Source organism: Streptomyces sp. NPDC091416, from assembly GCF_044756845.1.
Taxonomy (GTDB): domain Bacteria; phylum Actinomycetota; class Actinomycetes; order Streptomycetales; family Streptomycetaceae; genus Streptomyces.
Genome location: NZ_JBIVTU010000009.1, coordinates 205931 through 317161, shown reverse-complemented (window position 1 = coordinate 317161; position 111231 = coordinate 205931). Strand labels below are relative to the sequence as shown.

Below are 111231 nucleotides of genomic sequence, written 5' to 3'. Positions count from 1 at the left end.
AGGGGCCGGGGCCACGCACATGTGTGGCCAAGGCCACGACTTCCTCCCCGGCCGTCCGTACCTGCGCGAGGACCGGTACGGCTCCGCGCGAGGACCGGGAGCACCTCCGCGCGAGGACCGGTACGGCTCCGCGCGAGGACCGGGAGCACCTCCGCGCGAGGACCGGTGGCACCTCTCCGCGCCGGGCGGCGGGGGCGTGCGGGCCCGGGGGCGCACGCAACGGCCCTCGCGTCCCGTAATACCCTCGGCTCATGCTTGACGCCCTGACGATCGCGGTCGGCGTGACCGCCCTCGCCCTCGCCGCCTGGTGCGGATTCGCCGCCTACCGGGACCAGCCGACCAAGGACTGGCACTTCATCGGGATGGCCGTGGTCACCCTGCTGGCGCTGTCCCAGCTGGTGGTGGGGATCGTGCAGCTGGCCCGCGGCGAGCGGCCGGAGCAGGGCATGACCATCTTCATCGCGTATCTGATCGGGGCGTTCCTCACCGTACCGGCGGCGGGCTTCCTGTCGCTGAGCGAGCGGACCCGGTGGGGTTCGGTGACGGTGGCGGCGGGCGCGGTCGTGCTGGCCGTTCTCGAAGTACGGCTCTACGACATCTGGGGAAACTGACCGTGACCGACACCGATCGCACCCCCGCAGCGGCCTCCGGCGAGAAGCAGCCCTTCGACCTGGGCACCGGCCCCGGGCGGGTACTGGTCTGGTTCTACGGCGTGTTCACCGTGGCCGCGGCGTCCCGGGCGATCGTCCAGATGATCCTGGACTTCGGGAAGGCCCCGCTGTCCTACGTACTGTCGGCCGCCGCCGCGGCGGTCTACGGCTTCATCACCTACTCGCTGGTGCGCGGGGGCGAGAGGGCGCGGCGGACGGCGCTGGTGTGCTGCGCCGCCGAGCTCGCCGGAGTGCTGATCGTGGGTACGTGGACGCTGGTCGAGCCGTCCGCGTTCTCGGACGCCACGGTCTGGTCGTACTTCGGCCGGGACTACCTCTTCATCCCGGTGATCCTTCCGGTCACCGGGATGATGTGGCTGCGCCGCGCCCGGAGCGAGTGACTAAGCGCTCGTCACATACGCGGGCGCCGAGGCCTCCTTCTCCAGGAGGATCATGCGGACGCCGTCCTGGCCGGTGGCGTCGCCGACGGGGGCGTAGCCGGCCCGCCGGTAGAGCCGCAGATTGCCCTCGCTGCGGTGTCCGGTGTGCAGGCAGTAACGGGTGGCCGACCGCTGGTCGGTGAGTCCGGCCTCCACCGCTCCCAGCAGGCGGGCGCCGAGGCCGTGTCCCTGGAGCCGGGGGTGGACGCAGAGGCGCCCGATCTCTCCCGCACCGTCCTGCCCCATCGACCCGCGTACCGAACCGACGACTTCGTCGCCGAGCCGTGCCACGAACACCAGGTTCGTGGCGATCTCGGCGCGCATCGCGTCGAGGGTCTCGACGAGCGGGTCGATCCGGTAGTTCCCGTACAACTCCGCCTCGCTCTGAAAACAGAGGTACTGGAGTTTCAAGATCTGTTCGGCGTCCTGTGCCTTCGCCGCCGAGACGATCACGCTCATGCCCATCTGCGCATGCCTCTCGCTCACCTGATCCGCCGGTTGTCTACCGCTCCTTTCCCCGCAGTTCAGGAGCTACAACCTCCGCCGCCAGCATTCTGCGCAGACATCCAAGGCATCGGGAACGGATCGGACCCAAACTCCCCTGTGACATACCCAACTCCCCTGCGATTTCGCGGTAGGTGGGATCTTCCGGGGCCAGGAGCGCGTGCAGTAAGCGGGCGCAGGGGCCGGGGAGCCGGTCCACCGCGGCGTGCAGCATCCGGCGTTGATCGGCTCCGAGGGCGGCGCGCTCCGGGCAGCCGGAGAGGTCGGCGGCCCTCTCGTCACGGTACGGGCGCTCGCGCCGGGCGGTGCGGCGGGCCCGGCGGGCCTCCGCCCTGACGGTGTCCCGCACCCAGCGGGCGGTGTCCGGAGGCGGTCCCTGACCGGCCGGCCGTTCCAGCAGCCGCAGCCAGACGGCCTGTTCGAGGTCGGCGGGGTCGACGGCCGCGCCGGTGGCAAAGGCCGCTGCTTCCGCTCGCGCCTCGGCTCTGACCAGGGGATACAAGGCGCGGACGAGGGTCGCGGCGCTCCGGGCGGGCACGGCGTGAGGAAGATCGAGAAGCGTCATGCCCCCACCCGATCCGCAATACCGTCCACCGGTCGCCGAACCTGCCGGGACCACCCGACCGGGGCACGCCCCGGCCGGGTGCTGACGACCGGCGATCCGGGTGCCGCTACCGGCCGGAGAAGTCCGCCGCCGCGAGCAGCGCCGTGTCCGGGTTGTCGGAGAAGATCCCGTCGATTCCCGTGGCGAAGTACGCGGCGAAGGCGCCGAAGGCGTCCCCGTAGGCGTTGGGGTCCGTGCCCTTGCGGAAGTCGGCGGGCAGGAAGGTGTTCTCGTTGCGCATCGTGTACGGGTGCAGGATCAGGCCCTGCGCGTGCGCGTCCCGCACCAGGGTGGTGGGCGTGGTGAGCCGGCCCGAGCCGTCCTTCGGGATGATCAGGTCCAGGGTGGGGCCGATGCCCTGCGCGAACGACGCCATCCACTTCAGGCCCTCGGGCGTCACCAGATCGTCGGTGGTGCGAGGGTCGCCGGAGGCCACGAAGTCCCAGGGCCTGGAGCCGGTGCCGGAGAGCAGGACGACGCGCGGAGTGGCGACGAGCTTCGACAGCCGCTGGATGCTGCCGGGTTCGAAGGACTGGAGGATGAGCGGCGACTGGGCACGGTGCCTGTTGTAGCGGCGCAGCAGCTTGGCGAGCGGCTCCTCCAGGCCGAGCCCCAGGCCGCGGAAGTAGGTGGGGTGCTTGGTCTCGACGTACAGCCAGACGGGCTTGCCGCGCCGGCGGCCCTCGCGGTCGGCCCAGCGCAGGACCTCCTCGAAGGTGGGGACCTCCCAGCGGCCGTCGTACAGCGTGTTCTTCTGGCGGTTGCCGGGGATGCGCTCCTTGGCCCGCAGCGTCTTGAGTTCGGCGAGGGTGAAGTCCTCGGTGAACCAGCCGGTCAGGGAGACGCCGTCGACCTTCTTGGTCGTCCGGCGGCTCGCGAACTCGGGGTGGGCGGCGACGTCGGTCGTGGCGGTGATGTCGTTCTCGTGGCGGCATACGAGATGGCCGTCCCTGGTCGGCACCAGGTCCTGCTCGATGATGTGCGCGCCCATGTCGAGGGCCAGCTGGTAGGAGCCGAGCGTGTGCTCGGGTCGGTATCCGCTGGTGCCCCGGTGCCCGATGACGGTGGGCACCGGCAGGTCGAGGCGGTGGCCGCCGTGCTTCTCCGCGGGCTTCCCGGCCGCCTGCGCCGTTGCGGTGACTCCGAGGGCGGCGGTGCCGAGTACGGCGGCCCCCGCGCCCATGACGGTCCGTCGTCCGGGACTGGCCTGCGCACGCTCTGTCATGAATGCTCCTCGCATGTGATGTCCGGCACCTGTCGGGCGAGGACCGAGCGTAGGCAGCGGTGCGGTCCGGACGGCGCCATCCGGGCGAACATGGCGCAAACACACGTCAACACTGCGTATCCACTGAGTGAACCCGATGTGCGATCAGCGAGTACCCGCGAGTATCGTCCTCACCTGCATGGACCCTCACCATCCGTCGCCACGGCCGGCCCGGCCACTACACCGGAGGAACCGTTGTCCCGTCTCGCACTCATCAAGGCAGTGCTCGGACCGATCCTGCGTCTGATGTTCCGTCCGCGGATGGAGGGCATCGAGAACATTCCGGGCTCCGGGCCGGTGATCCTGGCGGGCAACCACCTGACGTTCATCGACTCGATGATCATGCCGATCTGCTGCGACCGTCCGGTGTTCTTCATCGGCAAGGACGAGTACGTCACGGGCAAGGGGCTCAAGGGCCGGCTGATGGCCTGGTTCTTCACGGGTGTCGGCATGATCCCGGTGGACCGGGACGGCGGCCGCGGTGGTGTCGCGGCGCTGATGACGGGCCGCCGGATCCTGGAGGAGGGCAAGGCCTTCGCGATCTACCCGGAGGGCACCCGCTCCCCCGACGGCCGCCTCTACCGGGGCCGTACGGGCATCGCACGCCTGACGCTGATGACGGGGGCTCCGGTGGTGCCCTTCGCGATGATCGGTACGGACAAGCTGCAGCCGGGCGGCTCCGGTCTGCCGCGGCCCGGCAAGGTCACGGTCCGCTTCGGTGAGGCGATGGAGTTCTCGCGCTACGAGGGCATGGACCGCGACCGCTACGTGCTGCGGGCGGTGACGGACTCCGTGATGGCCGAGGTGATGCGGCTGTCCGGCCAGGAGTACGTCGACATGTACGCAACGAAGGCGAAGGCCGCCTGAGCCGGAGCGCGGCGACGCGGCACAGACGACAGGAAGGGCCCGTACGCCGGTCGGCGGTACGGGCCCTTTCGCATGCCCGCGTCAGTCGTGGACGATGCCTTCCTCCAGTTCCTGGCCGCGCAGCAGGAACCAGGCGGCGACCGCTGTCGCCATGAGGACGGCCGCACCGATGGCCGAGGCGGCCCCCAGCCCGTCGACGAAGGCGTCCTGGGCGGCGGAGACCAGGGTCGTCGCCTCGGGTTCGGGCAGCGCCTCGGCGGCTTCGACCGCGCCGCCCAGCGACTCGTGGGCGGCCGCCGCGATGTCGGGCGGGGTTCCGGCGGGGGCGTTGAAGCCCTGGTACACCCCGGTGACGATGGAGCCGAGCAGGGCGATGCCGAGGGCGGCTCCCAGCTCGTACGCCGTTTCGGAGACCGCGGAGGCGGAGCCGGCGTGCTCCTTCGGGACGCTGGAGAGGATCACGTCGGAGGTGACCGTGAAGGCGAAGCCCGCGCCCACCCCGACGACGAGCAGGAGCGCGCCGATCAACGGGTAGGCGGTGTCCTTGTGGACGGCGGAGACCGCGGCCAGTGACAGGCCGATCCCGGCGAGGCCACCGGTCACCACGACGCGTACGGAGTAGCGGCGGGCGACGGTTCCGGCCAGCAGGCCCGCCGTGACCGCGCCGACCGCGGCGGGGAGTTCGGCGAGTCCGGCCTCCAGCGGTGCGCGCCCCTGGACCAGTTGCAGGAACTGGGAGAGGAAGAAGACCAGGCCGGAGAGGCCGAGGATGGTCAGCAGGTCGGCGAGCACCGCGCCCGAGAATCCCCGGTGGTGGAAGAGCCGCATGTCGAGCAGCGGGGCGGGGAGCCGGAACTGCCGGCGGACGAACCAGATGAGCAACGCCGGGCCGCCGAGCCCCGAGAGGACGACCTCCCAGCTCACGCCGTGTGCGGCCAGTTCCTTGATGGCGTAGACGAACCCGATCATGCCGACCAGGGAGAGCGCCACGCTCAGCAGGTCCCAGGGGCCGGGTGCGGGGTTCTTCGACTCGGGGATCATCTTGATGCCGACCACGACGAGTACCGCCATGACCGGCACGTTGATCAGGAAGACCGAGCCCCACCAGAAGTGCTCCAGCAGGAATCCGCCGACGACGGGGCCGACGGCCGCTCCCGCCGACGCCATCGCGCCCCAGATACCGATGGCGAGGCTGCGCTCCCGCGGGTCGTGGAAGAGGTTGCGGATCAGGGCGAGGGTGGACGGCATCAGGGTGGCGCCCGCGACGCCCAGCAGGGCCCGCGCCAGGATCATCATCTCGGGCGTGTGCGCGTACGCGTTGAGCACCGAGACCGCGCCGAAGGCGGTGGCACCGCACAGCAGCAGCTTCTTGCGGCCGATGCGGTCACCGAGGCTGCCCATCGAGACCAGGAGTCCGGCGATGACGAACGAGTAGACGTCGCCGATCCAGAGCAGCTGGGTGCCGGTCGGTTCGAGGTCCTCGCTGAGGAACGGGGTCGCGAGGCCCAGCACGGTGGCGTCGATGGCCACCAGCAGCACCGCGAGCACGAGCACGGACAGCGCGATCCACCGCCCGGGGCGGTGCAGCTCGGGCTCGGGCTCGGGTTGCTGTTCCATGCTGCTCATTGCTCCACGCTCCGGCGTGCGCCGCCGAGCAGCAACTCGACGATCATGTAGGCGAAGTCCGCTCCGGCCACCCGGCCCGCCTGGACGGCCCACGCGGCGCTGCTGATGAGCCCGTAGAGCGCTTCGGTCAGCCAGGCCGGGGTCAGGTCGATGCGGATCTCGCCGCGCTCCTGGCCGCGCCGGAAGAACGCGGCGACCCGGGCGTCCAGCCGGTCCCAGCCGTCGTTCTGCCCGTCGCCCTCGAAGAGCTGATTCTCGGTCACGAGGAAGGAGAGGAGCCCCGCGCTGGGCTCGATCGCGGCGACGAACCTGCGCAGCGCCTCCTGCGAGCTGCCCTCGTCCAGCACCGCGGCGTCGAGGGCGGCTTCGAACTCCTGGATCCCCAGCTCCTCCAACGCCCTGACCAGGGCGTCCCGTCCGGCGAAGTGCCGGTGCAGGGTGGCGCGGCCGATGCCGGCGGCTCTGGCCACCTCGTCCATGGTGGCCGTCGATTTGCGGGTCAGCAGGGCCGCGGCGCTGCGCAGCACCTGCTCACGATCAAGAGTCATGAGACGACACTAACCCATACGAGACACCAACGTCTCACTTAAAAGGGGCTCGCGCCGCGTGCCGTGCACGGAGGAGCATGTCGGCATGAAGCCGATGCTGCTGATCGACATCGACGGTCCGCTCAATCCGTACGCAGCACTCTCCCGCCGCCGCAGGCCGGACGGATACACCCGGCATCTCATGCGGCCGACAGGGTGGACCGAGGGCGCGGCCCTGCCCGTTCTGCTCAACCCGGAGCACGGCGGCGAACTGCTCGCGCTGGCCGCCCGCTACGACCTGGTCTGGGCGACCACGTGGAAGGACGAGGCGAACGAGTGGATCGGGCCGCGGCTGGGGCTGCCCGCGCTGCCGTACATCGACTGGCCGGACATGCACGGCGCCGCACCGGCCGGGACGTACTGGAAGACGCAGTACGTCGTGGCGTACGCGGCCGGGCGGCCGTTCGCCTGGGTCGACGACGAGATCACCGACCGGGACCGGGCGTGGGTCGCGGAGCAGGGGGCGGGCGGCGAGAGCCTGCTGCTGCGGATCGATCCGCGGGCCGGCCTGGCGCGGGCCGACTTCGACGCACTGGCCGCGTGGGCGGACGGCCGGGGAACGGTCGGCTGACCGCCCCGCACCGTGCCCCGTTCAGTCGCCGAGGAGCATCAGGTCGAGCCCGGGCAGCCGCGCCGGGTCGTTGATCACGAAGAGCTCGGCGATCCTTCCGCGTTCGATCGTGAACCGCATGACCGAGAAGCGCCGCCCCTCCACCTCCGAGACGACGGCCGGGGCCCCGTCGAGCAGCGCGAACCGCGCCGAACGGCCGAACGGGGCGAACATGATCGCCTGCCGGGCCACGTTCGCGGCCCCGCGCACGAGCGAGGCGGCCCCGGCCGCGCCTTCGGACCGGGCCACGACATCCGGGTCGAGCACGGCGACGAGCGCGTCGAAGTCGCCGTCGCGGGCGGCGGCGAGGAACGCGTCGACGACCTCACGCCGGCGGGCCGCGTCCGGGTCGGGCACCGGGTCGGCGCCCTGGACCCGGCGGCGGGCCCGGCTGGCGAGCTTCCGGGCGGCGGCCGGGGTACGGTCCACGATCCGGGCGATCTCGTCGAAGGGCACCGCGAACATGTCGTGCAGCACGAAGGCCAGGCGCTCGGCGGGGTCCAGCGTCTCGAGCACGACGAGCAGCGCGAGACCCACCGAGTCGGCCATCAGCGCCTGCTGCTCCGGGTCGCCTCCCGGCTGCGGCCCCAGGGTGCGGCCGGACAGGGACGCGTCCGGTGCCCCGGACTCCAGGGGTTCCTCCCGGCGGGTGCGGCGGGAGCGCAGGATGTCCAGACAGACGCGGCCGACCACGGTGGTCAGCCAGCCGCCCAGGTTGCCGATCGCCGCACTGTCGGAGCGGCCGAGCCGGATCCACGCCTCCTGAACGGCGTCCTCCGCCTCGATGTCCGAGCCGAGCATCCGATACGCCACCGCCTTGAGGCGTTCCCGGTTCTCCTCGAAGCGTGCCGCCAGGAACTCGTTTCCGTCCACAGCCGTCCTCCTGCGTCGTGTGCCGTCACCACGCTGACGTACCGGAGGCGTCCGATGTGACAGAAGTCCGGGGAGGCCTCAGCTCCACGGGAGCGACGCGCGGTGCCGCCAGTACGCCTCCGGCTCCTCGACCAGCGCGTCCAGCCCGGCCCTGCGCTCCTCGTCGAGGCCGAGGACGGCAGCGTGGAGGTTGCCGGCGAGCTGGGTGACGGTCGCCGCGCCGGAGAGCACGACCCCGGCCCAGGGCTGGTGCAGCACCAGCGCCATGGCGACCGCGTCGCTGCCGAGTCCTTCCTCGGCGGCGATCTCCCGCATCACGGCGGGGGCCTCCGTGCCCGCGAGCCGGCCGTTGGCCATGGCTTCCTTGACGATGACGGTGAGCCCGGCGGCATGGGCCTCGGCGAGCGCCGGTCCGGCCGAGGTCTCCAGGGCGTTGTACGTGGCCTGGACGGTACGGAAGAGGGGTTCGCCGTCCACCGTGACGGTCAGGGCCGCGCGGATCGCTTCGGCCTGGTCCGGTCCGCTGGTGGAGAGGCCCACGCTGACCCCGTCCGCCGCGAGCGCGGCGAGCCGGGCGTGCAGTTCCTTGTCGGTGAGCGCCGGGCTGTCGGGAGTCACCGAGTGGATCTGGTAGAGGTCGAGCCGGTCCCCGAGCAGTTCGCCGGTCTCGGCGCGCTGGCGCAGATACGTGGCGAGCGTGTGGTCCTTGACCTCGTGCGCCTCGGCGTCGACGCTCCAGCCGGCGGTGTAGGTGTAGCCCCACTTGCTCCCGACGACGACGTCGCGGACCTCGGGCCTGGCGGTCAGCCACTCGCCGAGGAACTCCTCGGAGCGTCCGTAGGAGCGGGCTGCGTCGAAGTACCGGACGCCCTGCGCGTAGGCCGCGTCCAGCAGCTCGTGGGTCCGGGCGCGCAGGTCGTCGGCGGTCCGCTCGCCGGGCAGGTCGCGGTCGCGGTGGAGGTTGATGTAGCCGGGCCTGCCGACCGCCGCCAGGCCGAGCCCGATGTGAGCGGTCGGGGTGGTCGCTGTGGTCAGTCGGGCGAACGGCATCGCGGGCTCCTCGTCGTCGGCAGGATTCTCGCCTACCCCCAACGTAGCCCGCGATGCTCCAGCGGCTACTTGCGCGCGCGGCCGCCCGGAGACGTACGTGCCGTTCCAGGACAGCGGCGACCCCGCGGCTACTTGCGCGCGGTCGCCCAGGCGTGCTGGGTCGCCAGATCCGCCTTCAGCTCGGCCAGCTGAACGGCGACGGCCGAGGGAGCCGTGCCGCCGCGTCCGTTGCGGGAGGCGAGCGCGCCGGCCACGTTGAGGACCGAACGGACCTCGGGGGTCAGGTGCTCGGAGATCTTCGCGAACTGCTCGTCGGTCAGCTCGTCGAGCTCGATGCCGTGGCTCTCGCACTCCTTGACGCACTCACCGGCGACCTCGTGGGCGACGCGGAACGGGACGCCCTTCTTGACCAGCCATTCGGCGATGTCGGTGGCGAGCGAGAACCCGGCCGGGGCCAGTTCCTCCATGCGCGCGCGGTTGACGGTGAGGGTGGCCATCATGCCGGTGAAGGCCGGGAGCAGGACCTCCAGCTGGTCGCAGGAGTCGAACACCGGCTCCTTGTCCTCCTGGAGATCGCGGTTGTACGCGAGCGGCAGGGCCTTCAGCGTGGCCATGAGGCCGGTCAGGTTGCCGATGAGCCGTCCGGACTTGCCCCGGGCCAGTTCGGCGATGTCGGGGTTCTTCTTCTGCGGCATGATCGAGGAGCCGGTGGAGAAGGCGTCGTGCAGGGTGACGAAGGAGAACTCCTTCGTGTTCCAGATGATGATCTCCTCGGCGATCCGGGAGAGGTTGACGCCGATCATCGCGGTGACGAAGGCGAACTCCGCGACGAAGTCCCGGGAGGCCGTTCCGTCGATGGAGTTGCCCACCGAACCCCGCTCGAAGCCGAGGTCGGCCGCGACCGCCTCCGGGTCGAGCCCGAGCGAGGAGCCGGCGAGGGCTCCGGAGCCGTACGGGGACACCGCGGTCCGCTCGTCCCACTGGCGCAGCCGCTCCGCGTCCCGGGACAGGGACTGCACATGGGCCAGGACGTGATGGGCGAAGAGCACCGGCTGGGCGTGCTGGAGGTGCGTACGGCCGGGCATGGCCACGTCCGGGTGGGCCTCGGCGAGGCCGACGAGGGCGTCCTGGAGCCCGGCGATCAGACCGCCGATGATGCGGGCGTGGTCGCGCAGGTACATGCGGAAGAGCGTGGCGATCTGGTCGTTGCGGGACCGTCCGGCACGCAGCTTGCCGCCGAGGTCGGGGCCGAGCCGCTCCAGCAGTCCGCGCTCCAGGGCGGTGTGAACGTCCTCGTCGGCGATCGTGCCGGTGAAGGAGCCGTCCGCGACATCGGCTTCCAGCTGGTCGAGGCCGGCGGTCATCCGCGTCAGCTCGTCCTCGGTGAGCAGGCCCGCCTTGTGGAGGACGCGCGCGTGGGCGCGGGAGCCGGCGATGTCGTACGGCGCGAGCCGCCAGTCGAAGTGGACGGACGCGGACAGCCTGGCCAGCGCCTCGGCCGGGCCGTCCGCGAAGCGGGCGCCCCAGAGACGTACGTCGCCGTTGCCGTTGCCGTTGCTCACTGCGTGCTCCTCGGAAGAACCAGGGGGTTGGATGTGCGACCGCTCGCCCGTGCGGCACACCCGGTCGCGGACGCCGCTCACGGCGCCGGTCCACGGACAGCCGCTGCCGCAATCACTAGCAGGCATAACTATGCGGTCCTCTGTATGTTTTGTCAAAGCTGGCGGCCGCGGCCCGCCACCGGACAGTTCGCGGGCGCCGCCGCGCCGCCCCCGCTACGGTCTGCATCTTCGGCACACCTGGGGGGAACCATGAACGACGCCTCGACGACGGCGCGGGAACTGGCCGGCGGCGCGTCCCTGCGCGACGTGCTCGGGCAGGCACCGGCGGAATCCTGGCCGGCGCTCGACCGCGCGATACGCGAACTGCGGCCCCAGGAGCTCGGAGTCCATGTCGCGCCCGCCGGCCGGTGGTTGCAGTGGCCCTGGAATTCTCCGCTGCCGGTCTTGAGACGGAGCCCCCGGTCCCGGCCGGAATCAGCGACGGTCCTGTCCCTGTGCCACCACGACGGCAGGATCCGGGAGGCGGCCCTCGAACTGACGCCCGGCTCCCCCGACCTGCTGCCGCTCCTGATCGTGCGGTGCACGGACTGGGCGGCTCCGGTCCGCGAACGGGCCCGGGCCCTGCTGTCGGAGGTGCCCGCGCCCGCACTCGCGCCGGGTGCGGAACTGATCCTGCTGCTGGCCCGGCGCGAGCAGGGCCGGTTCGCGGTGGACCTGCTCGGCCGGGTACTGCGCGAGGGCCCCGCCGCGCAGGTGGAGGCGCTGCTGACAAGCCCCGACCGCGCCACCCGCCGGTTCGCCCACCGCATCGCCGTCGACCGCGGCCTGCTCGCGCCGGGCCGACTGGCCCGCCTGGCCGCGGATTCCGGCGACGCGTCCCTCCAGGACCTCTGCGCGGAGGCGGCCGTCGCGTCGATGCGGGACAAGGACCACGACGACGTGCTCGGCGTACTGCTGAAGGCCAGGAACGGACGCGTGCGGGCGGCGGGGGTCACCGCGCTGCGGCGCACCGGGCGGCACGACGAGGCGCGGGCCCGGCTCACGGACCGTTCGGGGGTCGTACGGGCCTGTGCCCGGTACGTACTGCGGCAGGGCGGGACCGACCCGCTGCCGCTGTACCGGGCGATGTGCGCCGGCGAGGTCACCGAGCCGGGCGCCGCCGCGGGACTCGGCGAATGCGGTGACCGTACGGACGCGGAGACGTTGTGGGCCCTGGTCCAGCACCCCGAGGCCGCCGTGCGCGTCCACGCGGTCACCGGGCTGCGGGCCCTCGACGCGGTGACGCGGACCGGCCTGGCCCCGCTGATCGAGGACCCGTCATCCGCCGTGGTCCGGGCGGCGACCCGGGCCCTGCTGCCCCACGCGGCGGGCTTCTCCCGGGAGTGGCTGTCCGCACGGAACGCGCCCGACCGGCCGCGGGCGGTGCGGGTGGCGGCGCAGCGACTGCTCCGGGCCGCGGGGTACAGCCGTCCCACGGGCTGAAATTGACGGCTCCGCCGGATATCGGGCGCGGATACTCGCGGCATGGGAAAAACCTACGAACGTATCGATGGACGGCTGCGGACCTTCATCGAGGAGCAGCGCATGTTCTTCACCGCGACGGCGCCGCTGGACGGGGAGGGCACGGTCAACCTCTCCCCCAAGGGCCTCAGCGGCTCCTTCACCGTGCTGGACGAACAGCGCGTCGCCTATCTGGACTTCGCCGGGAGCAACGCGGAGACGGTCGCCCATCTGCGTGAGAACGGGCGGATCACCCTGATGTGGTGTGCCTTCGAGGGCCCGCCGAACATCGTGCGGGTGCACGGCCGCGGTGAGCCCGTCTTCCGGGACGATCCCCGCTTCCCGGAACTCCTGGCACGGTTCGACGGGGTGGATCCCTCCCGGCACGGGTTGCGGGCCGTCATCGTGGTGACGGCCGAACTGATCCGGGACACCTGCGGATACGGCGTGCCGTTCATGAGCTACGACGAGGACCGTCCGCTGCACGGGCAGCGCTTCGCGCGGGAGGACGACGCCTCGCTCAGCGCCTACTTCGAGAAGAAGGAGCACGTCGCCACCAGCATCGACGGCCTGCCCGGGCTGCCGCTCCCGTTGCCGGTCATGCCGCCCGCGCCCTGAGCGGCCGGACCGTCCGGAGCGGGCGCGCGCCCGTGTCCTGAGCCACTGGGCCGTACGGAGCAGGTCCGCGGGTGCCCGGGCGGCGGCGGGTCTACGGTCCGGGCATGCGCAGACTCCTGGTGACCGGTTCGGTCCTGCTCGCTCTCGCCGGCCTCGTGGGTGCCCGGCCCCCGGTGGCGGCGCCGCTGCCGTGGCGGCTGGCCGACACGGGCGGGGGCAGCCAGCTCATCACGGCCGAGGCAGCCGGTCCCGCCTCCACCACGGGCACGGTCACCTGGTGGAGTCTGCGGGGCGGCCGCTGGCTGACGGCCGGATCGGCGCCCGCCAGGTTCGGGGCGAACGGGCTGGCCGAGGGGGCTTCACGCGAGCAGGGCACGGACACGACGCCCACCGGGCTGTACGACCTGCCGTACGCCTTCGGGGTCGAGGCGGCCCGGCCCGGGACGCGCTATCCGTACCGCCGGGTCGGCGACCGGTCGTGGTGGTGCCAGGACAACGAGGCGCGCGCCTACAACCGGTGGGTGGAGCCGCGCCCCGCCGACTGCCGGGCGGCCGAGGCCGAGCACCTGATCACGTACCCGGCGCAGTACGCCCGGGCCCTCGTCGTCGGCTTCAACTACCACCGGCCGGTACGGGGACGAGGCGCCGGGATCTTCCTCCACGTCAACGGGCGCGGCGCGACCGCCGGCTGTGTCTCCGTGCCGGCGGCCGCGATGGACCGGATCCTGGCCTGGGCCGATCCGGTCCGCCGTCCGCACATCGCGATCGGAACCCGCTCCGGTCCGACCGCGATCACGCGCTACTGAGGTCTCGTCCCGCCGCGGCCACCACCGCGGCGCCCGTCTACGGGTCCGCCCGACGGGCACTCCCGGGAAGCGGGAAGCCGGAAGCCGTGTGCTCGTGCGGCGCAGGCCGAGCCGGGCCGGGAGCCCGTCCTCGCCGCGCTCAGCCCGTCGGCTCCGAGGTCTGCGCGGAATGCGGCCGCCCGTCATCCGTCACGGATCCGCCCGGCCTCCCGGCGAGTGGCGTGGAGTCCAGATAGCGGATCTCGTACGCGCGCTCGACGAAGCGCCAGCCTTCCGGAGTCCGCAGGTAACGATCGTGGTAGAGCCCGTAGTTGAGGTGCGAGCCGCCACCGCGGATCCGGATGGCCTCGGAGAGGCAGGCACGGCCGGTCGCGGTGTCTCCCGAGAGTGAGACGACGCCGGGGTGGGCCGTCTGGACGAAGACCTCGAAGCCCGCCTCACGCTGCTGCCCGAGGCCCCGGATCCCGTCGCGGCCGACGGCCTCGATACCGGCGTCCGGGATGCGGACGACGCCGTCCGGCACGAAGAGCCCGGCGAGCCGGTCGTGGTCGTTCATCATCGCCGCGTCCGTGAACTCGGCGCGGAGCGCGTCGATCTCGGCACGGTCCCGCGACTCGTCCGCCTCGCGCCCCACCGCGTCGCTCACGAGACGGCCGCCGACGGCGGTGCGACCGTCGCGTGCGGCGACGAGGTCGACGACGATCTCGTCGCGATGGTGCTCTCCGAGGGTCATTGCGACCGCGTCCGTCACCGCTGCGACGAGCCGGGCCTCGGTCTGCCGGCCGTCGGCCCGGGTGAACGCGTCCTCCCCGATGGCGAACGTCACGGTGGGCGCCGCTTCCCGGCACGGCACCCCGCCGACGGCCCAGCGGCCGGCCGCGAGTCCCACGAGCCGTACGACCACGAGATCGCGGGCCCGCTCTCCGCAGACGGAGGTGACGGCTCGGGTGAGCCGGGCGATGAGGTCCCTCTCGTGTCCGGCGATCTGCGGCTCTAGGGCGGTGACGGTGAGATGAGGCATGGCCGGTCGTCTCCTTCTGGTATCCACTGGTGGGAAGCGGCTCAGGCGATGGACGCAGCGCGGGCACGGCGCAGATGTCCGAGTGCCGTGGACCAGCCGACGACGCGGTCGAGCAGTTCCTCCAGCGAGCGCGCCCGGGACGCACCCGGAGCGAACACCCTGAAGTCGTCGAAGTCCGTGGCCAGGTGAAGAGAGACCTGGGCCGGCACGTCGGCGAGCCCGAGCAGACCGCACAGCTGCCGCAACTGGGCGGCGGACCCCGCGCCGCCCGCGGCACCGTAGGCGACGATCCCGGCGGCCTTGTCCGCCCAGCCGGCGTGGACGAAGTCGATGGCGTTCTTGAGCGCGGCGGGCAGCTGGCTGTTGTACTCCGGCGTGACGAACACGAACCCGTCGAGCGACTCGACCGTGCGCACCCAGGACTGCGCCCCGGGGCCTCCGGTTCCGCCCATGGCGGGTGGAACCGGCTGGTCGAAGAGGGGGAGCCGGAACTCGGCGAGATCGACGAGCTCGAACTCGGCGTCGGACCTCCGCGCCGAGACCTCATGGACCCACCCGGCCACCTGCGGGCCGAGCCGTCCCGGACGGGTGCTGCCGATGACGATGCCGATCCTGGTCATGCCGCTTCCTCCTGTCGCGATTCCCTGGCTGTGCCACAGACACGCGGCCGTCCGCCGTGCCCGCACCCACACCGACGCGGCAGCGGCCTCGATCGTCAGGGGACGGGGCCGCGTTGCCGCCTGACATCCGCGGGGGCTGATGCGTCGTCCTTCACGGGAGGATCCGTACGTGACGACTGGAGGGCGCTGACCGGATGGACACCACAGGCGGAAGCAAGGACGCCGCGGCAGACCCCGAGGACGAGCCGCTCATCGCGGAACGGCGCAACCTCGCGAATCTCGCCTACCGGCTGCTCGGCTCACTGACCGAGGCGGAGGACGCCGTCCAGGAGGCGTACGCACGTTGGTTCGCGCAGTCCGTGGAGCGACGGGCCGCTGTCGTGAATCCCGCGGCCTGGTTGACCACCGTCGTGAGCCGCGTCTGCATGGACCAGCTCCGTTCGGCCCGTACGCGCCGGGAGCGGTACGTCGGTGAGTGGATTCCGGAGCCGGTGCCGGAACGCGCCGAGTGGACCGGGCTCTCCCGCGGATCGACGGCGAGGGATCCCGCCGACCACATCACGCTGGACGAGTCCGTCGAGATGGCGTTCCTGGTCGTGCTCGACTCGATGACTCCGGCCGAGCGCGTCGCCTTCATGCTGCACGACGTGTTCCGGGTGCCGTTCAGCGAGGTGGCGGAGATCGTCGGCCGCACGCCGGGAGCCTGCCGCGAGCTCGCCTCGTCGGGGCGCCGGCGCGTGGCCGCCGCCCGCACCGGCGGGGCACGGGCCCGGCAGCGTTCCGTCGTCGTGGGCGAGTTCCGGCAGGCGTGGCAGGCCAAGGACATGGACGCCCTGGTCCGGCTCCTCGACCCGTCGGTCGTCGCCGTCGCCGACGGCGGCGGCCGCGCGGCGGCCTCACCCACGCCCGTCCGGGGCCACTTCCAGGTCGCGGAGTTCCTGGTGCGTCTGGCGGGCCTCGCAGGCCGGCTGGACCTCCTGGAGCGGACCGTCAACGGGCAGCCGGGCCTCGTCGCGGTCGACGGCGATCAGGTTCTGACCGTGTACGCGTTCGACATCGAGGAGTCCCGCATCCGGCGCATCTGGGCGATTCGCAACCCGGACAAGCTGCGGCCATGGAGCCGTTGAGGCGCTCGCGGGCCTCCCGCCTGACAATTGCCGCCGCAGGGACGTCGACCGGTCGGGCCGTCGGCCCGCCGTGAGGCGGTGCCCGGACCGGCCGGATACGGATTCCAGGAAAGGAAGTACCGATGTCGTTCCACTCCCACACCCTGCACCTGACCGTGCGCGGCGCGGACGAGGCGTCCGCCTGGTACCAACAGGCCTTCGGAGCCGAGGAGCTCACCAGGCTGGTGGTGCCCGGCGGCCGGCTGATCCACGTCCAGGTCCGCATCGGGACGCTCACCCTGATGCTGGCCGACGAGTTCCCCGAGATGGACTCCTACGGGCCGCAGCACTTCGGCGGCACCTACGGCGCCCTCTACCTGCACGTCGGCGATGTCGATGCCGCCTGGGAGCGGGCCGTCGGTGGCGGGGCCACCGTGATCCGTCCGTTGAGCGACGCCTTCTGGGGCGAGCGGGAGGGCCAGCTGCTCGACCCGTTCGGTCATCGGTGGGGGCTCACGCAGCAACTCCGTGACGTTCCGCTCGCGGAGCTCCAGAAGCTCACGACCGAAGCGTTCTCCGGCCTCGCCGAGGACTGAACGCCACGGGCGAACGGGCGCCCTCGGGAGTGACGCCCGGCCACGGCGTCGAGGGGCCGTCCGGCTGGTGCCGGACGGCCCCTCGACAGGGTCCTCACCGCAGCTCTAGCGGTCGTTCTGCGCGAGCCGCAGCAGATGGTCGGCGAGCGCCTGCCCGCCCGCCGGGTCACGGCTGATCAGCATGAGCGTGTCGTCGCCGGCGATGGTGCCGAGGATGTCGTGCAGCTCGGCCTGGTCGATCGCCGAGGCGAGGAACTGGGCGGCGCCCGGGGGCGTGCGCAGCACGACGAGATTGGCCGAGGCCTCCGCCGAGATCAGCAGTTCGGCGGAGAGACGACGCATCCGCTCCTCCTTGGCGGAGCCGCCCAGCGGTGCCTGCGGGGTACGGAATCCGCCCTCGCTCGGCACCGCGTAGATCAGCTCGCCGCCGGTGTTGCGGATCTTCACCGCACCCAGCTCGTCCAGGTCCCGGGAGAGCGTCGCCTGGGTGACGCTCAGCCCGTCGTCCGCGAGGAGCTTGGCCAGCTGGCTCTGCGAGCGCACCGGCTGCCGGTTCAGGATGTCCACGATCCGGCGGTGGCGTGCGGTGCGGGTCTGCGGCACGGACGGCCCGCCGTGCTCGGAATCCTGCGCCTCGGTCATCGTCGTCGCCTCATTCTCCGGTGTGTCCCGCCCCGGATCGTCCGTCCCCGTATGCCGCGTCGAGAGCGCCGGGCAGTGCCTGGAGGAACGCGTCCACTTCCGCCTCACCGATGACCAGCGGCGGCATCAGCCGTACGACATCGGGGGCGGGCGCGTTCACCAGGAGTCCGGCTCCCTGAGCCGCCTGCTGCACCTGGGGTGCGAGGGGCTCGGTGAGCACGATACCCAGCAGCAGGCCGGAGCCCCGGACGTGGGAGACCAGCGGGTGCCCGAGGCCCTCCACGCCGTCGCGGATGCGCTCGCCGAGCCGCTTCACGTTGTCCAGCGCGCCGTCGGCGGCCAGGGTGTCCAGGACGGCGAGTCCGGCGGCGCAGGCGACGGGGTTGCCGCCGAACGTGGTGCCGTGCTGACCGGGCGCGAGCAGATCGGCGGCCGCACCGAAGGCCACGGTGGCGCCGATCGGCAGTCCGCCGCCCAGCCCCTTGGCGAGGGTGACCAGATCGGGCTCCACGCCCTGGTGGGCCTGGTGCTCGAACCAGCTGCCGCACCGGCCGATGCCGGTCTGCACCTCGTCGAGGACGAGCAGGGTGCCGGTGGCCCGGGTGATCTCCCGGGCCGCCTCCAGATAGCCCTTGGGCGGCACGACCACGCCGTTCTCGCCCTGGATCGGCTCGATGATCAGCAGCGCGGTGTCCGTGGTCACCGCGGCCCGCAGCGCCTCGACGTCTCCGTACGGGACGTGCGTGACCTCACCGGGCAGCGGGGCGAACGCCTCGCACTTCTTCGGCTGGCCGGTGAGAGCGAGCGAGCCCATGGTCCGGCCGTGGAAGGCGCCGTCGGTGGCGACCATGTGGGTCCGCCCGGTCAGCCGGCCGATCTTGAACGCGGCCTCGTTGGCCTCGGCGCCCGAGTTGCAGAAGTAGACCTTGCCGGTGCGGCCGAAGAGCTGGAGCAGCCGTTCGGCGAGCGCGACGGGCGGCTCGGCGATGAAGAGGTTGGAGACGTGGCCCAGGGAGGCGATCTGGGTGGAGACCGCCTCGACGACCGCGGGGTGGGCGTGGCCCAGCGCGTTCACCGCGATACCGCCGACGAAGTCGAGGTACCGGGTGCCGTCGGCGTCCCACACATGGGCGCCTTCGCCGCGGACGAGGGGCAGCCTCGGGGTGCCGTAGTTGTCCATCAGCGCGTGCTGCCACCGTTGCGAGAGCTCGGCGTTCGTCATGCTTCCCCCTGTGCATCGGGCACGACCATCGTGCCGATTCCTTCGTCGGTGAAGATCTCCAGCAGGATCGAGTGCTGGACCCGGCCGTCGATGACGCGCGCCGTCTCCACGCCGTTGCGCACGGCGTGCAGACAGCCCTGCATCTTGGGCACCATGCCGCTGGAGAGTTCCGGCAGGAGCTTCTCCAGCTCGGTGGCGGTGAGGCGGCTTATCACGTCGTCGCTGTTGGGCCAGTCCTCGTACAGGCCCTCGACGTCGGTGAGGACCATCAGCGTCTCGGCGTTCAGCGCGGCGGCCAGGGCGGCGGCCGCGGTGTCGGCGTTGACGTTGTAGACGTGGTTGTCCTCCGCCGAGCGGGCGATGGAGGAGATGACCGGGATGCGGCCGTCGTCCAGCAGCGCCTGGATGGCCCCGGTGTCGATCGCGGTGATCTCGCCGACCCGGCCGATGTCGACGGCCTCGCCGTCGATCACCGGGCGGTGCTGGATCGCCGTGATGGTGTGGGCGTCCTCGCCGGTCATCCCGACGGCGAACGGGCCGTGCTGGTTGAGCAGGCCGACGAGCTCGCGCTGGACCTGTCCGGCGAGCACCATCCGCACGACGTCCATCGCCTCGGGCGTGGTGACGCGCAGCCCGGCCTTGAACTCGCTGACCAGGCCCTGCTTGTCGAGCTGGGCGCTGATCTGCGGTCCGCCGCCGTGCACGACGACGGGCTTGAGGCCCGCGTGCCGCAGGAAGACGACGTCCTGGGCGAAGGCGGCCTTCAGCTCCTCGTCGATCATGGCGTTGCCGCCGAACTTGATGACGACGGTCCTGCCGTGGTGCCGGGTCAGCCAGGGCAGCGCCTCGATGAGGATCTGCGCCTTCGGGAGTGCGGTGTGCTTCCGCGCCGTGGTCATGAGCTGTACGCGCTGTTCTCGTGGACGTAGTCCGCGGTGAGGTCGTTGGCCCAGATGACGGCCGACTCGGTGCCCGCGGCGAGGTCGGCGGTGATCCTGACCTCCCGGTAGCGCATGTCGACGAGGTCGCGGTCCTCGCCGACGCCGCCGTTCTTGCAGACCCAGACGCCGTTGATGGCGACGTTCAGATCGTCCGGTTCGAAGGCCGCCTTCGTCGTACCGATGGCGGACAGCACCCGGCCCCAGTTGGGGTCCTCGCCGTGGATGGCGCACTTGAGGAGGTTGTTACGGGCGATGGAGCGGCCCACCTCCACGGCGTCGTCCTCGGTCGCGGCGTTCACGACCTCGATCCGGATGTCCTTGGACGCACCCTCCGCGTCACCGATCAGCTGCCGGGCGAGGTCGTCGCAGACGGCCCGTACGGCTTCGGCGAACTCCCCCTGCTCCGGGGTGATGCCGCTCGCCCCGGAGGCGAGCAGGAGCACGGTGTCGTTGGTGGACATGCAGCCGTCCGAGTCGACCCGGTCGAAGGTGGTCCGGGTGGCGTCGCGCAGGGCGGCGTCGAGTGCGGGGGCGGCGACGTCGGCGTCGGTGGTGAGGACGACGAGCATCGTGGCGAGGCCGGGCGCGAGCATGCCCGCGCCCTTGGCCATGCCGCCGACGGTCCAGCCCTCGCCGCCGGCGACGGCCGTCTTGTGGACGGTGTCGGTGGTTTTGATGGCGATGGCGGCCTTCTCGCCGCCGTGCTCGCTCAGGGCCGCCGCGGCCTTCTCGATGCCGGGCAGCAGCTTGTCCATGGGGAGCAGCAGGCCGATGAGACCGGTCGAGGCGACGGCGATCTCGCCGGCGCTGTGGCCCTGGAGGACCTCGGCGGCCTTCTCGGCGGTGGCGTGGGTGTCCTGGAAGCCCTGCGGTCCCGTACAGGCGTTGGCTCCGCCGGAGTTGAGGACGACGGCGCTGACCTCGCCGCCCTTGAGGACCTGCTCCGACCAGAGGACGGGAGCGGCCTTGACACGGTTGGAGGTGAAGACGCCCGCGGCGGCGCGACGCGGACCGTTGTTGACCACGAGGGCCAGGTCCGGGTTGCCGCTCTCCTTGATTCCCGCGGCGATGCCCGCCGCGGAGAACCCCTGTGCTGCCGTGACGCTCACGGTGCCACTCCGATCGTGGAAAGTCCGGTGTCCTCGGGGAGTCCGAGGGCGATGTTCATGCTCTGCAGGGCCCCGCCCGCGGTGCCCTTGGCGAGGTTGTCGATGGCGCTGATCACGATGATCCGGCCGGCCGCCTCGTCGTACGCGATCTGGATCTGGACGGCGTTGGAGCCGTACACGGCGGCGGTCGCGGGCCACAGCCCCTCGGGCAGCAGATCGACGAACGGCTCGTCGGCGTAGGCCTTCTCGTACGCGGCGCGCAGGGACTCCGCGCTCACGCCGGGCTTAGCCTTCGCGCTGCACGTGGCGAGGATGCCGCGGGGCATCGGGGCGAGGGTCGGGGTGAAGGACACGGTGACCGGTTCGCCGGCGGCAGCGCTGAGGTTCTGGATCATCTCGGGCGTGTGCCGGTGGACCCCGCCGACGCCGTACGGCGACATGTTGCCCATCACCTCGGAGCCGAGGAGATGCGGCTTGGCCGCCTTGCCCGCGCCGGAGGTCCCGGAGGCGGCGACGATCACGGCCTCGGGCTCGGCGAGCTGGGCCGCGTACGCCGGGAAGAGCGCCAGCGAGACGGCCGTCGGGTAGCAGCCGGGCACCGCGATGCGCTTGCTCCCCGCCAGCGCGGCCCGCCCGCCGGGCAGCTCGGGCAGGCCGTAGGGCCAGGTGCCGGCGTGCGGAGAGGCGTAGAACTTCTCCCAGTCCGCGGCGTCCTTGAGCCGGAAGTCGGCACCCATGTCGACCACGAGCACCTCGTCACCGAGCTGCTCCGCGACGGCGGCGGACTGCCCGTGGGGCAGGGCGAGGAAGACCACGTCGTGCCCGGCGAGCACCTCCGGAGTGGTCGGCTGGAGCACCCGGCCGGCCAGCGGCCGCAGGTGCGGCTGCAGGGCGCCGAGCGGCTGGCCGGCGTTGGAGTTCGCTGTGAGGGCCCCGATCTCGATCTCGGGGTGGACCAGCAGAAGGCGGAGGAGCTCCCCGCCGGCATATCCGCTCGCCCCTGCCACCGCTGCACGTACCACCATCGAAATCCTCCTCGTCGATGGCATGACTATACGCAAGGCTGCACTTTTATGCAAAGAATTGCGATCATCCGCCGGCACGCGCCCCGGCTCCGGTACGCGCAGGACGCGCTCCTGCCCCGCCGCTCGCGGACACCGGTGAAATCGCCGATGCCGCCCGCGCCACGCGCCCCGACCCTGATCCAAGCAGGCATTCGCATCCCCGCATCCCCCAGCCCTGTCAGGAGTTCTCCCATGCGTCGTCGTTCACCCCGCCGGCTTCTCGGCGTCCTCGCGGCCGTCACGGTCGCGTTCACCCTGTTCGGCTCGACGTCGGCGGCGGGCGCGGCCGAGTCCCGGGCCGCTTCGGCGGCGCAGTCCGCCGTTCAGCCGCTGTCGACCAGCACCCCGGTCGTCTTCGTCCACGGGTACACCGGCAACGCCTCCAACTGGACCACCGCCAAGAGCGTCTTCCAGCTCAACGGCTGGTCCGGCTCCAAGCTCTTCGCCTACGAGTACAACTCGTACGGCAACAACGTCACCAACGCCCAGGGCCTGGCCACCTTCGTCAACAACGTGAAGTCGCAGACCGGTGCGAGCAAGGTCGCGATCGTCAACCACTCGATGGGCGGCCTGGTCAGCCAGTACTACCTGAAGGTGCTGGGCGGCCACAGCAGCGTCAGCCACCTGGCGTCCATCGCGGGCGCGAACCACGGAACGACGTTCGCCAGTGCCTGCCTGATCTACACGACCTGTCAGCAGATGTATCCGGGGTCCTCCTTCATCTCGCAGATCAGCGCGGGCGACGAGACGCCGGGTGACACCAAGTACGCCACCTGGTACTCCGCGTGCGACGGTGTCATCCTCCCGTACACCAGCACCCGGCTGAGCGGCGCGACGAACAACAACGTGGTCTGCCAGACCCACATCGGGTACCTGGCGGACACGATCGTGCTGGGCCAGATCGCGCGCTTCGTCGCCTCCTGACCGCCGCACGCCCCGTCCCCGCCCCCGCCTTCCGGGGGCGGGGCACCGGCGCGTCCGCTGTCCGTGGACGGCCGGGCCGGACCACCGGGGCAGCCGGCCCAGCAGCTCCTGCTGGTCGTCACCGGCCCACACCGCGTGGCCGTCCGGACCGCGTGCGCGCCGAGGCCGTCCCGGAACACCCGATCAAGAGATCAGCGGATTCCGGCCGTGGCCGGTCGTTCTGCGGCGCACCGGGAGCCTTGCCGCAAGTCCCCCGGCGCGCTCTCTCCTGAAAACGGCAGGGCGGCGTTGTGCTCCTTGCCTTTCGTTCTCTCTGAGGGCTCCGGGCCTTCTGTCTTTCTCACAGGGCTCCGTTGACGGCGCCCTGCCTCAGCTCCAGCCGGGTGCCGCTGAACCGCGCCCGCATCCGCCGGTCGTGAGTGACCAGCACCAGCGCCCCCGCGTAGCCGGTCAGCGCCGCCTCCAGTTCCTCGACGAGCGCGGGCGAGAGGTGGTTGGTCGGTTCGTCCAGCAGGAGCAGGTCCACCGGCTCGCTGACCAGCCGGGCGAGCTCGATGCGCCGCCGCTGGCCGTACGAGAGGTCCCCGACGCGCAGCCGCAGGGCGTCCGGCTCGAACAGGCCGAGCGACAGGAGCCGGTCGGCGTGCTCGTCCCGGTCGCCGGGGCGGCCGTGGGCGAAGGCCGCCAGCACGCTCAGGCCCGGCGGCCACGGTGTCTCCTCCTGCCGGAGGTGTCCCACCCGCCCGGTGCCTCCCACCGCGCCCGCGTCCGGCCTCAGTTCACCGGCCAGGACCCGCAACAGGGTGCTCTTGCCCGCGCCGTTGGGTCCGGTGACCAGCACGCGCTCGGCCGGACCGACGCGCAGCTCCGGCACCTTCAGCCGGCCCTCGACGACCACGTCCTCCAGGACCGCGGCGGGCGCCTCGCCGGGACCGGCCGCGGTGGCGATGCGGGCGGTGAACGACAGCGGGGCCGGTGGCGGCGTCACCGGGTTCGCGGTGAGCCGCTCGACGCGCTCCTTCGCGTTACGGATCCGGCTCATCGCTCCGTGGGCGCGCCCCCGTGCCCGGAACGCCCCGGACCCGAAGGAGGCCTGCGGCATCCTGCGCGGGATGGCGTCCAGGCGGGCGATGTTGGACGCGGTGAGCCTGCGGCTGCGGTCGAGTTCGGCCCGCCACTCGTCGTACCGCTCCTGGCGTCGCCGGCGCTCGGTGGCCTTGGCGGTGAGGTATCCGGCGTAGCCGTCGCCGTGACGGGAGACCCGGCCGCCTTCGACCTCCAGGACCGTGCCGGTGATCCGCTCCAGGAAGACGCGGTCGTGGGTGACGGCGACGACCGTTCCGCGGTGGGCCCGCAGATGGTCCTCCAGCCAGCCGACCGCCCGGTCGTCGAGATCGTTGGTCGGCTCGTCGAGCAGCAGCAGCTGCGGGCGGGACGCGAGCGTCGCGGCCAGTGCGAGCCGTGAGCGTTCGCCGCCGGAGAGCGTCCCCAGCGGCCGGTCCCGGGACAGCCACGGCAGACCGAGCCCGTGCATCGCGGTGTCCACCCGGGTGTCGGCGCCGTAGCCGTCGCGTGCTTCGTACTGCTCGGTCAGGCGTGCGTACGCGGCGAGGGCCGCGTCGAGCTCCGGTCCGGCGGCTGCGCCGGCCAGTGCGGCCCCGGCCCGGCGCAGCTCCGCTTCGAGCGTGCGCAGTTCGCCCAGTGCCACGTCCACGGCGTCCTGGACGGTGGCGTGCGGGGTCAGCCCGATGGCCTGCGCGAGATACCCCGTGCCGCCGGGCGAGACCACGGTCACCTCGCCCGCGTCAGGGGTCTCCTCGCCGGCGAGGAGACGGAGCAGGGTGGACTTGCCGGCCCCGTTGTCACCGACGACGCCGGCCTTCTCCCCGGGGGCGAGGCTGAGCGAGACGTGGCGGAACACGGTGCGCTCGCCGTAACGCTTGGTGACACCGTGCAGAGAGAGTTGTGCGGAGTGTGATGGGTGCATGAATGAGCCCCTGTTCCCGGCCAGGCCGACAGAACGGATTCGTGGACGAATCGGCACCACGACGGCGGAGCGGAGCTCTACGCGGTCGCGGGTGGGGTGATCACAGCGTTCCCATACGGACCAAGGTACGGGGGGCCCGGTGGGCCGTCATCCGGTTTTCCGGGCCGCCGGACCCGGCGCGCAAACGCCGTGTGGGCGGTCTCCGTCCCCGCGCGCCGGGCGGCGGGGGTACGGAGACCGCCCACACGGCGGTCCTGGGGTGCGGGGCGATGGCCAGGGTCTTGCGTCCGGATCAGGCCGGACCCCGTGAGCCCCGCTCGATCCGAACGAGAGGCCTCAGGAGGCGTTCCTGCGCTCGGCGTCCCGCTCCTTGATGCGTACGGTTTCCTTCCGGACCTCCGCCTGCGTGGCGCGCTCCTTCTGCAGCCACTCGGGGTTGTCCTGCTTCAGCGCGTCGATCTGCTCCGTGGTGAGGGCGTCCGTGACGCCTCCGCGGGCGAGGCCGGAGATGGAGACGCCCAGTTTGGACGCGACCACCGGCCGCGGGTGCGGGCCGTTGCGCCGCAGTTCCTGCAGCCACTGGGGCGGATCGGTCTGGAGGGCCGCCAGCTCGGCGCGCGAGACGACACCCTCCTGGAACTCGGTGGGGGTGGCCTCGAGGTACACACCCAGTTTCTTCGCCGCGGTCGCGGGCTTCATGGTCTGGGTGGTCTGGTGCGACGTCATGAGGTCAAGAGTATCGAGCGTGTGCGCCACCTCCGACCACGACCGGTAACCTGGCGGAGTGACAGGCTCGGAAGCATCCCCTTCATTCCGGCTCGCGTACGTCCCCGGGGTGACACCCACCAAGTGGGTGCGGATCTGGAACGAGCGCCTGCCGGACATCCCCCTGACGCTCGTCGCGGTGCCCGCCGCCGACGCGCCGGCCCTGCTGCGCGCCGGCGGGGCCGACGCGGGCTTCGTACGGCTGCCGGTCGACGGGACGGACCTCAGCGCGATCCCGCTCTACACCGAGCAGACCGTCGTCGTGATCCCCAAGGACCACGTGGCGGCAGCGGTCGAGGAGGTCTCGCTCGCGGAGCTGGCCGACGACGTCGTGCTGCATCCGCTCGACGACACCCTGGGCTGGGAGGCACTGCCCGGCAAGCCCGCTGTCGAGCGGCCGGCCACGACGGCCGATGCCATCGAGCTGGTGGCCGCCGGAATCGGTGTCCTCGCCGTTCCGCAGTCGCTCGCCCGCCTGCACCACCGCAAGGACCTCACCTACCGTCCGCTGTCGGACGCCCCGGAATCGCGGATCGCCCTGTCCTGGCCCGAGGACCGGACCACCGATCTGGTGGAGGACTTCATCGGGATCGTCCGCGGCCGGACCGTGAACAGCTCCCGGGGCCGCAGCACGGCGCCCGCGGAAAAGCCGAAGGCCAAGGCGAAGCGCACCGACGGACGCGGCGCCGGGCGCAAGCCCGCGGCGGGTTCGTCGACGGGGAAGAACCCGCGTGGCGGTTCGGGCGGAGCCAAGGGCGCCCGCGGAGCCAAGGGGGCCGCCGGAGCGAATCGCGGCAAGCCCCGACGACGGCCGTAGGCGTAGCCGCGGCGGCACGTCACGAGGGCGTGGCGGCCCGTTGCCCGGCAGGGCGCCGGTCGGCCCCTGAGCCACGGCCACCGGAACCTCAGGATCACCATCAATGTCAGACCTTCCTGGCAGCATCGGTGATCATGACGAACCCCGAACGCCCGATGCCGCCCCTGAACGCCGACGAACGCACCAATCTGGCCTCCTGGCTCGATTTCTACCGGGCCACCGTGGCGGTGAAATGCGAAGGTCTCACCGACGAGCAGGTGCGTGAGACCTCCGCGGCACCGTCGGCGCTGACCTTGATGGGGCTCGTCCAGCACCTCACGGAGGTCGAGCGGAACTGGTTCCGCCGGGTGCTGACCGGCGAGGACGTCCCGCCCGTGCACGGGGCGCCTGCCGGACCCGGCGGCCACGACGGAGGGTTCGAGCTCTCCGGGGGCCGGACCTTCGCGGGGGCCCGCGCGCGCTGGCAGGAGGAGATCGCCGTCTCCCGGGCCAACTGCGCCACGCGGTCACTGGAGGACACGGCCCCGTTCATGGGCGGCGAGGTGAGTCTGCGGTGGATCTACACACACATGATCGGTGAGTACGCCCGCCACAGCGGCCACGCCGACCTGCTGCGGGAACGGATCGACGGCATCACGGGGGTGTGACCGTGCGAACGCGACAGGGCCGGTGACACCGGGCCCGATGTCGACCACATGCCCCGGCCGGTCACCCATGAGCGGTGTTTGGACGCGCCCGCCCGTCGGGGCCGGGCGGTCGGATGTCAGGATGGTTCCATGACGAGCAAGGTTTACTTCGACATCACCATCAACGACGAGCCCGCCGGGCGGATCGTCTTCAATCTGTTCGACGACGTGGTCCCCAAGACCGCGGAGAACTTCCGCAAGCTGGCCACCGGCGAGGAGGGCTTCGGCTACAAGGGTTCCTCCTTCCACCGCGTCATCCCCGCGTTCATGCTGCAGGGCGGCGACTTCACCCGCGGTGACGGCACCGGCGGCAAGAGCATCTACGGCGCGAAGTTCGACGACGAGAACTTCAAGCTGGCGCACACCAAGCCCGGCCTCCTCTCCATGGCGAACAGCGGCCCGAACTCCAACGGCTCGCAGTTCTTCATCACGACCATCGTGACCTCCTGGCTGGACGGCAAGCACGTGGTCTTCGGCGAGGTCGCCGACCAGCAGAGCATGGACCTGGTCACGAAGATCGAGGGTCTCGGCTCGCAGAGCGGCCGCACCAAGGCGAAGGTCACCATCGCCGACTCCGGGACGCTCTGACCCCGGTCCGCTCGCGGAACACCCACCGGAACGCGCCGTCCGACGAACACCGTCGGCCGGCGCGTTCCGTCGTTCCGGGACGCCGTTCCGTGACCGCGCTTCGCGACGTCGTTCCGGGGCGCCGTTCCGTGACCGCGCTTCGCGACGTCGTTCCGGGGCGCCGTTCCGGGGGCGTCCCGGCGGCGCGTCGTCGCACCTCTGATCGCACACCGCGCACCCGTGTCAACCAGAGGTTGACAGGCCCCGACTGTCAACCTACCGTTGACACATGACGCAGCCCGTAGGCATGACGCAGCCCGTCCGACTCGACGACCTCATCGCAGCCATCAAGAAGGTCCACCCCGACGCCCTCGACCAGCTTCAGGACGCCGTCATCGCGGCGGACCACCTCGGTGACGTGGCCGACCACCTGATCGGCCACTTCGTGGACCAGGCCCGGCGTTCCGGCGCCTCCTGGTCGGACATCGGCAAGAGCATGGGCGTGACCCGGCAGGCCGCCCAGAAGCGGTTCGTGGCGAAGGACCCCGGGGAGCTCTCCGAGCTCGACCCCAGCCAGGGCTTCAGCCGCTTCACGACGCGGGCCAAGAACGTGGTGATGGCCGCGCAGAACGAGGCGCGTGCCGCGGGCAACGCCGAGATCGGCACCGAGCACATCGTGCTCGGACTGCTCAGCGAGCCCACGGCGCTGGCGGGGGCGTTCATCAAGGCGCAGGGCATCGCCCTGGACACCGTCCGCCAGGCCGCCGAGCAGGCCCGCCCGGCAGCCGCGGAGGGCGAGGTGCCCGAGCTCGTCCCGTACAACGCCGACGCACGCAAGGTCCTGGAGCTCACGTTCCGGGAGGCCCTGCGGATGGGACACAACTACGTCGGTACGGAGCACATCCTGCTGGCCCTGCTGGAGCACGAGGACGGTGCCGGGCTGCTGACCGGCCTCGGGCTCGACAAGGCGACCGCGGAGGCGGCCATCACCGAGGCGCTCACGCTCGTCGTCGACGCGCAGCAGAAAGTGCAGCAGAAAGTGCAGCAGAAGGACTGACTCCGGCCGCCGCCGTTCCGGGCCCGCGAAACGGCGGCGGCTACCCGCCGTGCGGCGGAACCGGCGGGGCGCCGCACGTGTCGCCGCCCACGGGCCCGGCACCCGCCTCTACCTTCTCGAAGTGGACCCACGGGCGCGAGACGCCCGGCTGAACGGCAGGTCCCCTTCTCCGGGAGAGCACATGGTCCCGCCCAGCGGCAGCAGCACGTACGCGCCTCCGGCCCGTCCCGGCGGGGGGTGGCTGCTGCGGCTGGGCGAATGGTGCGCACGCCACTTCGTCGTCGTGATCGTGCTGTGGGTGGTCGCCCTCGGCGGACTGCACGTCCTGCAGAGCGCGTTCGGAGGGACGTACTCCGACGACTTCAACCTGCCCGGCACCCAGTCCAACACCGGCGCCGAACTCCTGCAGACCCACGATCCGGCAGCGGGTGGCACCGGGGCGCAGGTGGTCCTCCACGACGCGCAGAAGCCGCTGACCGACGTGCAGAGCCAGGTCGACCAGGTGGTGGGCAACCTCCAGAAGCTGCCGCACGTCCTGTCCGCCCAGAACCCGCTGCCCTCGTCCTCCTCGTCGCCGTCCACCTCGCTGTCCAAGGACGGCAAGACCGGATACATCACGGTGCGGTTCGACGTGAACCCGACCTCGCTGGACGACTCCTATCTCGACCAGGTCGACACGGCGGTCAAGCCGCTGCGCTCCGCCGGCGTGGAGGTCGAGTACGGCGGGCCGCTGGGAGAGCTCGCCAGGCCCGAGACCTCGGACCTGACCAGTGAGGCCGTCGGCTTCGCCGTCGCGGTGGTCGTCCTTCTCATCGGGTTCGGCAGCGTCATCGCCGCCGGTGTTCCCCTGATCACCGCGCTGATCAGCGTGATCGTCGGGCTGAGCGTCCTGTCACTGGTGGCGGCCGCCACGACGTTCGCCAGCGTCTCGCCGACGCTCGCCACCATGATCGGGCTGGGCGTGGGCATCGACTACGCCCTCTTCCTGATCACCCGTCACCGTCAGCTCGTGATGGACGGTGCCGATCCGGTCCGGGCCGCGGGCCGGGCGGTCGCCACCAGCGGACGCGCCGTCCTGGTCTCCGGCTGCACGGTCATCGTCGCGCTGGCCGGCCTGTACGTCTCCCGGGTGACCTTCATCGGAAAGCTGGGCGCCGCGGCCGCCGTCACCGTGATCACCGCCGTCATCGGCGCGATCACCCTGGTCCCGGCCCTGCTCGGTCTCATCGGCCGGCGCATCGACCGCTACCGGGTGCGTCCGCCGGTCGCCGAGGGCGGTGCGGAGCCCGGCACCGAGGCACAGGGCGGCTGGCACCGCTACGCCCAGCGGGTGGAGCGGCGGCCCTGGTGGTTCCTGCTCACCGGGCTGGTCGTGGTGGGGGTCCTCGCGATCCCCCTGTTCTCCATCCGGCTCGGCCACATCGACGACGGGGCCGACCCGACGAGCTTCACCGACCGGCGCGCGTTCGACCTGATCTCCACAGGTTTCGGGCCGGGTGCGAACGGCCCGTTCACGCTGGTCGTCGATCAGCAGTCGGTGCCGAGCTCGGACCGCTCGGCGCTGGCGAGCAGTCTCCAGAAGGCGCTCACCGGCGTACCCGGCGCGGCCAGCGTCAGTCCGTTGCAGCCGACGGACGACGGGGCGCTGCTCATCGGCACCGCCCTGTCCAAGGAGGCCCCGCAGGACGCGGGCACGACCACCCTGTTCAACCACCTCAAGGACGACGTCCTGCCGCAGGGCATCGCGGGCACCGACGCCTCCGCCTATGTGACCGGGACGACCGCCGCCCAGGAGGACTTCCTGGACATCATCTCCCGCAGACTCCCGCTGATCATCGCCGTGGTGGTCGGGCTCGCCTTCGTCATCATCCTGATCGTGTTCCGGGGCGTCCTGATCGCCGTCAAGGCCGCCGTTCTCAACCTGCTCTCGATCGCCGCCTCGTACGGAGTGGTGGTGGCGGTCTTCCAGTGGGGCTGGGGAGGGCCGTCCCTCGGGGTCTCCGGAACCGTGCCCATCGAGAGCTACGTTCCGATGATGATGTTCGCCATCGTCTTCGGCCTGAGCATGGACTACGAGGTCTTCCTGATCTCCCGGGTGCACGAGGCCTGGCTGCGGACCCGGGACAGCAGGGGCGCGGTGGCGCACGGGCTGGAGATCACCGCGCGGGTGATCACCTGCGCGGCGCTCATCATGGTCAGTGTCTTCGCCGCCTTCGTCATCAGTGACAACATCGTCGTCAAGATGCTCGGGCTCGGGCTGGCCGTCAGCGTGCTCATCGACGCCACGATCGTGCGGCTGCTGCTGGTCCCCGCCGTGATGACGCTGCTGGGCCGCAGCGCGTGGTGGATGCCCCGGTGGCTGGACCGGGTGCTCCCCCGCATCGACACCGAGGGCGACTCGGTCCCGCCGCTGCCGGCCCCGTGATCCGCCCCGTGCAGGGAGCGGGTCCGGTCACAGCGAGGCGTACACCGCCTCGACCAGTGCCGTCTTGCGCGGGTCGTTCGCGATGTGCGGGCCCATCCGGTTCATGACGTAGCCGAGTGCGATCGCGTTCTCGGGGTCGGCGAGGCCGCAGGAGCCGCCCGCGCCGTCGTGGCCGAAGGCCCGGGGGTTGGGTCCGTAGCTGGCGTCGGGTCCGCTGAGCCACAGACCGAGCGCGATCTCCGTCTCGTGGACGAACCCGGCGCCCAGCACCAGGTCGCGGCAGCTGCCCTGGCCCTCGCGGACCCGTTCGGCTGCCTTCTCGGACAGGATCCGCAGTCCGCCGGAGCTGCCGCGCCCGGCCAGGATGCCGTACAGCGCGGCCACCGCGCGGGCCGTGCCGTGGCCGTTGGCGGCGGGTATCTCCGCCTCCCGCCACGCGGGGGTGTTGGCGGCGGCCGCCCCCGTGGGCGGATTGAGGAGCGAGGCGACGGCGACCGGTTCCATCCGTGCGAAGAGCGCTGCCTGCCGGGCCCGGTCCGCCTTGGGGACGACGAGTTCGGCGACGCGCGCCGCCTCCTTCTCCGGGAGGCCGACGGTGAAGTCGATGCCCAGCGGTCCGGTCACCTCCTGCCGCAGGAACTGACCCGGCAGCAGTCCGCTGACCCGGCGGATCACCTCGCCGACCAGGAAGCCGTACGTCAGCGCGTGGTAGCCGGACCGGCTGCCGGGCTCCCACCACGGCTCGGTCGCCGCCAGCCGTGCGGTCGTCAGCTCCCAGTCGTAGAGCTCCGCCAGGGTGTGGGGCTCGCGCAGGCCCGCGAGGCCGGCCCGGTGGGAGAGCAGATGCCGTACGAGGACGGCCTCCTTGCCCGCTGCGGCGAATTCCGGCCAGTACGCGGCGACCGGGGCGTCGAGGTCGAGCAGGCCGCGGTCGACGAGGATGTGCGCGCAGAGTGCGACCGGCCCCTTGGTGGTGGACCAGACGTTGACCAGCGTGTCCTGTTCCCAGGGGCGGGTGCGGGCGCCGTCCGCCCACCCGCCCCAGAGGTCGGCGACGGGCTGCCCGTCGACCAGGACGGTGACCGCCGCGCCGAGTTCGTCACGCTCGCGGAAATTCGCCTCGAACGCGCGGCGCACCGCGGCGAACCGTTCGTCGCAGTGGCCGTGGATCTGCGGCACAGTGGCCTCCCTCGCCTGGGACGTGCCCGGTCGGAGTCGGATCCCCGTCAACATACCGACTGGTCGGACCGGTGGGAAGGCGTGGCAGCCACCGAACCTGGGGCCGGCGGGGCAGCCGGTCAGCGGGCCCCGGTCTCCAGGCGCAGACTCCAGCGGTGCGGCAGACCCGTCAGCGTGACGGTGGAGAGCGGGCGGACGTCGACGTTCCAGTACGTCGACGGCGGGGCCTTCAGCGCGTAGACGAGGGCGGCCCGGACGACGGCGGGTTCGGCGACGGCGACGATCGAGCCGTCGCAGGCGGGCCGGGTGTCCAGCCAGTTGCCGATCCGGGAGATGAACGCGAGCAGGGGCTCGCCGCCGTGAGGCGCCGAGCGCGGGTCCGCGAGCCAGGCGTCCACGGCGGCCGGTTCACGCGCGGTGACGTCGGAGAGGGTGCAGCCCCGCCAGCGCCCCATGTCGCAGTCGCGGAGCGCCGGCTGGACCAGCGGCGCGAAACCGAGGGCCTCGCCGGTGGCGCGGCTGCGGGGGGTCGGCGAGCAGTAGCGGAGTTCGGCTGCGCCCAGAGGCACCAGGACGGGGGCGGCGCACTGCACCTCGTGCCAGCCGGCCCGGTCGAGCGGCCGGTCGTCGTCGAAGCGCTCACCGAGCAGGGAGGAACTGCGGGCCGCGGCGACGAGCGAGACTCGAACACTCATGGGCGCGATCGTGGAGCCGATCGCCTCGCAGGTCAAGAGCGCCGCCCCAGGCGATTCCGGTTCAGCCGAGCCGCAGGGCCATCCATCGGTCCGGGTTGTCGAGTGACTGGAAACCGGCCTTCTCGTACACGCCGTGCGCATCGGCCGTGGCGAGCATCATCCTGTACACACCGGTCGGGGCGAGGTGGTCGCGCGCCGCCGCTACCAGTCGTCCGCCCAGGCCGTGGCCGCGGACCGCGGGGTCGACGTACACGTCGCAGAGCCAGGCGAAGGTGGCCAGATCGGTCACCACGCGGGCGTATCCGGCCTGTTCGCCGGAGACGAGGTCGTAGGCGCCGAAGTTGAGCGACCCGGCTATGGCCCGGTCCTGGTGCTCCCTGGTGCGGCCCTTGGCCCAATAGGAGCCGCTGGAGAGCCAGTTGTGGATCCGGGCGGCGTCCAGGCGGGCGGGGTCGGACGAGATCTCGTAACGTTCCTGAGGCGTTTCGGTCATGGCCGGAGACTAACCGGTGAGGCGTCGAGCACGCCTTCCCAGGCCGTGCGCAGGCGCCGCACGCCTTCGCTGATCTCGGCGAGGCCCGCGACCGCGACGAAGCTCAACCGGACCTGGGGCGTGGGGGGTTCCGCGCAGAAGTAGGGCCGGCCCGGCGCGATGGCGACGCCGGCGCGCAGAGCCGCCGCGACCATCGCGGACTCGTCCGCTCCGGCGCCCGCACCGGGCAGCCGCAGCCAGAGGTTGCCGCCGCCGGTGGGAAGGTGGGGCAGCAGGAGACCGGGCAGCTCGCGGCGCAGCTCCGTGACCATGGCGGTGCGGCGGATACGCAACTCCGCCGATACGGAACGCAGATGGCGGCCCCAGGCGGGCGAGCCGACGAGCTCCAGCGCGGCCTCCTGGAGCGGCCGGGGCACGAAGAGGCTGTCGACGACCTGGATGGCCCGCAGCCTTTCCAGGACCGGTCCCCTGGCGGCGAGGGCGCCCACCCGGAAGCTGGGCGAGGTGGCCTTGGTCAGGGAGCAGACGTGGACGACGGCTCCATCGGGGTCGTCGGCCGCCAGTGTCGCGGGGAGCGGTCCCGCGTCGTCGTGGACGAGATGGCGGGCGAAGTCGTCCTCGACGACGAACGCCCCCGCCTCCCGGGCGATGCGGACGACCTCGCCGCGCCGAGCCTCGGCGAGGACCGTGCCCGTCGGATTGTGGAAGAGGGGCTGGCACACCAGCACCCGGGCGCCGGTGGCCGCGAAGGCCGCGGCCAGCAGTTCGGGCCGCACCCCGTCGGCGTCCATGGGCACGGGTACGGGCCGCAGGCCGGCGGCCCGTGCGGCCGCCAGCATGCCGGGGTAGGTGGGCGACTCGACAAGCACGGGCGCGCCGGGCTGGGCGAGCGCCCGCAGCGCGGTGGCCAGGGCGCTCTGGCCGCCCGCGGTGATCAGCACATCGGCCGCGGTGAACGTGGGCCCGATCTCCCGGGCGAACCAGGCCCGCAGTTCGGTGAGCCCGTCGGTGGGCGGGCGGCTCCACGCTCCGGGGCGGCGGCCCGCCCGGGCCAGGGCTGCCGCCATGGCCCGCTCCGGCTGGAGCGAGCTGTGCAGATAGCCGCCGTTGAACTCGACGACGCCCGTGGGCGGGGGTGTCAGGGTGACCAGCAGCCCGGACGCGTCGACGGTACGGGGTACCACTTCGGGGCCGCCGTCGCCGTTGAGCGAGACCTCCTGCCAGGAGGTGTCGGCGGGCGGCCGTGGCCCGGTACGGGGCTGCGCCCGGAACGCGCCGGCTCCGGGGCGCGTCACGACGAGGCCCTCCGCGGCAAGCTGCGCGACGGCCCGCGAGACGGTGACGGGGCTGGCTCTGAATCGTTCGACGAGAGCACGACTGGACGGCAGCTTCTCACCTGGTGAGTAGCGGTTGAGCTCACTCCGCAGTACTGCGGACAGCTCTGCGACACTGCTACGCTCGTGCATGACAGCACAGGATAGCGCTACCACCGGTCCCGCGATAGCGGTCGGCCCGCCGGCGAACAGGCCTGCGCCCCTCACGCCCACCGGCTCCCCCGGCCCCGTCCCGGCAGGCCGGAACGGCACGCTGCTCGCCCTGCTCGGCGTCGTTTCCTTCTCGCTGACCTTCCCCTCCACCGTCTGGGGCCTGGAGAGCTTCGGCCCCTGGTCGCTGGTGGCCCTGCGCACCCTGCTGGCCGCCGCGATCGCGGGTGCCGTGCTGCTCGCGGCCCGGGTACGGGTGCCCGAGCGGAAGCACTGGGCCGGGCTCGCGGTGGTGGCGGGCGGAGTGGTGGTGGGGTTCCCGCTGCTGACCACGCTGGCCCTGCGGACCTCGACGACGTCGCACGCGGCGGTGGTGGTCGGCCTCCTGCCGCTGACCACCGCCGTGTTCTCCTCGCTCCGCACCGGATCGCGGCCTCCCCGCGCCTTCTGGGCCGCGGCCCTCGCCGGGGCGGCGGTGGTGATCGCCTTCACCGTGACGCAGAGCGGCGGAGGCGTGTCGGCCGGGGATGCCTACCTGTTCTGCGCGCTGCTGGTCTGCGCCGCGGGGTACACCGAGGGCGGCAGGCTGGCGAGGGTGATGCCGGGCTGGCAGGTGACCGGCTGGGCACTGCTCCTCACCGTGCCGCTCGCGGTGGCGGGCGCGGCCCTCGCGCTGCCGTCCGAACCGGTGCGGTGGACCGCGCACGGGGTGATCGGCCTGGTCTGGGTGGCCGTGGCATCGACCTTCTTCGGCCTGTACGTCTGGTACCGCGGCATGGCCGAGATCGGTGTCGCCCGGGCCAGCCAGCTTCAGCTCGCCCAGCCGCTGCTGACGCTCATCTGGTCGTTCCTGCTGCTCGGCGAGGAGGTCGCTCCCGCGGCCCCGGCGGCGGCGGTCGCCGTACTCGTCTGCATCGCCGCCACCCAGCGCGCCGGAGCCGGCCGGTCATAGACTTGTCGGCATGGAACGCCACCCGTGAGGAGGTCACTCCCGATGGAGGCACACACGGGCGACCGGCTGCTGACGCACGGCAGGACCGTGGGACAGCACGACCGGGTCGCAGAGATCGTCGAAGTGCTCGGGGACGGGGGCACTCCCCCGTACCGCGTCCGCTTCGAGGACGGACACGAACACCTGATCGCCCCCGGCCCCGACAGCGTCGTCCAGCACACCACCGGCCGGGACCCGGGAACCCGATGACAGGCCGCCGGTCAGCGGGGCGGACGCGCCCGTGACCGATAGTGGTCGGCCACGACCCGGTCCATCGCACCGATCCGGTCCGTGACCACGCTCTTCCCCGAGAAGTAGGCGTGGCCGCGGACCTGGTCGTATCCGGCGGCGAAGTCGACGTGCCGGGACAGCTCCGCAGGGTCCTGCCAGGCGGCGGGCTGGGCGGGATCGCCGGATTTGTAGAGCGCCTCACCGATGAAGAGATCGACGCCCGTACCCCGGACCACGTCGTTCCACCAGGGAACCAGCGCCGCGTAGTCGGCGGGCGCGAAGCCGATGTGCCAGTAGAGCTGCGGGCAGACGTGATCGATCCAGCCCTTCTTGATCCAGCCGCGGGTGTCGGCGTACAAGTCGTCGTACGTCTGCACACCGGCGTCGGTCGGTGAGCCGAGCGGGTCGGTGGAGGCGTTGCGCCACACGCCGAACGGGCTGATGCCGAACCGGACGCCCGGCTTGAGCGCCTTGATCCGCTCGGACATCTCCCGCACCAGCTTGTCGGTGTTCGAGCGCCGCCAGGCGGCGCGGTCGGGGAAGCCCGCCCCGTACTTGGCGTACGCGGCACCGTCGGCGAAGGTCTGGCCCGCCACCGGGTACGGATAGAAGTAGTCGTCCCAGTGGACCGCGTCGATGTCGTAGCGGCGGACGGCGTCGAGCATCGCGTCCTGGACGAAGGCGCGGACCTCGGGCAGTCCCGGGTTGTAGTAGAGCCTCCCCCCGTACGGCAGGACCCAGTCGGGATTCAGCCGCGCCGGGTGGCCGGCGGAGAGCCGGGAAAGCTCGGTGTGGTGGGCGACCCGGTACGGGTTGAACCAGGCGTGCAGCTCCAGGCCGCGGCTGTGGGCCTCCTGGACGGCGGTGCCCAGCGGGTCCCAGCCGGGGTCCTTGCCCTGGACGCCGGTGAGGTACTGGGACCACGGCTCGTAGGGCGACGGCCACAGCGCGTCGGCGCTGGGACGGACCTGGAGGATCACCGCGTTCAGCCGCCGGGCGACGGCCTCGTCGAGGTACGCGATCAGCCCGGCCCGCTGCGCCGCGGCCGACAGGCCGGGCGCCGACGGCCAGTCGACGTTCTGGACCGTGGCCACCCACATACCCCGCAGCTCGCGCCGCAGCACGTCGCGGGGCCCGCCGGGCCGGCCCGGACGCCCGCCGCCCCGCGCGACCGCGGCGGCGTCGCCGGTCACCGCGACCGCACCCATCACCCCCGCGACCGTTCCGGCCGCCCCCGTCACGAACTTCCGTCGGTCCATCTGCCGCATGCCGGCGTACCTGCCCTTCCCTCACGAGTCCCCAGTCCCGGAATCCGGGTGTGCCCCGAGCATGCCCGTCCCGGCCCGTGTTCCCCGGGAAGGACGACCGGCGAGTGGACGGCGCCCCCCATTTGCCGCCCGCCCCGAGACGCGGAGTAACGTCGTGGGGTCGTGGTGGAGCCCGGAATCAGACGGAAGCCGCCGATCGGAGAACAGCGAAAGGCACGAGGTGACGGACTCTATGGCCGACATTGCACGCGTCGGAGTGGTGGGCTGTGGCCAGATGGGCGCAGGCATCGCGGAGGTGTGCGCGCGCAGCGGCCTCGACGTCAAGGTGGCCGAGACCACCGGCGAGGCGCTGGAGATCGGCCGCACCCGGCTCCACAATTCCCTCTCCAAGGCCGCCGAACGCGGCAAGATCACCGCGAAGGAGCGCGACGAGACCCTCGGCCGCCTCAGCTTCACCACCGACCTCGGAGAGTTCGCCGACCGCGATCTCGTCATCGAGGCCGTCGTGGAGAACGAGCAGGTCAAGACCGAGATTTTCCAGGTGCTGGACCAAGTGGTGACCCGGCAGGACGCGATCCTGGCCTCGAACACCTCGTCGATCCCGCTGGTGAAGCTGGCCGTGGCCACCTCCCGCCCGGACCAGGTCATCGGCATCCACTTCTTCAACCCGGCCCCGGTGCAGAAGCTCGTCGAGCTGATCCCCGCGCTGACCACCTCGGACGAGACGGTCAAGCGCGCCGAGGCGATGGTGCAGGACATACTGGGCAAGCACCCGATCCGCGCCCAGGACCGTTCCGGCTTCGTCGTCAACGCGCTGCTGATCCCGTACCTGCTCTCCGCGATCCGGATGTTCGAGTCGGGCATCGCCAGCCGCGAGGACATCGACAACGGCATGGAGATGGGCTGCGCCCACCCGATGGGCCCGCTCAAGCTCGCCGACCTGATCGGTCTCGACACGGTGGCCTCGGTCGCCGATTCGATGTACGCCGAGTACAAGGAGCCGCTGTACGCCGCTCCCCCGCTGCTCCAGCGCATGGTCGACGCGGGGCGGCTGGGCCGCAAGACGGGGTCGGGGTTCTACCCGTACGCCTGATCCGCCCACCCGCGTGTGCGAGGGGCCCGCGGCCCCTCGCACACGGCCGGGACGGTGTCAGCCCAGGCGTAAGTGGTGCAGCATCATGAGCCCGGCGGCCATCCCGGCGGCCGGGACCTCACCGCGGGCGATCATGTCGGGGACCAGCTTCAGCGGTATCCACTCACGGCGCGAGGACTCGAAGCCGTCGACCGGGTCACCGGTCCAGTCGGCCTCCTCGCCCCAGTAGAAGTGGTGCCGGGCGTCGGTGAGGCCGTTCGACGGCTCCACCGTCAGCAGCGGCCGCAGCGGGCCGGGACGCCAGCCGGTCTCCTCCTCCATCTCCCGGGCGGCCGCGGCCGCCGGCTGTTCCCCGTCCTCGACCACGCCCGCGGCGATCTCCCAGCCCCAGCTGTCGGTGATGAACCGGTGCCGCCACAGCAGCAGGACCTCGTTCGCCCCGTTGACGACGGTGGCCGCCGCGACGGCCCGGAGCCGGATCACGAAGTGGTCGAGATGGTGGCCGTCCGGCAGCACGACATCCGCCAGATTGACCCGGAACCAGCGATTCTCATACACATTTTGTTCGTTCAGGTTCGTCCACTGCACAGTTCTGCCACCTTCTGACTAGTAGGTGGCCATATCGCAGCAGACCAAGGCTCACAGCGGTACGCGCAGAGCCCCGTCGACGAGATCCGCGGCCCGGGCCGCCTCCGCGCTGCCGCTCGCGATCAGGTGTTCGCGCACGGCGCGCAGCCGGTCACGCAGCCGCTGCGACTCCACGCCCCTGGCGCGCTCCGCCATCTCCGCCGCCGTGACCGCGGCCCGGTCGGGCTCGCCCTGCCGCAGCTCGATCGTGGTCAGCATCGCCAGCCGGTGGACCCGGCCCCGGTCGTGCGCGGGGGTCCGCACCGCCGCCGCGGCGTGCTCCCTGGCGCCCGGCAGATCCCCGAGACGGAGCAGGGCCTCCGCCACCTGGACGTTGATCAGACCGGGCTGGACGTACCCCGTCTCGTCCGGCTCCTGACCGGGGCGGATCCTCTCCGCCTCGGACTCGGCGCGCCGGATGCACCGCAGGGCGCCCGGCCCGTCGCCGAGACGGGCGTACGCCTTGGCCTGCATCGCGTGGAGGTCGGCCGCGAGCGCGGGGGTGATGTCGCGGCCGGCGGCCCGCAGCGCCGCCTCCGCGAAGGCGACGGCCTGCCGGAAGTCGGCGAGGAAGAGCGACTGGTTCACCAGCAGGGCGATCACATAGCCGCCGAGCCCCCGGTCCCCGCTCGCCTTGGCCAGCCGCAACGCCTGGTGGAAGTAGCGCTGGGCGAGCCCGTGCGCGTCGGAGTCGTACGCGCAGATGCCGGCCACGGCGACCAGAGCGCCGGTGGCGCGGTGCAGTTGACGCCCCATCGCGTCGCTGTAGCCGCCGCGCAGCAGCGGGGCCGTCTCGGCGTTGAGGAAGCCGACGATGCGCGAACGCGTCGCGATTCCGCCCGCCCTGCGATACATCAGTTCGTAGTGGGCACGGGCGGCACGCAAGGTTGCTATGTCGGCCGGGCCGACGCGCTGCGGGCCGGTACGGGACACGTCCGTGTCCTCCGGCGGGTTCTCCCACTCCCAGACGGGCATCACCGCGGTGGTCCCCGTCACGGCCGGAGCGGCGACGAGATGGGGGCGCTGCTGTTCGTCGGAGCGCCACAGAGCGGTCGCCCGCTCCACGAATCCGGTGAGCGAGGAGTTCTGCGCGGGCGGGTGGCCGCCGACGAGGGCCGCCATGCCGATGTCGTCGAGCGAGAGCGCCCTGCGCAGCCGGTCCCCCAGCACCTCACAGATCAGGTCGGGCACCTGGCCGCGAGGCCGCTGGCCCTTCAGCCAGCGGGCGACGGCGGTGTGTTCGTACCGCAGGCACAGCCCTCGGGCACGGCCGGCCCGGTTCACATGTGCGGCGAGCCCGGCCCGGGAGACCCCCGCCTCGTCGATCAGAGCCTCCAGCATCGTGTTGGGCTCCATTGCCCCCATTGCCCCCTCCGACGGTTCGGCACGCCAGGACGTGTCGCCCCAGTGGAGCACGATTCACACGGGGTGTGAACGGAATGCCCGAACCGTCCCGCTGCGCACCCTGCCGGACCGGTCCGCGAATCGCTTGAATGAGTGCCTCGCAAGAGGCGGCCGGGTCGTCTGCTCCCCCTCGTACAGCACGACGACCCGCTCCCGCGCCGTCCGCTCTGCCGACCTGCCCGACACTCCGTGGCAGGGCGGACGGCGCAGGATCGCACGACCCACTGCCCACGGATCGGAGGGTTGTCACGGGGCCGGCCGGGAACCGGGTTCCCCCGGGCCGGGCCGGGGCCCGCGTGCGGTCCACCGCCCCTGGGCGAGCACACAGGAGGGGCGCATCCGGTGGCCGGATGCGCCCCTCCTCAGCGTGCGGATGCGGCGTTACGCGCCGCGCAGCACCGCGCCCGTACGCTCGGCGGCCAGAGCCACCGCCGCGTCACGGGCGGCACTCGCCTCGTCGACGGTCAGCGTGCGGTCCGTGGCGCGGAACCGCAGCGCGTATGCCAGGGACTTGCGGCCCCCGCCGATCTGCTCACCGGTGAACACGTCGAACAGGCGCAGCGACTCGAGGAGTTCACCGGCGCCGTCGCGCAGCGCCTGCTCCACGTCGGCGGCGGGTACGCCCCCGTCGACGACGAGCGCGACGTCCTGGGTCGCCACCGGGAAGGTGGAGATCCGCGGCGCCCGGAGCGCGCCGTCGACGGCCTGCTCCAGGACGTCGAGCTCGACCTCCATGGCGCAGGTCCGCTCGGGCAGGTGGAGCTCCTTGATGACGCGGGGGTGCAGCTCGCCCGCGTACCCGAAGAGGGTCTCCCGGCCGTCGACCGTCGCATACAGCGCGGCGCAGCGGCCCGGGTGCCAGGGCGCGTGCTGAGCGGCGCGGACCGTGAGGCCGACACCCGCCTCACGGGCGATGGTCCGGGCGGCCTCGACGGAGTCCGCCCAGTCGGCCGGGCGGCCCTTGCCCCACCAGCCGGCCTGCTCGCGGGCGCCCGCGAGGACGACGGCGGCGCGGCGCGGCTGACGCGGCAGTGCCGCGTCGAGCGTGGCGATCTCCTCGTCGGAGGGGCGCCGGTCGACGGGCAGCCGGACGGGCTTCGTCTCCTGACCGGTCGGCCGGAAGACCAGACCGGTCTCGAAGAGCGCGAGGTCGTGGCTGCCGCGGCCGTCGTTGCGCCGCAGTGCGCCGAGGAGGCCCGGCAGCAGCGTGGTGCGCAGCGACGGCTCCTCGTCGGAGAGCGGGTTGACAAGCTTGACCGTGCGGCGGCGGGCGTCGTCCGCCTCCAGGCCCAGCTGGTCCAGGACCGCCTCGCCGATGAACGGGTAGTTCAGCGCCTCGACGTAGCCCGCGCCCGCGAGGGCCCGGCCGACGCGGCGGTGCAGCCGCTGGCGGTCGGTGAGCCCGCGGCCCGACGGCGGGGTCGGGAGCGTGGACGGGAGGTTCTCGTAACCCTCCAGCCGGATGACCTCTTCGGCGAGGTCGTTCGGCTCGTTCAGGTCGGGCCGCCAGGACGGGGCCGTGACGAGGAGCTCGTCCTGCCCGTAGACGTCGCAGCCGACCTCCTGGAGGCGGCGTACGACGGTCTCGCGGCCGTAGGCGACGCCGGCCACCCTGTCCGGGTGGTCGGCGGCCATCGTGATGGTGCGGGGGCCGGACGGGGCGCTCACCTCGGTGACGCCCGCCTCGGCGGTGCCGCCGGCGAGCAGCACCAGCAGGTCGACGGTGCGCTGCGCCGCCGCTGCCGCGGCCTGCGGGTCGACACCGCGCTCGAAGCGCTTGGACGCCTCGGAGGCCAGCTTGTGGCGGCGCGCGGTCCGGGCGATCGAGATCGCGTCGAAGTGCGCGGCCTCGATGACGACCTCGGTGGTGTGCGTGTCCTCGGAGGCGTCGGCGATCTCGGTGTTGGCACCGCCCATGACGCCCGCGAGGCCGATCGGGCCGCGGTTGTCGGTGATGACGAGATCGGCGGCGTCCAGGACGCGGACCGTGCCGTCGAGCGTGGTGAGCTTCTCGCCCTGCTCGGCGCGGCGCACCCCGATCGGACCGTCGATCCGGGTCCGGTCGTAGGCGTGCAGCGGCTGGCCCAGTTCGAGCATCACGTAGTTGGTGACGTCGACGGCGAGCGAGATCGGCCGCATCCCGGCCTTCTGGAGCCGGCGCTGCATCCAGATCGGGGACCGGGCCTCGGGCTGCAGACCGACGACGGTGCGCGCGGTGAAGCGGTCGCAGCCGATCGGATCGGAGACCTTGACCGGGTAGCCGTACGCGTTGGGCGCGGGCACGTCCAGGAGCGCCGGGTCGCGCAGCGGCAGGCCGTAGGCGATGGCGGTCTCGCGGGCGACGCCGCGCATCGACAGGCAGTAGCCGCGGTCGGGCGTGACGGCGATGTCGAGGACCTCGTCGACGAGCTCGAGCAGCTCGATCGCGTCGGTGCCGACCTCGTGCTCCGGCGGCAGCACGATGATGCCGTGCGTGCCGTCGTCGCCCATGCCGAGCTCGTTGGTGGAGCAGATCATGCCGTGCGAGGTCTTGCCGTACGTCTTGCGGGCGGCGATCGCGAAGTCGCCGGGCAGCACGGCGCCGGGGAGGACCACGACGACCTTGTCGCCGACGGCGAAGTTACGGGCTCCGCAGACGATCTCCTGCGGCTCGCCGGTGCCGTTGGCGGAGCCGACGTCGACCGTGCAGAAGCGGATCGGCTTCTTGAAGCCCTCCAGCTCCTCGATGGTCAGCACCTTGCCGACGACCAGCGGGCCCTTGAGGCCGGCGCCGATCTGCTCGACGGTCTCGACCTCCAGGCCGACGGCGACGAGCTTGGCCTGTACGTCACGGCCGGTCTCGGTGGGCGGCAGGTCGACGTACTCCCGCAGCCAGGAAAGCGGGACGCGCATCAGATCTCCATCCCGAAGGGCCGGGTGAACCGGACGTCGCCTTCGACCATGTCTCGCATGTCTTCTACGTTGTGGCGGAACATCAGCATCCGCTCGATGCCGAACCCGAAGGCGAATCCGCTGTACTTCTGGGGGTCGACGCCGCAGGCGATGAGCACCTTGGGGTTGACCATGCCGCAGCCGCCGAGCTCGATCCAGCCCTCGCTGCCGCAGGTGCGGCAGGGGCGGTCGGGGTTGCCGACGGACTCGCCGCGGCAGACGTAGCAGACCATGTCCATCTCGGCGGACGGCTCGGTGAACGGGAAGAAGTTCGGCCGCAGCCGGGTCTTCATGTCCGGGCCGAAGAGCGCCTGGACCATGTGGTCGAGGGTGCCCTTCAGGTCGGCCATGGTGAGGCCCTCGTCGACGGCGAGCAGCTCGATCTGGTGGAAGACCGGGGTGTGCGTGGCGTCGAGCTCGTCGGTCCGGTAGACCCGGCCGGGGCAGACGACGTAGACCGGGGGCTCACGGTCGAGCAGGGTGCGGGCCTGGACCGGCGAGGTGTGCGTGCGCAGGACGACACCGGACTCGTCGTTCTTCGCGCCGTCGGCGCCCTCGACGAAGAAGGTGTCCTGCATCTGCCGGGCCGGGTGGTCGGGCACGAAGTTCAGGGCGTCGAAGTTGAACCACTCGGCCTCGGCCTCGGGGCCCTCGGCGACCTCGTAGCCCATGGCCACGAAGACGTCGGCGACGCGCTCCATGATCGTCGTCAGCGGGTGGCGTGCGCCGGCCGGGGTGCGGTCGTACGGCAGCGTGACGTCCACCGCCTCCTCGACCAGGACCCGGGCGTCCCGCTCGGCCTCCAGCTCCGTCTGGCGGGCGGCGAGCGCCCTGCCCACGGCGGCGCGGGCCTGGCCCACGCGCTTGCCGGCCTCGGCCTTCGCCTGCGGCGGCAGCGCGCCGATCTCGCGGTTGGCGAGTGACAGGGGCGAGGTTCCACCGGTGTGCGCGGTCTTCGCCTGGGCGAGCGCGTCGAGGTCACCCGCGGCGGCGAAGGCGGCGAACGCCTCGTCCCGGATGCGCTCGATCTCTTCCGGTTTCAGTGCCTCGACCTCGACTGGGTCGTACGACTTGTTCGGTGCCGACATCTCTTCCCGTACTTCCGATTGGCTGGTGGCGCGGCCCCGCTCGACGACTGGAGGACGCAAAGGTGCCAAAGGTCGAGTCTAAGGGCCACAGGATGTGTGGGCCGCCCGCGGTCCGCTCCAGGCCTTGGAGCGTCCGGGAATCAGGGGACTGCGTGGCGGGCTCCGTCACCCGCCCCCTGGTTCCCGGACGCCCCTACTTCATGTAGGCCGGCGTACTCACGGGCAGAATAAATCGGAACTCGGCGCCGCCCCCGGGGCCGCGGCCGACGGTGATGGTGCCGCCGTGCGCCTCGACGATGCCCTTGACGATGTAGAGGCCCAGGCCGGTGCCGCCTCGCTTGCTCCCCCGCCAGAAACGGGTGAAGACACGGGCCATCGATTCCTCGGGGATGCCGGGGCCTTCGTCGCTCACGGTGACCGCCGTTCCCTTCTCGTCGCTCTTGGCCGGTGCGGGTGCCACCTCGATGGTGACGGTTCCCTCGCCGTGGCGCACCGCGTTTTCCAGCAGGTTGCCGAGCACCTGGTCGACCTTGTCCGGGTCCGCCCACACCACGGGCAGCGGCTGGCAGGTGCGGACGAGGAACCGGCCGGGGTCCTGGCCGGCGGCGGTGAGCGCCTGGACGTGGCGTTCGACGGCGGCGGACAGGTCCACGGGCTGGCGGCGCAGCTCCAGGCGCCCCGAGTCGATCCGGGAGATGTCCAGAAGCTCGGTGATCAGGCGGGTGACCCGGTTGGCGTCGGCGTCGACGGTCTCCAGCATCAGCCGCTTCTGGTCGTCGGTGAACCGCTCCCACTTGGCCAGCAGTGTGGCGGTGAAGCCCTTCACGGACGTCAGCGGCGAGCGCAGCTCGTGCGCGACGGTCGCGATGAGCTCGGCGTGACTGCGTTCGTTGCGGCGGCGGGCCTCGGTGCCGCGCAGGCTGACCACCAGACGCCGTACGGGGCCGGTCGGGCTGTCGCGCACGTAGCGGGCGGAGACGAGGACCTCACGGCCGCCGGGCAGCAGGAGGTGGCGTTCGGGCTGGCCGACGCGGGTGGCGAGGCCGCCGTAGGGATCGGTCAGCTCCCACCAGCGGCGGCCCTTGAGGTCCTCCAGCGGCAGGGCGTGTGCCAGCGGGCGGCCGAGTGCGGCGGCCCGGGGCACGGCGGTGATCCGCGCGGCGGCGGCGTTGAAGCAGATGACCCGGCCGGTCTCGTCCGCGACGACGAGCCCGTCGGGCAGGTCGTCCGGGTCCATCGCCTGGCCGACTGATCCGATGCTCACGACGGTGTCCCCGTCCGGCTCCTCGGCGGGGCGCACGACGGCCTCCGCGCGCGCCCGCGGGCCGCTCATGCCGACAGCCATATCCCGTACCCCACCTCTCGAACCGGTGCAGTGGGCCCCCGAGTTCGTCACCCTACTAGTCGCCGGTGACGGAGCGACACCCTGCGGGGGCTCGTGGGGCGGTGCGGGGGCGCGGGACGACTCAGCCGGCGCCGGGGCGGGGGCGCTGGGCGCGTGCGGAGGCGTACAGGCAGACGGCGGCGGCGGTGGCGAGGTTGAGGCTCTCCGCCCTGCCGTGGATCGGTACGCGTACGACGGCGTCGGCCAGTGCCCGGGTCTCCTCGGGCAGCCCCCAGGCCTCGTTGCCGAAGACCCAGGCGGTGGGCCCGCCCATGGTGCCGGCGTCGAGTTCGTCGTCGAGGTCGTCCTCGCCCGCGCCGTCGGCGGCGAGGATCCGTACGCCCGCGTCCCGCAGCCCCTGCACGGCCTGCTCGACGGGGACGCCCACGGCGACCGGCAGGTGGAAGAGCGAGCCGACGGACGCGCGTACGGACTTGGGGTTGTACAGGTCCACGGAGGCGTCGGTGAGAACGACCGCGTCGGCTCCCGCGGCGTCGGCGCAGCGCAGCACCGTACCGGCGTTCCCCGGGTCGCGGACGTTCGCCAGGACGGCGACCAGCTTCGGCCGTGCGGCGATGACGGCCTCGAAGGGCGTGTCCAGGAAGCGGCAGACGCCGATCAGGCCCTGTGGGGTGACGGTCTGGGACACGTCGGCCAGGACCTCGCTGTCGGCGAGCTGAATCCGGGCGCCCGCCGCGTGGGCGGCCTCCACGATGGCCTCGTACCGCTCGGCGGCCTCGACGGTGGCGAACAGCTCGATGAGGGTCGGCTCGCCGTCGCTGCCGCGGTGGTCCGCGGCCTCGCGTACGGCCTGCGGCCCCTCGGCGATGAACCTGCGCTCCTTGCCGCGGAAGTTGCGCCTGGCCAGCCGCCGGGCGGCGGCGACCCGTGGCGATCGCGGGGAGATCAGTTCGGGGGTGCCCATGTCGGCGGCGAGCCTCTCTGGTGACGGAGGTACTGGGTCTGCAACGCACCGGACCCGCAGACGGCGTGCGCCTGCGGGTCCGGCTCAGAAGCCAAGAAGTGCGGCCTGGATCAGGCGGCCTTCGGGGCGTTGACGTCGCTCGGGAGGGCCTTCTGGGCAACCTCGACGAGGGCGGCGAACGCGTTGGCGTCGTTGACCGCGAGCTCGGCCAGGATCTTGCGGTCCACCTCGATGTTGGCGGCCTTCAGACCCTGGATGAGGCGGTTGTACGTCATGCCGTTCTGGCGGGCAGCGGCGTTGATGCGCTGGATCCACAGCTGACGGAAGTCGCCCTTGCGCTTCTTGCGGTCGTTGTAGTTGTAGACCAGGGAGTGGGTGACCTGCTCCTTGGCCTTGCGGTACAGGCGCGAGCGCTGACCGCGGTAACCGCTGGCGGCCTCGAGAATTGCCCGGCGCTTCTTGTGGGCGTTGACTGCCCGCTTGACGCGTGCCACTTGTTAACTCCTTGTAGCGGGGCCGTGGTTGTCCTCACACGGCCCGGAAACGAATTGGTCCCGGTCGGATCGAGGGCGCGTCCCAGGTGTCACCGGGGACGACGGCCTCACTTGCCGAGAAGCTTCTTGATCTTCTTGGCGTCGGCCGGAGCCACGACGACCGTGCCGGTCAGCGAGCGGGTCTTCTTGGACGACTTGTGCTCGAGCAGGTGGCGCTTGCCGGCCCTCTCGCGGAGCACCTTGCCGGAGCCGGTGATCTTGAAGCGCTTGCTGGCACCGCTGTGCGTCTTGTTCTTCGGCATCGCGCCGTTCTCTCCTCGTCAGTGGCGCCCCTCTCGGTGCGGGCACCGGACTGCAGGGGCGTCAGATCTTGGTGGGATTCCGGGGGGACCCGGGGGGCGCCTGGATGGCAGCCCCCGGAGGTCACGCCTCGGAAGGTGTCTCGGCCGGAGCCTCGGAGACGGCCTCGGCGGGAGCCTCGGCAGTCTCGTCCGCAGCCTCGGCGTCGGGGGTGTATCCCTGACGCTCCGCCTTGCGGGCGGCCTGGGCCTCGCGGGCCTCGGCCATGGCTTCGGTCTTCTTCTTGTGCGGGCCCAGAACCATGATCATGTTCCGGCCGTCCTGCTTCGGGTTGGACTCGATGAAGCCGAGTTCCTCCACGTCCGAAGCCAGACGCTGAAGCAGTCGGAAGCCAAGCTCGGGGCGGGACTGCTCACGACCACGGAACATGATCGTGATCTTGACCTTGTCGCCCTGCTTGAGGAACCGGACGACGTGACCCTTCTTGGTGTCATAGTCGTGCGGGTCGATCTTCGGCCGGAGCTTCATCTCCTTGATGACCGTGTGCGCCTGGTTCTTGCGCGCCTCACGGGCCTTCATGGCCGACTCGTACTTGAACTTCCCGTAGTCCATGAGCTTGCACACGGGCGGACGGGCGGTAGCCGCCACCTCGACCAGGTCGAGGTCGTACTCCTGTGCGAGTTCCAGGGCCTTGGCAAGCGGAACAATCCCGACCTGCTCGCCGCTGGGACCGACAAGTCGCACCTCGGGTACGCGAATCCGGTCGTTGATGCGGGGCTCGGCGCTGATGGATCCTCCTCGGTAGCACCACGCGACCGCCTGGCGGACAGCCACGTAACGTCTGTTTCGACAGACCAACCGTGCGGGACCATGAAAAAAGCCCCACCGGGACACAGGCGGGGCTCCATAACAACCGGAACACCGCCGCGGTCAACCGCGGGGCGCATCGGGCGGCTCCATCGTCCGTACGGAACGATGGGCGCCACCTGACCGGATGACCCGCCGTCCTGGGGACGGTCAGGTGGGAGATCGGAGCCTCCACTTGTGGGCCGGACACATAGGTGCCCAGCCGGTCGTTACACAAGGTTAGCAGCTCCCCCGGGCGTGCGCTAACCAGTCGTCGCACGGCACTCCCGCAGACGGAACGGGTCTGCCGTGGGCCTATCGTATGGCGCATGAGTGACGCGACCCCCACCAGTGATTCCCCCGGCTTCGACGAGATGGCCCGCGACATCGCGGAGGTGCCCGCGGTCGAGGTGATCGTGACGGTCGCGGTCAATCTGATGAGCGCCGCCGCCGTGAAACTCGGGCTGACCGAGGACGGCGACGACCACAAGGACCTCGACGAGGCCCGCAAGCTGGTCCACGCGCTGGCCGGCCTGCTGGACGCCAGCACGACGGAGATCAGCTCCTTCCACGCGGCACCGCTGCGTGACGGCCTGAAGTCCCTGCAGCTCGCGTTCCGCGAGGCCTCGCTCGTACCGGACGAGCCCGGCCAGGGCCCCGGCGAGAAGTACACCGGCCCGGTCTTCGGCTGATCCCGCTCCCTCCCGCCTCTTCCACCCGTGAGCCCCCTGCCCGGTCCGGCAGGGGGCTCACGGCGTACGTGACCGGGATCAGCCGCGGACGGGCTCCGGCTGCCGGCCCGGGACGGGGTGGGTCAGCCGGTGCACGAGCGCCGCGATCACCCCGCCGACCAGTGGGGCCACCAGGAACAGCCAGAGCTGGGAGAGTGCCGCGCCGCCCGCGAACAGGGCGGGGCCCAGACTGCGGGCCGGGTTGACCGAGGTGCCGGTGAGCGGGATGCCGACCAGGTGGATCACGGCGAGCGCGATACCGATGGGCAGGCCGTCGAAGCCGATGACGGCGACCTTGTGGGTCACCGCCAGCACGACGAAGACCAGCAGGAACGTCAGCATCACCTCGGCGAGGAAGGCCCCGCCCAGGCTGAGGTGCACGTCCGAGCGGTCGCCGTAGCCGTTGCTGCCGAACGTTCCGCTCGTCCGCAGTCCCGGCACCTGCTTGGCGAGCAGGAACAGCACGGCGGCACCGGCGATGCCGCCGAGGAGCTGGACGATCCAGTACGTCACCGCCGTCCGCACGCCGATCCGCCGTGCGGTCAGCATCCCCAGCGTCACCGCCGGGTTGAGGTGGCAGCCGGATATCGGACCCAGCGCGTAGGCGAGGGCGAGCAGCACGAAGCCGAAGGACAGGGCGATGCCCACGGTCCCGATGTACTCGGCGCCCAGTACCGCCGATCCGACTCCGAAGAAGACCAGCAGCAGTGTGCCGAGAAACTCCGACACAGCTGTCCGCGTCTGCATACAACCACCTCGCGAAGATCGGGAGAATCATCAGTTTTCTCCGCAATTCTCCGGCGGATGGTGGCTTCGCGCCCGTTGGGCCGGTCGGGTGATCAGCGCGTGAAGAGGGCCTCACCGGGCGTGTGCGCGTCGGCCGGGAGCAGCGCGAGGTCCAGGCCGCGGACCAGCCGGGCGCGCAGCACCTCGTTCGCCGCCAGCGACCGCGCGACCCGGCCGGCCGCCTCGGCCGGATCGGCGTCCGCCGTCAGCACCAGGGCGAGGGTGCCGTCGGCGCGGCCCGGTCCGAGGTGGGCGCGGCGCACCGCGGGCTCCGCTGCGACGGTGTCCCGCACCGCCGCCCGGACGGCGGGGTCGTCGAGCGGGTCGGCGCTGGTACGGCCCTCGGCGAGGGCGAGCAGAGCGGATCCGGCCAGCGCGAAGGCCACCGGTCCGGCGAGGTCGAGCACCACGGTGTCGGCCTTCTCGTGCGCGGCGGCCTGGAGGGCCTGGTGCAGAGGCACGGCTACGGGGCGGGCCTGCGGGTCCCAGCGGGCCAGCGAGGCGGTGGAGGTGAAGGCGGGCAGGGCGCGGCGGTCACCGGCCTGGAGGGTGGGGACCGCCATGTCGCTGGTCTTCTCCCGGCGCAGCCCCTTCTCGTCCTCCTCCACCTCGCCGAGGACGGCCACCACGGGAACGAGGAGACGGGCCCCCTTGAGGGCTTCGAGTACCGGGCCCACGGCCTTGCGGTCCTCGGCCCAGGCAGCGAGCGCCGTGGTGAGGGCGGGGTCGGCCGTGCCGTCGTCGTCGGAGTATCCGGGGTCCGGAATGTTCTTCTGCGCCACAGGGCGAGCGTAGTGCCTGGGCGTTCTCATCCTGCCGACAGGTCGGACTCAGCCCGCTCTCAGCTGCGGTTCCTAGCGTCGGATCATGCCCCGACACAGAATCCGCAGATCCGCGCTGTCCGCGACCGTGGCGGCCACGGTCGCGCTGGCCGGTTCGGCCGCCGGGGGCGCGTATCTGGCCGGCCGGTCGCCGGATCACGCGCCCGCCGCCGCGGCTTCCGTATCGTCCCTCCCACCGGCCGCGACCGCTCCGGTCGCGGCGGCGAGCGAGGAGCCGGTGGTGGAACTCGACGCGGAACTGGCCACGGCACTCAAACCGCTGCTGGCTGGTTCGGACACGGCGGCCGTGTCGGTGGCCGTGCTGGACGGCGGCAGCGGAACGCGTGCGGTGTACGGGGGCGGTGACGCGACGTACGACACCGCGAGCATCGTCAAGGTCGACATTCTGGCGGCGCTGCTGCTCCGGGCCCAGGACGAGGACCGGGTGCTGACGGCCGGCGAGCGCGCCCACGCGGTCGCGATGATCGAGCGGAGCGACAACGCGTCCGCCACCGCGCTGCTGGCGGCCGTGGGCGGGACCTCCGCCCTGGACGCCGCCAACGAGCGGCTCGGTCTCACCGCGACGACGGCCGCGCGGGCCTGGGGGCTGACGCGGACGACCGCGGCCGACCAGCTGACGCTGCTGGAGGCGGTGTTCGGCACGGGCACGGACACGGAGCTGAGTCAGGCGTCCCGGACGTATCTGCGGGGGCTGATGGCACAGGTCGAGGCCGACCAGCAGTGGGGGGTGTCGGCGGCGGGCAGCGCCTGGGCGCTCAAGAACGGCTGGATGCCGCGTACCGCCACCGGGCTGTGGAACATCAACAGCATCGGGCAGGTGACGGCGGACGGGCGGAGCTACCTGGTGGCGGTGCTGTCCGGCGGTCAGCCGACCAAGGAGGCGGGTGTCGCCCTCGTGGAGGCGGTGGCGAAGGCGGCTGTGGACGTGGTGCGGACCGGCGCCGGCGGATGAGGCCCGGTCAGCGCCGGAAGGCGGCGAAGCGGCCGCGCCACAGGACGACGGCCAGGGCCAGCAGGACCGCGCCGAGGCCGCCCGCCGCCGGGGCGAACCAGCCGGCGGGGCCGTCGTCCGCGCGAGGCGGGGTGGGGCCGGAGCCGAAGTACTGCTTGCGGTAACCGGCCGCGGCGGAGTCGGTGCGCAGCCCGGCAGGGGGCAGGGAGGCGCCCGCCTTGATGGCCGCTGCCGGGTCGACGATGCCGTAGCCCCGGGCGTCGTCGCGGCCGGCGGACGGGGCGCTGCGGGCGGTGTCCGTGAGGAGCTTCTTGATCTGGACGGGCGTCAGGTCCGGGTGCGCGGCACGCACCAGCGCGACCGCGCCGGAGACGAACGCCGAGGCGGCGGAGGTGCCCCACTCCACGTAGTACTTGCGGTCGGGTGCGGGGACGACGATGCCGACCCCGGGCGCGCTCACGGTGGCGTACCAGCGGCGGGTGGAGAACGAGGCGTGGGTGCCGTACCGGTCGACCGCGGCGACCGCGATCACGCCCGGGTAGGCGGCCGGGTACGAGATGTGGTCGCCCTTCTCGCCCCCGTTGCCGGAGGAGGCGACGACGACCGCGCCCTTCTTCAGCGCGTACTGGACGGCGGCGTCCTCGGCGGGTTCGGGGTGCGCGGACTCGCTGTCGTCGCCGAGGGAGAGGTTGATGACGTCGGCGCCGTGGTCGGCGGCCCAGCGGATGCCGTCGGCGAGGGCGGTGCCGCGGGTCTTGCGGGCCTTGGCGCGGGCCGGGTCGCTCGCTTCGAGGATGACCCGGACGGGGAGGATCTTCGCCTCGGGTGCGATGCCGATGACGCCCTCACCGTCTCCGCTGCCGTGGCCCCGGCCTGCGATGATCCCGGCCATCGCGGTGCCGTGCCTGGCCCATGACCGGTCGCCGCGACCGGCGCCGAACCCGATCATGTCCTTGCCGGGGAGCACCTGGCCCGTCAGGTCGGGCAGGCTGCCGTCGACCCCGGTGTCGACGACGGCGACGGTGACGCCCTTGCCGCGGGTGGTCTGCCAGGCCCGGTCCGTGTGGAGGGCGTCCAGGCCCCACTGCCGGGCCCGGATGGTGTCCGCGCCGGCCGGGACCGCGGGCAGCAGCGCGAACGCGGTGGCGGCGCAGACCGCGCCGAGGAGTCTGCGGGAGCGGACGCGGCGGGTCATTCGGGCTTCTCCGTGAGATCGGCGACGGTGGTGCGCAGTCCCCGCTCGACGCGGTCGGCCAGGCCCTTGGCCTCGTGCCCGAGTCCGGCCTGCGCCGCCGCCGTCGTGGCGTTCGCCGCCATGGCCTTCCCGGCCGGCTGCGGGTCGGCGACCTCGCGCCCGTCGGCGAAGCCGGTGACGGCGAACGCCACGACGGGTACCTCGGTCAGTACGTGCACGGTCCAGCTGGCACGCTGCCGGTCGCCGAACCCGGCGGCGGGGCTGTTCTTCACGGGGTACGCGCGCGGCATCAGGTCGGTGCGGGCGTCGAGGTGCTCCGCGGCGTACCGGGAACCGAGCGCCCGCATCGCCTCGGTGTCGCCCTCGGTGAAGACCAGTCCGACCGTGGTGACGCTGCTGCTCGTCGCGTCGGTGTACGTGGCGCGGAGCAGGCGGGCACAGCCGACCGGCCGCAGGAGCTTGAGCAGCAGCGGGTCGAGTGCGCCCGTGCAGCCGCTGTCCGGGGCCACGGCGAGCCTGGTCCAGATCCGGTCGGCGCCGCCGGGACCCGCGCCGTCGCCCTTGAGCGTCCGGGGGAAGAGCGTGTCGACCGGGATGCTGTGCCAGGCCTGCCGGCCCACGGTGTAGGCGCTGTGGGCGGCGGGATCGGCGGAGGAGTCGCTGATGAGCCAGCTACCGGTGGCGGCCCCGCCGATCAGACCGAGTCCGAGCACGACGCAGACCGCGGCGGCTGCCGTCCTGAAGGGGTGCCGGGTGCGCACGGGCCGGAGCCGGGTGGTGGTCTCGGCGGGCGTCTCGGCCGGGGCCGGGGTGTACGGGTACGGGGCGGCCGGCCCGGGCCGGAGCGGCGGACCGCCGAGTTCCACGGCGCCCACCGGCCGCCGCCGGGTCGCCGCGGGAGGTGCGGCGGGCGGGTGCGGCGGGAACGCCGGGGCGGCGGACGGAGCGGGAGGCGCGGCGGGCCGTGCCGGGGGGACGGGGCGCAGGCGGGCGGTCGTCTCCGCGGGGGGCGGCGCGGCCGGGGGTTCGGTGGCGGTGCGGGGTTCCGTGGCGGCCGGGGCCGGGGGCCGTGGCGGGACCGGCGGGACCGGGGCGTGGGACGGGGGGTCCACCGGCGCCGTGCCACTGGTCGCGGACTCGGGTGCGCGGTCGTCCCGGGGCGGGGCGGTGGTGTCGGCGGCGGGGCCGACGGGCTCCGGGAGGAGCGGCGGCGGGGCGGCCGGGCGGGGCGGGACCTGAGCACGCTGCGCCTCGGTACTCATCCGCCCCCCTGGTCCGTTCCGTACCGCACGCGGATCGGCTGCACCGGCAGGCCCGTTGCTCGCCGCGTGCCGTCACTCTACGGGCTGCGGAGGCCGTGGTGGGAGCGGGCCGCCGGGCCGGCGAGCGATCTGCGCAGATCGTCCCCCTACCCAGCGGTACAACCGTCTGGCAAGCTGCGGCCATGACTGCCCGTGCCGCTGACCGGACCCGGTACAACCGGGCCACCGCCCATCTCGACGCCCCGATCGCCATCGTCGATCTGGAGGCGTTCGACGCCAATGCCGACGACCTCGTCCGGCGGGCGGCGGGAAAGCCGATCCGGGTGGCGAGCAAGTCGGTGCGCTGCCGGGCGCTGCTGGAGCGGGTGCTGGCACGGCCCGGGTTCGCCGGGATCATGTCGTTCACCCTCTCCGAGTCGCTGTGGCTGGCGCGGGCCGGGTTCGAGGACGTCCTGCTCGCCTACCCCTCGGCCGATCGCTCGGCGTTCGCGGAACTGGCCGCCGACCCGAAACTGGCCGCCGCCGTGACCGTGATGGTGGACGACCACGCCCAGCTGGAACTGATCGACGCGGCGCGGGCCGGAGGCACGGAGGAGATCCGGGTCTGTCTGGAGCTGGACACCTCGCTGCGGATGCTCGGCGGCCGGGTCAGGATCGGGGCCCTGCGTTCGCCGCTGCGCACCCCCGCCCAGCTGGCGGAGCTGGCAAGGTCCGTCGCCCGCCGGCCCGGCTTCCGGCTGGTGGGGCTGATGGCGTACGAGGGGCACATCGCCGGGGTCGGCGACTCGCTCGCGGGCCGGCCGCTGCGCTCCCGGGCGATCCGGCTGATGCAGGCCTCGGCCCGCCGGGAGCTGGCGGTCCGACGGGCCGAGGTGGTGCGGGCGGTACGGGCCGTGGCGCCGGACCTGGAGTTCGTGAACGGCGGGGGCACCGGCAGTGTGCAGCACACCGCGTCGGAGGCCGCGGTCACCGAGATCGCGGCCGGTTCCGGCCTCTACGTGCCGCGGCTGTTCGACAACTACACCTCGTTCACGGCGCGGCCGGCGGCCCTGTTCGCCCAGCCCGTGGTGCGCCGGCCGGGGGTGGGCGTGGTGACGGTGCTCGGTGGCGGCTATCCGGCGTCCGGGGCGGCGGGTGCGGACCGGCTGCCCGTCCCGTATCTGCCGGAGGGTCTGCGTTACGACCCGCAGGAGGGCCCCGGCGAGGTACAGACCCCGCTGCTCGGCGCCCCGGCCGACGATCTGCTGATCGGTGACAAGGTCTGGTTCCGGCACGCGAAGGCCGGTGAGCTGTGCGAGCGGTTCGACGAGCTCCAGCTGATCGAGGGGGACCGGGTGACGGCGACCGTGCCGACGTACCGGGGCGAGGGCCGGACCTTCCTCTGAGCGGGCCGGGTCAGGGGGCGACGGAGCTGCCGACGCCCCCGCCGGTCTCGCTGTCGCCCAGGGGCCGGATGCCCTGGGTGAGGGTGTCCATGAGGGCGAGCGGCACACCGCCGGATCCGGCGTCGAAGGCGTAACGCACGACGACGGGCGACTCGCTGCCGACGGCCGACGGGAAGACGAGCGACTGCACGTAGCCGCCCGGCCCCTTGCCGGTGACGACCCGCCAGCGCACCTGGTAGCCGGTGCGCCCGGCGACGCTGACGGGGCCGGCGGCGATCTGACGGTGGGACATGATGCCGCCGTGGATGGGCCGGCCGATGATGTCCTCCTCGTACGCCCGGTCCGCCGCGGCGACGACGTCCTTCCTGGCGATCGCCTCCGGCGTGGCGGGGTCGGCGCCGCCTGCGGTACGGATGGTGACCGTGCCGTGGTAGCACATCGCGGAGGAGGTGCCGGGGCAGTAGTAGGCCTCGGAGTCGACCGTGCGCATCGTCAGCATCTCGTCGGTGGGATGCTCGACCCGCTCCCAGCCGTCCGGGATCGGCAGGGTGATGCCGTTGAGCTGGTCGACGAGCACGCCGGGGTCCTCGCCGCCGGCTGTGGGGTCCGGCGACGGGCCGTCGTCGCCGGGGGCTCCGTCGCCGGTGTCTGCGGGGCTCGGGGCGGATTGGTCCGTGCGGGTCGCGGCGGGTTCGGCGCCGTCGCCCCGGTCGAGCAGCATCACGCCCGCCACGGCCACGACGACCAGGGCCATACCGGTGGCCACGAGCGCGAGGGTCCGGGCGGCCGTGGCGCCGCTCCCGCCGCCTCCCCGGCCGGGCGCGGACGGCTGGATCACGGTCACGCACGAGCGGGTGTGGGCGGTCCAGGCCGTCCCGTCCCACCACCGCTCGTTGCCTGGGGCGGCCGTGTCCGGATACCAGCCGGGCGGAGTCGCGTTGCTCATCGCCCCATTTTAGGTTCCCGGCCCAACGGCCCTACAGCGGTGTGACATACGCCCCGGAGATCCCGCCGTCGACGAGGAAGTCCGTGGCGTTGACGAACGAGGAGTCGTCGCTCGCCAGGAACGCGACGGCGGCCGCGATCTCGGTCGCCTCGGCGAAGCGGCCGAGCGGGATGTGCACGAGCCGGCGGGCCGCGCGCTCCGGGTCCTTGGCGAAGAGTTCCCTCAGCAGCGGGGTGTTCACCGGTCCCGGGCACAGCGCGTTGACCCGGATGCCCTCGCGGGCGAACTGGACGCCCAGTTCGCGCGACATCGCCAGCACGCCGCCCTTGGAGGCGGTGTACGAGATCTGGGAGGTCGCCGCTCCCATCCTGGCCACGAAGGAGGCGGTGTTGATGATCGAGCCCCGGCCCTGGCGCCGCATGTAGGGCAGGGCCGCCTTGCAGCACAGGTAGACGGAGGTGAGGTTGACGTCCTGGACGCGTTTCCACGCCTCCAGTCCGGTGGTGAGGATGGAATCGTCGTCGGGCGGGGAGATGCCCGCGTTGTTGAAGGCGACGTCGACGGAGCCGTAGGTGTCGAACGCCGCCTTGAACAGGGCCTCGACCTGTCCGGGGTCGGTGACGTCCACGCGTACGAAGAGGCCGCCCACCGCGTCGGCGGCCGCCTTGCCCGCGGTCTCGTCGATGTCGCCGCAGACCACGTGCGCCCCCTCGGAGGCGAGCCGGTGGGCGGTGGCGAGGCCGATGCCGCTGCCGGCGCCGGTGATGACGGCGGTGCGGCCGACGAGGCGGCGGCAGATGTTCCCGTTGTCCGTGGTCATGTCCGGTTCAGGCCTCCGTACTGAGGAAGACGTTCTTGGTTTCGGTGAAGGCGGTCAGGGCGTCCGGGCCCAGTTCCCGGCCGAGGCCGGACTGTTTGAAGCCGCCGAACGGGGTCCAGTAGCGGACCGCGGAGTGGGAGTTGACGGAGAGGTTGCCCGCCCGGACGGCCTGCGCGACGCGCAGCGCGCGTCCCACGTCACGGGTCCAGAGCGAGCCCGCGAGGCCGTACTCGGTGGCGTTGGCGAGCCGGACGGCGTCGGCCTCGTCCTCGAAGGGCAGGACGACGGCGACCGGTCCGAAGACCTCCTCGGTGGCGACGGGCGCGTGTGCGGGCACTCCGGTGAGGACGGTCGGCGGGAACCAGAACCCGGGGCCCCCGGGCGCGCTGCCGCGGAGCGCCGCGGCGTCCTCGGGGACGTGGGCCCGTACCCGTTCCAGCTGGGTCCGTGAGATGAGCGGGCCCATCTGCGTCTTCTCGTCGGCGGGGTCGCCGACGACGACCGCGCCGAGCGCCGGGGCGAGGAGTTCCAGGAAGCGGTCGTACGCGGAGCGCTGGACGAGGATCCGGGTGCGGGCGCAGCAGTCCTGGCCGGCGTTGTCCAGGAAGGACAGCGGGGCGGCGGCCGCGGCGGCTTCGATGTCGGCGTCGGCGAAGACGATGTTGGGGCTCTTGCCGCCGAGTTCGAGGGTGATCCGCTTCACGTGCTCCGCGCACTTGGCCATGATCTGCTTGCCGACGCGGGTGGAGCCCGTGAAGACGATCTTGGCGACTCCGGGGTGCTCGACCAGCGCGTTGCCGGTTTCGTCGCCGGCGCCCGGCAGTACCTGGAAGAGGTGCTCGGGGAGGCCCGCCTCCCGGGCGAGTTCCGCGAGCCGGAGCGCGGTCAGCGGGGTGGTCTCGGCGGGTTTGAGGATCACGGCGTTGCCCGCCGCGAGGGCGGGCGCGGTCCCCCAGGCGGCGATCGGCATGGGGAAGTTCCACGGGGCGATCACCCCGATGACGCCGAGGGGTTCGAGCAGCGTGAGGTCGATGCCGCCGGGGACGGGGATCTGCCGGCCGCTGAGCCGCTCCACTCCCCCGGCGGCGAAGTCGAGCAGATCGCGGACGTTGCCCGCCTCCCAGCGGGCGTTGCCGATCGTGTGCCCGGCCTCGCGGACCTCCAGCCCGGCCAGCTCATCGGTGCGGGCGTCGACGGCGGCGGCGAACCGGCGCAGCAGCCGGGCCCGGTCGGCGGGGGCGAGCGCGGCCCAGACCTGCTGGGCCGCCGCGGCCCGGCCGACGGCGGTGTGCACCTCGGCAGCGGTGGTGGCGGGGACGGTGGCGAGGAGTTCCTCCGTCGCCGGGTTCAGGACACGGTGCTCATGGATCAAGGAGGCCCTCACAGGCGTTCGAAGGAGCGTCGGAGCTCCCAGTCGGTCACCGCTGCGTCGAAGGCGTCGAGTTCGACGCGTGCCATGTTGCGGTAGTGCGCGACGACTTCGTCGCCGAAGGCCTCGCGGGCGATCTCGCTGTGCTCCCAGAGTCCGGCCGCCTCGCGCAGGGTGGTGGGGACGTGGTCGTACGCGGCGGCGTAGGCGTTGCCCTCGCACGGTTCGGGGAGTTCCAGCGCGTGCTCGATGCCGTACAGGCCCGCGGCGACGAGCCCGGCGACGGCGAGGTACGGGTTGACGTCGCCGCCCGGGAGGCGGTTCTCCAGGCGCAGGGACGGGCCGTGGCCGACGACGCGCAGGGCGCAGGTCCGGTTGTCGTGGCCCCAGGCGACGGCGGTCGGGGCGAAGGAGCCGGGCTGGAAGCGCTTGTAGGAGTTGATGTTCGGCGCGTACAGGAGCGAGAAGTCGCGCAGGGCGGCGAGCTGGCCGGCCAGGAAGTGGCGCATCACCGGGGCCATGGCGCCGTCGGTGTCCGCCATGACGCTGCGTCCGGGCGCGCCGGTGGACCGGAGCGAGAGGTGGATGTGGCAGGAGTTGCCCTCGCGCTCGTTGAACTTGGCCATGAAGGTGAGCGCGACGCCTTCCTGCGCGGCGATCTCCTTGGCGCCCGTCTTGTAGACGGCGTGCTGGTCGCAGGTGACCAGGGCCTCGTCGTACCGGAACACGATCTCGTGCTGTCCGGGGTTGCACTCGCCCTTGGCGGACTCGACGGTGAGGCCCGCGCCCGCCATCTCGTTGCGGATGCGGCGCAGCAGGGGTTCGACGCGGCCGGTGCCGAGGACGGAGTAGTCGACGTTGTACTGGTTGACGGGGGTCAGGTCGCGGTAGCCGCGGTCCCAGGCCTGTTCGTAGCTGTCCTTGAAGACAATGAACTCGAGCTCGGTGCCGACGTGCGCGGTGTAGCCGTGCTCGGCGAGGCGCTCCAGCTGGCGGCGCAGGATCTGGCGGGGAGCGGCGGTGACGGGTGAGCCGTCGGCCCAGGCGAGGTCGGCGGTGACCATCGCGGTGGCCTCGTGCCACGGAACCCGGCGCAGGGTGGTGAGGTCGGGACGCATGGCGAAGTCGCCGTAGCCGCGGTCCCAGGAGGACATGGCGTACCCGTCGACGGTGTTCATGTCGGTGTCGACGGCGAGGAGGTAGTTGCAGCCCTCGGTTCCGTGCCGGACGACCTCGTCGAGGAAGAAGGCGGCGGCGAAGCGTTTGCCCTGGAGACGTCCCTGCATGTCGGGGAAGGCCAGGACCACGGTGTCGATCTCACCGCTGCCGACGAGGAGGCGGAGTTCCTCGACGGCGAGCGGGGCTGTTCGGTCGGACACGGATGGATCCTCTCCTCGCGGGCCGACAGATGATCCAAATCTACGGGCGGGGCAAGGGATTTGGATACGGTGCCGGTTCGTTCCGCGTGCCGTGCGAGTGAAGTGAGGGATCCGATGAACCGTCCGCTGATCGGTGTCAGTACCTACCTGGTCGCCTCGGCGCGCTGGGGCGTCTGGGACCTTCCGGCGACGCTCCTGCCCGCCGGCTACGCCCGGCTGGTCCGGGAGGCGGGCGGGCTTGCGGTGCTGCTGCCGCCGGACGAGCCGGAGTGCGCGGCGTCGGTGGTGGCGCGGCTCGACGCGGTGGTGGTGGCGGGCGGTCCGGATGTGGATCCCGCGCGGTACCGGGCGGAGCGCGACCCGCGGACCGGGCCGCCCGCGCCGGAGCGGGACGGCTGGGAGGCGGCGCTGATCGGGGCGGCGCTGGAGTCGGGCACGCCGCTGCTCGGGATCTGCCGCGGGATGCAGCTGCTGAACGTGGTGCTCGGCGGCACGCTGGCGCAGCATCTGGACGGGCACACGGGGCCGGACGGGGCGGCCGGGGTGCTCGGAACGCACACGGTGACTCCGGTCGCGGGCACGCGGTACGCCTCGGTGGCGCCCGGGCCGTGCGGGGTGCCCACCTACCATCACCAGGCCGTGGACCGGCTCGGTACGGGGCTGGTGGCCTCGGCGCACGCGGCGGACGGCACGGTGGAGGCGGTCGAGCTGCCGGGGCCGGGGTGGGTGCTCGGGGTGCAGTGGCATCCGGAGATGGGCGACGACGTACGGGTGATGCGGGCGTTGGTGGCGGCGGCGTCGCCGGCGGGCTGAGGCGGTGTGCGCCGGGGCCTGTCGTCCGGATCGTGCCGGGCTCGCGGGGTCCGGCACGATCCGGACGAGAGCCCCTCGGTGGACCCGCGGGAACGGCCTCCGGTCCGGGCGGCCGCCGTCGCCCGTACGGCGTAGCGTGGCGAGGGAAGAGTATCCGTCGCCGTCTCGTCGGGCCGCCCGCCGTGAGCGCGGCCGGCCGTCCAATCCGCCTCCTTCTCGTGGCCCGGTACCGAGAGGAGGAACGATGTCCGTCACAGCACCGGATGCGGTGAAGCAGGAAGCGTTCGCGGGCCGCATGGTCCAGGTGGTGAACGACACCTGCCTGGGTCTGATGGCGGGCCTGGGCCACCAGAGCGGCCTGTTCGACACGATGGCCGGGATGGCGCCGGCCACGAGTACGGAGATCGCGCGGGCCGCCGGTCTGAACGAGCGCTATGTCCGGGAGTGGCTGGGCGCGATGGTCACCGGCGGCATCGTGGACTACGAGCCCGGGCAGGGCGCGTACGCGCTGCCGCCCGAGCACGCCGCCTCGCTGACGCGGGCGGCCGGGCCGGACAACCTGGCCCGGATCGCGCAGGACTTCGGCATGATGGGCGAGGTCGAGCAGCAGGTGCTGGAGGCGTTCCGTACCGGGAACGGGCTGCCGTACTCGGCGTATCCGCGGTTCCAGGGCCTTCAGGCGGAGGAGTCCGGTGAGGTCTTCGACCTGGCTCTCGTGAACGGGATCGTTCCGCTGGTGCCCGGTCTCACGGAGCGGTTGCGCTCGGGCATCGAGGTGCTGGACATCGGTACCGGTCACGGTCACGCGGTCAACGTCCTGGCCCGGGCCTTCCCGGCGAGCCGGTTCCAGGGGCTCGACATGTCCGAGGAGGGCATCGCCGTCGCGCGTGCCGAGGCGGCCGCGCTGGGGCTGGCCAACACCGCCTTCGACATCGGCGACTGCGCCGAGGTCTCCGGCTCCTACGACCTGATCACGGCGTTCGACGTCATCCACGACCTGGCCCGGCCGGCCCGCGCGCTGGCCTGCGTCGCCGCCGCCCTGGCCGAGGACGGTGTGTTCCTGATGGGGGACATCGCGGCGTCGAGCCGTCTGGAGGAGAACATCGACCACCCGCTGGGCCCGGCGCTGTACACGTTCTCGGTGTTCTACTGCATGTCGGTCTCGCTGGGCGAGGGCGGTGAGGGGCTGGGCACCGTATGGGGTGAGCAGACGGCCCGGAAGATGCTCGGCGAGGCGGGGTTCGGCCGGATCGACACCCGTCGGGTCGAGGGCGACATCCTGAACGTCTACTACGTGGCCCGCCGCTGACGCCACGGACCCGCTGGCATCACCCGGCAAGCCGCCGCCGCAACCAGTCCACCGCGACCGCGCCCTGGGCCGCCTGGAACGCCCTGAGCGTCGGCAGACCCGGAGGGTCCGGGCGCAGCGAGTGCGCGACGAAGTAGCCGGCCAGCGCGGCGAGTACGGCGGTGACCCCGGCGGGGTCGGCGCCCCGGCCGAGCGGGTGGGCCGTGAAGACGGTCTCCGGGTCGGGGCCGCCCTGGGCCGCCACGCACGGCAGCATCGCCAGCAGGTCGAACCAGGGCGCCGCGCGCACCGCGTGGGGCCAGTCGACGAAGACGACGCGGTCCTCGGTGAGCAGGATGTTGTCGGCGCGCAGGTCGCCGTGGGCCAGGCTGTCGCCGGCCACGGGCTCCTCCCAGCCGGACTCCAGTTCAGCGAGTGTGCCGAGCCGGCGGGCCACCCAGGGGTCGAGGCGCGCGGTGTCACCCGCCGCGTGCAGGGTCCGCCAGCCGGTGAACATCGTGGTCTTGCCGCTCGCGGCGGGGGGTGCGTCGACCGGGGCCGGGGTGAGGGCACGCGTCAGGTCGCCGACCGCGGCCAGGACGCGGTCCAGCTCGGCCGGGTCCCAGGGGACGCGGGGCTGGTGGCCGTCGATGTCCTCCAGGACGAGGGCGACACAGGTGCCGTCGTCGTACGAGCCGAGCAGCTTCGGTGCGGGGGCGTGTGCTGGGAGCGCCGCGGTGTTCCGGGCCTCGGCACGGTGATGGTCCGGGCTGTCGGGGTTGGTCTCCGCGCTCACCGCCTTCACGAAGGCGCGGCTTCCGTCGGCGAGCCGGACCCGTGCGGCGACCCCGGGCGAGAAGCCGCCGCTCTGGCTGCGGGCCTCGACGACCGGCGCGCCGAGGATGTCCTGGACGGCGGCGCGTACGGCGTGGGGCAGGCCGGCCCAGTGGTGGCGGACGCCGGTGGCGGGCGGTGCGGTCACGGTCATGGGCCCATCCTTGCGGCGCGGCCCGCGGGCGGGCCAGCGGGTTTCCGGCGGCCGCGACCGCGCGGTTCAGTCGGCGGCGGGACCCGACCGCGTGAGGGAGAGCAGGTCGCGGGCCGGGCCCGTGGGGCGGTGGCCCGCGGGCCAGACGGCCCGGAGCTGGCGGCGCAGGCGGACTCCGGCGATGGGTACCTTGACCAGCCGCCGGGCCGAGAGTTCCTCGCCGAGGGCCAGCTCGCTCAGGACGCAGGGGCCGGCACCGCTCTCCGCCGCCCCCTTGACCGCCGTGGTGGAGGAGAGCTCCAGGAGCGGCTGGGCCAGTCCTCCGTGCACGGCGAGGGCGGCGTCCAGGACCTGGCGGGTGCCGGAACCGCGTTCGCGCAGGATCAGCGGCGTCCCGGCCAGCTCGCGCGGGGTCAGCGGGGTGCGGCGGCGGGCCCAGGCGTGCGAGGGCGCGACCACGACGACGAGGCGGTCGTGCGCGATGACGGTGCCGTCGAGCCCCTCCGGCACGGAGAGGCCCTCCACGAAGCCGACATCGGCCTCACCGGTCAGCAGGCGCTGTGCGACCACTGCGGAGTTGCCGGCGAGCAGCGAGACCGCGGTGCCGGGCCGTGCGCCGCGCAGCGCTATCAGCCAGCCCGGGAGCAGGTATTCGGCGATGGTCATGGAGGCGGCGACCCGCAGCCGGGAGTCGCGGCGGTCCCGCAGCGCCTGCGCGCCCGCGTCGAACGCCTCGGCGGCCTCGACGATCCGGCGCGCCCAGTCGGTGACGAGCGCGCCCGCGTCGGTGAGGCGGGAGCCGCGGGGCGAGCGGTCGAGGAGGGCGAGGCCCAGCTGTCGCTCCATCGAGCGGATGCGGCTGCTGGCGGCGGGCTGGCTGATGCCGACGTCCCGGGCCGCCCGCCCGAGGCTGCCGTGCCGGGCGACGGCGAGGAGCAGCTCCAGGGCGCCGAGATCGGGTACCCGGTGCGAGAGGAGTGCGGGAGCATCGCTGGTCATAAGTCCACCTTATGACCTCATAGGCCGGGACTCCCTGGTGGGGGACGGTACGCGTACCGAGAATCGTGGCATGGCCATCTTTCCGCAGACCCGCACCGCTCCCCCGTACTCCGCCGCCGTCCGGCGGCCGGCCCTGCGGCACTTCGGCCCCAACTGGTACGCGACCGTCATGGGCACCGCGATCGTGGCGAGTGCGGGCGCGGCCCTGCCCGTGCACGTCCCCGGGCTGCGGGCGGCCTGCGCGGCGGTGTGGGTGCTCTCCGCCGTCCTGCTCGCCGCCGTGCTGGCGGCCCGTGCCGGGCACTGGGCGGCCCACCGCGACCAGGCCCGTGCCCATCTCCTGGACCCGGCGGTCGCACCGTTCTACGGCTGCCTCTCGATGGCGCTGCTGGCCGTCGGCGGGTCCGGGATGGTGGTCGGCAAGGACGTGATCGGACATCAGGCGGCGCTCGCCCTGGATGTGCTGCTGTACACCGCGGGCACCCTGACCGGGCTGGCCGCCGCCGTGGCGGTCCCGTATCTGATGATCGTGCGGCACCGGCCGGAGCCGGGCACCGCGTCGCCGGTGTGGCTGCTGCCGGTGGTGGCGCCCATGGTGTCGGCCGCGCTCGGGCCGCTGCTGGTGCCGGAGCTCGCGGAGGGCCAGTGGCGGGAGGCTCTGCTGCTCGCCTGCTACGCGATGTTCGGGATGAGCCTGCTCGCGACGCTGGTGATGCTGCCGCTGGTCTTCGCCCGGCTGGTCCACCGGGGGCCGCTGCCGCTCGTGCTGACGCCCACGCTGTTCCTGGTGCTCGGCCCGCTGGGCCAGTCGACGACCGCGGTCAACGCGCTGGCCGATGTGGCGCCGGGTGCGATCCAGGCCCCGTACGCCGCCGCGCTCGGTGCGTTCGCGGTGCTGTACGGGGTGCCGGTCATGGGGTTCGCTCTGCTGTGGCTGGCCCTGTCCGGCGTTCTCGTGGTGCGGGCGCTGCGGGGCGGGATGACGTTCGCGATGACGTGGTGGGGCTTCACCTTCCCCGTCGGTACGTGTGTGACGGGGGCCGCCGGTCTGGCCCGCCACACCGGTCTGGACGCGTTCACCTGGCTGGCGGTGGCGCTGTACGTGCTGCTGGTGGCGGCCTGGGCGGTGGCCGGGGCCCGGACCGTGCGCGGGCTGGTCGACGGGACGCTGCTCGCGGCGCCGCGGGCCGCCGCGCCGGTGACGGCCGGGACGGTGTGACCGGGGCCCCGGTCCCTCAGCGCCGCGGGTCGAAGGTGGCGTCGATGTGCTCGGCGACGGCGACGACCAGCAGCCGGGTACCGGGAACGGTGGCGCGCCAGCGGTGGCGCACCCCTCCGGAGAGGAACAGGGTGTCGCCGCGCTCCAGCCGGTAGGCCTGGCCCTCGGCCTCGACCTCGGCGGCGCCCTCCGCGACGTACATCACCTCGTCGTTGCGGTGCTGGAACTCGCGCCCCAGGTCGAGCTCCCCGGTGAATTCGAGGGCGCTGAGCTGATGGCGGCCGCGTACCACCCTGCGTACGCCGTCCTCCTGGCCGCCGCGCACGACATCGACCTCGCGCGCGGAGTCCGCCGCCGCGCGCAGGCGTGCGGTGGTGGTCTCCAGCGCTTCGGCGACCCGGTCCAGGGAACGGGCGCTGGGCCTGGCCCGCTCGTTCTCGATCTGGCTGAGGAACGGCACGGACAGGCCGCTGCGCGCGGCGACCGCTGCCAGGGTGAGTCCCAGGGATCTGCGCTGTCGGCGGACCGCAGCGCCCACCCGGAGTGTTTCCTTGTCGTCCATTGTCCGGCTCCCTCCCGACTCGCCATCCTTCCGGCTGCGAGCACCTTACGCACACCGTTGGGCGAGGAAGGCCGGTAAAGAGACGTTCCGACAGTCCGAAAGGGGTGGGCACCGCCACCGGCGGTGCCCACCCCTTTCCGTGCCGCGCCCCTGGTGGGGGCCCGGCCGCGGCTACTGCTGAGGAGCGATCTTGTCCGCGATGCCCGGATTCTTGTCCATCCAGGCCTTCACGGCTTCCTCCTCGTGTCCCGTGCCGTGCTTCTGGATCTGGTTCTCCAGGCCGGCGAGCTGGTCCTCGCTGAGCTTGAAGTCCTTGAACCACTTGGTCAGCTGCGGGTAGTTCTCCGGGAACTCCTTGGAGGCGATGGTGTGCAGCCGGTCGCCGTCACCGAAGGCCTTCTTCGGGTCCTGGAGCTTGGTCATCCGGTACTCGCTGTAGGCCCAGTGCGGGGTCCACAGCATGACGGCGATGGGCTCCTTCTTGGCGTACGCGCGCTTCAGCTCGGCCAGCATCGCCGGGGTCGAGCCGTCGACGACCTTGTACTCCTTGTCCAGGCCGTACGCGGGCAGCACGTTCTTCTTCAGGTTCTCCATCGTGGCGGTGCCGGGTTCGATGCCGACGATCCGGCCCTTGAACTCCGACGCCTTGCCCTTCAGGTCGGCCAGGGACTTGACGTCCTTGACGTAGTCGGGCACTGCGATCTCGAGCGACGTCGGGCCGTACCACGAGCCGATGTCGGTCAGCTTGGTCCCGTACTTGTCCCAGTAGTTCTTCTGGGTGTACGGCAGCCAGCCGTCGAACTGCACGTCGATCTGGCCGCGGGACATCGCGGCGTACATCGGTCCGACCTCGAACTGCTTGAGGTTGATCTTGTAACCGCGGTCCTCCAGGACGGCCTTCCACAGATACGTGGCGGCGATGTCCTCCTCCCAGGGGAACCAGGCCATCTCGACGGCACGGTCGCGCTCGTCCTTGCCGCCGGCGCCCTTGGAGGTGGTGGCCTTCTTGACGGGGGTCCACTTGTCGGCGACGCCCGGGTTGGCCTTCAGCCAGGTACGGACGGCCTCCTGCTCCTTGCCGGAGCCGCTCTTCTGGATCTGCGCCTCAAGACTGGTGAGCTGGTCCTCGGTCATCTTGAAGTTCTTGAGCCAGCTGCCGACCTCGGGGTTGTCGGCCGTGAAACCCTTGCGGGTCAGCGTGTGGATGCCGTCGCCCTGGCCCCAGAGGTTCTTGGGGTCCTTGAGCTTGGTGAGCTCGTACTGGTTGTAGGCCCAGTGCGGCGACCAGAGGGGAACGACGATCGGTTCCTTCTTGGCGTACGCGCGCTTCAGCTCGGCCAGCATGGACGGCGTGGAGCCGTCGACGACCTTGTACTCCTTGTCCAGGCCGTAGCCCGGCAGGATCTTGTCCTTGAGCAGGCCCGTCTCACCGGCGCTCGGCTCGATGCCGACGATCCGGCCCTTGAAGTCCGACGCCTTGCCCTTCAGGTCGTCGAGCGAGTCGACGCCCTTCACGTACGAGGGAACGGCGAGCTCCAGGGAGGTGGGGCCGTACCAGGAGCCCATGTCCTCCAGGCGGTCCTTGTACTTCTTCCAGTACGCGGCGTGCGTGACCGGCAGCCAGGAGTCGGTCTCGAAGTCGATCTGGCCGCCCGCCATGCCGGTGTACAGCGCGCCGGCCTCGTACTGCTTGACGTCGACCTCGAAGCCGCGCTGCTCCAGCATCTCCTTCCACAGGAAGGTGGAGGCGATGCCTTCGTCCCACGGGATGTAGCCCATGCTGATCTTCTTGCCGGCCCCGATGTTCCCGGGGTCGGAGCCCGCGGTGCCGTTCTTGCCGGAGGAGCCGAACATGCCCATGCCGCCGGCGACGAGGGCGAGGATCACGATGCCGACCAGGGCGACGACGGGCTGCGGGCGGTAGTTCCACACCTTCAGTCCGCCGGCCATCGCCTGCGCCTTGGCGAGCGCGCGGCGGGCGAGCGGGGAGACCTCGCGGCCCAGGGCGCTGGTCATGCGGTCCAGGTACATCGCCAGGACGACGATGGAGACGCCGGCTTCGAAGCCGAGGCCCACGTCGACGTTGCCGATGGCGCGGTAGACGGCGCCACCGAGGCCGCCGCCGCCGACCATGCCGGCGATGACCACCATGGACAGGCCCAGCATGATGACCTGGTTGATGCCCGCCATGATCGTGGGCAGCGCGAGCGGCAGCTGCACCCGGAGCAGGGTGTTGCGCGACGTGGTGCCGAAGGCCTCGGCCGCCTCGACGAGTTCACCGTCGACCTGGCGGATGCCGAGCTCGGTCATCCGGACGCCCGGGGGCAGCGCGAAGATGATGGTGGCGATGATCCCGGGGACGACACCGACGCCGAAGAAGATGACGCCGGGGATCAGGTAGACCATGGCGGGCATGGTCTGCATGAAGTCGAGGACCGGCCGGGTCACCGCGCTGACGGCCTTCGAGCGGGACGCCCAGATGCCGAGGGGTATGGCCAGGACCAGCGTCACGATGGTGGCGACGAGCACCAGGGTGAGGGTGTCCATCGCTTCGTCCCACAACTCGACGGAGTCGATGAGGGCGAAGCCGACGAAGGCGAGCACACCGGCGAGCAGACCGCGCAGCCACCAGGCGATGACGGCGACGATGCCCGCGAAGAGCAGGGGGGCGGGAGCGGAGAGCACGGCGGCGATGCCGTCGAACATGCCGCTCACCACGGAGCTGATGGCGTCGAAGAGCCAGGCCAGGTGGGTCTGGAGCCAGTCGACGGCGGAGTCGACCCAGTCGCCGAGATGGAGCCTAAACACTGGCCACCTTCTTCAGCGGTGCCGCGGCGTCCTGGGGAGCCTCGGTGGGGGTCATCGGCTCACCGAGGACGGCGAGCAGCCGGGCCCTCGGCACGACGCCGACGAGCTTGCCCTTGTCGTCGGTCACGGCGACCGCGACCCCGCTCTGCGAGCAGGGGGTGAACAGTTCGATGATCGGGGTGGACTCGGCGACGGTGGCCGGTGCCTCCCGCAGCACGTCGGCGGGCGTACGCAGTTCCGCGCCGTCGTCCGTCGTGGAGCCCATCACCGTGTGCGGTTCGGCCATGATGGCGCCCGCGGTCAGCACCCGGGAGCGGTCGACATCCTGGGTGAAGGAGGCGACGTAGTCGTTGGCCGGCGTGACGAGGATGTCCTCGGCGGTGCCGAGCTGGACTATCTCGCCGTCGCGCATCACGGCGATGCGGTCGCCGAGGCGCATGGCCTCGTTGAGGTCGTGGGTGATGAAGACGATGGTCTTCTTCAGCCGCTTCTGCAGTTCCAGGAGCTGGTCCTGCATGTCGCGGCGGATCAGCGGGTCGAGCGCGCTGAAGGACTCGTCCATGAGGAGCAGGTCGGCGTCGGTGGCGAGCGCGCGGGCGAGGCCGACGCGCTGCTGCATGCCGCCGGAGAGCTCGTCGGGCCAGGACTTCTCCCAGCCGGCGAGGCCGGTCATCTCCAGTGCCTCGGTGGCACGGCGGTTGCGCTCGGCGCGCGGCACACCCTGCACTTCCAGGCCGTAGGCGGCGTTCTCCAGGACGCTGCGGTGGGGGAAGAGCGCGAAGTGCTGGAACACCATGCTGATCTTGGTGGAGCGGACGTGGCGCAGCTCGGCGGGGCGCAGGGCGGTCAGGTCCTGTCCGTCGAAGAGGACCTGGCCGGCGGTGGGCTCCAGCAGCCCGTTGAGCATGCGCAGCAACGTGGACTTGCCGGATCCGGACAGACCCATCACGACGAAGATCTGGCCCGGTTCCACGGTGAACGATGCGTCGATCACCGCTGCGGTCGTTCCGTCGGCGCGCAGCGCTTCGCGGTCCGTGCCGCCCTTGAGCTTCTGCACGGCTTGATCGGGTCGTCTGCCGAATACTTTGTACAAGTGTTCGGCTTGCAGCCTTGACACATACACCTCACGCGTTGAACCGATAACGGTCTGCCACCCCCTCCGGCAGACCGTGGAGCGGTGCGGATTCGGTCCGCATGGCACGTGCACTAGTTGAAAATGCGACGTGGTCCGCTCCGATGCCGCGCCTGCCCCCACTTACGCAGGGCAAACACAAGAGTGACCCAGGTCACAAAAGAGCGGCGCGAGTTCGGGAACCGCGTCCACGGCGGCCGGCGTCGGCGCGATGAGCTCAGCCGTCAGTGCGGTGAGCCGTCAGGTGTCAGTGGGGTGCGGCATCATCGGGGTGTGACGCGACGCCTGATGCTCCTCGACACCGCCTCCCTCTACTTCCGCGCCTACTTCGGGGTGCCCGACTCGGTGCGGGCCCCGGACGGGACACCCGTCAACGCCGTGCGCGGGCTGCTGGACTTCATCGGCCGCCTCGTGCAGGACCACCGGCCGGACGATCTGGTCGCCTGCTGGGACGCGGACTGGCGGCCGCAGTGGCGGGTCGACCTGATCCCTTCGTACAAGGCGCACCGCGTCGCCGTGGAGACGGGCGCGGGGCTGCCCGATGAGGAGGAGACGCCCGACACGCTGGCCCCGCAGGTGCCGGTGATCGCGGACGTCCTCGACGCCCTGGGCATCGCCCGGGTCGGCGTCGCGGGGTACGAGGCCGACGACGTGATCGGCACGCTGACCGGCCGGGCGGCCGGCCCGGTCGACATCGTCACCGGCGACCGGGACCTCTACCAGCTGGTGGACGACGCCCGCGGGGTGCGGGTGCTCTACCCGCTGAAGGGAGTCGGCACGCTCCAGATGACGGACGAGGCGTGGCTCCGCGAGAAGTACGGGGTGGCCGGCTCCGGTTACGTCGACCTCGCGCTGCTGCGCGGCGACCCGAGCGACGGGCTGCCGGGCGTTCCCGGGATCGGCGAGAAGACCGCGGCGAAGCTGCTGGACGCGTTCGGCGATCTGGCCGGGATCATGGCCGCGGTCGACGATCCGGCCGCCAAGCTGACGCCCTCCCAGCGCAAGCGGCTCGACGAGGCCCGTGACTACGTGGCCGTCGCGCCGACCGTGGTCCGGGTCGCCGGTGACGTCCCTCTGCCGGAGTTCGACCCCGCCCTGCCCGCGGAACCCCGGGACCCCGCGACCCTCGAAGCGCTCGCGGACCAGTGGGGACTGGGCGGGGCTCTGCAGCGCCTGCTCACGGTCCTCGCCGCCTGAGCGGCCACCCGGGCGGCCGGCCGTCTCCCCGGCCCGCACCCGAGGTGTTAGGTTAGGTAACCCTAAGACCCGTGGTCGCGTGCAGGACCACCGGTCCGGTATCCGGAGCAGGGAGACAACCTCGTGGCAGAACGACCGGCGCGTCAGGCACCCACCGCGCAGGGTGCGCAGGTCCTGCGCACCGAGCAGATCACCCCGCACATGATCCGGGTGGTGCTCGGCGGTGACGGCCTCGCCGACTTCACGCTGGCCGGCTTCACCGACCACTACGTCAAGCTGTGCTTCGCCCCCGAAGGCGCTGATTACGCGCACCCGTTCGACATGGCCCGCATCCGCGAGGAGTACCCGCGCGAACTGTGGCCCACGACGCGTACGTACACGGTGCGCTCCTGGGACCCGGACAGCCGGGAGCTCGCGATCGACTTCGTGGTGCACGGCGACGAGGGCCTCGCAGGTCCGTGGGCGGCCCGCGCGGCAGCGGGCGACCAGGTGACCTTCCTGGGCCCCGGTGGCGGTTACGGCCCCGACGCCTCGGCCGACTGGCACCTGCTGGTGGGCGACGAGAGCGCGCTGCCGGCCGTGGCCGCGGCGCTGGAGCAGATGCCCGCCGGCGCGGTGGTCCACGCGTTCGTCGAGGTCGCGGACGGATCGGAGGAGCAGAAGATCGCGTCGCCGGACGGCGTCGAGGTCACCTGGCTGCACCGGGGCGGACGGCCGGTGGGCGAGGCGCTCACCGCCGCGGTGAAGGAGCTGGAGTTCCCCGCGGGCGAGGTCCAGGCCTTCGTCCACGGCGAGGCCGGCTTCGTCAAGGAGATCCGCCGCCACCTGCGGCTCGACCGCGGGATCCCGCTGCCGCAGCTGTCGATCTCCGGCTACTGGCGGCTCGGCCAGAACGACGACGCCTGGCGCTCCGTCAAGCGCGAGTGGAATGCCCAGGTGGAGCGCGAGCAGGAGAGCGCCGCGTAGCGCCCCGGGAGACGAACGACACCGTGCCCCGGCCCGTACCCACGGACCGGGGCACGGTCGCACCCACGGGTCGGGCACGGTCGCACCCGACCCGTTTCCGCACCCGCGAGCGCGCGGTGCCGCAGCCACGACGGCGCACACCCGCGGCCACACCACACCACGGACTCGGTCGCGCACCCCCGTAGCCGCGCACCGCACCGCGGGCACTCTCGCGCACCCCCGCAACCACACTCCGCACCGCGGACTCAGTCGCGCCCGCGCACCGCGCCACGGGCACACTCGCGCACCCCCGCGCCCGCGCCCCGCACCGCGGGCTCAGTCGCGCGCCTCCTCGCCGAACGCCCGCGCCGACGCGTCGACATGCGCGAGCCTGCGCAGGGCGGCGAACATCGCCTCGCCGAGCACCGTGCCGACGACCACGCCCTCCACCAGGTCCTCCCGCGCCACGCGGCGCCCGACGTAGTCGATGTCGGCGCGCGCGACCTCCTCGGCGGCCGCCGCGTAGTCGTCGAGCAGTTCCGCGAAGCTGCCGTGGCCGGCCCGGCGCAGCGCCACCAGCACCTCGGCCAGGGACTCGCCGCCGGGGCTGCCCGCCTCGCACAGCCAGCCCTTGCGCTTCAGGAGTTCCGCCACATCCTCGCGGGCGTCCTCCAGTTCGGTCCCGGGGCCGCCGCCCCGCGACGGCGCGATGCTCTTCGCCGCCGCGCCCAGCACGTCGAACAGCGGCTGCTCGGGGTCCTCCATCACCCGGAGCACCTCCCCGATCGCCGCAAGCGGGAGCCCTCCGACGTCCAGCAGCGCGCGGATCAGCCGGAGCCTGCGCTCGTGCCCTTCGCCGTAGCTCGCCTGGTTCGGGCTGGTCAGCCGCCCGGCGGGCAGCAGTCCCTCCCGTACGTAGAACTTGATCGTCGGTACCGGAACCCCGGACCTGCGGCTCAACTCGCCGATGCGCACCGCGCGTTCTCCCTCATCCCGCTTGCCAACCCGCCTCCCATCCTAGATAGTTCCACTATCGGATAGCAGAGAGTGTCACTATCCATAATCATCTCTGGGGGATCTCATGCCGCACTGGCGCACCTGGCACCGTCCATTAGTCCTCTTCGCCGCCGCCATGGCCGTGATGACCGTCGTCTCCGGGGTGGGCCTGATGGCCGACGACCGGGTCCTGGCGGGCTCGGCGATCTGGTTCAAGCCCTTCAAGTTCGCGGTCTCGTTCGTGGTGTACGCCCTGGCGCTCGCCTGGATGCTCACGCTGCTCACCCGTGGCCGTCGCACCGGCTGGTGGGCCGGGACCGTGGTCGCACTCGCGAGCCTGGTCGAGATGGCGCTCATCACCGCGCAGGTCGTGCGCGGCAAGCGCAGTCACTTCAACCACGCCACACCGTTCGACTCCTCGCTGTTCGCCGCGATGGGCGCCACGGTGGTCATCCTGTGGACCGGCACGCTGGTCATCGCGATCCTCCTGCTGCGCGCCCGCATCGCCGACCGCGCCTGCGCCTGGGCCATCCGCTCGGGCGTGCTGCTGGCGCTGGTGGGTGCCGGTTTCGGCTTCCTGATGACGCAGCCCTCCCAGGAACAGCGGGCGGCCGGGAACCTCGACACGGCCGATGTGGTGGGCGCCCACGCGGTGGGCGTACCGGACGGCGGGCCCTCGATGCCGCTGACCGGCTGGTCGACGACCGGCGGCGATCTGCGCATCCCGCACTTCGTGGGCATGCACGCACTCCAGTTGCTCCCGCTCCTCCTGCTCGCCCTGACGGCGCTGGCGCCGCGCTTCGTCCGGCTGCGTGACCCCGGGGTCCGGCTGCGCCTGGTGCGGATCGCCTCCGGCGCCTATGGAGCGGTCACCGCCCTGGTTGCCTGGCAGGCGCTGCGCGGCCAGCCGCTGCTCCGTCCCGACGGCGTGACGCTCACCGCCGCCGCGGTCGTCCTGGCCGCCACCGCCGCCGGGGCGTACGGCGCTCTGCGGGGGCGCCCCGAGGCGCACCACGCTCCCTCAACCGCGAAGGAATCCGTCCGATGACCGGCGCACTGTTCGAGATCTCGTTCGCCCTGGCGGCGCCGTTCTGGCTGCTCATGATCTTCCTGCCGGGCCGGGCGATCACGGCCCGGATCGCCGCCTCGCCCCTGACCGTCCTGCCCGTACTCGCCGTGTACCTGGCGATGGCCCTTCCGGTGTTCCCCGAGCTCTGGACGGCGGTGAGCAGCCCGGACATCGACACGTTCCGGGATCTGACCGCGCTGGCGAACGGGGCGGGAGCGGTGTGGGCCCAGGTCATCGCCTGGGACCTGCTGCTGGGCCAGTGGATGTTCCTGGAGAGCCGCAGGCTGGGCGTCTCCCCGTGGGTGATGGGCCCGTTGCTGGTGCTGACGATCCTGCTCTCGCCGTTCGGACTGCTGCTCTTCCTGGCGCTGCGCGCGGTCCGGGCACGCGGAACCCGGGCCGGGAGCGCGGATCCGGACCGGGCGGACCGCGTGGTGGCGGGCCGCTGAGGAACGGTCCGCGTGATCTCGTACGGATGCGAGGATTTCGGTCACCTGACCAATCCGCGCTGACTTCGGCTCCGAATCACCCCACGAGACCGATGAGCACCCTGGGAGGACGCCCGCGTGAAAGAAGCCGTGCAGATCAGCGGACCGGCCTCGGCGGGGCCTGATCTCCAGGAGCTCCTGGGGATGGTCGCCCGGGGCGATCAGGACGCCTTCTCCCAGGTGTACGAGGCGGTGTGCGGGCCCGTACTCGGACTGGTCCGCAGCGTGCTGCGTGACCCGGCCCAGTCGGAGGAGGTCGCGCAGGAGGTCCTGGTCGAGGTGTGGCGTACGGCGCCGCGCTTCCAGGCCGCCCGCGGGAGCGCCATGAACTGGGTGCTGACACTGGCCCATCACCGGGCGGTGGACCGGGTCCGTTCGGTGGAGGCCACGACGGCCCGTGAGCACAAGGCCGCGCTGCTCGACCGCACCCCCGCGTTCGACGACGTCACCGAACAGGTCGAGACCCGGCTGGAGCGGGAGCAGGTACGCCGCTGCATGCGGACGCTCTCCGAGCTGCAACGGGAGTCCGTCACCCTGGCGTACTACCGCGGACTGACCTACCGCGAGGTGGCGGAGCTGCTCGCGGCACCGCTGGGAACGATCAAGACACGACTGCGCGACGGACTGATCCGGCTGCGCGACTGCCTCGGGGTGAGCGCATGAGCGACGCCGGACTGCACACACTGACCGGGGCCTACGCCCTGCACGCCCTTCCGGAGACCGAACGCCGGGAGTTCGAGAGGCATCTGGGCGACTGCGAGGCCTGCTCCGTGGAGGTGCACGAGCTCTCGGAGACCGCGACCCGGCTCGGGCTCGCCGTGTCCGCGGTGCCACCGAGGGAGCTGCGCGAGCGGGTGCTGCGGGAGATCGCGACCGTACGCCAGGAGCCGCCGCCCGGTGGCCGCCGCACGCGGCCGGGGGCCACCGGACACCACGGCGCGGGCCGGGCCCGGCGCTGGCCGGCGTTCGCGCTCGCCGCGAGCCTGGCCGCGGCGGCGGGCTTCGGCGGCGTCGCGGTCCGGCAGAACCAGGAGGCGCAGGACGCCCGGCAGGAGGCCCGCGCCGCGCAGGCGGAGAACGCACGGCTCGTCCAGGTCCTCGCCGCACCCGACGCGCAGTCACGCTCCGGCGCGCTGAAGGACGGCGCGACGGGCACCGTGGTGGTCTCCGAGAGCCAGGACCGTGCCGTGTTCCTGGCCTCGGGACTGGCCGAGGCCCCCGGCGGCAAGGTCTACCAGCTGTGGTTCGACGACGGCGGCACGATGCGCTCCGCGGGTCTGATGCAGGCCTCGGGCGCCTCCCCCACGACGTACGCGACCCTGCTCGACGGGCCGGTCGACGGTGCCACGGGCATGGGCGTCACCGTCGAACCCGCGGGCGGCTCGGCGCAGCCGACGTCGGCCCCGCTGGCGCTGATGAGCCTGCCGGCCTGAACCACCCGGCCCGCCGGCGCTGACGAACCTGCCTCCCCGGACCGCCCGCCCGGCGCTGACGAACCTGCCGGCCGCCCGTCCCGCCCGCCCCGCCCGCCCGGCCGTGCGGGACGAGGCCGGGCGGGACCCGAACCGCTCAGCGGCGCGGCGGCCGGGGCAGGAAGCCGCTGGTCCTGGCCCGGTACGCGGCGAACCCGGGCCGCTCGGCCATGTGGCGTTCCAGGAGGGCCTTCCCGCTGCCGCCGATGAGCAGGAAGCTCATCAGGACGGGCGAGACCAGCGTGGCGGCGGCCGGGCCGGGCGCCTGGCACACGATCAGGAACAGGCCCCACCAGACGCAGAAGTCGCCGAAGTAGTTGGGGTGCCGGGTCCACGCCCACAGCCCGCGGTCCATGATCTTCCCGCGGTTGGCCGGATCGGCCTTGAACCGGGCGAGCTGGTGGTCGCCCACACCCTCGAAGAGCAGCCCGACGGCCCACAGTCCCGCCCCGGCCCAGGCCCAGCCCCCGACCGGGCCCGTGAGGTACCCGGCCGCCTGCACCGGGAGCGAGATCAGCCAGACCAGCGCGCCCTGGAGCAGGTAGACCTTCCGCAGGGCGTACAGATCGGGGTTGCCCGGCGCCTCGGCGAGCATCGACGCGTAGCGCGGATCCTCCCCGTGGCCCCGGCCCCGGCGGGCGATGTGCCCAGCCAGACGCAGCCCCCAGACCGCCGTGAGCACCACGACCAGCAGCCGGCGGCCGTCATCGCCCTCCCCCGCAGACAGGACGTACGAGACGAGTGCGACGACGGTGAACCCGATTCCCCACGCGACGTCGACGACCCGGTGCACGCCCTTGTACAGACCGACGGCGAAGGTGGCGAGCATGACGGCCAGTGCGGCACCGGCACAGGGCGCGAGGCCCTGTGCGAACGCCTCCCAGGCGAAGCCGCTCATCCGGTGACTCCGGTCGTCTCCCCGTGCCGGGCGGCAGGGACCTCGGCGGCGCCCGTGTGCCAGCCGGCACGGGTGGCCGGCATCCCGGCCGAGCCGGTCGCGTCCGGCCGTACGGCGAGGATCTGGTCCACGCCCATGCGCCGTTCCTCGAAGGCGAGGGCGCCACCGGCCAGATAGAGCCGCCACACCCTGACGGTCTCCTCGCCGACGAGCGCGACGAACTCCGCCCGGCGCTCCTCCAGGGTGCGCCGCCACGCGTCGACGGTCAGGACGTAGTGCTCGCGCAGTCCCTCCACGTCCCGCACTTCGAGTCCCGCGCCCTCCAGCAGTCCGACGGTCTCGCCGAGGGGCCGCATGTGCATGTCGGGTGCGATGTAGGCCTCGATGAAGGCCCCGCCGCCCGGATCCTGACGCCCCCGCGACATCTGCTGGACGAGCACTCGGCCCCGCGGCCGCACCATGCCGTGCAGGGTCCCGGCGAAGGCCGGGTACTGCGCGTCGCCGACGTGCTCGCCCATCTCCACGGTGGACACCGCGTCGTAACCGCCCTCATGGCCGGGTGCGCGGCCGATGTCGCGGTAGTCGCAGCAGCGGACCTCGACCAGGTCCTCCAGGTGCTGTTCGGCCACCCGCTGCCGGACGTGGGCCGCCTGTTCCCGGGCCAGGGTGACGGCGGTGACGCGGACGCCGTGCCGCCGTGCGGCGTACAGCGTCAGCGACCCCCAGCCGCAGCCGATGTCCAGCAGCCGCGCGCCGGGGCGCAGGGCCAGCTTGCGGCAGATGAGCTCCAGTTTGTCGCGCTGTGAGTCGGCGGGGCCGTAGCCGGGCGCGTCGCTCGTCCAGTAGCCGCACGAGTAGGCCATGGTCTCGTCGAGGAGCAGCGCGTAGAAGGTGTTGGACAGGTCGTAGTGGTGACTGATGGCGGCCCGGTCACGGGCCTTGCTGTGCAGGACGCCGTGAAGGCCCGCCCGGGCGGCGGGCACCGGCGGGCGGGGGCCGACGGCGCCCATGCGCAGCGCGGCGCCGACGGCCCGCAGCCGGTCGCCGGCCACGGGGCGCGGCGGGCGCAGGCCGCGCTCGCGCACCGCGTGGCGCATCGCCCGCAACCCGTCGGCGAGGTCTCCCTCGATGTCGATGTCCCCCGTGATGTACGCCTCGGCGAGACCGAGTTCGCCCGGTGCCCAGAGCAGCCTGCGCAGCGCCCGGCGGGAGCGGACACGGATCAGGGGGCCGTCGGCGGCCCCTGTCTCGCTGCCGTCCCACATCCGTACCCTGACCGGGAGCCCGCCGCCGAGCAGGCGCTCGGCGAGGGGTTCGAGCCGCTGGGCGGCGCCGGTGGGCGCCCGTTTGCCGGTGGGTGTCATCGCGCAGCTTCCTGACGGGTCAGCAGCATCTGCTGCACATGGAGGTAGCCGGAGCGGAATCCCGCTTCGGAGTAGGCCAGATAGAAGGTCCACATACGACGGAAAGTGGCGTCGAAGCCGAGGGCGTCGATGTCGGCGGCCCGTTCGGTGAACCGTTCCCGCCACAGGCGCAGGGTCTCGGCGTAGTGCGTGCCGAAGTCGTCGCAGCGCTCGACGCGCAGCGTGGTGTGCGCGGCCGTGACCTCGTCGACGGCCTCGACGGAGGGCAGGAGTCCGCCGGGGAAGATGTACTTCTGGATCCAGGTGTAGGTGTTGCGGCCGGCCCGCATCCGGTCGTCGGGCATGGTGATGGCCTGGAGCGCGATCCGTCCGCCGGGGGCCAGGCACCGGTCCAGTGTGCGGAAGTAGACGGGCCAGAAGTCCGCGCCGACCGCCTCGATCATCTCGACGCTGACGACCGCGTCGTACACCCCGTCGACGTCCCGGTAGTCGCAGAGCCGGACGTCGACCCGGTCCTCGAATCCGGCGTCCCTGATCCGGCGGCGCGCCAGGTCCCGCTGCTCCCGGGAGAGCGTGAGCGAGACGACTCGGGCGCCCCGGGCCGCGGCGCGGATCGCGAGTTCGCCCCATCCCGTGCCGATCTCCAGGAGTTCGGTGCCGGGGCCGACCGCGGCGAGGTCGAGCAGCCGGTCGATCTTGCGGTGCTGGGCGGCGGGCAGCAGCGCGGGCTCGGCGGGAAAGCCGCGGAAGACGGCGGCGGAGTAGCTGAGCGTTTCGTCGAGGAAGAGCGCGAAGAGTTCGTTGGACAGGTCGTAGTGGTGGCTGATGTTGTCGCGGGCGCCCTCCTGTGTGCCGAGCTGTCCGGCGGGGTGGCGGCGGGCCCAGAGTCCGCGCAGCCGCTGGAGGGAAGGCGGGATCAGGGTGGCGACCTGGTCGGCGAGGACGGTCAGGACCCCCACCGGGTCGGGCGAGTCCCACTCGCCCGCCATGTACGACTCCCCGAAGCCGATCAGGCCGTCGGACCCGATTCTGCGGAAGAACGTGGCGGGGTCGGTCACGTCCATCAGCGGGCCGCCGAGACCCAGGTCCTCGTGCCCGGCCAGGCGGACCCGCAGCGGGAGACGGGCCAGGGCGCGGCGGACGAGCCGTTCCGCGACGGCGGTCCGCAGCCGGGAGGCGCGCGGCGGCCGCACGATGTCGGGCCAGCGGCCGGGGTCGATGCGCCCGGTGGCGTGCGCGGGAGGCGTGGCGGACGGGGAGTGGGACGTGGAGACGCTCACTGCATTCCTTCCTGGGTGCGGTGGTGGGGGCGGGGCTGTACACGCAGTCCACGCAGCAGGAGGCGGACGCCGTGCAGCCGGATGGCGGCCGACACGACGGCCGTGGACCAGGGGTGGCGGACGGCGAGGCGGAGCAGCCCGGCCGGCGTGGCCGGCCGGCGTACGCCGCGGACGGTGGCCGTGAAGGGCCGGGTTCCGGAGCGTTCCAGATGGACCGTCAGGGTGAGCCGGGGGCCGGGTTCGGGCAGCCGCATCCGGTATTCGCCGTCGGTGCCGAAGAACGGCGACACGTAGAACTCCTTGCCGGTGTCAGCCTGTCCGGAGCTGTCCGGGTGCAGCAGATAGCAGTGGCGCTCGCCGTACGTGTTGTGGACTTCGGCGACCGTGCAGAGCGGGGTGCCGTCGGCGCGGCGGCACCAGTAGACGGTCAGCGGGTTGAAGACGTGGCCCAGTACGCGGGCCTGGGTGAGCATCCGCACGGAGCCGTCGGCGAGGTCGATGCCGTGGGCGGCCAGGAAGCGGTCGAGGCCGGCCCGGATGCTCGGGGCCGTACCGCCGAAGTGGTCGCGCGGATCGAAGCCCGCCAGCGGGCGCAGGGCGCGGGGCAGCGGCGGGGGCCGGTCCGGGTCGATCAGCCACAGGTAGGTGCGGTGCCGGAAGGCGTACCTGCGGGGCGCGGTCCGTACGTGCGTGATCGTGCAGGGGTAGAGGGCGTTCACCAGTCCACCCCCAGTGCGGCGGCGGCCTCGGCCCCCGAGCGGCAGCCGTCCTCGTGGAATCCCCAGCCGTGGTACGCCCCCGCGTAGGCGGTGACGGGGCCGGAGAGGGCGGGCAGCCGGGCCTGGGCCGCGACCGATTCGGGGGTGTAGACGGGGTGCTCGTACTCCATGCGGGCGCGGACCAGGCCGGGAGCGACGCGGTCGGCGCCGTTCAGTGTGACGACGAAGGTCTCGGGTGCGTCGAGGCGTTGGAGCCGGTTCATGTCGTAGCTGACGGTGACGTGGGCGGCGTCGGCGGAGCAGGACGGCATCAGGTAGTTCCAGGAGGCGCGTGCGCCGCGGGCGCCGGGCAGCAGCCGGGTGTCGGTGTGCAGCAGGGTGGGGTTGCGGGAGTAGCGGAAGGCGCCCAGGGTGCGGGTCTCCTCGTCGGTCGGGTCGGCGAGGATGCGCAGCGCCTGGTCGGGGTGGGTGGCGATCACGACGGAGTCGAACGGCTCGGTGGTGTCGTCGGCGGTGACGACGTCGACGCCGTCCGTGTGACGGCGCACGCTCCGGACCGGGGTCGAGGTGCGGACGGCGGCGAGTTGCTTCGTGACCCGGTCGACGTAGGCGGCGGATCCTCCGGTGACGGTGCGCCACGCCGGGGAGCCGCCGACGCTGAGCATCCCGTGGTGGTCCAGGAAGCGGAAGAGGTAGCGGGCGGGGTAGCGCATCGCGGTCACCGGGTCGCAGGACCAGACGGCGGAGACCACGGGGGTCAGGAAGTGGGCGGTGAAGTACGGGGAGAACCTGCCGCGCGCCGCGAAGTCGCCGAGCGTCATCGGGTCCGCGTCCGGGCCGCCGTCCTCCAGCAGGCGCCGGGCCGCCCGGTGGAACCGGGGCACGGCGGCCAGCATCCGCAGATAGGCGGGGTCGCGGACCGTGGCCGGCCGGGCGAGGAGACCGGCCGGGCCGCGGGCGCCCGCGTACTCCAGGCCGCATCCCTCGCACCGTACGGACATGCTCATCTCCGACTCCTGCGTCGGGACGGCGAGTTCCGCGAAGAGCCGCAGCAGATGCGGATAGGTGCGCCGGTTGTGCACGATGAAGCCGGAGTCCACGCGGTGGACCCGGCCGTCGGACGCGGGCAGGTCGTGGGTGTGCGCGTGGCCGCCCACCCGGTCGTCCGCCTCGAACAGCGTCACGTCATGGGCCCTGCGCAGGATGTGGGCGGCGGTCAGTCCCGCCACCCCGCTCCCCACGACGGCTGTGCGTCGCCGTCTGTCTGTCATGGCGTCCTCCTCGGCTCACCGGCGGCGGCCGCTCCTCGTTCCGTCACCCGGGAGCGTCGATGCCCTTTCCTTCTTAATTCGTTGCCGGTGGCGCCGCGGATTGGCGCGGGCACGCTCTCATTCGGACGAGTGACAGACCAATCCGCCGGGATCCGGGGAACGAATGCCGGTTGTGAGTGAAGATCAGAACGACACGCGGAACGGGGCCCACGCGGCCCGGCGCTCCCGCTGGGCGCGTGCGGCCTTCGCCGCGCTCAGCGGTGTGATCGCCGGGTTCTGCGCCCTGGCCGTCGCCGAGCTCGTCGCGGCGGTCGTACGTCCCGAGGCGGGGCCGGTCACGGCGGTGGGCGGTGCGGTGATCGACCGCACTCCCCCGGCGCTCAAGGACTTCGCCGTACGGAACTTCGGCACGAACGACAAGCTGGTGCTGCAACTCGGCATCCTGGCCCTGCTGGCGGTCTTCGCCATGGCGGTCGGGGTGCTGGCGCTGCACCGCCGGCTGCTCGGCTCGGCTGCCGTCCTGGTCTTCGGAGTGGTCGGGGCAGTCGCGGCGACCGGCCGGCCCGAGGGCCGGGCGTCCGACGCGCTGCCCTCGGTGGTGGGTGCCGTGGTGGCCGCAGGAGTGCTGTATCTCCTGGCCGGACGGCTGGCCCCGGCTCCTGGCCCCTCCCCCGCGGCTGGCGGGAGGGACGCGGAGCCGGACCACGGCACCTTCGACCGGCGGCGCTTCGTCATCGCGGCGAGCGCCGCGGCGGCGGCCTCGGCCGGCGCCGGACTGCTGGGACGGCGTCTCACCTCGGCCGTGCAGGCCGGGGCCGCGGCCTCACGGCGGGACCTGGTCCTGCCCGTGCCCGGCTCGGCGGCGCCGGCCGTACCTGCGGGGGCCGATCTGGGGATCCGCGGGCTGAGCTCGTTCGTCACCCCGAACAAGAGCTTCTACCGGGTGGACACGGCGCTGGTCGTACCGCGCGTCGATGCCGGCGGGTGGCGGCTGAGGATTCACGGCAAGGGCGTGAAGAGGCCCTTGACGCTCAGCTTCCAGGACCTGCTGCGCCGGGAGATCATCGAGCGCGACATCACCCTGGCCTGCGTCTCCAACGAGGTGGGCGGGCCGTACGTCGGCAACGCCCGGTGGATCGGCGTGCGGCTGGCCGATCTGCTGCGGGAGGCCGGGGTGAAGCCCCCGTCCCGGGGCGGAGCCGCCGACCAGATCGTGTCGCGTTCGGTGGACGGCATGACGATCGGCACTCCGGTCGAGGACGTCATGGACGGCCGGGACGCGATGCTCGCCCTCGGCATGAACGGTGAGCCACTGCCCTTCGAACACGGCTTCCCGGTCCGGATGGTCGTCCCCGGCCTGTACGGATACGTGTCGGCCTGCAAGTGGCTGAAGGACATCGAGCTCACCACGTTCGACGACTACGACGCCTACTGGGTCAAGCGGTCCTGGTCCCAGCAGGCGCCCATCAAGACCGAGTCCCGCATCGACACCCCCCGCCCCTTCGCCTCCCCGAAGGCCGGCACCATCCCGGTCGCCGGGGTCGCCTGGGCCCAGCACCGCGGCATCCGGCGGGTCGAGGTCCGGGTCGACGGCGGTCCGTGGAACACCGCGCGGCTGGCCGCCGAGGACAGCCGGGACACCTGGCGCCAGTGGGTGTGGCAATGGCCGGCCACCTCCGGCAGCCACACCCTGGAGGTCCGCGCGACGGACGGCACCGGCGCCACCCAGACCGAAGAGCGCGTCGGCACCGTCCCCAACGGTGCGACCGGCTGGCACTCCGTGGTGGTCGACGTGTCCTGAACGGGCGTCTCCCGCGCGTTCCCCGCACACCGGCCCCACCTCACACACCCCACACACCTCACTGAACGTGACAATCCAGTCACACATCCACTACAGGAGAACACCATGAAGGTCATCCACGCCCGTCGCTCCGCCGTCGCACTCTGCGCCGCGCTCGTCCTGCCACTGGCTCTGACGGCCTGCTCCAGCGACTCCGACGACAGCACGTCCGGCTCCGCCGCGAGCCCGGCGAAGACCTCGGACAAGGCCTCGGAGCCCGCCGGGGACACGACGCCCATGAACGAGCCGTTCGGTCCGGCCTGTTCGACGGTGCCGAAGAACGGCGCCGGCTCCTTCGACGGCATGGCGAAGGACCCGGTCGCCACGGCCGCCTCGAACAACCCGGCGCTCTCCACCCTCGTCACCGCGGTGAAGAAGGCCGGCCTGGTCGACACCCTGAACAACGCGCAGAACATCACGGTGTTCGCCCCGACCAACGACGCCTTCGCCAAGGTCCCGAAGGCGGACCTGGACAAGCTGCTCGCCGACAAGGCCGCGCTCACCAAGGTCCTCACCTACCACGTGGTGGGCCAGAAGCTGACGCCGAAGCAGCTGGAGAAGGGTTCCTTCGACACCCTGGAGAAGAGCGAGCTGACGACGTCCGGTTCGGACATGGCGTACACCGTCAACAACTCCTCGAAGGTCGTCTGCGGCAACGTCCAGACCGCCAACGCGACGGTCTACATCGTCGACACGGTCCTGATGCCCGCCCAGTAGCGGCTTCCCGCGCGCGCCCCACGGCCGCTCGCCCCGGCAGCCCGCCGGAGCGCACAGGCGACCGCTCCCCCGGTAACCCGCCGTGGGGCGTGAGCACTTCGGCCCCGCGCGGACACGGCCTCGTCACGCCCCGGAAACAGCGCGTCCCTAATTTCTGTCGCCCGACAGGAAATCGGCGACAGGGGCTGACATGACCGCCACCGCACCAACGGACGTACGACCGGATCCCGCCGGAACCGGCCAGGGCGACCACGCCTCCCTGGCCGGTTTCGGCTATCGCCAGGAGTTGCACCGGTCCATGGGGCGGTACGCCTCGTTCGCGGCGGGCTTCTCCTTCATCTCCGTTCTGACGACCGTCTTCCAGTTCTTCGCGTTCGGCTTCTCCTTCGGCGGCGCCGCCTTCTTCTGGACCTGGCCGGCCGTACTCGTGGGCCAGTTGCTGGTCGCCGCGTGCTTCGCCGAACTCGCCGCCCGCTACCCCCTGTCCGGCGCCATCTACCAGTGGTCGACCCGGCTCAGCACGCCCGCGTTCGGCTGGTACGCCGGGTGGATCATGGTGATCGGGCAGATCGTCGTGGTCGCCGCAGCGGCGCTGGCCCTCCAAGTGGTCCTGCCGGCGATCTGGTCCGGTTTCCAGCTGGTGGGCGGCGACCCGGCACCCACCACGGCGACGGGCGCCGCCAACGCCGCTCTGCTGGCCGTGGCGCTCCTGGCCCTCACGACGACGGTGAACCTGCTCGACAACAAGGTCATGTCGGCGGTCAACCGCATCGGGGTGACGGCCGAGATCATCGGCGCGGTCCTGATCCTGGTCCTCCTGTTCACCCACGCCGAGCGCACCCCCGGAATCACGCTGCACACCGGCGGCCAGGGCGGCGCCCTCGGGGCGCTGCTCGTCGGTTCGTTCACCGCGGCCTACGTCCTGATCGGCTTCGACAGCGCCGGCGAGATGAGTGAGGAGACCCGTTCCCCGCGCCGCACCGCCCCGCGCACGATCCTGCTCGCGCTGGCCTCGGCGGGGGTGCTCGGCGGGCTGCTGGTCCTCGCGGGCATCCTGGCCGCGCCGGAGCTGACCGACGGGCGGCTGGCCACGGAAGGCCTGTCGTACGTGCTGACCAGCAGCCTCGGGGACGGCGTCGGCCGGGCGCTGCTCGCCGATGTGGCGGTCGCCGTCGCGGTGGCCACGCTCGCCATCCAGACGGCCGGTTCACGGATGCTGTTCTCGATGGCGCGCGACGGGGTGCTGCCCTGCTCGTCCCGGCTCGCCAAGGTCTCGCCGCGCACCGGGATGCCCGCCGCACCCGCCCTGTTCGTCGGCGCGGCGGCCGCGGCGCTCGGACTGCTGAACCTGGCGTCTTCGGAGGCGTTCCTCGCGATCGGCACCACGTGCATCGCGATGCTGTACCTGGCGTACGCGATGGTCACCGGCCCGATGCTGCTGCGCAGGCTGCGCCGCCTCCCGCTCTCCCCCGCCACCGGCCCGCTGCACGACGAGACGGGCGCACCCCTGTTCTCGCTGGGCCGTTGGGGCCTGCCGGTGAACATACTGGCCTTTGTGTACGGAGCGGTGATGACCGCCAACCTGGCCTGGCCGCGGGCCGCGGTGTACGACCCGGCGGGCGGGCACTGGTACTTCCAGTGGTTCACGATCCTCTTCCTGACGGCCACGGTCTTGCTCGGGGCCGCGTATCGCGCGTACGCGAAGCGGCCGGCCTCCGTACGCTGACCGGATGGACTCCCTGAGCAGGCAGGACCGGGCGGCGGGCGCAGTGGTCGGATCGGCGGTCGGCGACGCGCTGGGCGCGCCGTTCGAGTTCGGTCCGGCCGGCGTCTACACCGCGCGCTTCCCGGACGGCACCGGCACGATGTGCGGCGGTGGCGGCTGGGACCCGGGCGAGGCGACGGACGACACGCAGATGGCCGTGCTCGTCGGGGAATCGCTGCTGGAGCGCGGCGGTCTCGACCTGCCGGACGTGTTCGGCCGGTTCCGGCGGTGGGCGGCCGGAGATCCGAAGGACATCGGCCTCCAGACAAAGGCCGTACTGGCGGGCGGCGATCCGTGGGATCTCGCGGCGGCTCTGCACTTCCAGGTCAGCGGGCGGGCGGCGGGGAACGGTTCGCTGATGCGCGCCGCCACCTCCGCCGTGTACTTCGCCGGGCCGGAGCGGCCCGGCACGGACGCACGGGCCACGACCATGGACGCGGCCCGCCGGATCGCCGCCCTGACGCACGGCGACCGCGCGGCCTGGGAGGGCACCGCCGTCCTGCACGAACTGATCCGGGCCGCGCTGAACGGGGCCGACCCGCTCGCAGCCGTCCCGAAGACGCTGGGCGCCGTGCACACGGATCACCGGGAGCGCTGGGCCGCCGTCCTGGCGCCCCACTGGCATCCGGACCGGGCGACGGAGTTCAACGGCGCGGTGTGGCCCTGTCTGGGCACCGCGCTGTGGGCGCTGCGCACGACGCGTTCGTACGAGGCCGCGCTGGCCTCGGCGATCGACGTGGGAGGCGACACCGACACGGTGGCGGCGGTGACCGGGGCGCTGGCCGGCGCGGTGTACGGGTTCGGGTCGATCCCGTCGCGCTGGACGGATCCGCTGCACGTCCCGCTGCCGGGGTACGGGGCCCGGGTGCTGCGGACGCCGGAGCTGATCTCGCTGGCCCTGCGGCTGGACAGCCGGTGGACCGTTGCGGATCCTGCGGAGATTCCGTCGCCTTGAACCTACACATAAGGGGCATATAAGAGCACAATGACAGGGCAGGCCGCTTGCCGCACACAGCGACGGCCAGGCCTGCAGGACCAAGGGAGACGAACCATGTCAAACGTCTCGCACGCCGGTCATGACATGACCGGACACCCCGACGTCTCCGAAATGCGCGACCGCTACGACCGGATGATGGGTGGCCGCGATGTGGCGCTCGTCGACGGGCCGGTGTTCCTGGTCGGTCTGTACTGCGCCGTATCGCCCTGGGTGCTGCACTTCACGACCTCGCAGGCCCCGCTCGTGACGCACAACCTGATCATGGGTATCGCGATCGCCGTGCTGGGGCTGGGATTCACCGCCATGCCGCAGCGGATGTACGGCCTGAGCTGGGCCATCTGCGCCATGGGCGCCTGGATGATCATCTCGCCCTGGGTGGTGGGCAGCAGCCCGGACATGGGCGTCGTGCTCAACAACGTCATCATCGGCGGTCTGACCGTCCTGCTGGGACTGGTCTGCGCGGGCGCTTCGATGAGAAGCGGCAGCGGCGGCGCCCGGGCCTGAACCCCGTCGCGTCGGTACGCCCATCCGTCCCATCCGTCCCGGAAGAAGGATCAACCACCTTTGCCGGCCGGTCCGCGTGACAAGGACCGGCCGACAGTCATGCGGGCCCCCGGCCGCCCGGGCACGCAGGACCCGGCCACGGGCACGCAGGCATCGGCCGCACGGGCACGCAGACCCAGGCTCAGCCCGCGCGCCGCGCCCCCGAACCCGAACCCGAATCCGGGCCGACGATCCGCAGCGCCGCATCCGCCGTCGCCGCCGCGAACACCTCCGCCTCCCGCCCGGGCTCCGACAGATGCACGAGGATCACGCCCTCGATGAGCCCGAAGACCAGGTCGGCACGGAGCCGCGCCTCCTCCGCGCCGAGCGCCGCACCCGCCTCGGTGGCGGCCAGCAGCTCCCCGTACGCCGCGCGCAGCGCCGCCCGCACCCGGTGGAAGTCCGCGAAACGCTCGGCCCGTACCTCCGGAAGCACGTACAGCGCACCCAGGTTGTACGGGCCCCCGCACAGCAGGGTCACGTCCGCCCGGCACAGCTCCCACAGGCGGTCCTCGGCCGGCCGGTCCCCGTCCGCGAGCAGCTTCTCGGCGAGCGCGAGCGAGGGTGCGACGGTCGACTCCAGGAGCGCCGCCAGCAGATCCTCCTTGCCCGCCACGTAGTGGTACATCGTCGCCTGCCGCATGCCCGCCCGTTCGGCGACGGCCCGGGTGGTGGTCGCGGCGTATCCACGCGTCGTGAACAACTCCGCCGCCGCGGCGAGAAGTTCGTCCCGCGCGGACAGCCCGCTGTCCGGGCGCTGCGTGGCGCGCGGCCGGCCGACCCGCCGGCCGCCGGTTCCTGAAGTGCTGGGCATGGGCCGATCGTCGCACATCCCCGCCCGCCGCGATCTTGGTGAGTACTCGGTAACTCCCGCGCAACGCACGGGCAATGGCCATGACTCCCCGGCGTCCTAATTTCTGTCGCGCGACAGAAACAAGCATCGGCAACACGTCGAGCCGGAGGTTCAGCCATGGCGACAGCGACGACACACGGAGCCCGGGACCACGCCCGCGCCCAGCACGGCACCCGCAGCGGGGCCATGCCGGTGGTACCCGCGAGCGACTGGCCGGACGCCACCCCCGGCACCCCGGTCTGGGCCGAGACGGTCGCGGGCGGCAACTACACGCACCGCGTCCTGGCCCGGGGCACCGAGCTGCGCCTGACCGACCTGGCCGGCGACGCCTGCGCGCATCTGCTGCTGTACGCGGACGGGCGGCCGTGGGAGCGGCTGAACACCGCGGACACCGTGAAGGTCCAGTGGAACGCCTACCTGGGCGCCGGCCGGCTACTCCTCTCCGATCAGGGACGGGTGCTCGCCTCGGTGACGGCCGACTCCTCGGGCCGCCACGACGCCCTGTGCGGCACCTCGACCCTGCGGAGGAACACCGAGCGGTACGGCGACGGCACTCCCCAGTCCGCCTCACCCGCAGGCCGCGAACTGCTCAAGCTGGCCGCATCGAAGAACGGCCTGGAACCACGTGATCTGCCGCCTTCCCTGTCCTTCTTCCAGGGAGTGCGGATCGGGGACGACGGCACCACCGGATTCACCGGATCGGCGGGGCCGGGCGCCTCGGTGACGCTGCGCGCCGAGCAGGACCTGACCGTGCTGATCGCGAACGTCCCGCATCCGCTGGACCCCCGCCCCGCCTACACGAGCACCCCGCTGGAGGTGCTGGCCTGGCGCGCCCGGCCGACGGCCCCGGGCGACGCCCTGTGGGACGCCACGCCGGAGGGCCGTCGGGCCTTCCTCAACACCGTCGACTTCCTCACCGCCCGGGGGCTCGCATGACCACGTCCGCCACGGTCCTCTCCACGACCGTCATTCCCGCCCGCGCGGCCTGGTCCGCGACCGTCCGGGCCGGTGAACACCTCACCCTCACGGATCTGCACGGCAACCAGGCGGTGGACTTCCTGGTGTACGACGCCCATGACACGGCGGTCCGCTACAGCGCGCCCGACACGATCCAGGCCGGCAGCACCATCTTCCTCACCACCGGCAGCGTGCTGATGTCGAACGAGCACACCCCGCTGATGACGGTCACCGCGGACGCCTGCGGCCGCCACGACACGGTGGGCGGCGCGTGCTCGAAGGAGTCCAACACCCTGCGCTACGGCCATCACACCTGGTCACAGCATGCGTGCGTGGACAACTTCCTGGCGGAGGGAGCCCGGCACGGGCTCGGCAAACGCGATCTGGTGTCCAACATCAACTGGTACATGAACGTGCCCGTGGAGCAGGACGGCACGCTCGGCATCGTCGACGGGCTCTCCGCACCCGGTCTGGCCCTCACCCTGCGGGCGGAGACGGACGTGCTGGTGCTGGTCTCCAACTGCCCCCAGATCAACAACCCCTGCAACGCCTTCGACCCGACGGCGGTAGAGGCCACGCTCACCGGGACGAGCCGATGAGCTCCGAGGCACCGACGGCCTTCGGCACGCTGCTGATCGCCAACCGCGGCGAGATCGCCGTCCGCATCATCCGTACGGCCCGCCGCCTCGGCCTGCGTACGGTCGCCGTGTTCTCCGACCCGGACCGGTCGGCCCCGCACGTCCGCCTCGCGGACACGGCGGTGCGGCTGGGCCCGGCGCCGGCCAAGGACTCCTATCTCGACGCCGATCTGGTGCTGAGGGCCGCGAAGGACACCGGGGCCGGGGCGATCCACCCCGGATACGGGTTCCTGTCCGAGGACGCGGAGTTCGCCCGCCGCTGCGAGGAGGCGGGGATCGTCTTCGTCGGTCCGACCGCCGCCCAGCTGGACCTCTTCGGCGCCAAGCACACGGCCCGCGCGGCCGCCGAGGCGGCGGGTGTCCCGCTCGCCCCCGGCACCGGGCTCCTCCCGGATCTGCCGTCGGCGCTGGAAGCCGCCGGACGCATCGGCTATCCCGTGATGCTGAAGGCCACGGGCGGCGGCGGCGGGATCGGCATGTCGGCCTGCCGGTCGGCCGGGGAGCTGGCAGGCGCCTGGGAGCGGGTGCAGCGGGTGGCCGCCGCGTCGTTCTCCTCGGCGGGGGTCTTCCTGGAACGGCTGGTGGAGGACGCCCGTCATGTCGAGGTCCAGGTGTTCGGCGACGGGCACGGCCGGGTGGTGACGTTCGGCGACCGCGACTGCTCACTCCAGCGCCGCAACCAGAAGGTCCTGGAGGAGGCCCCGGCCCCCGGCCTGCCCGACCACGTCCGTGCGCGACTGACCGACTCCGCACGGGAGCTGTGCGCCTCGGTCGGCTACCGCTCGGCCGGAACGGTCGAGTTCGTCTACGACGCCGCGCGGTCGGAGGCGTACTTCCTCGAGGTCAACACCCGCCTCCAGGTCGAGCACCCGGTTACCGAGGAGATCCACGGCGTCGACCTCGTCGAGTGGATGCTGCGCCTGGCCCAGGGCGAGACCTCCGTCGTACGGCAGCCGGACGCGCCGCGCGGCCACGCCGTGGAGGCGCGGGTCTACGCCGAGGACCCGAGCCGCGACCACCGTCCGGGCGCCGGCCTGCTGACCCGGGTCGACTTCCCCCGGGGCGAGGGCCTGCGGGTGGACGGCTGGATCGAGACGGGCACGGAGGTGACGACGGCGTACGACCCGATGCTCGCCAAGGTCATCGCGTACGGCACCGACCGTGCCGGGGCCCTGGCACGGCTGGACGCGGCTCTCGCCGCCACCCGGATCGACGGCATCGAGACCAACCTCGGGCTGGTCCGGGCCGCGCTGGCCGACGAGCGGGTCCGTGACGCGACCCACTCCACGGCCACGCTCGCCACGATCGACGACCCGACGCCCCGCATCGAGGTGGTCTCCGGCGGCACCCTGACCACCGTGCAGGACTGGCCGGGCCGCACCGGCTACTGGCAGGTCGGTGTCCCGCCGTCGGGCCCCATGGACGACCGGTCGTTCCGGCTGGGCAACACCGCTCTCGGCAACGCCCCGGGCGCACCCGGCCTGGAGTGCACGCTCCAGGGCCCCGCACTGCGCTTCACCCACCCCACGACGGTGTGCGTCACGGGCGCGGCGGCCCCGGTGACGGTCGACGGCGTACCGGTCGCCCAGTGGGAGCCGCTGACCGTCCCGGCGGGCGCCACCCTCACGCTCGGCGCCCCGCAGGAGCACGGCCTGCGGACGTACGTCCTGTTCGCCGGCGGCGGCCTGGACGTCCCGGAGTTCCTGGGCAGCGCGGCCACGTTCACGCTGGGCCGCTTCGGCGGGCACGGCGGCCGGGCCCTGCGCACGGGCGACGTGCTGCACGGCGGGGCGTACGTGCCGGAGGGCGCCCCCGTACCGAAGGACGAGCGCCCTGCTCTCACGGACACCTGGCAGATCGCCGCGGCCGAAGGCCCGCACGCGGCACCGGAGTTCTTCACCGAGCAGGACATCCACGACTTCTACGGGGCCGCTTGGAAGGTCCACTTCAACTCCGCCCGGACCGGCGTCCGCCTCATCGGTCCGAAGCCGCGCTGGGCCCGGGCGGACGGTGGCGAGGCGGGTCTGCACCCGTCCAACATCCATGACACGCCGTACTCCGTGGGCGCGGTCGACTACACCGGCGACATGCCCGTGCTGCTGGGCCCGGACGGCCCCTCGCTCGGCGGTTTCGTCTGTCCGGCCACGGTGGTGACGTCCGAACGCTGGAAGCTGGGCCAGCTGCGGCCGGGCGACACGGTCCGCTTCCTGCCCGTGACCGTCACCGGCGAGCCCCGCCCCGAGATCACCGACGGCGGCATCCTGTACCGCGACGACGTCCTCACCTACCGCCGCAGCGGGGACGACAACGTCCTGGTCGAGTACGGGCCGATGCAGCTGGACCTGGCCCTGCGCATGCGCGTCCACGCGCTGATGCAGGCGCTGACGGAGGCGGCCGTCCCCGGCATCACCGGCCTGACCCCGGGCATCCGTTCCCTCCAGATCCAGACGGACCCCACCGTCCTCGCCCAGACCGAACTCCTCGGCGTCCTGCACCGCACCGAGGCCGCGCTCCCGCCCACGGACGCCCTGACCGTGCCCTCCCGGACCGTGCACCTCCCGCTGTCCTGGGACGATCCGGCGACCCGCGAGGCGATCGCCCGGTACATGGCGGGGGTCCGGGACGACGCCCCGTGGTGCCCGTGGAACATCGAGTTCATCCGCCGCGTCAACGGCCTGGACTCGGTCGACGACGTCTACCGCACGGTGTTCGACGCCGAGTACCTCGTGATGGGTCTCGGCGACGTGTATCTCGGCGCCCCGGTGGCCACCCCGCTGGACCCGCGCCACCGTCTGGTCACCACCAAGTACAACCCGGCCCGCACCTGGACCGCGGAGAACTCCGTCGGCATCGGCGGCGCCTATCTCTGCGTCTACGGGATGGAGGGGCCGGGCGGCTACCAGTTCGTCGGCCGCACCACGCAGGTGTGGTCCGGCTGGCAGCAGCGCGGCGCGTTCCAGCCGGGCTCGCCGTGGCTGCTGAGGTTCTTCGACCGCATCAAGTGGTATCCGGTGGAGGCCGGTGAACTCCTGGAACTGCGCGCCGACATCATCTCGGGCCGGTTCGTCCCGCGGATCGAGGAGGGCGAGTTCTCGCTCGCCCGGTACGAGGAGTTCCTGACCGGGAACGCGGAGTCGATCGCGGCGTTTCGCGACCGGCAGGGCACGGCCTTCGCCGCCGAGCGCGACGCGTGGGAGGCGGCGGGCGAGTTCGCCCGCGCGGAGGCCGCCGACGCTCCGGCCCCGCCGGCCGCCGAGGTGACGGTGCCGCCGGGCGGCCGGCTGGTGGAGGCCGAGTTCGCGGCCTCGGTCTGGCAGCTCGACGTGGCCGAGGGCGACACGGTGACGGCGGGTCAGCCGCTGCTGGCACTGGAGGCGATGAAGATGGAGTCCCGGGTGCACGCCCCGGCGGACGGCGTGGTGGACAGGATCCTCACCCGGCCCGGCGCTCAGGTGGAGGCCGGCACGGCCCTGGTCACGCTGGCCCCACTCGCCCGTACGAACCGAGGAGAACGCTGATGTCCACCCCAGTCCTCGACCGGATCCGCGCCGCGTACGACCGGATCGAGGCGGTGGACCGCCCGGAGATCTGGATCGGCCTGCGCCCGCAGGAGGACCTGGAGGCGGAGGCCCTCGTCCTCGGAACCCGCCTCGCCGCAGGTGAATTCCTCCCGCTGGCCGGCCGTCTGCTCGCCGTCAAGGGCAACATCGACGTGGCCGGCCTGCCCACCACGGCGGGCTGCCCCTCCTACGCGTACGAACCGGCGGCCGACGCCCCCGCCGTGGCCCGTCTGCGGGCCGCCGGAGCGCTGGTGATCGGCACGACCAACCTGGACCAGTTCGCCACCGGTCTGGTCGGCACCCGGTCCCCGTACGGGGCGGTCCGGGGCGCCCACGCCCCGGACCGCGTCAGCGGCGGTTCCAGCTCCGGTTCGGCGGTGGCCGTGGCCCTCGGCATCGCGGACCTCGCCCTCGGTACGGACACGGCGGGCTCCGGCCGGGTCCCGGCGGCGTTCAACGGCATCGTGGGCCTGAAGCCGACCCGCGGCCTCGTCCCGGCGGACGGCGTGGTCCCGGCCTGCGCGAGCCTGGACTGCGTCACCGTCTTCGCCCGTACGCTCCCCGAGGCGGAGCAGGCCCTCGCCCTGATGACCACTCCCGTGCCCGCCCCCGTGCCCGCCCGCGTCCCGGGCCCGTGGCGGATCGCGGTCCCGCGGACGGACCAGCTGGGCGCACTGGATCCCGGCTGGGCAGAGGCTTACGCGGCCACGGCGGAACGCCTCCGCGCGGCCGGCGCCGTCCTCGCCCCCATCGACCTCTCGCCGTTCACCGAAGCGGCGGCGATGCTGTACGCGGGAGCGTTCGTGGCGGAGCGCTACACGGCGGTGGGCCCGTTCGTCGACAGCGGCCCGGCAGACCTGGACCCCACGGTGGCGGGCATCATCACGGCGGCCCGGGACATCCCGGCCCACCGGCTGTTCGCGGACCGGGACCGGCTGGCGGAGCTGCGGGGTGCGGCCGAGGCCGCACTGGGCGACGCGGACGCCCTGCTGCTCCCGACGGCGCCCGGCCACCCCACGCTCGCGGAGGTGGCGGCGGACCCGCTGGGCGCCAACGCGCGCCTGGGCCGGTTCACCAACTCCACCAATCTGTTCGACCAGTGCGCGGTGGCCGTCCCGGCCGGCGAGGTGTCCGGCCTGCCGTTCGGCGTGATGCTGATCGGCCCCGCCCACACGGACGAACGCCTGGCCCGCCTCGCAGGCCTGCTGACCCCGCCCGCCCGCATCGCGGTGGTGGGCGCCCACCTGACGGGCCAGCCGCTCAACCCCCAGCTCCTTCTCCTGGGCGCCCGCCTGATCCGTACGACGACGACGGCGCCCGTCTACCGTCTGCACGCCCTGTCGACCACACCGCCCAAACCGGGCCTGGTCCGCACGGGTGAGGGCGGCGCCGCGATCGAGACGGAACTGTGGGAACTGCCCGCCGAGGGCCTGGGCACCCTCACCACAGCCCTCCCCCACCCCATGGTGCTGGGCAGGGTGGACCTGTCGGACGGCACGACGGCGGTGGGTTTCCTGTGCGAGCCGTACGCCGTGGAGGGATCGAAGGACATCACGGAGTACGGCGGCTGGCGCGCCTACACCTCACGCGGCGTACATTCCGGCCCCTCCGGCGTTTGAGGAGCGGGGGTCCGGGGGCGCGGGGCGGAGCCCCCGGTTACGGGATGGGGCGGGCAGGGGGCAGGGCCCGCCGCAGGCGCACCCCACCCGCACCCGACAACGCACCGCCCCACCCTCGCCTCACCCCACAGAGCTGTAGGCCACCACTCCCCGCAACACCTCATCGACCGCCTTCCGCGCACTCCGCCCCACGGAACTCCCCTCGCGAGGAGCCGCCGCAGCCACCTGCCCCAGCACGTCGATCACCTGCTTGCACCACCGCACGAAGTCCCCCGCCGGCATCTCCGCCTCGCGCAGCACCTCGTCCAGCGTCCGGCCGGAGGCCCACATGTACACCGCCCAGGCGAAGCCGAGATCGGGTTCGCGCTGTCCGACGCCCTCCGCCTGGTTGATCTTGAAGTCCTCCTCCAGGGCGTCGAGGCGCCCCCAGATGCGGACCATCTCGCCCATCGCGGTCTTCGCCGGACCGGACGGCAGCTTCGGGGCCACCGCGTCATCGGCCTGTCGCGCCTCGTACACCAATGCCGAGACGCACGCCGCGAGTTCGGCCGGGTTGAGACCCTCCCACACACCGGCCCGCAGGCATTCGCTCGCCAGCAGGTCCAGTTCGCCGTACAGCCGGGCCAGCCGCCGCCCGTGCTCGGTGACCTCGCTGCCCCGGAGGTAGTCGAGCTCGGTGAGCAGGGCCACGATCCGGTCGAAGGTGCGGGCGATCGTGTTCGTCCGTCCTTCGATCCGCCGCTCCAGCTGCTGCGTGTCCCGCTGCAGCCGGTGATACCGCTCGGCCCACCGCGCATGGTCCTCGCGCTCGTCGCACCCGTGGCACGGGTGGGCGCGCAACTCGGCCCGGTAGCGCGCGATCTCGCGGTCGTCGGCGGCGACCGACCGGTCCTTGCGGTGCCGGTCCGGCACGATGTGCCCGGCCTTGGTCCGCAGCGCGGACGCCAGGTCCCGACGCGACTGCGGCGAGCGCGCGTTGAACGACTTCGGGACGCGCATCCGCTCCACCGCCTCCACCGGCACCGGGAAGTCGATCGAGGCCAGCCGCTTCACCTGTCGCTCGGCCGTCAGTACCAGGGGCCGCGGTCCGTCGTGGTACTCCATCCCCCGATGCCCGTGCCCGTTGGTCCGCCCGGCCGGCAGCCCCGGGTCGAGGACGAGCGCCAGCCCGGCGAACTTGCCGGTGGGCACATGGATGACATCGCCCGGCTTGAGCTTCTCCAGGGAGGCCGCCGCCGCCGCTCGCCGGTGCGAGGCGCCCTGCTTGGCGAGCTCCGTCTCCCGGTCCTTGAGGTCGCGGCGCAGCTGCGCGTACTCCTCGAAGTCACCGAGGTGGCAGGTCATTCCCTCCTTGTAGCCCTCCAGGCCCTCCTCGTTCTTCTGGACCTGGCGGGAGATCCCGACGACCGATCGGTCCGCCTGGAACTGGGCGAAGGAGGTCTCCAGCAGCTCACGCGAACGGTGCCGCCCGAACTGCTGCACGAGGTTGACGGCCATGTTGTACGAGGGCCGGAAGCTGGAGCGCAGCGGATACGTACGCGTGCCCGCGAGTCCGGCCAGCCCGCCCGGGTCCATGCCGCGCTGCCAGAGCACGACCGCATGACCCTCGACGTCGATGCCGCGGCGGCCGGCCCGGCCGGTCAGCTGGGTGTACTCGCCGGGCGTGATGTCGGCGTGCTGCTCGCCGTTCCACTTGACGAGCTTCTCCAGGACCACCGAACGTGCGGGCATGTTGATGCCGAGCGCGAGGGTCTCCGTAGCGAAGACCGCCTTGACGAGCCCGCGGACGAAGAGCTCCTCGACGACCTCCTTGAAGGTCGGCAGCATTCCGGCATGGTGGGCGGCGATGCCCCGCTCCAGGCCTTCGAGCCACTCGTAGTACCCGAGGACGTGCAGGTCCTCGGTGGGGATGGACGCCGTGCGCTGCTCGACGATCTCCCGGACCAGCCGGCGCTTGTCCTCGTCGTTGAGCCGCAGCCCGGCGTGCAGGCACTGCTGCACGGCGGCCTCGCAGCCGGCCCGGCTGAAGATGAACGTGATGGCGGGCAGCAGCCCCTCGGCGTCCAGGCGGTCGATGACCTCGGCCCGCGACGGTGTCCAGATCCGGCTGCGCTGGCGCCGCTCGCGCTCCCGGTCCGCCTCGCGCACCATCTTTCCGCGGCGGCGCTCGCGCGGGTTGTACCCGCGCTGGTTCTCCATGCGGGCGAGCCGGACCAGGTCGGGATTGACCTCGCGGCGTCCCGACCCGCGGCCACCGTGATCGCTCTCCTCCTCGAAGAGGTCGTACATCCGGCGGCCGGCCAGTACGTGCTGCCAGAGCGGCACCGGCCGGTGCTCGGAGACGATCACCTGGGTGTCGCCGCGGACGGTGTCCAGCCAGTCGCCGAACTCCTCGGCGTTGGACACGGTCGCCGACAGCGACACGAGGGTGACCGATTCGGGGAGGTGAATGATCACTTCCTCCCAGACGGCGCCCCGGAAGCGGTCGGAGAGGTAGTGCACCTCGTCCATCACCACGTAACCGAGGCCGGTCAGCGCCTGGGAGCCCGCGTACAGCATGTTCCTCAGCACCTCGGTGGTCATGACGACCACCGGCGCGTCGGCGTTGACGCTGTTGTCACCGGTCAGCAGACCGACCTTGTCCGCGCCGTAGCGCTTGACGAGGTCGGCGAACTTCTGGTTCGAGAGGGCCTTGATCGGCGTGGTGTAGAAACACTTGCGGCCCTGGGCCAGGGCGAGGTGCACGGCGAACTCGCCGACGATCGTCTTGCCCGAACCCGTCGGGGCCGCGACGAGCACGCCCTTGCCGGCCTCCAGCGCCTTGCAGGCCTCGATCTGGTAAGGGTCCAGATCGAACTCGTACATCTCGCGGAACGGTCCGAGCGCGGTCGCCTGCTCGGCGGCTCGGATCCGGGAAGCCTGGTATCGCTCAGCTGGTGAGAGGTCCTCTGTCATCTTGCTCACGAGCCTACCCGCCGCCTCCGACAGTCACTCGATCTTTAATCGCCCGCGGTGGAACCCGCCCCCAGCACCCGGGCCGCACCCGGTACACAGGTGGCGGTCAGCGGCAGCGCGCCGAGCGGTTCACCGTCCGCGTACGCGGTGACACCGACCGCTTCCAGCGCGATGGAGGAGACCCGGTGCACGGTGACGACGGGGTGGCCGAGGTGCGTTCCCTTGTAGACCTTGGGGAACACCTTGAGGAGCGTGGTACGGCTGCAGTCACCGACGACGGTCACGTCGAAGAGGCCGTCGTCCATGACGGCGTCCGCGCAGATCCGCATGCCGCCGCCGTAGGTCGAGCCGTTGCCGACCGCGATGAGCGTCGCCTCGATCTCGCGGACCGGTCCGCCGTCCAGACTCATGCGGTACGTGATCGGCTTGAAGGCGGCCAGTTCGGCGAGGATCGCCAGGTCGTACTTGAACCGGCCGCCGACCCAGCGCATCCGGTTGCCGCGGTCGTTGACGCGGGAGTCGAAGCCGGAGGCGAGCACGGACCCGAACCAGCGATCACCGACCCGGCCGAGGTCGATGTCGCGGACGGCACCGCCCTTGAGCGCCTCGGCGGCCAGTCGTCCCGCCGCGGCCGGATCCCGTATCGGCATGCCGAGGGCGCGGGCGAAGTCGTTGCCCGTGCCGACGGCGACGACACCGAGCGGGGTCAGCGTCCCGGCGACCGCCTGGAGGGCGAGGGACATCATCCCGTCGCCGCCGACGGCTATGAGCGCGCCCGTCCCCCCGGCCACCGCCTCGCGGGCCCGCCGCAACGCGTCGTCCGCGTCCTCACCGAGCACCGTGCGGACGGAGAATCCGGCGTCCCGCAACGCGGAAGCGGCCGGCTGCGCGGCGTGCGCGCCCCGGCCGCGTCCTGCGGTGGGATTGACGAAAAGGGTGATCTCGCTGGTCACCCGGGGGACCTTACAAGGTCAGGTGATGTCGTCGTAACCGTCTCGCCGGGACGATCGTCCGCCGTCCAGTTCCCCGTCCGCCTGCGCCGGCAGCGAGGCTGACACGTTCTCCATCTCGCCGATGTCCGAGGGCGTGAGATCCAGGTCCGACGCCTCGTCGTCGTCGAGGTCGGCGTCGGGGTTGCCGCGACGCCTCCGCCGGTCGTTGGCGATGCAGATGCCGAGCGCGATGAAGTACAGCAGCACGATCGGCGCCGCCAGCGAGATCATCGTCAGCGGGTCACCCGTCGGGGTGGCCACTGCCGCGAAGACCGTGATGCCCATGACCATGGCGCGCCACCAGGACGCGAGCCGCTTGGCCGTGAGCACTCCGGTGAAGTTCAGCAGCACGAGCAGGAGCGGCAGCTCGAAGGCGAGCCCGAACACGATCACCATGCGCGTGACGATGTCGAGATAGTCGTCGACGGGCAGCAGGTTCGTCGTGTTGTCCGGTGTGAAGTCGAGCAGGACGGCCGCGGTCTGCGGCATCAGGATGTACGCGAGGGCGGCGCCCACGCAGAACAGTGGCACACCGGCACCGACGAAGCTCAGCGCGTACTTCTTCTCGTTCTTGTGCAGGCCCGGGGCCAGGAATGCCCAGAGCTGGTAGAGCCACACGGGAGTGGAGAACACCACGCCCGCCATGAGGGAGACCTTGAGGGCGATGGAGAACGGAGCGACGAGACCGTTCACCGTCATCTCGGCACACGGCTTGCCGTTGTCCTGCACCTTCCGGCCGTCGGTGCAGCCGACCGATTCCAGGATGGGCCGGATCAGGAAGTCGATCAGGTCCTTGTAGAAGAAGGCCGTGACCGACGTGATGACGACGACCGCCACCACCGCGATCAGCAGTCGGTTACGCAACTCACGCAGGTGATCAGCGAGAGGCATCCGCCCCTCGCCGTCCTTCTCCTGCTTGCGGGCAGACTTGAGCAACCCACTTCCCTCGTCTCGTGCGACAGCTGCCGGGAGGACCCGTCAGCGATCAGCTCTGGGTGGTGGGCTTCGCTTCGTTCACCGGGCGGGAGCTCGTCACATCGCCGGGAGCGGCCTGGATCGTGCGCGCGGCGGCGGGCTGCTGGGCAGCCTGGTCGGCGACCGTGTCCGTCGTGGCCGCGGGCTCGTCGTCCTTCTTCATCGCCTTGGCCTCGCTCTTGAGGATGCGGGCCGACTTGCCGAGGGAACGCGCCATGTCGGGAAGCTTCTTGGCACCGAACAACAGCAGGATGACAGCGATGATCAGAACGATCTCGAGAGGCTTCAGATTGCCCATGATGTGCTTCCTTCTCGCTGAGGCGGCTGGAGGTGGGCTCGCTGCCCTTGGACCGGACACACGTCCGACCATTTCGCTGGGAGCGATCGTAACCCGCGGGGGTAAACGCGGGGCAATGCCCATGCATACTTTCGCTGCGGCCCGCACCTCCGCCAGGGCCGTCACCAGCAGCGTACCCTCCGGGACTGTGAATGAGGAGGCCGCACCCGCGCGGACTGAACAGCGCCGCTAGCGCAGGGTTTCACCGGTCGCCGCGAGATTCGTGGCCGCGCGCTCCAGGTCCTCGGCGGCCCGGTTGATGCGCTCGGTGGTGCTTGTCACCTGGTGACCGAGACGCCGCGCCTCGACGAAGACCTTGACGGCCAGCACGCCCAGGACGGCGATCCCGAGGAATCCCAGGGCGATGGCGAGCATGGGCCAGAACATGCGCAGTGCCTCGATCCGTCTCGTGTCCGAAGGTCCCGAAGGGCCGGATTGCTGCTTCAGGAACCGGCGTGCAGGCGGAGGGTCCGCACGCCGCCGCCGGTGAGGAGTTCCACTATCCGCTCCCCCGCGGGCCGGCGGACGGACGCCCGGCACGCGGGGCAGGTGAAGGAGTAGAACGTGGTCCGGCTGCTCGCGCCGATCGCGAGCCGGAACTCCGCCGCCGCCAGTTCGACCCGCGCCCGGCAATCCGGACAGGCGACCTTGAACCGTACCGAGTCGGGAACGACCACGGTCGGCACATCGGAAACTCCGGACACCACAGACATATTGCCCATATCTCCTCAGGTGTCCCCTCAGGCCAGGCCGTCGTACGCGGCGAGCGCCGCACGGGCCGCGGTCCGTGCGCTGCGCGCCAGTTCCGGCGGCGAGACGATACGCCCCTCCCCGCCGAGCCGGAGAGCGAGCCTTCGCAGCGATGCCGGATCGGGTGTGCGCAGGGTGATCCGCAGGCCGCCGTCGGGCAGTTCCTCGGCGCTGTCGTGCGGGTAGTACTCGGCGACCCAGCGTCCGCCGGGACCGACCTCGACCACGACCTCCGGGTCCTCCGCCGCGGGCTGGACCAGTCCCTCCGACAGGTCCCGGAGCTCCAGCTCCGGAGGCGCGGCCGGCTCGTCCAGCAGCCGGATCTCGGCGACCCGGTCGAGGCGGAAGGTCCGCCGGTCCTCGGAGGACCGGCACCAGGCCTCCATATAGGTGTGTCCGACGGCGAACAGCCGGATCGGGTCCACCTCGCGCTCGGTGAGCTCGTCGCGCGCGGGCGAGTAGTAACGCAGCCAGAGACGGCGGCGCTCGGAGATCGCCCGGTCCACATCGGCGAAGACGCCGCCCTCGGACTCGAAGGTGACCGAGAGCCGGGAGCTGGCGGCCCCCACTTCACCGGCCGCGGCCTCCAGCTTGGCGGTGGCCCGCAGCAGGGCCTGGCGGTCGCTCTCGCGCAGTCCGGGCAGCGTCGCGACGGCGCGGGCCGCGACCAGCAGGGCCGTCGCCTCGTCGGCCGCCAGGCGCAGCGGCTCCGCGACGTCGTCCGGGTTGTGCCACCAGATGCGGTCGCCGTCGGTGTCGATGTCGAGCAGATCGCCGCCGCGGAAACTCGTCCCGCACATGGGCAGGACGTCGAGGTCCGAGATCAGCTCGTCCTCGGTGATCCCGAAGGCCCGGGCGACGTCCTGGACGTGGGCACCGGGGCGCTCACGCAGATACGTCACCAGGGAGAGCATCCGGCGGGTCTGGTCGATGGCGTTCGTGGCCATGAATACGGTCCCCTCAGTCCTTGGCCACGGCGCGCAGCCGGTCCACCACGTCGGCCCGCAGATCCGCAGGTTCGCTCACGACGACGTCCGGTCCGAACTCGACGAGCCAGGCGTCCAGGCCGTGTCCGTACGGGATCTCCAACTCCTCCCACCCGTCCCCGAGTTCCCGGACCGATATCGCCCGGGCCCGGAGCGGGTAGCCGGAGTCGGCCCGCAGCCTGATCAGTGCCGTGCGCGTCGCCGTCTCGCCCGCCCAGCTCTCGACGGTCTCGCGGACGGTGACCACATCGGGGACCTCGGCCGTGAAGGCTCCGGCCCGCGAACGCACCTTGCCCGAGATCCGGGAGAGCCGGAACACCCGCTCCGCGCCCCGCTCCCGGTCCCAGCCTGCCAGGTACCAGTGGCCGCGCCAGCACTCCAGCGTCCACGGCTCGACCTGGCGCTGCTCGGGCCGGGCGGCGTTGGCCTTGCGGTAGTCGAAGGTCACCGGCCGCCGGTCGCGGCAGGCCAGCATCAGCGGCTCGAACGCGGCTTCGTGCACGGGGATACGGGGTTCGAGGGCGCTGTGCACCTCGTAGGCGTCCTCCGCCTCCGGCATGCCCGCGGCCCGCAGCTTCTGCAGGGCTCCGCTGGCGGCTCCGGCGAGGCGGGCCTGCTGCCAGACCTTGGCGGCCAGCCCGAGCGCGGCGGCCTCCTCGGCGTCCAGCGTGATGGGAGGCAACCGGTTGCTGTCACGGCGGGCCAGGTAGCCGGTGTCGCCGTCCAGGTTCTCCACGGTCTCGATGACCAGACCGAGCTCGCGCAGATCGTCCTTGTCGCGCTCGAACATCCGGTTGAAGGCGTCGTCGGATCCCGCTTCGAGGTAGGCCTCGATGGAACCGCGCAGCTCGCGCTTGCTGAGCGGGCGCCGGGTCCCCAGCAGACACAGTGCCAGGTTCATCAGCCGCTCGGCCTTGGCAATCGCCATCGACGCCCTCTCTGTTTTGCTCTACGACCCTCGACCGTACCGCTCCGGGTGGTCCGGACAAAAGCTCGTGCCGCGTCAGCCGGGGTTTGCCCGTCAAGGAGCGGCGTCAGGTGCGTGTTCTCGGCGTGCCGGCCGGAAACCCTCGTACTGGACGTACTCGGGGTTCCGGCCGGTGCGGCGAGAGTGCGTGCCGGGCGTCGCGACGGGGCGGACCCCGGCTGACGCGGGAGGGCCCGCGCCTTGCGGCACGGGCCCTCGGAGCGCTGGGCGCCGGATCAGACGGCGACCAGGTCGCAGACGAAGATCAGCGTCTCGCCCGGGGCGATCGAGCCGCCGCCGGCGCCGCGGTCGCCGTACGCGAGGTGCGCGGGGATGGTCAGCTGGCGACGGCCGCCGACCTTCATGCCCTGCACGCCCTGGTCCCAGCCCTTGATGACCTGACCGGCACCGAGCTGGAACTGAAGCGGCGTGCCGCGGTTCCAGGAGGCGTCGAACTCCTCGCCGGTGGAGAAGGCCACGCCCACGTAGTGGACGGAGACGGTCTGGCCGGCCTGGGCCACGGCGCCGTCGCCTTCCCAGATCTCCTTGATCTCCAGGTCGGCCGGCGGCTCGCCACCCGGGAAGTCGATCTCGGGCTTGTCGATGCTCACTGACTTGCTCCTCTAAATGATGAACTGGGCAACCGGGACAGTCTTACATCTTTGCGAGGATGTCCACGGCGAAGACGAGCGTGGAGTTCGCGGGGATGGACTGCTGCTCCTTGTCGCCGAGGCCCTGGTCCGGCGGGATGACGAGCAGCACGCGGCTGCCGATCTTCTTGCCGACCAGGCCGTTCTTGAGGCCCTTGAGGGTGACCTGGGCCAGCGGGAAGGAAGCGGTCTTGCCCGTGGTGTACGTGTTGTCGAACTCCTTGCCGTCCTTCCAGAGCTTGGCCACGTAGTTCACGACGACGGTGTCGGTCTCCTTCACGACCTCGCCCTTGGACTCCAGCACGTAGTTGGAGACCAGCTTCTTGGGCGGGGCGACCTTGCTGGGGATCGTGACGGTCGGCGCCTTGCCGTCGGTGTTCGTGCCCACCTTCGGCAGGTCGGTGTTGTCCTGGGCGACCGGGGTGCCCTTGGCCGACGCCGGGATCTGCTTCGCCTTCAGGACGTCCACGACGAAGACGAGCGTGGCGTTCGGCTTGATGTCGCCCTGGCCCTGCGCGCCGTAACCGAGGTCCGGCGGGATGACGAGTTCGACCCTGCTGCCGACCTTCTGGCCGACCAGGCCCTTGTCCCAGCCCTGGATGACCATGCCGGCCCCGAGCGTGAGGTCGAACGGCTGCTTGCGGTCGAAGCTGTTGTCGAACGGCTTGTCCGAGTCCCAGGCCTGACCGAGGTAGTTCACCTGGATCGCGTCGCCGTTCTTGAGCGTCGCGCCGTCACCCTCGCTGATGACCTTGGTCTTCAGCTCTTTGGGCGGCGTTCCCGTGCCCTTGGCCAGGGTGGGCTTCTCACCGAACTTCGCGCCCGCGGTGATGGCGGGGAATCCGCCTTCCGTGGACGCGGACGCGGAGGTGGAAGCGGAGTCGGAGCCCTTGTCGTCGCTACCGCAGGCCGCTGACACCAGCAGCAGGGGGACGACGAGAAGGCCGGCAATTCGGCGCACTGGTTCCTCAGATCTCAGACGACACATGTGTTGGGACACTGCCCAGGGGTCCCCGACACTCTAGGGCGTGCGCAGGGCCCCGTACGAGGAACGTACGGGGCCCGAGTCGCACGAGAGCCGAGGCGCGTCCTGCGCGGGCTCACATACCCGCGATCAGTTTCTCCACTCGGTCGTCGACGGATCGGAACGGGTCCTTGCACAACACCGTGCGCTGCGCCTGGTCGTTGAGCTTGAGATGGACCCAGTCGACGGTGAAGTCCCGCCGCTGCTCCTGGGCCCGCCGGATGAAGTCGCCGCGCAGCCGCGCCCTGGTCGTCTGCGGAGGCACCGATTTGCCCTCGAAGATCTTCAGGTCGTTGCAGATGCGGGTGGCCTGTCCCTTGCGCTCCAGCAGGTAGTACAGGCCCCGGCGGCGGTGGATGTCGTGGTAGGCGAGGTCTATCTGGGCGACCCGCGGATTCGACATGGTCATGTTGTGCTTGGCCCGGTACCGCTCGATGAGCTTGTACTTCATGACCCAGTCGATCTCGGTGCCGATCCGGTCGAGGTCCTCGGCCTCGATCGCGTCGAGGGTGCGGCCCCACAGTTCCAGGACCTTCGCGACGTTGCCCGTGCGGATCCCGCGGCGGTCCACGAAGTCCACGGCCTTCTCGTAGTACTCGCGCTGCACCTCTATGGCGGACGCCTCGCGGCCGCTGGCGAGGCGGACCTTGCGCTGTCCCGTGATGTCGTGGCTGACCTCGCGGATCGCCCGGATCGGGTTCTCCAGCGTCAGATCCCGCATCACCGTGCCCGCCTCGATCATGCGGAGCACCAGGTCGGTGGCGCCGACCTTGAGGAGCATCGTCGTCTCGGACATGTTGGAGTCGCCGACGATGACGTGGAGGCGCCGGTAGCGCTCCGCGTCCGCGTGCGGTTCGTCGCGGGTGTTGATGATCGGACGGGAACGCGTCGTCGCGGAACTGACGCCCTCCCAGATGTGCTCGGCACGCTGGCTGACGCAGTAGACGGCACCCCGCGGGGTCTGCAGCACCTTGCCGGCGCCGCAGATCAGCTGCCTCGTGACGAGGAAGGGAATGAGGATGTCCGCGAGCCGGGAGAATTCTCCGTGCCGGGCCACGAGGTAGTTCTCATGACATCCGTAGGAGTTTCCCGCCGAGTCGGTGTTGTTCTTGAAGAGATAGACGTCGCCTGCGATTCCCTCCTCGTGCAGACGGCGTTCGGCGTCGACAAGCAGGCCTTCGAGAATGCGCTCGCCGGCCTTGTCGTGGGTGACCAGTTCGGTCAGGTTGTCGCATTCGGGGGTTGCATATTCCGGATGCGATCCCACGTCGAGGTAGAGGCGGGCGCCGTTCCGCAGAAAGACATTGCTGCTGCGGCCCCATGACACAACACGGCGGAAGAGGTAGCGCGCCACTTCATCAGGAGACAGTCGGCGCTGTCCCCTGAACGTGCACGTGACGCCGTACTCGTTCTCCAGCCCGAAAATGCGGCGGTCCATGACTGAACATTACGCCTGAAGAGCCGAGCTGAAACCGGGTTCGACGGCACCGTTTCGATCATTTTCCGATCCTCGCACCACAACGGCACTACGCCCGGGAGCTGCGAGGACCTTTCCGGCGGCCCGCGAAGCGGGCGGCGCCGCCACTCCAGCGGCCCTCGTCACGCCGTCGTCGCGGCGCCGGGCCCCGGCGGGCCCGCACGGCCGGGGAGTGTCCGCGAAGGATCGTCGTCCGCCCGGAGGGCGGGGGCCGCGGCGTCCGGTGCGGGCTCCCGCAAGGCGCCGGAGTGCCCGTGCGGCGGAGCTGCCCGGGCGTTTCGGCAACGCCGTCGGAGCGCGGGCCAGGCGTCGCGGGCCTGACGGGACTTTGCCGACTCCGCGGACATGACCTCACAGGGCAGTGCGTCCAGGGCGCTTCGCGTCACATCTGACGGCCCTGGCCGAGGCCGGGCTCGACGGCTTCGTTCCGGTCGGCTTCCGGCCCGCGGACCGCGACAGCGCTGTGCCCGGAAACCGCGAGGACCCTTCCGGTGGACAGCAGCACGATCAGCGCGGCCACACCTCCGGCCCCCGCCACGGCGAAGCTCCACGCCGTCCCGCCCAGTTCCACGGCCGGGCCCGCCACGGCTGTTCCCACCGCGGCGCCCACCCCGAACGTCGTCACCAGCCAGGAGAACGCCTCCGTCACCGTGCCCCGCGGGGCGTGCCGGTCGACGACGATGAACGAGCAGGCGATGGCCGGGGCCAGGAACACCCCGGCGACGGCCGCCAGCACGGTCATCGCCACCACACCCGGCGTCAGCATCAGCGGCAGATAGCCGAGGGCCAGCAGCGCCACGATCACCCGGAGCCTGCGCTCGGGCGGCCCGGACCACTGCCGGGCCCCGTACAGCGCTCCCCCGATCAGCGCGCCCAGGCCCAGGGCCGCCATCAGCCAGCCGTAGACGGACTCCCTGCCGTGGTCGTCGGCGTACGCCACACCGGCCACGGTGATGGAGCCCAGCGCCATCCCGACGAAGAAGAACGAGCCGAGCAGGGCCAGCAGCCCGCGCGAGCGCAGCGCACCCAGCCAGTGCGCCTCGCGCGGAGCGGAACGCCAGGTCCTGGAAGGCTCGGACAGGACGACGGAGAGCGCCCCCAGGACCCCGATCGCGTTGATGAAGAGCAGCGCGGCGGCCGGCGACCACAGGGACACCAGCAGGGTCACCAGCAGCGGTCCGACCGTGAACATGACCTCCTGGGCCACCGCGTCCATCGCATAGGCGCGGTGCACCCGGTCCTCGCTCCCGAGCACGCTCGGCCACAGCGCCCGCAGGCCGCCCTCCAGGGGCGGCGTGAACACGCCGGCCACGACGACCGCCGCGTAGGCCAGTGGCAGGGAATCGGAACCCGCCACGGCGAGCAGAGCCATACCGAGGGCCGAGAGGACGGAGGCGGGGAGCTGGACCCGTGGCTGGCCGTAGAGATCGACCGCACGGCCCAGCAGTGGCTGTCCGACCGCTGTGGCCAGCCCGTACACGGCGGCGAGCGCGCCGGCGAGGGTGTAGCTGCCGCCCTCGGCACGGGTGAACAGCACGATGGCGATGTGCGCGGTGCCGTTCGGCAGCCGGCCCACCAGAGTGCCCGTCAGCAGCCGGGCGGCATGCCGCGCCCTGAGGATGTCCAGATATCCCGCGGCCATGTCCCGCCCTCTCCTGGGAGCGGCGTTCCGGCCACCCTAGGTTTTACGTATAACGTGCAGGTTCATACGTACCATGAGCCAGTCAGCAGGTCCACATCGTCGCGCCTGCCCGACCGGCCCGGAGGCCCGCGTGACCAGCCCAGCACCACCCGGCCCGCCCCGGCCCACCAGCCGCGACGTGGCGCGGGCCGCAGGCGTCTCCCAGGCAACCGTCTCCCTGGTCCTCGGCGACAAGTGGCGCGGCCGGGTCTCCGAGACCACCGCCGGCCGGGTGCGCGACGCCGCCCGTGACCTCGGCTACCGGCCCAACCTCGCCGCCCGCAATCTGCGCCTCGGCCACACCAGGACCGCGCTGCTGGTCGTCCCCGCGCTGACCAACGAGTTCTTCGCCCGGGTCTACACCGGCGCCGCCGCGGTCGCCGCGGAGCACGGTTTCGGCGTCGTCCTGTACCCCTCACCCGACGGCACGGGTCCGGCCCGGGATCCCTTCGCGTCGGCGCGCGCCGCCCTGGACGGGGTCATCGCCTCCTCGATGGCCGCCGACGCCCTCGGCGCCCTGCGCGGCGCAGGGCTCCCCCTGGTCATGCTCGACAGCGACCCCGCGGCGCCGGGCCCGGCGGCCAGGGTCAACCTCGACATCGCCGACGGGATGCGTCAGGTGGCCGGTCACCTGCTCGCCCTCGGCCACCGCCGCTTCCTCCACCTGGCCTCGGCCATCGACTCCTGGACCTTCGCGGTCCGCGCCCGGGCCCTCCACGAGACCCTGCGCACCATTCCCGGCACCGACGTCCGGACCGTGCGCGCCGCGCTGGACGTACGGGCGGGCCGCGAGGCGGCGGAACACGCGCTGGCCCTCCCCGGGCCCCGACCCACCGCCGTGGTCTGCGACGACGACATCCTGGCCGCGGGCGCCTGCAAGGCCGCACGCCGGATCGGGCTGCGCGTTCCGTACGACCTCTCGGTCACCGGCTTCGACGACCTGGCCCTGGCCACGGCGGTCGAGCCGGAACTGACCACGGTGCGGCTGCCCGCCGAGCAGGTCGGCGAGCGAGGCATGAGCGCCCTGCTGGCCGTGCTGGAAGGCAGGCAGGCCGAGCCCGGCAGCCTGCCCGTACAGCTCGTCGTGCGGGGCTCCAGCGCGCCACCGCCGGACGGCTCCCTCGCATGACTGTGCCCCGGCCCGCCGAGGAGGCGGACCGGGGCACAGGAGGAACGCGCCGAACCGGCTACTCGACGTCGCCGCCGGAGTCGGTGGAGTCTCCGGCACCGGAGGAATCCGGGGTGGCCTTCTTGCCGCCCGGCTCGGCCGTGTCCGTCGTGGCCGCGGAGGTGTCCGCGCCCTCGGCGTCCTCCGTGTCCGACGGGGCGTCCGTCGGCGTCGCACCGGCGCCGTCGGCCTCCAGCAGCCGGGCGAGCTGCCGGCCGACGATCCGCTTGAACTTGCGCTGCTGCGGCCTCGTACGGTCCAGGACCGCGACCTCCAGCCGCTCCGCGGGGATCTCCCGCTCGCTGCCGCTGGGGTCGCGGGACAGCGCCTGCACCGCCAGCTTCAGCGCCTCGGCGAGCGACATCCCGTCACGGTGGCGCTGGTCGAGGAAGGTGCTGATCTGTTCCGCGTTGCCGCCGACCGCGACCGAGCCGTGCTCGTCCACGATCGATCCGTCGTGCGGCAGCCGGTAGATCTGGTCGCCCTCGGGCCCGTCGCCGACCTCGGCGACCACCAGCTCCACCTCGTACGGCTTCTCGGCCGCACTGGAGAAGATGGTGCCGAGCGTCTGCGCGTAGACGTTCGCCAGTCCACGCGCCGTCACATCGTCGCGGTCATAGGTGTATCCGCGCAGATCGGCGTAGCGCACTCCGCCGATGCGGAGATTCTCGTACTCGTTGTACTTTCCGGCGGCGGCGAAACCGATCCGGTCGTAGATCTCGCTGAACTTGTGCAGCGCGCGGGACGGGTTCTCGCCGACGAACACAATGCCGTCGGCGTACTGCAGCACAACCAGGCTGCGACCACGGGCGATGCCCTTCCGGGCGTATTCCGCCCGGTCGGCCATGGCCTGCTGAGGTGAGACATAGAACGGCGTCGACACCGGCTATCCGTCCCTTTCTGTCAGTGGCAGGAGCATCGAAGAAGCCTCGGAACGGACGGTCAGAGCAGCTCGGCGCGCGGGCCGTCGGGCTGTTCCAGCCGGCGTTCCAGAATCGAGCGGGCAATCTCGGAGGATTCCGTCTCGGTCAGCTTCCGGAAGCCCTCGTCGGTGATGACGGTGAGGATCGGATAGATACGACGGCCCACGTCCGGTCCGCCGGTGGCCGAGTCGTCGTCCGCCGCGTCGTACAGCGCCTGTACGACCAGCGTGAGCGTCTGCTCCTCCGTCAGGTCCTCGCGGTAGAGCTTCTTCATCGAGTTGCGGGCGAAGATCGAGCCGGAGCCGGTGGACGCGTACCCGTGCTCCTCGGAACGGCCGCCGGTGACGTCGTAGCTGAAGATCCGGCCCCGCTCGCGGTCGACGTCGTAGCCGGCGAAGAGCGGCACCACGGCGAGACCCTGCATGGCCATCGCCAGATTGCTCCGGATCATGGTGGAGAGGCGGTTCGCCTTGCCCTCCAGGGAGAGCTGGGCCCCCTCGACCTTCTCGAAGTGCTCCAGCTCCAGCTGGAAGAGCTTGACCATCTCCACGGCGAGACCGGCCGTACCGGCGATGCCCACCGCCGAGTACTCGTCGGCCGGGAAGACCTTCTCGATGTCGCGCTGCGCGATCATGTTGCCCATGGTCGCCCGCCGGTCACCGGCCAGGACGACCCCGCCGGGGAAGGCGGCCGCGACGATCGTGGTGCCGTGCGGCGCCTCGACGGCTCCCTTCAGGGGCGGCAGCTGCCGGTTGCCCGGGAGCATCCCGGGCGACTGATCGGACAGGAAATCCATGAACGAAGAGGACCCGGGCGTCAGGAAGGCTGCTGGTAGACGCCCGGTGCTACGAGTGTTGGCTTCCACGCGTTTCCCTCCAGGTAAGCGATGGCCCTGCGCAAGGTGTCAGGATCATCTCCCAACTTGCCTACGGCCGAATTGCAGTTGAAGCACCGTATGCCACGGACCCTACCCGTCCGACGGCGGTGATCCACATGTGTGGCGGAGGCATTCGGACCGATCGCGGTCCGGGCCTCCCGTCGGGGCCGGCGGTCGTGGGGGGGGGGGCCCCCCCCCCCCCCCCCCCCCCCCCCCCCCCCCGCCGGGCGGCCGGGGCGCCCCCCCCCCCAAAGGAGCACCA

The 111231-nt window shown here is 72.1% G+C and carries 105 protein-coding genes and 1 pseudogene; 40 read left to right on the top strand and 66 right to left on the bottom strand.

The window, feature by feature from the left end; genetic code table 11:
- Nucleotides 1-251: 251 nt before the first annotated feature.
- Together ACIQMX_RS26925 and ACIQMX_RS26920 are read left to right on the top strand one after the other, a co-directional pair.
- Nucleotides 252-611, top strand: coding sequence for a hypothetical protein (locus tag ACIQMX_RS26925; protein WP_402481813.1), 360 nt, complete (start codon nt 252-254; stop codon nt 609-611).
- 2 nt (nt 612-613) lie between these two features.
- A complete protein-coding gene (locus ACIQMX_RS26920) occupies nt 614-1051 on the top strand; it encodes a hypothetical protein (RefSeq protein ID WP_402481810.1) in 438 nt (145 codons plus the stop codon).
- Here the strand turns inward: ACIQMX_RS26920 and ACIQMX_RS26915 are convergent, their stop codons facing one another.
- From ACIQMX_RS26915 to ACIQMX_RS26905, 3 genes are all read right to left on the bottom strand, one after another.
- Nucleotides 1052-1555: a GNAT family N-acetyltransferase gene (locus tag ACIQMX_RS26915; RefSeq protein ID WP_402481934.1), complete on the bottom strand. Its 504-nt coding sequence runs from the start codon at nt 1553-1555 to the stop codon at nt 1052-1054.
- A gap of 37 nt (nt 1556-1592) precedes the next feature.
- Nucleotides 1593-2159 (bottom strand): sigma-70 family RNA polymerase sigma factor, encoded by a 567-nt coding sequence (locus ACIQMX_RS26910; protein WP_363072300.1) that lies wholly within the window; start codon nt 2157-2159, stop codon nt 1593-1595.
- 106 nt (nt 2160-2265) lie between these two features.
- Nucleotides 2266-3423, bottom strand: a complete 1158-nt coding sequence (locus ACIQMX_RS26905; RefSeq protein ID WP_402481807.1) for a glycerophosphodiester phosphodiesterase — start codon at nt 3421-3423, stop codon at nt 2266-2268.
- Nucleotides 3424-3657: 234 nt separating this feature from the next.
- Here ACIQMX_RS26905 and ACIQMX_RS26900 point away from each other — a divergent pair, with 234 nt between their 5' ends.
- Nucleotides 3658-4329, top strand: coding sequence for a lysophospholipid acyltransferase family protein (locus ACIQMX_RS26900; RefSeq protein WP_356317306.1), 672 nt, complete (start codon nt 3658-3660; stop codon nt 4327-4329).
- Between the two features lie 81 nt (nt 4330-4410).
- On the opposite strand, the gene ACIQMX_RS26895 is transcribed toward ACIQMX_RS26900, so the two are convergent.
- Both ACIQMX_RS26895 and ACIQMX_RS26890 read right to left on the bottom strand, forming a co-directional pair.
- The gene (locus ACIQMX_RS26895; protein ID WP_363072297.1) at nt 4411-5955 is read right to left on the bottom strand and encodes an MFS transporter; all 1545 of its coding nucleotides are present in this window, start codon (nt 5953-5955) and stop codon (nt 4411-4413) included.
- On the bottom strand, nt 5952-6503 hold the full coding sequence (locus ACIQMX_RS26890; protein ID WP_363072295.1) for a TetR/AcrR family transcriptional regulator: 552 nt from the start codon (nt 6501-6503) through the stop codon (nt 5952-5954). Before ACIQMX_RS26890 ends, ACIQMX_RS26895 begins: the two co-directional genes overlap by 4 nt.
- A gap of 85 nt (nt 6504-6588) precedes the next feature.
- Here ACIQMX_RS26890 and ACIQMX_RS26885 point away from each other — a divergent pair, with 85 nt between their 5' ends.
- The gene (locus ACIQMX_RS26885) at nt 6589-7113 is read left to right on the top strand and encodes an HAD domain-containing protein (protein ID WP_363072293.1); all 525 of its coding nucleotides are present in this window, start codon (nt 6589-6591) and stop codon (nt 7111-7113) included.
- Nucleotides 7114-7134: 21 nt separating this feature from the next.
- On the opposite strand, the gene ACIQMX_RS26880 is transcribed toward ACIQMX_RS26885, so the two are convergent.
- The 3 genes from ACIQMX_RS26880 to argH all read right to left on the bottom strand — a co-directional run bounded on the left by ACIQMX_RS26880 (nt 7135) and on the right by argH (nt 10637).
- On the bottom strand, nt 7135-8025 hold the full coding sequence (locus tag ACIQMX_RS26880; protein ID WP_402481801.1) for a sigma-70 family RNA polymerase sigma factor: 891 nt from the start codon (nt 8023-8025) through the stop codon (nt 7135-7137).
- 78 nt (nt 8026-8103) lie between these two features.
- Nucleotides 8104-9075, bottom strand: a complete 972-nt coding sequence (locus tag ACIQMX_RS26875) for an aldo/keto reductase (protein WP_402481798.1) — start codon at nt 9073-9075, stop codon at nt 8104-8106.
- Between the two features lie 128 nt (nt 9076-9203).
- A complete protein-coding gene (gene argH / locus ACIQMX_RS26870; protein ID WP_363072287.1) occupies nt 9204-10637 on the bottom strand; it encodes an argininosuccinate lyase in 1434 nt (477 codons plus the stop codon).
- A 249-nt stretch (nt 10638-10886) separates the two neighbouring features.
- On the opposite strand from argH, the gene ACIQMX_RS26865 reads away from it, so the two are divergent.
- The 3 genes from ACIQMX_RS26865 to ACIQMX_RS26855 all read left to right on the top strand — a co-directional run bounded on the left by ACIQMX_RS26865 (nt 10887) and on the right by ACIQMX_RS26855 (nt 13561).
- Nucleotides 10887-12119, top strand: a complete 1233-nt coding sequence (locus ACIQMX_RS26865) for a hypothetical protein (protein ID WP_402481795.1) — start codon at nt 10887-10889, stop codon at nt 12117-12119.
- A 42-nt stretch (nt 12120-12161) separates the two neighbouring features.
- Nucleotides 12162-12755 carry a pyridoxamine 5'-phosphate oxidase family protein gene (locus ACIQMX_RS26860; protein ID WP_363072283.1) on the top strand — a complete coding sequence of 198 codons (594 nt, stop codon included), beginning with the start codon at nt 12162-12164 and terminating at the stop codon, nt 12753-12755.
- Between the two features lie 104 nt (nt 12756-12859).
- On the top strand, nt 12860-13561 hold the full coding sequence (locus ACIQMX_RS26855; protein ID WP_402481791.1) for a L,D-transpeptidase: 702 nt from the start codon (nt 12860-12862) through the stop codon (nt 13559-13561).
- Nucleotides 13562-13700: 139 nt separating this feature from the next.
- On the opposite strand, the gene ACIQMX_RS26850 is transcribed toward ACIQMX_RS26855, so the two are convergent.
- Entirely contained in the window at nt 13701-14582 is an 882-nt protein-coding gene (locus ACIQMX_RS26850) for a nuclear transport factor 2 family protein (protein WP_402481788.1), read from the bottom strand.
- Nucleotides 14583-14623: 41 nt separating this feature from the next.
- Nucleotides 14624-15202: an NADPH-dependent FMN reductase gene (locus tag ACIQMX_RS26845; RefSeq protein ID WP_402481786.1), complete on the bottom strand. Its 579-nt coding sequence runs from the start codon at nt 15200-15202 to the stop codon at nt 14624-14626.
- A gap of 194 nt (nt 15203-15396) precedes the next feature.
- On the opposite strand from ACIQMX_RS26845, the gene sigJ reads away from it, so the two are divergent.
- Together sigJ and ACIQMX_RS26835 are read left to right on the top strand one after the other, a co-directional pair.
- Entirely contained in the window at nt 15397-16329 is a 933-nt protein-coding gene (gene sigJ, locus ACIQMX_RS26840) for an RNA polymerase sigma factor SigJ (protein ID WP_402481783.1), read from the top strand.
- Nucleotides 16330-16451: 122 nt separating this feature from the next.
- Nucleotides 16452-16904 (top strand): VOC family protein, encoded by a 453-nt coding sequence (locus ACIQMX_RS26835; RefSeq protein ID WP_363072271.1) that lies wholly within the window; start codon nt 16452-16454, stop codon nt 16902-16904.
- 105 nt (nt 16905-17009) lie between these two features.
- On the opposite strand, the gene ACIQMX_RS26830 is transcribed toward ACIQMX_RS26835, so the two are convergent.
- The 5 genes from ACIQMX_RS26830 to argC are packed head-to-tail and all read right to left on the bottom strand — an operon-like array spanning nt 17010 to nt 21843.
- Nucleotides 17010-17546 (bottom strand): arginine repressor, encoded by a 537-nt coding sequence (locus ACIQMX_RS26830; RefSeq protein WP_363072269.1) that lies wholly within the window; start codon nt 17544-17546, stop codon nt 17010-17012.
- A 10-nt stretch (nt 17547-17556) separates the two neighbouring features.
- Nucleotides 17557-18768 (bottom strand): acetylornithine transaminase, encoded by a 1212-nt coding sequence (locus ACIQMX_RS26825; RefSeq protein WP_402481780.1) that lies wholly within the window; start codon nt 18766-18768, stop codon nt 17557-17559.
- Nucleotides 18765-19667 (bottom strand): acetylglutamate kinase, encoded by a 903-nt coding sequence (gene argB / locus ACIQMX_RS26820; RefSeq protein ID WP_363072265.1) that lies wholly within the window; start codon nt 19665-19667, stop codon nt 18765-18767. Before argB ends, ACIQMX_RS26825 begins: the two co-directional genes overlap by 4 nt.
- Nucleotides 19664-20818, bottom strand: coding sequence for a bifunctional glutamate N-acetyltransferase/amino-acid acetyltransferase ArgJ (gene argJ, locus ACIQMX_RS26815; RefSeq protein ID WP_402481777.1), 1155 nt, complete (start codon nt 20816-20818; stop codon nt 19664-19666). The genes argB and argJ overlap by 4 nt, the downstream gene beginning before the upstream one ends.
- Nucleotides 20815-21843: an N-acetyl-gamma-glutamyl-phosphate reductase gene (argC, locus tag ACIQMX_RS26810; protein WP_363072261.1), complete on the bottom strand. Its 1029-nt coding sequence runs from the start codon at nt 21841-21843 to the stop codon at nt 20815-20817. Before argC ends, argJ begins: the two co-directional genes overlap by 4 nt.
- A gap of 231 nt (nt 21844-22074) precedes the next feature.
- Between argC and ACIQMX_RS26805 the strand changes: the two genes are divergently transcribed.
- Nucleotides 22075-22806: an alpha/beta fold hydrolase gene (locus ACIQMX_RS26805; RefSeq protein WP_363072203.1), complete on the top strand. Its 732-nt coding sequence runs from the start codon at nt 22075-22077 to the stop codon at nt 22804-22806.
- A gap of 340 nt (nt 22807-23146) precedes the next feature.
- On the opposite strand, the gene ACIQMX_RS26800 is transcribed toward ACIQMX_RS26805, so the two are convergent.
- Entirely contained in the window at nt 23147-24793 is a 1647-nt protein-coding gene (locus tag ACIQMX_RS26800; protein WP_363072201.1) for a TlrC/CarA/OleB/SrmB family ABC-F type ribosomal protection protein, read from the bottom strand.
- Nucleotides 24794-25129: 336 nt separating this feature from the next.
- A complete protein-coding gene (locus ACIQMX_RS26795) occupies nt 25130-25519 on the bottom strand; it encodes a DUF5997 family protein (RefSeq protein ID WP_363072199.1) in 390 nt (129 codons plus the stop codon).
- Between the two features lie 58 nt (nt 25520-25577).
- Here ACIQMX_RS26795 and ACIQMX_RS26790 point away from each other — a divergent pair, with 58 nt between their 5' ends.
- The 5 genes from ACIQMX_RS26790 (at nt 25578) to ACIQMX_RS26770 (ending at nt 31110) form a co-directional block, all read left to right on the top strand.
- A complete protein-coding gene (locus ACIQMX_RS26790) occupies nt 25578-26375 on the top strand; it encodes a LysR family substrate-binding domain-containing protein (RefSeq protein ID WP_402481772.1) in 798 nt (265 codons plus the stop codon).
- Between the two features lie 134 nt (nt 26376-26509).
- Nucleotides 26510-27022, top strand: coding sequence for a DinB family protein (locus tag ACIQMX_RS26785; protein WP_363072195.1), 513 nt, complete (start codon nt 26510-26512; stop codon nt 27020-27022).
- Nucleotides 27023-27151: 129 nt separating this feature from the next.
- Nucleotides 27152-27649 (top strand): peptidylprolyl isomerase, encoded by a 498-nt coding sequence (locus tag ACIQMX_RS26780; protein WP_363072193.1) that lies wholly within the window; start codon nt 27152-27154, stop codon nt 27647-27649.
- Nucleotides 27650-27917: 268 nt separating this feature from the next.
- Complete coding sequence (locus ACIQMX_RS26775; protein WP_402481767.1) at nt 27918-28685, top strand: Clp protease N-terminal domain-containing protein; 768 nt, start codon at nt 27918-27920, stop codon at nt 28683-28685.
- Nucleotides 28686-28866: 181 nt separating this feature from the next.
- Nucleotides 28867-31110 carry an MMPL family transporter gene (locus tag ACIQMX_RS26770; RefSeq protein WP_363072189.1) on the top strand — a complete coding sequence of 748 codons (2244 nt, stop codon included), beginning with the start codon at nt 28867-28869 and terminating at the stop codon, nt 31108-31110.
- A 27-nt stretch (nt 31111-31137) separates the two neighbouring features.
- Here ACIQMX_RS26770 and ACIQMX_RS26765 read toward each other — a convergent pair whose 3' ends face one another.
- The 4 genes from ACIQMX_RS26765 to ACIQMX_RS26750 form a co-directional block, all read right to left on the bottom strand.
- The gene (locus ACIQMX_RS26765) at nt 31138-32289 is read right to left on the bottom strand and encodes a serine hydrolase domain-containing protein (protein ID WP_363072187.1); all 1152 of its coding nucleotides are present in this window, start codon (nt 32287-32289) and stop codon (nt 31138-31140) included.
- Nucleotides 32290-32408: 119 nt separating this feature from the next.
- Nucleotides 32409-32984: a histidine phosphatase family protein gene (locus ACIQMX_RS26760; protein WP_402481764.1), complete on the bottom strand. Its 576-nt coding sequence runs from the start codon at nt 32982-32984 to the stop codon at nt 32409-32411.
- A 61-nt stretch (nt 32985-33045) separates the two neighbouring features.
- Entirely contained in the window at nt 33046-33477 is a 432-nt protein-coding gene (locus tag ACIQMX_RS26755; protein ID WP_363072183.1) for a GNAT family N-acetyltransferase, read from the bottom strand.
- Nucleotides 33474-34943: a PLP-dependent aminotransferase family protein gene (locus tag ACIQMX_RS26750; RefSeq protein ID WP_402481761.1), complete on the bottom strand. Its 1470-nt coding sequence runs from the start codon at nt 34941-34943 to the stop codon at nt 33474-33476. The genes ACIQMX_RS26755 and ACIQMX_RS26750 overlap by 4 nt, the downstream gene beginning before the upstream one ends.
- On the opposite strand from ACIQMX_RS26750, the gene ACIQMX_RS26745 reads away from it, so the two are divergent.
- Both ACIQMX_RS26745 and ACIQMX_RS26740 read left to right on the top strand, forming a co-directional pair.
- Entirely contained in the window at nt 34942-35913 is a 972-nt protein-coding gene (locus tag ACIQMX_RS26745) for a DMT family transporter (RefSeq protein ID WP_363072179.1), read from the top strand. The two genes, ACIQMX_RS26750 and ACIQMX_RS26745, sit on opposite strands and share 2 nt — an antisense overlap.
- A 42-nt stretch (nt 35914-35955) precedes the next feature.
- Nucleotides 35956-36162, top strand: coding sequence for a DUF1918 domain-containing protein (locus tag ACIQMX_RS26740; protein ID WP_219567691.1), 207 nt, complete (start codon nt 35956-35958; stop codon nt 36160-36162).
- Between the two features lie 11 nt (nt 36163-36173).
- Here ACIQMX_RS26740 and ACIQMX_RS26735 read toward each other — a convergent pair whose 3' ends face one another.
- On the bottom strand, nt 36174-37424 hold the full coding sequence (locus tag ACIQMX_RS26735) for a family 10 glycosylhydrolase (protein WP_363072395.1): 1251 nt from the start codon (nt 37422-37424) through the stop codon (nt 36174-36176).
- A 259-nt stretch (nt 37425-37683) separates the two neighbouring features.
- On the opposite strand from ACIQMX_RS26735, the gene ACIQMX_RS26730 reads away from it, so the two are divergent.
- A complete protein-coding gene (locus ACIQMX_RS26730; RefSeq protein WP_402481757.1) occupies nt 37684-38544 on the top strand; it encodes a 3-hydroxybutyryl-CoA dehydrogenase in 861 nt (286 codons plus the stop codon).
- Between the two features lie 57 nt (nt 38545-38601).
- Here ACIQMX_RS26730 and ACIQMX_RS26725 read toward each other — a convergent pair whose 3' ends face one another.
- The 9 genes from ACIQMX_RS26725 to infC form a co-directional block, all read right to left on the bottom strand.
- A complete protein-coding gene (locus ACIQMX_RS26725) occupies nt 38602-39132 on the bottom strand; it encodes an NUDIX domain-containing protein (RefSeq protein WP_363077098.1) in 531 nt (176 codons plus the stop codon).
- A gap of 51 nt (nt 39133-39183) precedes the next feature.
- A complete protein-coding gene (locus ACIQMX_RS26720) occupies nt 39184-40527 on the bottom strand; it encodes a transcriptional regulator (RefSeq protein WP_363077214.1) in 1344 nt (447 codons plus the stop codon).
- A gap of 429 nt (nt 40528-40956) precedes the next feature.
- Nucleotides 40957-43467 (bottom strand): phenylalanine--tRNA ligase subunit beta, encoded by a 2511-nt coding sequence (pheT, locus tag ACIQMX_RS26715; RefSeq protein ID WP_402481753.1) that lies wholly within the window; start codon nt 43465-43467, stop codon nt 40957-40959.
- Nucleotides 43467-44594: a phenylalanine--tRNA ligase subunit alpha gene (gene pheS, locus ACIQMX_RS26710; RefSeq protein WP_145762505.1), complete on the bottom strand. Its 1128-nt coding sequence runs from the start codon at nt 44592-44594 to the stop codon at nt 43467-43469. The genes pheT and pheS overlap by 1 nt, the downstream gene beginning before the upstream one ends.
- Nucleotides 44595-44787: 193 nt before the next feature.
- Nucleotides 44788-45939, bottom strand: a complete 1152-nt coding sequence (locus tag ACIQMX_RS26705; RefSeq protein ID WP_402481750.1) for an ATP-binding protein — start codon at nt 45937-45939, stop codon at nt 44788-44790.
- Nucleotides 45940-46060: 121 nt separating this feature from the next.
- Nucleotides 46061-46903, bottom strand: coding sequence for an RNA methyltransferase (locus ACIQMX_RS26700; protein ID WP_363077102.1), 843 nt, complete (start codon nt 46901-46903; stop codon nt 46061-46063).
- Between the two features lie 110 nt (nt 46904-47013).
- Complete coding sequence (gene rplT, locus ACIQMX_RS26695; protein ID WP_003970214.1) at nt 47014-47397, bottom strand: 50S ribosomal protein L20; 384 nt, start codon at nt 47395-47397, stop codon at nt 47014-47016.
- Between the two features lie 107 nt (nt 47398-47504).
- The gene (rpmI, locus tag ACIQMX_RS26690; protein ID WP_003970213.1) at nt 47505-47699 is read right to left on the bottom strand and encodes a 50S ribosomal protein L35; all 195 of its coding nucleotides are present in this window, start codon (nt 47697-47699) and stop codon (nt 47505-47507) included.
- A gap of 121 nt (nt 47700-47820) precedes the next feature.
- The gene (gene infC, locus ACIQMX_RS26685; RefSeq protein WP_402481745.1) at nt 47821-48531 is read right to left on the bottom strand and encodes a translation initiation factor IF-3; all 711 of its coding nucleotides are present in this window, start codon (nt 48529-48531) and stop codon (nt 47821-47823) included.
- A gap of 341 nt (nt 48532-48872) precedes the next feature.
- Between infC and ACIQMX_RS26680 the strand changes: the two genes are divergently transcribed.
- Nucleotides 48873-49235, top strand: coding sequence for a DUF1844 domain-containing protein (locus ACIQMX_RS26680; RefSeq protein WP_363077106.1), 363 nt, complete (start codon nt 48873-48875; stop codon nt 49233-49235).
- Between the two features lie 78 nt (nt 49236-49313).
- Here ACIQMX_RS26680 and ACIQMX_RS26675 read toward each other — a convergent pair whose 3' ends face one another.
- Together ACIQMX_RS26675 and ACIQMX_RS26670 are read right to left on the bottom strand one after the other, a co-directional pair.
- Complete coding sequence (locus tag ACIQMX_RS26675; protein WP_402481742.1) at nt 49314-50021, bottom strand: MIP family channel protein; 708 nt, start codon at nt 50019-50021, stop codon at nt 49314-49316.
- A gap of 92 nt (nt 50022-50113) precedes the next feature.
- Nucleotides 50114-50842 (bottom strand): SseB family protein, encoded by a 729-nt coding sequence (locus tag ACIQMX_RS26670; RefSeq protein ID WP_402481739.1) that lies wholly within the window; start codon nt 50840-50842, stop codon nt 50114-50116.
- Nucleotides 50843-50927: 85 nt separating this feature from the next.
- Here ACIQMX_RS26670 and ACIQMX_RS26665 point away from each other — a divergent pair, with 85 nt between their 5' ends.
- Complete coding sequence (locus ACIQMX_RS26665) at nt 50928-51854, top strand: serine hydrolase (RefSeq protein WP_402481737.1); 927 nt, start codon at nt 50928-50930, stop codon at nt 51852-51854.
- A 7-nt stretch (nt 51855-51861) separates the two neighbouring features.
- Here ACIQMX_RS26665 and mycP read toward each other — a convergent pair whose 3' ends face one another.
- On the bottom strand, nt 51862-53049 hold the full coding sequence (gene mycP, locus ACIQMX_RS26660) for a type VII secretion-associated serine protease mycosin (RefSeq protein ID WP_402481734.1): 1188 nt from the start codon (nt 53047-53049) through the stop codon (nt 51862-51864).
- A complete protein-coding gene (locus ACIQMX_RS26655) occupies nt 53046-53924 on the bottom strand; it encodes a hypothetical protein (protein ID WP_402481931.1) in 879 nt (292 codons plus the stop codon). Before ACIQMX_RS26655 ends, mycP begins: the two co-directional genes overlap by 4 nt.
- Before the next feature lie 569 nt (nt 53925-54493).
- On the opposite strand from ACIQMX_RS26655, the gene ACIQMX_RS26650 reads away from it, so the two are divergent.
- Nucleotides 54494-55696, top strand: a complete 1203-nt coding sequence (locus ACIQMX_RS26650) for an amino acid deaminase/aldolase (protein ID WP_402481732.1) — start codon at nt 54494-54496, stop codon at nt 55694-55696.
- A gap of 10 nt (nt 55697-55706) precedes the next feature.
- Here the strand turns inward: ACIQMX_RS26650 and ACIQMX_RS26645 are convergent, their stop codons facing one another.
- The 4 genes from ACIQMX_RS26645 to ACIQMX_RS26630 are packed head-to-tail and all read right to left on the bottom strand — an operon-like array spanning nt 55707 to nt 60210.
- Nucleotides 55707-56642, bottom strand: a complete 936-nt coding sequence (locus tag ACIQMX_RS26645) for a DUF2510 domain-containing protein (RefSeq protein ID WP_402481729.1) — start codon at nt 56640-56642, stop codon at nt 55707-55709.
- A 31-nt stretch (nt 56643-56673) separates the two neighbouring features.
- The gene (locus ACIQMX_RS26640; protein ID WP_402481727.1) at nt 56674-57462 is read right to left on the bottom strand and encodes a 3-oxoacyl-ACP reductase; all 789 of its coding nucleotides are present in this window, start codon (nt 57460-57462) and stop codon (nt 56674-56676) included.
- Nucleotides 57463-57469: 7 nt separating this feature from the next.
- Complete coding sequence (locus tag ACIQMX_RS26635; protein WP_402481724.1) at nt 57470-58834, bottom strand: aldehyde dehydrogenase family protein; 1365 nt, start codon at nt 58832-58834, stop codon at nt 57470-57472.
- A gap of 8 nt (nt 58835-58842) precedes the next feature.
- Complete coding sequence (locus ACIQMX_RS26630; protein WP_402481721.1) at nt 58843-60210, bottom strand: glutamine synthetase family protein; 1368 nt, start codon at nt 60208-60210, stop codon at nt 58843-58845.
- A gap of 114 nt (nt 60211-60324) precedes the next feature.
- Between ACIQMX_RS26630 and ACIQMX_RS26625 the strand changes: the two genes are divergently transcribed.
- Entirely contained in the window at nt 60325-61023 is a 699-nt protein-coding gene (locus tag ACIQMX_RS26625; protein WP_363077126.1) for a gamma-glutamyl-gamma-aminobutyrate hydrolase family protein, read from the top strand.
- A gap of 244 nt (nt 61024-61267) precedes the next feature.
- Entirely contained in the window at nt 61268-62332 is a 1065-nt protein-coding gene (locus ACIQMX_RS26620) for a class I SAM-dependent methyltransferase (RefSeq protein ID WP_402481718.1), read from the top strand.
- A gap of 19 nt (nt 62333-62351) precedes the next feature.
- Here the strand turns inward: ACIQMX_RS26620 and ACIQMX_RS26615 are convergent, their stop codons facing one another.
- A complete protein-coding gene (locus ACIQMX_RS26615) occupies nt 62352-63299 on the bottom strand; it encodes a phosphotransferase family protein (protein WP_402481715.1) in 948 nt (315 codons plus the stop codon).
- A gap of 66 nt (nt 63300-63365) precedes the next feature.
- Entirely contained in the window at nt 63366-64298 is a 933-nt protein-coding gene (locus ACIQMX_RS26610; protein WP_402481712.1) for a LysR family transcriptional regulator, read from the bottom strand.
- A gap of 70 nt (nt 64299-64368) precedes the next feature.
- Here ACIQMX_RS26610 and ACIQMX_RS26605 point away from each other — a divergent pair, with 70 nt between their 5' ends.
- Nucleotides 64369-65517 (top strand): TDT family transporter, encoded by a 1149-nt coding sequence (locus ACIQMX_RS26605; protein ID WP_363077134.1) that lies wholly within the window; start codon nt 64369-64371, stop codon nt 65515-65517.
- Nucleotides 65518-65533: 16 nt separating this feature from the next.
- Here the strand turns inward: ACIQMX_RS26605 and ACIQMX_RS26600 are convergent, their stop codons facing one another.
- From ACIQMX_RS26600 to ACIQMX_RS26590, 3 genes are all read right to left on the bottom strand, one after another.
- On the bottom strand, nt 65534-66079 hold the full coding sequence (locus ACIQMX_RS26600; RefSeq protein WP_363077136.1) for a helix-turn-helix domain-containing protein: 546 nt from the start codon (nt 66077-66079) through the stop codon (nt 65534-65536).
- A 171-nt stretch (nt 66080-66250) separates the two neighbouring features.
- On the bottom strand, nt 66251-68887 hold the full coding sequence (locus ACIQMX_RS26595; protein WP_363077138.1) for an ABC transporter permease/substrate binding protein: 2637 nt from the start codon (nt 68885-68887) through the stop codon (nt 66251-66253).
- Nucleotides 68880-69944: a glycine betaine/L-proline ABC transporter ATP-binding protein gene (locus ACIQMX_RS26590; RefSeq protein WP_402481707.1), complete on the bottom strand. Its 1065-nt coding sequence runs from the start codon at nt 69942-69944 to the stop codon at nt 68880-68882. The genes ACIQMX_RS26595 and ACIQMX_RS26590 overlap by 8 nt, the downstream gene beginning before the upstream one ends.
- A gap of 363 nt (nt 69945-70307) precedes the next feature.
- Between ACIQMX_RS26590 and ACIQMX_RS26585 the strand changes: the two genes are divergently transcribed.
- Together ACIQMX_RS26585 and ACIQMX_RS26580 are read left to right on the top strand one after the other, a co-directional pair.
- Complete coding sequence (locus tag ACIQMX_RS26585) at nt 70308-71216, top strand: 5'-3' exonuclease (protein ID WP_363077220.1); 909 nt, start codon at nt 70308-70310, stop codon at nt 71214-71216.
- 123 nt (nt 71217-71339) lie between these two features.
- Entirely contained in the window at nt 71340-72182 is an 843-nt protein-coding gene (locus ACIQMX_RS26580; RefSeq protein WP_363077142.1) for a siderophore-interacting protein, read from the top strand.
- 315 nt (nt 72183-72497) lie between these two features.
- Here ACIQMX_RS26580 and ACIQMX_RS26575 read toward each other — a convergent pair whose 3' ends face one another.
- The gene (locus ACIQMX_RS26575; protein ID WP_363077144.1) at nt 72498-73136 is read right to left on the bottom strand and encodes a MerR family transcriptional regulator; all 639 of its coding nucleotides are present in this window, start codon (nt 73134-73136) and stop codon (nt 72498-72500) included.
- A gap of 106 nt (nt 73137-73242) precedes the next feature.
- Here ACIQMX_RS26575 and ACIQMX_RS26570 point away from each other — a divergent pair, with 106 nt between their 5' ends.
- The 4 genes from ACIQMX_RS26570 to ACIQMX_RS26555 all read left to right on the top strand — a co-directional run bounded on the left by ACIQMX_RS26570 (nt 73243) and on the right by ACIQMX_RS26555 (nt 76147).
- The gene (locus ACIQMX_RS26570) at nt 73243-74205 is read left to right on the top strand and encodes a hypothetical protein (RefSeq protein ID WP_402481704.1); all 963 of its coding nucleotides are present in this window, start codon (nt 73243-73245) and stop codon (nt 74203-74205) included.
- Entirely contained in the window at nt 74202-74675 is a 474-nt protein-coding gene (locus tag ACIQMX_RS26565) for an ABA4-like family protein (RefSeq protein WP_402481701.1), read from the top strand. Before ACIQMX_RS26570 ends, ACIQMX_RS26565 begins: the two co-directional genes overlap by 4 nt.
- A 117-nt stretch (nt 74676-74792) precedes the next feature.
- On the top strand, nt 74793-75377 hold the full coding sequence (locus tag ACIQMX_RS26560) for a sigma-70 family RNA polymerase sigma factor (RefSeq protein WP_363077150.1): 585 nt from the start codon (nt 74793-74795) through the stop codon (nt 75375-75377).
- The gene (locus ACIQMX_RS26555; protein ID WP_402481697.1) at nt 75374-76147 is read left to right on the top strand and encodes an anti-sigma factor domain-containing protein; all 774 of its coding nucleotides are present in this window, start codon (nt 75374-75376) and stop codon (nt 76145-76147) included. Before ACIQMX_RS26560 ends, ACIQMX_RS26555 begins: the two co-directional genes overlap by 4 nt.
- Before the next feature lie 136 nt (nt 76148-76283).
- Here ACIQMX_RS26555 and ACIQMX_RS26550 read toward each other — a convergent pair whose 3' ends face one another.
- Genes ACIQMX_RS26550 through ACIQMX_RS26530 form a run of 5 tightly spaced genes read right to left on the bottom strand, consistent with a single transcriptional unit; the run spans nt 76284 to nt 81718 of the window.
- Nucleotides 76284-77084, bottom strand: coding sequence for a DUF1295 domain-containing protein (locus ACIQMX_RS26550; RefSeq protein WP_363077153.1), 801 nt, complete (start codon nt 77082-77084; stop codon nt 76284-76286).
- Nucleotides 77081-78448 carry a class I SAM-dependent methyltransferase gene (locus ACIQMX_RS26545; RefSeq protein ID WP_402481694.1) on the bottom strand — a complete coding sequence of 456 codons (1368 nt, stop codon included), beginning with the start codon at nt 78446-78448 and terminating at the stop codon, nt 77081-77083. Before ACIQMX_RS26545 ends, ACIQMX_RS26550 begins: the two co-directional genes overlap by 4 nt.
- On the bottom strand, nt 78445-79728 hold the full coding sequence (locus ACIQMX_RS26540) for a class I SAM-dependent methyltransferase (RefSeq protein ID WP_402481692.1): 1284 nt from the start codon (nt 79726-79728) through the stop codon (nt 78445-78447). The genes ACIQMX_RS26545 and ACIQMX_RS26540 overlap by 4 nt, the downstream gene beginning before the upstream one ends.
- Nucleotides 79725-80450, bottom strand: a complete 726-nt coding sequence (locus ACIQMX_RS26535) for a DUF1365 domain-containing protein (protein WP_402481929.1) — start codon at nt 80448-80450, stop codon at nt 79725-79727. Before ACIQMX_RS26535 ends, ACIQMX_RS26540 begins: the two co-directional genes overlap by 4 nt.
- Nucleotides 80444-81718: an FAD-dependent oxidoreductase gene (locus ACIQMX_RS26530; RefSeq protein ID WP_363077159.1), complete on the bottom strand. Its 1275-nt coding sequence runs from the start codon at nt 81716-81718 to the stop codon at nt 80444-80446. Before ACIQMX_RS26530 ends, ACIQMX_RS26535 begins: the two co-directional genes overlap by 7 nt.
- A 163-nt stretch (nt 81719-81881) precedes the next feature.
- Here ACIQMX_RS26530 and ACIQMX_RS26525 point away from each other — a divergent pair, with 163 nt between their 5' ends.
- From ACIQMX_RS26525 to ACIQMX_RS26505, 5 genes are all read left to right on the top strand, one after another.
- Nucleotides 81882-83519: a sulfite oxidase gene (locus tag ACIQMX_RS26525; protein WP_402481689.1), complete on the top strand. Its 1638-nt coding sequence runs from the start codon at nt 81882-81884 to the stop codon at nt 83517-83519.
- A gap of 105 nt (nt 83520-83624) precedes the next feature.
- Entirely contained in the window at nt 83625-84275 is a 651-nt protein-coding gene (locus ACIQMX_RS26520) for a fasciclin domain-containing protein (protein WP_363077162.1), read from the top strand.
- Nucleotides 84276-84465: 190 nt separating this feature from the next.
- Complete coding sequence (locus tag ACIQMX_RS26515; RefSeq protein ID WP_402481686.1) at nt 84466-86001, top strand: amino acid permease; 1536 nt, start codon at nt 84466-84468, stop codon at nt 85999-86001.
- A 4-nt stretch (nt 86002-86005) separates the two neighbouring features.
- Nucleotides 86006-86995 carry an ADP-ribosylglycohydrolase family protein gene (locus ACIQMX_RS26510; protein WP_402481683.1) on the top strand — a complete coding sequence of 330 codons (990 nt, stop codon included), beginning with the start codon at nt 86006-86008 and terminating at the stop codon, nt 86993-86995.
- Nucleotides 86996-87091: 96 nt separating this feature from the next.
- On the top strand, nt 87092-87541 hold the full coding sequence (locus ACIQMX_RS26505; RefSeq protein WP_363077168.1) for an SPW repeat protein: 450 nt from the start codon (nt 87092-87094) through the stop codon (nt 87539-87541).
- 181 nt (nt 87542-87722) lie between these two features.
- On the opposite strand, the gene ACIQMX_RS26500 is transcribed toward ACIQMX_RS26505, so the two are convergent.
- Nucleotides 87723-88394: a TetR/AcrR family transcriptional regulator gene (locus tag ACIQMX_RS26500; protein WP_363077170.1), complete on the bottom strand. Its 672-nt coding sequence runs from the start codon at nt 88392-88394 to the stop codon at nt 87723-87725.
- A gap of 156 nt (nt 88395-88550) precedes the next feature.
- Here ACIQMX_RS26500 and ACIQMX_RS26495 point away from each other — a divergent pair, with 156 nt between their 5' ends.
- From ACIQMX_RS26495 to atzF, 4 genes are read left to right on the top strand one after another with little or no spacing between them, the layout of a single operon-like run.
- On the top strand, nt 88551-89369 hold the full coding sequence (locus ACIQMX_RS26495; RefSeq protein WP_363077172.1) for an urea amidolyase associated protein UAAP1: 819 nt from the start codon (nt 88551-88553) through the stop codon (nt 89367-89369).
- Nucleotides 89366-89989, top strand: coding sequence for an urea amidolyase associated protein UAAP2 (locus ACIQMX_RS26490; protein ID WP_402481678.1), 624 nt, complete (start codon nt 89366-89368; stop codon nt 89987-89989). The genes ACIQMX_RS26495 and ACIQMX_RS26490 overlap by 4 nt, the downstream gene beginning before the upstream one ends.
- Complete coding sequence (locus ACIQMX_RS26485) at nt 89986-93546, top strand: 5-oxoprolinase/urea amidolyase family protein (RefSeq protein ID WP_402481675.1); 3561 nt, start codon at nt 89986-89988, stop codon at nt 93544-93546. Before ACIQMX_RS26490 ends, ACIQMX_RS26485 begins: the two co-directional genes overlap by 4 nt.
- Nucleotides 93546-95207 carry an allophanate hydrolase gene (atzF, locus tag ACIQMX_RS26480; protein ID WP_402481673.1) on the top strand — a complete coding sequence of 554 codons (1662 nt, stop codon included), beginning with the start codon at nt 93546-93548 and terminating at the stop codon, nt 95205-95207. The genes ACIQMX_RS26485 and atzF overlap by 1 nt, the downstream gene beginning before the upstream one ends.
- A gap of 120 nt (nt 95208-95327) precedes the next feature.
- On the opposite strand, the gene ACIQMX_RS26475 is transcribed toward atzF, so the two are convergent.
- From ACIQMX_RS26475 to ACIQMX_RS26420, 12 genes are all read right to left on the bottom strand, one after another.
- On the bottom strand, nt 95328-98162 hold the full coding sequence (locus ACIQMX_RS26475; protein ID WP_363077224.1) for a DEAD/DEAH box helicase: 2835 nt from the start codon (nt 98160-98162) through the stop codon (nt 95328-95330).
- A gap of 44 nt (nt 98163-98206) precedes the next feature.
- Complete coding sequence (locus ACIQMX_RS26470; protein ID WP_402481670.1) at nt 98207-99115, bottom strand: diacylglycerol kinase; 909 nt, start codon at nt 99113-99115, stop codon at nt 98207-98209.
- Between the two features lie 18 nt (nt 99116-99133).
- A complete protein-coding gene (gene tatC, locus ACIQMX_RS26465; protein ID WP_363077182.1) occupies nt 99134-100090 on the bottom strand; it encodes a twin-arginine translocase subunit TatC in 957 nt (318 codons plus the stop codon).
- Between the two features lie 49 nt (nt 100091-100139).
- Nucleotides 100140-100430, bottom strand: a complete 291-nt coding sequence (tatA, locus tag ACIQMX_RS26460) for a Sec-independent protein translocase subunit TatA (protein ID WP_219568998.1) — start codon at nt 100428-100430, stop codon at nt 100140-100142.
- Between the two features lie 225 nt (nt 100431-100655).
- The gene (locus ACIQMX_RS26455; RefSeq protein WP_363077184.1) at nt 100656-100853 is read right to left on the bottom strand and encodes a hypothetical protein; all 198 of its coding nucleotides are present in this window, start codon (nt 100851-100853) and stop codon (nt 100656-100658) included.
- 56 nt (nt 100854-100909) lie between these two features.
- Nucleotides 100910-101188, bottom strand: a complete 279-nt coding sequence (locus tag ACIQMX_RS26450; protein ID WP_363077185.1) for a hypothetical protein — start codon at nt 101186-101188, stop codon at nt 100910-100912.
- Between the two features lie 18 nt (nt 101189-101206).
- Nucleotides 101207-102163 (bottom strand): WYL domain-containing protein, encoded by a 957-nt coding sequence (locus ACIQMX_RS26445; protein WP_326664073.1) that lies wholly within the window; start codon nt 102161-102163, stop codon nt 101207-101209.
- 13 nt (nt 102164-102176) lie between these two features.
- Complete coding sequence (locus ACIQMX_RS26440; protein ID WP_363077187.1) at nt 102177-103130, bottom strand: WYL domain-containing protein; 954 nt, start codon at nt 103128-103130, stop codon at nt 102177-102179.
- Nucleotides 103131-103405: 275 nt separating this feature from the next.
- Nucleotides 103406-103780, bottom strand: a complete 375-nt coding sequence (locus ACIQMX_RS26435; protein WP_363077189.1) for an FKBP-type peptidyl-prolyl cis-trans isomerase — start codon at nt 103778-103780, stop codon at nt 103406-103408.
- A 43-nt stretch (nt 103781-103823) separates the two neighbouring features.
- Nucleotides 103824-104780 carry an FKBP-type peptidyl-prolyl cis-trans isomerase gene (locus ACIQMX_RS26430; protein ID WP_363077191.1) on the bottom strand — a complete coding sequence of 319 codons (957 nt, stop codon included), beginning with the start codon at nt 104778-104780 and terminating at the stop codon, nt 103824-103826.
- Between the two features lie 139 nt (nt 104781-104919).
- Nucleotides 104920-106281 carry a Pup--protein ligase gene (gene pafA, locus ACIQMX_RS26425; RefSeq protein WP_363077193.1) on the bottom strand — a complete coding sequence of 454 codons (1362 nt, stop codon included), beginning with the start codon at nt 106279-106281 and terminating at the stop codon, nt 104920-104922.
- Nucleotides 106282-106702: 421 nt separating this feature from the next.
- A complete protein-coding gene (locus ACIQMX_RS26420) occupies nt 106703-107962 on the bottom strand; it encodes an MFS transporter (protein ID WP_402481664.1) in 1260 nt (419 codons plus the stop codon).
- Nucleotides 107963-108092: 130 nt separating this feature from the next.
- Between ACIQMX_RS26420 and ACIQMX_RS26415 the strand changes: the two genes are divergently transcribed.
- Nucleotides 108093-109130, top strand: coding sequence for a LacI family DNA-binding transcriptional regulator (locus ACIQMX_RS26415; RefSeq protein WP_402481661.1), 1038 nt, complete (start codon nt 108093-108095; stop codon nt 109128-109130).
- 58 nt (nt 109131-109188) lie between these two features.
- Here the strand turns inward: ACIQMX_RS26415 and prcA are convergent, their stop codons facing one another.
- From prcA to ACIQMX_RS26400, 3 genes and pseudogenes are all read right to left on the bottom strand, one after another.
- Nucleotides 109189-110052 (bottom strand): proteasome subunit alpha, encoded by an 864-nt coding sequence (gene prcA / locus ACIQMX_RS26410; protein ID WP_402481658.1) that lies wholly within the window; start codon nt 110050-110052, stop codon nt 109189-109191.
- Between the two features lie 59 nt (nt 110053-110111).
- Nucleotides 110112-110957 carry a proteasome subunit beta gene (gene prcB / locus ACIQMX_RS26405; RefSeq protein ID WP_363077201.1) on the bottom strand — a complete coding sequence of 282 codons (846 nt, stop codon included), beginning with the start codon at nt 110955-110957 and terminating at the stop codon, nt 110112-110114.
- Nucleotides 110909-111100: pseudogene (locus tag ACIQMX_RS26400) on the bottom strand (endonuclease domain-containing protein); the annotation flags it as partial. The gene prcB and the pseudogene ACIQMX_RS26400, both read right to left, overlap by 49 nt.
- Nucleotides 111101-111231 lie beyond the last annotated feature (131 nt).

What these genes read in the sequence shown, in the direction of transcription:
- ACIQMX_RS26450 (WP_363077185.1), bottom strand. Translation starts at nt 101,188, where the DNA reads ATGGGCAATATGTCTGTGGTGTCCGGAGTTTCCGATGTGCCGACCGTG.
- ACIQMX_RS26860 (WP_363072283.1), top strand. Translation starts at nt 12,162, where the DNA reads ATGGGAAAAACCTACGAACGTATCGATGGACGGCTGCGGACCTTCATC.
- ACIQMX_RS26640 (WP_402481727.1), bottom strand. Translation starts at nt 57,462, where the DNA reads ATGACCACGGACAACGGGAACATCTGCCGCCGCCTCGTCGGCCGCACC.
- ACIQMX_RS26530 (WP_363077159.1), bottom strand. Translation starts at nt 81,718, where the DNA reads ATGACAGACAGACGGCGACGCACAGCCGTCGTGGGGAGCGGGGTGGCG.
- ACIQMX_RS26740 (WP_219567691.1), top strand. Translation starts at nt 35,956, where the DNA reads ATGGAGGCACACACGGGCGACCGGCTGCTGACGCACGGCAGGACCGTG.
- ACIQMX_RS26755 (WP_363072183.1), bottom strand. Translation starts at nt 33,477, where the DNA reads ATGACCGAAACGCCTCAGGAACGTTACGAGATCTCGTCCGACCCCGCC.
- ACIQMX_RS26845 (WP_402481786.1), bottom strand. Translation starts at nt 15,202, where the DNA reads ATGACCAGGATCGGCATCGTCATCGGCAGCACCCGTCCGGGACGGCTC.
- ACIQMX_RS26925 (WP_402481813.1), top strand. Translation starts at nt 252, where the DNA reads ATGCTTGACGCCCTGACGATCGCGGTCGGCGTGACCGCCCTCGCCCTC.
- ACIQMX_RS26525 (WP_402481689.1), top strand. Translation starts at nt 81,882, where the DNA reads ATGCCGGTTGTGAGTGAAGATCAGAACGACACGCGGAACGGGGCCCAC.
- ACIQMX_RS26905 (WP_402481807.1), bottom strand. Translation starts at nt 3,423, where the DNA reads ATGACAGAGCGTGCGCAGGCCAGTCCCGGACGACGGACCGTCATGGGC.
- ACIQMX_RS26620 (WP_402481718.1), top strand. Translation starts at nt 61,268, where the DNA reads ATGTCCGTCACAGCACCGGATGCGGTGAAGCAGGAAGCGTTCGCGGGC.
- ACIQMX_RS26895 (WP_363072297.1), bottom strand. Translation starts at nt 5,955, where the DNA reads ATGAGCAGCATGGAACAGCAACCCGAGCCCGAGCCCGAGCTGCACCGC.
- ACIQMX_RS26500 (WP_363077170.1), bottom strand. Translation starts at nt 88,394, where the DNA reads ATGCCCAGCACTTCAGGAACCGGCGGCCGGCGGGTCGGCCGGCCGCGC.
- ACIQMX_RS26750 (WP_402481761.1), bottom strand. Translation starts at nt 34,943, where the DNA reads ATGCACGAGCGTAGCAGTGTCGCAGAGCTGTCCGCAGTACTGCGGAGT.
- mycP (WP_402481734.1), bottom strand. Translation starts at nt 53,049, where the DNA reads ATGACCCGCCGCGTCCGCTCCCGCAGACTCCTCGGCGCGGTCTGCGCC.
- ACIQMX_RS26805 (WP_363072203.1), top strand. Translation starts at nt 22,075, where the DNA reads ATGCGTCGTCGTTCACCCCGCCGGCTTCTCGGCGTCCTCGCGGCCGTC.
- ACIQMX_RS26490 (WP_402481678.1), top strand. Translation starts at nt 89,366, where the DNA reads ATGACCACGTCCGCCACGGTCCTCTCCACGACCGTCATTCCCGCCCGC.
- ACIQMX_RS26775 (WP_402481767.1), top strand. Translation starts at nt 27,918, where the DNA reads ATGACGCAGCCCGTAGGCATGACGCAGCCCGTCCGACTCGACGACCTC.
- ACIQMX_RS26505 (WP_363077168.1), top strand. Translation starts at nt 87,092, where the DNA reads ATGTCAAACGTCTCGCACGCCGGTCATGACATGACCGGACACCCCGAC.
- ACIQMX_RS26485 (WP_402481675.1), top strand. Translation starts at nt 89,986, where the DNA reads ATGAGCTCCGAGGCACCGACGGCCTTCGGCACGCTGCTGATCGCCAAC.
- ACIQMX_RS26625 (WP_363077126.1), top strand. Translation starts at nt 60,325, where the DNA reads ATGAACCGTCCGCTGATCGGTGTCAGTACCTACCTGGTCGCCTCGGCG.
- ACIQMX_RS26780 (WP_363072193.1), top strand. Translation starts at nt 27,152, where the DNA reads ATGACGAGCAAGGTTTACTTCGACATCACCATCAACGACGAGCCCGCC.
- ACIQMX_RS26495 (WP_363077172.1), top strand. Translation starts at nt 88,551, where the DNA reads ATGGCGACAGCGACGACACACGGAGCCCGGGACCACGCCCGCGCCCAG.
- ACIQMX_RS26865 (WP_402481795.1), top strand. Translation starts at nt 10,887, where the DNA reads ATGAACGACGCCTCGACGACGGCGCGGGAACTGGCCGGCGGCGCGTCC.
- ACIQMX_RS26455 (WP_363077184.1), bottom strand. Translation starts at nt 100,853, where the DNA reads ATGTTCTGGCCCATGCTCGCCATCGCCCTGGGATTCCTCGGGATCGCC.
- ACIQMX_RS26875 (WP_402481798.1), bottom strand. Translation starts at nt 9,075, where the DNA reads ATGCCGTTCGCCCGACTGACCACAGCGACCACCCCGACCGCTCACATC.
- ACIQMX_RS26795 (WP_363072199.1), bottom strand. Translation starts at nt 25,519, where the DNA reads ATGACGTCGCACCAGACCACCCAGACCATGAAGCCCGCGACCGCGGCG.
- ACIQMX_RS26730 (WP_402481757.1), top strand. Translation starts at nt 37,684, where the DNA reads ATGGCCGACATTGCACGCGTCGGAGTGGTGGGCTGTGGCCAGATGGGC.
- rpmI (WP_003970213.1), bottom strand. Translation starts at nt 47,699, where the DNA reads ATGCCGAAGAACAAGACGCACAGCGGTGCCAGCAAGCGCTTCAAGATC.
- ACIQMX_RS26825 (WP_402481780.1), bottom strand. Translation starts at nt 18,768, where the DNA reads ATGACGAACGCCGAGCTCTCGCAACGGTGGCAGCACGCGCTGATGGAC.
- ACIQMX_RS26890 (WP_363072295.1), bottom strand. Translation starts at nt 6,503, where the DNA reads ATGACTCTTGATCGTGAGCAGGTGCTGCGCAGCGCCGCGGCCCTGCTG.
- ACIQMX_RS26515 (WP_402481686.1), top strand. Translation starts at nt 84,466, where the DNA reads ATGACCGCCACCGCACCAACGGACGTACGACCGGATCCCGCCGGAACC.
- ACIQMX_RS26585 (WP_363077220.1), top strand. Translation starts at nt 70,308, where the DNA reads ATGCTCCTCGACACCGCCTCCCTCTACTTCCGCGCCTACTTCGGGGTG.
- atzF (WP_402481673.1), top strand. Translation starts at nt 93,546, where the DNA reads ATGTCCACCCCAGTCCTCGACCGGATCCGCGCCGCGTACGACCGGATC.
- ACIQMX_RS26745 (WP_363072179.1), top strand. Translation starts at nt 34,942, where the DNA reads ATGACAGCACAGGATAGCGCTACCACCGGTCCCGCGATAGCGGTCGGC.
- ACIQMX_RS26835 (WP_363072271.1), top strand. Translation starts at nt 16,452, where the DNA reads ATGTCGTTCCACTCCCACACCCTGCACCTGACCGTGCGCGGCGCGGAC.
- ACIQMX_RS26645 (WP_402481729.1), bottom strand. Translation starts at nt 56,642, where the DNA reads ATGAGCAACGCGACTCCGCCCGGCTGGTATCCGGACACGGCCGCCCCA.
- ACIQMX_RS26605 (WP_363077134.1), top strand. Translation starts at nt 64,369, where the DNA reads ATGGCCATCTTTCCGCAGACCCGCACCGCTCCCCCGTACTCCGCCGCC.
- ACIQMX_RS26550 (WP_363077153.1), bottom strand. Translation starts at nt 77,084, where the DNA reads ATGAGCGGCTTCGCCTGGGAGGCGTTCGCACAGGGCCTCGCGCCCTGT.
- ACIQMX_RS26475 (WP_363077224.1), bottom strand. Translation starts at nt 98,162, where the DNA reads ATGACAGAGGACCTCTCACCAGCTGAGCGATACCAGGCTTCCCGGATC.
- argC (WP_363072261.1), bottom strand. Translation starts at nt 21,843, where the DNA reads ATGGTGGTACGTGCAGCGGTGGCAGGGGCGAGCGGATATGCCGGCGGG.
- ACIQMX_RS26570 (WP_402481704.1), top strand. Translation starts at nt 73,243, where the DNA reads ATGCCGCACTGGCGCACCTGGCACCGTCCATTAGTCCTCTTCGCCGCC.
- ACIQMX_RS26720 (WP_363077214.1), bottom strand. Translation starts at nt 40,527, where the DNA reads ATGGAGCCCAACACGATGCTGGAGGCTCTGATCGACGAGGCGGGGGTC.
- ACIQMX_RS26910 (WP_363072300.1), bottom strand. Translation starts at nt 2,159, where the DNA reads ATGACGCTTCTCGATCTTCCTCACGCCGTGCCCGCCCGGAGCGCCGCG.
- ACIQMX_RS26915 (WP_402481934.1), bottom strand. Translation starts at nt 1,555, where the DNA reads ATGGGCATGAGCGTGATCGTCTCGGCGGCGAAGGCACAGGACGCCGAA.
- argB (WP_363072265.1), bottom strand. Translation starts at nt 19,667, where the DNA reads ATGACCACGGCGCGGAAGCACACCGCACTCCCGAAGGCGCAGATCCTC.
- ACIQMX_RS26850 (WP_402481788.1), bottom strand. Translation starts at nt 14,582, where the DNA reads ATGCCTCATCTCACCGTCACCGCCCTAGAGCCGCAGATCGCCGGACAC.
- ACIQMX_RS26445 (WP_326664073.1), bottom strand. Translation starts at nt 102,163, where the DNA reads ATGGCCACGAACGCCATCGACCAGACCCGCCGGATGCTCTCCCTGGTG.
- ACIQMX_RS26440 (WP_363077187.1), bottom strand. Translation starts at nt 103,130, where the DNA reads ATGGCGATTGCCAAGGCCGAGCGGCTGATGAACCTGGCACTGTGTCTG.
- ACIQMX_RS26565 (WP_402481701.1), top strand. Translation starts at nt 74,202, where the DNA reads ATGACCGGCGCACTGTTCGAGATCTCGTTCGCCCTGGCGGCGCCGTTC.
- ACIQMX_RS26555 (WP_402481697.1), top strand. Translation starts at nt 75,374, where the DNA reads ATGAGCGACGCCGGACTGCACACACTGACCGGGGCCTACGCCCTGCAC.
- ACIQMX_RS26700 (WP_363077102.1), bottom strand. Translation starts at nt 46,903, where the DNA reads ATGGGCACCCCCGAACTGATCTCCCCGCGATCGCCACGGGTCGCCGCC.
- ACIQMX_RS26665 (WP_402481737.1), top strand. Translation starts at nt 50,928, where the DNA reads ATGCCCCGACACAGAATCCGCAGATCCGCGCTGTCCGCGACCGTGGCG.
- ACIQMX_RS26510 (WP_402481683.1), top strand. Translation starts at nt 86,006, where the DNA reads ATGGACTCCCTGAGCAGGCAGGACCGGGCGGCGGGCGCAGTGGTCGGA.
- ACIQMX_RS26770 (WP_363072189.1), top strand. Translation starts at nt 28,867, where the DNA reads ATGGTCCCGCCCAGCGGCAGCAGCACGTACGCGCCTCCGGCCCGTCCC.
- ACIQMX_RS26680 (WP_363077106.1), top strand. Translation starts at nt 48,873, where the DNA reads ATGAGTGACGCGACCCCCACCAGTGATTCCCCCGGCTTCGACGAGATG.
- pafA (WP_363077193.1), bottom strand. Translation starts at nt 106,281, where the DNA reads ATGGACCGCCGCATTTTCGGGCTGGAGAACGAGTACGGCGTCACGTGC.
- ACIQMX_RS26800 (WP_363072201.1), bottom strand. Translation starts at nt 24,793, where the DNA reads ATGCACCCATCACACTCCGCACAACTCTCTCTGCACGGTGTCACCAAG.
- pheS (WP_145762505.1), bottom strand. Translation starts at nt 44,594, where the DNA reads ATGTCGGCACCGAACAAGTCGTACGACCCAGTCGAGGTCGAGGCACTG.
- ACIQMX_RS26855 (WP_402481791.1), top strand. Translation starts at nt 12,860, where the DNA reads ATGCGCAGACTCCTGGTGACCGGTTCGGTCCTGCTCGCTCTCGCCGGC.
- ACIQMX_RS26830 (WP_363072269.1), bottom strand. Translation starts at nt 17,546, where the DNA reads ATGACCGAGGCGCAGGATTCCGAGCACGGCGGGCCGTCCGTGCCGCAG.
- ACIQMX_RS26650 (WP_402481732.1), top strand. Translation starts at nt 54,494, where the DNA reads ATGACTGCCCGTGCCGCTGACCGGACCCGGTACAACCGGGCCACCGCC.
- pheT (WP_402481753.1), bottom strand. Translation starts at nt 43,467, where the DNA reads ATGCGCGTCCCGCTTTCCTGGCTGCGGGAGTACGTCGACCTGCCGCCC.
- ACIQMX_RS26520 (WP_363077162.1), top strand. Translation starts at nt 83,625, where the DNA reads ATGAAGGTCATCCACGCCCGTCGCTCCGCCGTCGCACTCTGCGCCGCG.
- ACIQMX_RS26420 (WP_402481664.1), bottom strand. Translation starts at nt 107,962, where the DNA reads ATGGCCGCGGGATATCTGGACATCCTCAGGGCGCGGCATGCCGCCCGG.
- ACIQMX_RS26785 (WP_363072195.1), top strand. Translation starts at nt 26,510, where the DNA reads ATGACGAACCCCGAACGCCCGATGCCGCCCCTGAACGCCGACGAACGC.
- ACIQMX_RS26705 (WP_402481750.1), bottom strand. Translation starts at nt 45,939, where the DNA reads ATGGCTGTCGGCATGAGCGGCCCGCGGGCGCGCGCGGAGGCCGTCGTG.
- ACIQMX_RS26545 (WP_402481694.1), bottom strand. Translation starts at nt 78,448, where the DNA reads ATGACACCCACCGGCAAACGGGCGCCCACCGGCGCCGCCCAGCGGCTC.
- ACIQMX_RS26760 (WP_402481764.1), bottom strand. Translation starts at nt 32,984, where the DNA reads ATGAGTGTTCGAGTCTCGCTCGTCGCCGCGGCCCGCAGTTCCTCCCTG.
- ACIQMX_RS26675 (WP_402481742.1), bottom strand. Translation starts at nt 50,021, where the DNA reads ATGCAGACGCGGACAGCTGTGTCGGAGTTTCTCGGCACACTGCTGCTG.
- sigJ (WP_402481783.1), top strand. Translation starts at nt 15,397, where the DNA reads ATGGACACCACAGGCGGAAGCAAGGACGCCGCGGCAGACCCCGAGGAC.
- ACIQMX_RS26615 (WP_402481715.1), bottom strand. Translation starts at nt 63,299, where the DNA reads ATGACCGTGACCGCACCGCCCGCCACCGGCGTCCGCCACCACTGGGCC.
- ACIQMX_RS26885 (WP_363072293.1), top strand. Translation starts at nt 6,589, where the DNA reads ATGAAGCCGATGCTGCTGATCGACATCGACGGTCCGCTCAATCCGTAC.
- ACIQMX_RS26600 (WP_363077136.1), bottom strand. Translation starts at nt 66,079, where the DNA reads ATGGACGACAAGGAAACACTCCGGGTGGGCGCTGCGGTCCGCCGACAG.
- ACIQMX_RS26610 (WP_402481712.1), bottom strand. Translation starts at nt 64,298, where the DNA reads ATGACCAGCGATGCTCCCGCACTCCTCTCGCACCGGGTACCCGATCTC.